Origin of the sequence: Pedobacter sp. CAN_A7, assembly GCF_015752175.1 — a bacterium.
In the GTDB taxonomy this organism is placed as follows: Bacteria; Bacteroidota; Bacteroidia; order Sphingobacteriales; family Sphingobacteriaceae; genus Pedobacter.
In genome coordinates this window covers 576,715-692,057 of record NZ_JADOUW010000003.1, presented here as the reverse complement: position 1 = coordinate 692,057, position 115,343 = coordinate 576,715, and the positions used below count along the sequence as shown (strand labels likewise).

The 115,343-nt window shown below is 40.9% G+C and carries 104 protein-coding genes, 1 tRNA gene and 1 pseudogene (2 of these 106 only partly in view); 65 read left to right on the top strand and 41 right to left on the bottom strand.

What is annotated here, in order from left to right; genetic code table 11:
* Positions 1-1,360, bottom strand: the 5' portion of a protein-coding gene (locus IWX76_RS14515) for an aromatic amino acid hydroxylase (RefSeq protein WP_196860723.1). The gene continues 428 nt to the left of window position 1, outside the view; only the first 1,360 of its 1,788 coding nucleotides appear in the window; it begins with the start codon at positions 1,358-1,360; its stop codon lies beyond the left edge, outside the window.
* 236 nt (positions 1,361-1,596) lie between these two features.
* Here IWX76_RS14515 and IWX76_RS14510 point away from each other — a divergent pair, with 236 nt between their 5' ends.
* The gene (locus IWX76_RS14510; protein WP_196860722.1) at positions 1,597-1,917 is read left to right on the top strand and encodes a helix-turn-helix domain-containing protein; all 321 of its coding nucleotides are present in this window, start codon (positions 1,597-1,599) and stop codon (positions 1,915-1,917) included.
* Positions 1,901-2,257 (top strand): helix-turn-helix domain-containing protein, encoded by a 357-nt coding sequence (locus IWX76_RS14505; RefSeq protein WP_196860721.1) that lies wholly within the window; start codon positions 1,901-1,903, stop codon positions 2,255-2,257. The genes IWX76_RS14510 and IWX76_RS14505 overlap by 17 nt, the downstream gene beginning before the upstream one ends.
* Here the strand turns inward: IWX76_RS14505 and IWX76_RS14500 are convergent.
* The 4 genes from IWX76_RS14500 to IWX76_RS14485 all read right to left on the bottom strand — a co-directional run bounded on the left by IWX76_RS14500 (position 2,254) and on the right by IWX76_RS14485 (position 5,739).
* Complete coding sequence (locus IWX76_RS14500) at positions 2,254-2,727, bottom strand: GtrA family protein (RefSeq protein WP_196860720.1); 474 nt, start codon at positions 2,725-2,727, stop codon at positions 2,254-2,256. The genes IWX76_RS14505 and IWX76_RS14500 overlap by 4 nt on opposite strands.
* 19 nt (positions 2,728-2,746) lie before the next feature.
* On the bottom strand, positions 2,747-3,463 hold the full coding sequence (locus tag IWX76_RS14495; RefSeq protein ID WP_334641986.1) for a CAP domain-containing protein: 717 nt from the start codon (positions 3,461-3,463) through the stop codon (positions 2,747-2,749).
* A 46-nt stretch (positions 3,464-3,509) separates the two neighbouring features.
* Entirely contained in the window at positions 3,510-4,148 is a 639-nt protein-coding gene (locus IWX76_RS14490) for a DUF4142 domain-containing protein (RefSeq protein WP_196860719.1), read from the bottom strand.
* Between the two features lie 109 nt (positions 4,149-4,257).
* Positions 4,258-5,739, bottom strand: coding sequence for a glycine--tRNA ligase (locus IWX76_RS14485; protein ID WP_196860718.1), 1,482 nt, complete (start codon positions 5,737-5,739; stop codon positions 4,258-4,260).
* Positions 5,740-5,789: 50 nt separating this feature from the next.
* Here IWX76_RS14485 and IWX76_RS14480 point away from each other — a divergent pair, with 50 nt between their 5' ends.
* From IWX76_RS14480 to IWX76_RS14465, 4 genes are all read left to right on the top strand, one after another.
* Positions 5,790-6,710 (top strand): glycerophosphodiester phosphodiesterase family protein, encoded by a 921-nt coding sequence (locus IWX76_RS14480; RefSeq protein WP_196860717.1) that lies wholly within the window; start codon positions 5,790-5,792, stop codon positions 6,708-6,710.
* A gap of 64 nt (positions 6,711-6,774) precedes the next feature.
* Positions 6,775-7,299: an outer membrane beta-barrel protein gene (locus tag IWX76_RS14475; protein ID WP_196860716.1), complete on the top strand. Its 525-nt coding sequence runs from the start codon at positions 6,775-6,777 to the stop codon at positions 7,297-7,299.
* A gap of 163 nt (positions 7,300-7,462) precedes the next feature.
* Positions 7,463-8,587 carry a DNA polymerase III subunit beta gene (gene dnaN, locus IWX76_RS14470; RefSeq protein WP_196860715.1) on the top strand — a complete coding sequence of 375 codons (1,125 nt, stop codon included), beginning with the start codon at positions 7,463-7,465 and terminating at the stop codon, positions 8,585-8,587.
* A gap of 76 nt (positions 8,588-8,663) precedes the next feature.
* Complete coding sequence (locus tag IWX76_RS14465) at positions 8,664-9,323, top strand: DedA family protein (RefSeq protein WP_196860714.1); 660 nt, start codon at positions 8,664-8,666, stop codon at positions 9,321-9,323.
* Between the two features lie 36 nt (positions 9,324-9,359).
* Here IWX76_RS14465 and IWX76_RS14460 read toward each other — a convergent pair whose 3' ends face one another.
* Genes IWX76_RS14460 through IWX76_RS14440 form a run of 5 tightly spaced genes read right to left on the bottom strand, consistent with a single transcriptional unit; the run spans position 9,360 to position 15,740 of the window.
* Positions 9,360-10,340 (bottom strand): YpdA family putative bacillithiol disulfide reductase, encoded by a 981-nt coding sequence (locus IWX76_RS14460; protein WP_196860713.1) that lies wholly within the window; start codon positions 10,338-10,340, stop codon positions 9,360-9,362.
* 52 nt (positions 10,341-10,392) lie between these two features.
* Positions 10,393-11,349, bottom strand: a complete 957-nt coding sequence (locus IWX76_RS14455; protein WP_196860712.1) for a zinc dependent phospholipase C family protein — start codon at positions 11,347-11,349, stop codon at positions 10,393-10,395.
* Positions 11,350-11,389: 40 nt separating this feature from the next.
* Positions 11,390-13,246, bottom strand: coding sequence for a molecular chaperone DnaK (dnaK, locus tag IWX76_RS14450; RefSeq protein ID WP_196860711.1), 1,857 nt, complete (start codon positions 13,244-13,246; stop codon positions 11,390-11,392).
* Between the two features lie 39 nt (positions 13,247-13,285).
* The gene (locus IWX76_RS14445; protein WP_196860710.1) at positions 13,286-14,404 is read right to left on the bottom strand and encodes a DUF3810 domain-containing protein; all 1,119 of its coding nucleotides are present in this window, start codon (positions 14,402-14,404) and stop codon (positions 13,286-13,288) included.
* Between the two features lies 1 nt (position 14,405).
* Positions 14,406-15,740, bottom strand: coding sequence for a dihydroorotase (locus IWX76_RS14440; RefSeq protein ID WP_196860709.1), 1,335 nt, complete (start codon positions 15,738-15,740; stop codon positions 14,406-14,408).
* A gap of 58 nt (positions 15,741-15,798) precedes the next feature.
* On the opposite strand from IWX76_RS14440, the gene IWX76_RS14435 reads away from it, so the two are divergent.
* The 16 genes from IWX76_RS14435 (at position 15,799) to IWX76_RS14360 (ending at position 27,595) form a co-directional block, all read left to right on the top strand.
* Positions 15,799-17,109, top strand: a complete 1,311-nt coding sequence (locus tag IWX76_RS14435) for a DEAD/DEAH box helicase (RefSeq protein ID WP_196860708.1) — start codon at positions 15,799-15,801, stop codon at positions 17,107-17,109.
* A complete protein-coding gene (locus IWX76_RS14430; RefSeq protein WP_196860707.1) occupies positions 17,082-17,387 on the top strand; it encodes a hypothetical protein in 306 nt (101 codons plus the stop codon). Before IWX76_RS14435 ends, IWX76_RS14430 begins: the two co-directional genes overlap by 28 nt.
* A gap of 6 nt (positions 17,388-17,393) precedes the next feature.
* Positions 17,394-17,726, top strand: coding sequence for a gliding motility protein GldC (gldC, locus tag IWX76_RS14425; RefSeq protein ID WP_196860706.1), 333 nt, complete (start codon positions 17,394-17,396; stop codon positions 17,724-17,726).
* A gap of 3 nt (positions 17,727-17,729) precedes the next feature.
* Positions 17,730-18,140, top strand: coding sequence for a hypothetical protein (locus IWX76_RS14420; RefSeq protein ID WP_196860705.1), 411 nt, complete (start codon positions 17,730-17,732; stop codon positions 18,138-18,140).
* A 3-nt stretch (positions 18,141-18,143) separates the two neighbouring features.
* Positions 18,144-18,803 (top strand): heme exporter protein CcmB, encoded by a 660-nt coding sequence (locus IWX76_RS14415; protein ID WP_196860704.1) that lies wholly within the window; start codon positions 18,144-18,146, stop codon positions 18,801-18,803.
* Positions 18,804-18,842: 39 nt separating this feature from the next.
* On the top strand, positions 18,843-19,505 hold the full coding sequence (gene ccsA, locus IWX76_RS14410; RefSeq protein ID WP_196860703.1) for a cytochrome c biogenesis protein CcsA: 663 nt from the start codon (positions 18,843-18,845) through the stop codon (positions 19,503-19,505).
* Between the two features lie 68 nt (positions 19,506-19,573).
* Positions 19,574-19,783: a CcmD family protein gene (locus IWX76_RS14405; protein WP_334641979.1), complete on the top strand. Its 210-nt coding sequence runs from the start codon at positions 19,574-19,576 to the stop codon at positions 19,781-19,783.
* Positions 19,784-19,932: 149 nt separating this feature from the next.
* Complete coding sequence (locus tag IWX76_RS14400; RefSeq protein ID WP_196860701.1) at positions 19,933-21,354, top strand: Glu/Leu/Phe/Val family dehydrogenase; 1,422 nt, start codon at positions 19,933-19,935, stop codon at positions 21,352-21,354.
* Between the two features lie 185 nt (positions 21,355-21,539).
* A complete protein-coding gene (locus tag IWX76_RS14395) occupies positions 21,540-21,971 on the top strand; it encodes a cytochrome c maturation protein CcmE domain-containing protein (RefSeq protein WP_196860700.1) in 432 nt (143 codons plus the stop codon).
* A gap of 8 nt (positions 21,972-21,979) precedes the next feature.
* Positions 21,980-24,451 carry a cytochrome c biogenesis protein CcsA gene (ccsA, locus tag IWX76_RS14390; RefSeq protein ID WP_196860699.1) on the top strand — a complete coding sequence of 824 codons (2,472 nt, stop codon included), beginning with the start codon at positions 21,980-21,982 and terminating at the stop codon, positions 24,449-24,451.
* Positions 24,452-24,486: 35 nt separating this feature from the next.
* A complete protein-coding gene (locus tag IWX76_RS14385) occupies positions 24,487-25,254 on the top strand; it encodes a Rossmann-like and DUF2520 domain-containing protein (RefSeq protein WP_196860698.1) in 768 nt (255 codons plus the stop codon).
* Positions 25,255-25,294: 40 nt separating this feature from the next.
* On the top strand, positions 25,295-25,627 hold the full coding sequence (locus tag IWX76_RS14380; RefSeq protein WP_196860697.1) for a 2Fe-2S iron-sulfur cluster-binding protein: 333 nt from the start codon (positions 25,295-25,297) through the stop codon (positions 25,625-25,627).
* Positions 25,628-25,644: 17 nt separating this feature from the next.
* A complete protein-coding gene (gene iscX, locus IWX76_RS14375; protein WP_196860696.1) occupies positions 25,645-25,887 on the top strand; it encodes a Fe-S cluster assembly protein IscX in 243 nt (80 codons plus the stop codon).
* Between the two features lie 5 nt (positions 25,888-25,892).
* A complete protein-coding gene (locus IWX76_RS14370) occupies positions 25,893-26,420 on the top strand; it encodes a KdsC family phosphatase (RefSeq protein ID WP_196860695.1) in 528 nt (175 codons plus the stop codon).
* A 94-nt stretch (positions 26,421-26,514) separates the two neighbouring features.
* Positions 26,515-26,946, top strand: coding sequence for a hypothetical protein (locus tag IWX76_RS14365; RefSeq protein ID WP_196860694.1), 432 nt, complete (start codon positions 26,515-26,517; stop codon positions 26,944-26,946).
* Between the two features lie 79 nt (positions 26,947-27,025).
* A complete protein-coding gene (locus tag IWX76_RS14360; protein WP_196860693.1) occupies positions 27,026-27,595 on the top strand; it encodes a Maf family protein in 570 nt (189 codons plus the stop codon).
* On the opposite strand, the gene IWX76_RS14355 is transcribed toward IWX76_RS14360, so the two are convergent.
* From IWX76_RS14355 to IWX76_RS14315, 9 genes are all read right to left on the bottom strand, one after another.
* On the bottom strand, positions 27,584-28,510 hold the full coding sequence (locus IWX76_RS14355; protein WP_196860692.1) for a Ppx/GppA phosphatase family protein: 927 nt from the start codon (positions 28,508-28,510) through the stop codon (positions 27,584-27,586). The genes IWX76_RS14360 and IWX76_RS14355 overlap by 12 nt on opposite strands.
* A 5-nt stretch (positions 28,511-28,515) precedes the next feature.
* Complete coding sequence (locus tag IWX76_RS14350) at positions 28,516-29,850, bottom strand: ABC transporter permease (RefSeq protein WP_196860691.1); 1,335 nt, start codon at positions 29,848-29,850, stop codon at positions 28,516-28,518.
* Between the two features lie 3 nt (positions 29,851-29,853).
* Positions 29,854-30,759: an ABC transporter ATP-binding protein gene (locus IWX76_RS14345; RefSeq protein WP_196860689.1), complete on the bottom strand. Its 906-nt coding sequence runs from the start codon at positions 30,757-30,759 to the stop codon at positions 29,854-29,856.
* 130 nt (positions 30,760-30,889) lie between these two features.
* On the bottom strand, positions 30,890-31,612 hold the full coding sequence (locus IWX76_RS14340) for a DUF72 domain-containing protein (protein ID WP_196860688.1): 723 nt from the start codon (positions 31,610-31,612) through the stop codon (positions 30,890-30,892).
* A gap of 73 nt (positions 31,613-31,685) precedes the next feature.
* Positions 31,686-32,870 (bottom strand): molecular chaperone DnaJ, encoded by a 1,185-nt coding sequence (dnaJ, locus tag IWX76_RS14335; RefSeq protein WP_196860687.1) that lies wholly within the window; start codon positions 32,868-32,870, stop codon positions 31,686-31,688.
* 4 nt (positions 32,871-32,874) lie between these two features.
* Entirely contained in the window at positions 32,875-33,468 is a 594-nt protein-coding gene (locus IWX76_RS14330) for a nucleotide exchange factor GrpE (protein WP_196860686.1), read from the bottom strand.
* A 124-nt stretch (positions 33,469-33,592) separates the two neighbouring features.
* On the bottom strand, positions 33,593-34,276 hold the full coding sequence (locus IWX76_RS14325; RefSeq protein WP_196860685.1) for a cell division ATP-binding protein FtsE: 684 nt from the start codon (positions 34,274-34,276) through the stop codon (positions 33,593-33,595).
* A gap of 2 nt (positions 34,277-34,278) precedes the next feature.
* A complete protein-coding gene (locus IWX76_RS14320; protein ID WP_196860684.1) occupies positions 34,279-34,482 on the bottom strand; it encodes a fructose-6-phosphate aldolase in 204 nt (67 codons plus the stop codon).
* Positions 34,483-34,543: 61 nt separating this feature from the next.
* On the bottom strand, positions 34,544-35,569 hold the full coding sequence (locus tag IWX76_RS14315) for an acyl-CoA reductase (RefSeq protein ID WP_196860682.1): 1,026 nt from the start codon (positions 35,567-35,569) through the stop codon (positions 34,544-34,546).
* Positions 35,570-35,644: 75 nt separating this feature from the next.
* Here IWX76_RS14315 and IWX76_RS14310 point away from each other — a divergent pair, with 75 nt between their 5' ends.
* On the top strand, positions 35,645-35,995 hold the full coding sequence (locus tag IWX76_RS14310; protein ID WP_196860681.1) for a 4Fe-4S dicluster domain-containing protein: 351 nt from the start codon (positions 35,645-35,647) through the stop codon (positions 35,993-35,995).
* 66 nt (positions 35,996-36,061) lie between these two features.
* On the opposite strand, the gene IWX76_RS14305 is transcribed toward IWX76_RS14310, so the two are convergent.
* Positions 36,062-36,514 (bottom strand): universal stress protein, encoded by a 453-nt coding sequence (locus tag IWX76_RS14305; protein ID WP_334641971.1) that lies wholly within the window; start codon positions 36,512-36,514, stop codon positions 36,062-36,064.
* 65 nt (positions 36,515-36,579) lie between these two features.
* Here IWX76_RS14305 and IWX76_RS14300 point away from each other — a divergent pair, with 65 nt between their 5' ends.
* Positions 36,580-37,347, top strand: coding sequence for a C40 family peptidase (locus tag IWX76_RS14300; RefSeq protein ID WP_196860679.1), 768 nt, complete (start codon positions 36,580-36,582; stop codon positions 37,345-37,347).
* Between the two features lie 4 nt (positions 37,348-37,351).
* Here IWX76_RS14300 and IWX76_RS14295 read toward each other — a convergent pair whose 3' ends face one another.
* From IWX76_RS14295 to hisG, 10 genes are all read right to left on the bottom strand, one after another.
* The gene (locus IWX76_RS14295; protein WP_196860677.1) at positions 37,352-37,828 is read right to left on the bottom strand and encodes an OsmC family protein; all 477 of its coding nucleotides are present in this window, start codon (positions 37,826-37,828) and stop codon (positions 37,352-37,354) included.
* A gap of 75 nt (positions 37,829-37,903) precedes the next feature.
* Positions 37,904-38,800, bottom strand: a complete 897-nt coding sequence (locus IWX76_RS14290) for a WD40 repeat domain-containing protein (RefSeq protein WP_196860676.1) — start codon at positions 38,798-38,800, stop codon at positions 37,904-37,906.
* Entirely contained in the window at positions 38,800-39,390 is a 591-nt protein-coding gene (gene hisIE / locus IWX76_RS14285) for a bifunctional phosphoribosyl-AMP cyclohydrolase/phosphoribosyl-ATP diphosphatase HisIE (RefSeq protein WP_196860674.1), read from the bottom strand. Before hisIE ends, IWX76_RS14290 begins: the two co-directional genes overlap by 1 nt.
* Positions 39,387-40,142, bottom strand: a complete 756-nt coding sequence (gene hisF / locus IWX76_RS14280; protein WP_196860673.1) for an imidazole glycerol phosphate synthase subunit HisF — start codon at positions 40,140-40,142, stop codon at positions 39,387-39,389. The genes hisIE and hisF overlap by 4 nt, the downstream gene beginning before the upstream one ends.
* A 4-nt stretch (positions 40,143-40,146) precedes the next feature.
* Positions 40,147-40,896, bottom strand: coding sequence for a 1-(5-phosphoribosyl)-5-[(5-phosphoribosylamino)methylideneamino]imidazole-4-carboxamide isomerase (gene hisA / locus IWX76_RS14275; RefSeq protein WP_196860671.1), 750 nt, complete (start codon positions 40,894-40,896; stop codon positions 40,147-40,149).
* A 1-nt stretch (position 40,897) separates the two neighbouring features.
* Positions 40,898-41,491, bottom strand: coding sequence for an imidazole glycerol phosphate synthase subunit HisH (gene hisH / locus IWX76_RS14270; protein ID WP_196860669.1), 594 nt, complete (start codon positions 41,489-41,491; stop codon positions 40,898-40,900).
* The gene (hisB, locus tag IWX76_RS14265; RefSeq protein WP_196860668.1) at positions 41,488-42,621 is read right to left on the bottom strand and encodes a bifunctional histidinol-phosphatase/imidazoleglycerol-phosphate dehydratase HisB; all 1,134 of its coding nucleotides are present in this window, start codon (positions 42,619-42,621) and stop codon (positions 41,488-41,490) included. The genes hisH and hisB overlap by 4 nt, the downstream gene beginning before the upstream one ends.
* Before the next feature lie 61 nt (positions 42,622-42,682).
* Complete coding sequence (hisC, locus tag IWX76_RS14260) at positions 42,683-43,723, bottom strand: histidinol-phosphate transaminase (protein ID WP_196860666.1); 1,041 nt, start codon at positions 43,721-43,723, stop codon at positions 42,683-42,685.
* Positions 43,713-45,011, bottom strand: a complete 1,299-nt coding sequence (hisD, locus tag IWX76_RS14255) for a histidinol dehydrogenase (RefSeq protein ID WP_196860664.1) — start codon at positions 45,009-45,011, stop codon at positions 43,713-43,715. Before hisD ends, hisC begins: the two co-directional genes overlap by 11 nt.
* A 68-nt stretch (positions 45,012-45,079) precedes the next feature.
* Positions 45,080-45,934, bottom strand: a complete 855-nt coding sequence (hisG, locus tag IWX76_RS14250; protein WP_196860662.1) for an ATP phosphoribosyltransferase — start codon at positions 45,932-45,934, stop codon at positions 45,080-45,082.
* Positions 45,935-46,190: 256 nt separating this feature from the next.
* On the opposite strand from hisG, the gene IWX76_RS14245 reads away from it, so the two are divergent.
* The 19 genes from IWX76_RS14245 to IWX76_RS14155 all read left to right on the top strand — a co-directional run bounded on the left by IWX76_RS14245 (position 46,191) and on the right by IWX76_RS14155 (position 66,982).
* Positions 46,191-47,696, top strand: coding sequence for a L,D-transpeptidase family protein (locus IWX76_RS14245; RefSeq protein WP_334641964.1), 1,506 nt, complete (start codon positions 46,191-46,193; stop codon positions 47,694-47,696).
* Between the two features lie 137 nt (positions 47,697-47,833).
* Complete coding sequence (locus tag IWX76_RS14240) at positions 47,834-49,096, top strand: dihydroorotase (RefSeq protein WP_196860661.1); 1,263 nt, start codon at positions 47,834-47,836, stop codon at positions 49,094-49,096.
* Positions 49,089-49,760, top strand: a complete 672-nt coding sequence (locus IWX76_RS14235) for a hypothetical protein (RefSeq protein ID WP_196860659.1) — start codon at positions 49,089-49,091, stop codon at positions 49,758-49,760. The genes IWX76_RS14240 and IWX76_RS14235 overlap by 8 nt, the downstream gene beginning before the upstream one ends.
* Positions 49,761-49,778: 18 nt before the next feature.
* Positions 49,779-50,324 carry a DUF4199 domain-containing protein gene (locus IWX76_RS14230; protein ID WP_196860657.1) on the top strand — a complete coding sequence of 182 codons (546 nt, stop codon included), beginning with the start codon at positions 49,779-49,781 and terminating at the stop codon, positions 50,322-50,324.
* A gap of 144 nt (positions 50,325-50,468) precedes the next feature.
* Positions 50,469-50,951: a DUF4112 domain-containing protein gene (locus tag IWX76_RS14225; RefSeq protein ID WP_196860656.1), complete on the top strand. Its 483-nt coding sequence runs from the start codon at positions 50,469-50,471 to the stop codon at positions 50,949-50,951.
* A gap of 239 nt (positions 50,952-51,190) precedes the next feature.
* Positions 51,191-52,144 carry a glycosyltransferase family 2 protein gene (locus IWX76_RS14220; protein WP_196860654.1) on the top strand — a complete coding sequence of 318 codons (954 nt, stop codon included), beginning with the start codon at positions 51,191-51,193 and terminating at the stop codon, positions 52,142-52,144.
* Positions 52,145-52,147: 3 nt separating this feature from the next.
* A complete protein-coding gene (locus tag IWX76_RS14215) occupies positions 52,148-53,119 on the top strand; it encodes a glycosyltransferase (protein WP_196860653.1) in 972 nt (323 codons plus the stop codon).
* Positions 53,112-53,900, top strand: a complete 789-nt coding sequence (locus IWX76_RS14210) for a hypothetical protein (RefSeq protein WP_196860651.1) — start codon at positions 53,112-53,114, stop codon at positions 53,898-53,900. Before IWX76_RS14215 ends, IWX76_RS14210 begins: the two co-directional genes overlap by 8 nt.
* 7 nt (positions 53,901-53,907) lie before the next feature.
* Positions 53,908-55,410: a GH3 auxin-responsive promoter family protein gene (locus IWX76_RS14205; RefSeq protein WP_196860650.1), complete on the top strand. Its 1,503-nt coding sequence runs from the start codon at positions 53,908-53,910 to the stop codon at positions 55,408-55,410.
* Between the two features lie 44 nt (positions 55,411-55,454).
* On the top strand, positions 55,455-56,606 hold the full coding sequence (locus IWX76_RS14200) for a 1-deoxy-D-xylulose-5-phosphate reductoisomerase (RefSeq protein ID WP_196860813.1): 1,152 nt from the start codon (positions 55,455-55,457) through the stop codon (positions 56,604-56,606).
* 37 nt (positions 56,607-56,643) lie between these two features.
* The gene (gene rseP, locus IWX76_RS14195) at positions 56,644-57,978 is read left to right on the top strand and encodes an RIP metalloprotease RseP (protein WP_196860648.1); all 1,335 of its coding nucleotides are present in this window, start codon (positions 56,644-56,646) and stop codon (positions 57,976-57,978) included.
* 6 nt (positions 57,979-57,984) lie between these two features.
* A complete protein-coding gene (hscB, locus tag IWX76_RS14190) occupies positions 57,985-58,506 on the top strand; it encodes a Fe-S protein assembly co-chaperone HscB (protein WP_196860646.1) in 522 nt (173 codons plus the stop codon).
* Between the two features lie 575 nt (positions 58,507-59,081).
* Positions 59,082-59,366, top strand: coding sequence for a DUF3817 domain-containing protein (locus IWX76_RS14185; RefSeq protein WP_196860645.1), 285 nt, complete (start codon positions 59,082-59,084; stop codon positions 59,364-59,366).
* A gap of 60 nt (positions 59,367-59,426) precedes the next feature.
* Positions 59,427-59,506 (top strand) — tRNA-Leu (locus tag IWX76_RS14180).
* A gap of 207 nt (positions 59,507-59,713) precedes the next feature.
* Positions 59,714-60,349, top strand: a complete 636-nt coding sequence (locus IWX76_RS14175; protein ID WP_196860643.1) for a Fic family protein — start codon at positions 59,714-59,716, stop codon at positions 60,347-60,349.
* A gap of 483 nt (positions 60,350-60,832) precedes the next feature.
* Positions 60,833-61,060 carry a hypothetical protein gene (locus IWX76_RS14170; protein ID WP_196860641.1) on the top strand — a complete coding sequence of 76 codons (228 nt, stop codon included), beginning with the start codon at positions 60,833-60,835 and terminating at the stop codon, positions 61,058-61,060.
* Positions 61,038-63,383, top strand: a complete 2,346-nt coding sequence (locus tag IWX76_RS14165; protein WP_196860639.1) for an AAA family ATPase — start codon at positions 61,038-61,040, stop codon at positions 63,381-63,383. The genes IWX76_RS14170 and IWX76_RS14165 overlap by 23 nt, the downstream gene beginning before the upstream one ends.
* A 251-nt stretch (positions 63,384-63,634) precedes the next feature.
* Complete coding sequence (locus IWX76_RS14160) at positions 63,635-65,728, top strand: RecQ family ATP-dependent DNA helicase (RefSeq protein WP_196860637.1); 2,094 nt, start codon at positions 63,635-63,637, stop codon at positions 65,726-65,728.
* 6 nt (positions 65,729-65,734) lie between these two features.
* On the top strand, positions 65,735-66,982 hold the full coding sequence (locus IWX76_RS14155; RefSeq protein ID WP_196860635.1) for a DNA-processing protein DprA: 1,248 nt from the start codon (positions 65,735-65,737) through the stop codon (positions 66,980-66,982).
* Positions 66,983-67,342: 360 nt separating this feature from the next.
* Here IWX76_RS14155 and IWX76_RS14150 read toward each other — a convergent pair whose 3' ends face one another.
* From IWX76_RS14150 to IWX76_RS14125, 6 genes are all read right to left on the bottom strand, one after another.
* A complete protein-coding gene (locus IWX76_RS14150; RefSeq protein WP_196860633.1) occupies positions 67,343-68,227 on the bottom strand; it encodes a hypothetical protein in 885 nt (294 codons plus the stop codon).
* A gap of 5 nt (positions 68,228-68,232) precedes the next feature.
* Positions 68,233-69,117 (bottom strand): DUF488 domain-containing protein, encoded by an 885-nt coding sequence (locus tag IWX76_RS14145; RefSeq protein ID WP_196860632.1) that lies wholly within the window; start codon positions 69,115-69,117, stop codon positions 68,233-68,235.
* A gap of 217 nt (positions 69,118-69,334) precedes the next feature.
* Positions 69,335-72,202 (bottom strand): type I restriction endonuclease subunit R, encoded by a 2,868-nt coding sequence (locus IWX76_RS14140; protein ID WP_196860631.1) that lies wholly within the window; start codon positions 72,200-72,202, stop codon positions 69,335-69,337.
* Positions 72,203-72,218: 16 nt separating this feature from the next.
* On the bottom strand, positions 72,219-73,460 hold the full coding sequence (locus IWX76_RS14135; protein ID WP_196860630.1) for a restriction endonuclease subunit S: 1,242 nt from the start codon (positions 73,458-73,460) through the stop codon (positions 72,219-72,221).
* A 2-nt stretch (positions 73,461-73,462) separates the two neighbouring features.
* Positions 73,463-75,049 carry a type I restriction-modification system subunit M gene (locus IWX76_RS14130; protein WP_196860628.1) on the bottom strand — a complete coding sequence of 529 codons (1,587 nt, stop codon included), beginning with the start codon at positions 75,047-75,049 and terminating at the stop codon, positions 73,463-73,465.
* A 248-nt stretch (positions 75,050-75,297) separates the two neighbouring features.
* Positions 75,298-76,665 carry a hypothetical protein gene (locus IWX76_RS14125; RefSeq protein ID WP_196860627.1) on the bottom strand — a complete coding sequence of 456 codons (1,368 nt, stop codon included), beginning with the start codon at positions 76,663-76,665 and terminating at the stop codon, positions 75,298-75,300.
* Between the two features lie 164 nt (positions 76,666-76,829).
* On the opposite strand from IWX76_RS14125, the gene IWX76_RS14120 reads away from it, so the two are divergent.
* Positions 76,830-78,221, top strand: coding sequence for an SEFIR domain-containing protein (locus IWX76_RS14120; protein ID WP_196860625.1), 1,392 nt, complete (start codon positions 76,830-76,832; stop codon positions 78,219-78,221).
* Positions 78,222-78,226: 5 nt separating this feature from the next.
* A complete protein-coding gene (locus IWX76_RS14115) occupies positions 78,227-79,417 on the top strand; it encodes a hypothetical protein (protein ID WP_196860623.1) in 1,191 nt (396 codons plus the stop codon).
* A gap of 13 nt (positions 79,418-79,430) precedes the next feature.
* Here the strand turns inward: IWX76_RS14115 and IWX76_RS14110 are convergent, their stop codons facing one another.
* On the bottom strand, positions 79,431-80,183 hold the full coding sequence (locus IWX76_RS14110; RefSeq protein ID WP_196860621.1) for a GNAT family N-acetyltransferase: 753 nt from the start codon (positions 80,181-80,183) through the stop codon (positions 79,431-79,433).
* A gap of 933 nt (positions 80,184-81,116) precedes the next feature.
* On the opposite strand from IWX76_RS14110, the gene IWX76_RS14105 reads away from it, so the two are divergent.
* From IWX76_RS14105 to IWX76_RS14090, 3 genes and pseudogenes are all read left to right on the top strand, one after another.
* Positions 81,117-81,593 carry a DUF6088 family protein gene (locus IWX76_RS14105; protein WP_334641956.1) on the top strand — a complete coding sequence of 159 codons (477 nt, stop codon included), beginning with the start codon at positions 81,117-81,119 and terminating at the stop codon, positions 81,591-81,593.
* A gap of 280 nt (positions 81,594-81,873) precedes the next feature.
* Positions 81,874-82,548: pseudogene (locus IWX76_RS18095) on the top strand (nucleotidyl transferase AbiEii/AbiGii toxin family protein); the annotation flags it as partial.
* A gap of 122 nt (positions 82,549-82,670) precedes the next feature.
* Positions 82,671-82,964: a DUF3892 domain-containing protein gene (locus IWX76_RS14090; RefSeq protein WP_196860615.1), complete on the top strand. Its 294-nt coding sequence runs from the start codon at positions 82,671-82,673 to the stop codon at positions 82,962-82,964.
* A gap of 73 nt (positions 82,965-83,037) precedes the next feature.
* Here the strand turns inward: IWX76_RS14090 and IWX76_RS14085 are convergent, their stop codons facing one another.
* A complete protein-coding gene (locus tag IWX76_RS14085; protein WP_196860614.1) occupies positions 83,038-83,475 on the bottom strand; it encodes a hypothetical protein in 438 nt (145 codons plus the stop codon).
* A 232-nt stretch (positions 83,476-83,707) separates the two neighbouring features.
* Between IWX76_RS14085 and IWX76_RS14080 the strand changes: the two genes are divergently transcribed.
* The 7 genes from IWX76_RS14080 to IWX76_RS14050 all read left to right on the top strand — a co-directional run bounded on the left by IWX76_RS14080 (position 83,708) and on the right by IWX76_RS14050 (position 93,299).
* Positions 83,708-85,093: a serine/threonine protein kinase gene (locus IWX76_RS14080; RefSeq protein WP_196860613.1), complete on the top strand. Its 1,386-nt coding sequence runs from the start codon at positions 83,708-83,710 to the stop codon at positions 85,091-85,093.
* Between the two features lie 271 nt (positions 85,094-85,364).
* Complete coding sequence (locus IWX76_RS14075; protein ID WP_334641955.1) at positions 85,365-86,063, top strand: NIPSNAP family protein; 699 nt, start codon at positions 85,365-85,367, stop codon at positions 86,061-86,063.
* Between the two features lie 65 nt (positions 86,064-86,128).
* Positions 86,129-86,998: a sugar phosphate isomerase/epimerase family protein gene (locus IWX76_RS14070; protein WP_196860610.1), complete on the top strand. Its 870-nt coding sequence runs from the start codon at positions 86,129-86,131 to the stop codon at positions 86,996-86,998.
* Between the two features lie 112 nt (positions 86,999-87,110).
* Positions 87,111-87,401: a hypothetical protein gene (locus IWX76_RS14065; RefSeq protein WP_196860609.1), complete on the top strand. Its 291-nt coding sequence runs from the start codon at positions 87,111-87,113 to the stop codon at positions 87,399-87,401.
* A 726-nt stretch (positions 87,402-88,127) separates the two neighbouring features.
* Positions 88,128-88,436 carry a hypothetical protein gene (locus IWX76_RS14060; protein ID WP_196860607.1) on the top strand — a complete coding sequence of 103 codons (309 nt, stop codon included), beginning with the start codon at positions 88,128-88,130 and terminating at the stop codon, positions 88,434-88,436.
* Between the two features lie 544 nt (positions 88,437-88,980).
* On the top strand, positions 88,981-90,912 hold the full coding sequence (locus IWX76_RS14055; protein WP_196860606.1) for a glycoside hydrolase family 97 catalytic domain-containing protein: 1,932 nt from the start codon (positions 88,981-88,983) through the stop codon (positions 90,910-90,912).
* Between the two features lie 29 nt (positions 90,913-90,941).
* Positions 90,942-93,299 (top strand): glycoside hydrolase family 95 protein, encoded by a 2,358-nt coding sequence (locus tag IWX76_RS14050; RefSeq protein WP_196860604.1) that lies wholly within the window; start codon positions 90,942-90,944, stop codon positions 93,297-93,299.
* 2 nt (positions 93,300-93,301) lie between these two features.
* Here the strand turns inward: IWX76_RS14050 and IWX76_RS14045 are convergent, their stop codons facing one another.
* The gene (locus IWX76_RS14045) at positions 93,302-94,186 is read right to left on the bottom strand and encodes an AraC family transcriptional regulator (protein ID WP_196860602.1); all 885 of its coding nucleotides are present in this window, start codon (positions 94,184-94,186) and stop codon (positions 93,302-93,304) included.
* 146 nt (positions 94,187-94,332) lie between these two features.
* On the opposite strand from IWX76_RS14045, the gene IWX76_RS14040 reads away from it, so the two are divergent.
* From IWX76_RS14040 to IWX76_RS14010, 7 genes are all read left to right on the top strand, one after another.
* A complete protein-coding gene (locus tag IWX76_RS14040; protein ID WP_196860601.1) occupies positions 94,333-97,389 on the top strand; it encodes a SusC/RagA family TonB-linked outer membrane protein in 3,057 nt (1,018 codons plus the stop codon).
* 11 nt (positions 97,390-97,400) lie between these two features.
* Complete coding sequence (locus IWX76_RS14035) at positions 97,401-98,951, top strand: RagB/SusD family nutrient uptake outer membrane protein (protein WP_196860600.1); 1,551 nt, start codon at positions 97,401-97,403, stop codon at positions 98,949-98,951.
* Between the two features lie 9 nt (positions 98,952-98,960).
* On the top strand, positions 98,961-99,992 hold the full coding sequence (locus IWX76_RS14030) for an aldose epimerase family protein (protein WP_196860598.1): 1,032 nt from the start codon (positions 98,961-98,963) through the stop codon (positions 99,990-99,992).
* 82 nt (positions 99,993-100,074) lie between these two features.
* Positions 100,075-101,430 (top strand): sugar porter family MFS transporter, encoded by a 1,356-nt coding sequence (locus tag IWX76_RS14025; protein ID WP_196860596.1) that lies wholly within the window; start codon positions 100,075-100,077, stop codon positions 101,428-101,430.
* Positions 101,431-101,440: 10 nt separating this feature from the next.
* Entirely contained in the window at positions 101,441-104,770 is a 3,330-nt protein-coding gene (locus tag IWX76_RS14020; protein WP_196860594.1) for a DUF5107 domain-containing protein, read from the top strand.
* Positions 104,771-104,784: 14 nt separating this feature from the next.
* Complete coding sequence (locus IWX76_RS14015; protein ID WP_196860593.1) at positions 104,785-106,989, top strand: alpha-galactosidase; 2,205 nt, start codon at positions 104,785-104,787, stop codon at positions 106,987-106,989.
* A gap of 392 nt (positions 106,990-107,381) precedes the next feature.
* Positions 107,382-108,287 carry an AraC family transcriptional regulator gene (locus IWX76_RS14010; protein ID WP_196860591.1) on the top strand — a complete coding sequence of 302 codons (906 nt, stop codon included), beginning with the start codon at positions 107,382-107,384 and terminating at the stop codon, positions 108,285-108,287.
* Here IWX76_RS14010 and IWX76_RS14005 read toward each other — a convergent pair.
* Positions 108,275-109,090 carry a sugar phosphate isomerase/epimerase family protein gene (locus IWX76_RS14005; RefSeq protein ID WP_196860589.1) on the bottom strand — a complete coding sequence of 272 codons (816 nt, stop codon included), beginning with the start codon at positions 109,088-109,090 and terminating at the stop codon, positions 108,275-108,277. The genes IWX76_RS14010 and IWX76_RS14005 overlap by 13 nt on opposite strands.
* 38 nt (positions 109,091-109,128) lie before the next feature.
* Positions 109,129-109,938, bottom strand: a complete 810-nt coding sequence (locus IWX76_RS14000) for a phytanoyl-CoA dioxygenase family protein (RefSeq protein WP_196860587.1) — start codon at positions 109,936-109,938, stop codon at positions 109,129-109,131.
* Between the two features lie 319 nt (positions 109,939-110,257).
* On the opposite strand from IWX76_RS14000, the gene IWX76_RS13995 reads away from it, so the two are divergent.
* From IWX76_RS13995 to IWX76_RS13985, 3 genes are all read left to right on the top strand, one after another.
* On the top strand, positions 110,258-113,389 hold the full coding sequence (locus tag IWX76_RS13995; protein ID WP_196860586.1) for a SusC/RagA family TonB-linked outer membrane protein: 3,132 nt from the start codon (positions 110,258-110,260) through the stop codon (positions 113,387-113,389).
* Between the two features lie 10 nt (positions 113,390-113,399).
* A complete protein-coding gene (locus IWX76_RS13990) occupies positions 113,400-115,022 on the top strand; it encodes a RagB/SusD family nutrient uptake outer membrane protein (protein ID WP_196860585.1) in 1,623 nt (540 codons plus the stop codon).
* Between the two features lie 104 nt (positions 115,023-115,126).
* Positions 115,127-115,343, top strand: partial view of a hypothetical protein gene (locus IWX76_RS13985; RefSeq protein WP_196860584.1) — the 5' end (the start) only. 1,874 nt of this gene lie beyond the right edge of the window; the window shows 217 of its 2,091 coding nt (coding positions 1-217); its start codon is at positions 115,127-115,129; its stop codon lies off the right edge, out of view.

Below are 115,343 nucleotides of genomic sequence, written 5' to 3'. Positions count from 1 at the left end.
TTCCCCATTCCGGTTGGAACAGTATTGTTTCGGAGGTATCCGTTACGGTACAATTTTCAAAAATAATCAAGATGTTTTTATCCTCGTGGCGTAAAATATCCTTTACTTCGCCATTCACGGTAATTCCACTATGAAAGGTCAAGTTGGCCTGTTGCCCTTTTAATATGCCCAGGGCAACCAGTTCCAGTAAACTTAAGGTCTCCAGCGGTTTATCAAAGTCTTTTAATTTGCCAACCGGCGAGGAGAAGCCATCTGCATGGTAGGATTTCCCATGCCCTTCCAGTTGTTTTCCAGCAACCGCTAAAGCTGTTGCGCCTGTAGTTTTTAGGTAGCTCAGTTCACCTGCGGCATCAAGTTGCCTGTTGGTAAAAACCCCGCTTACTTGTAAACCAGAGCTGTATACCGCGGTTGCAGGGTTTTTGCAGGAAATGGCTTTGTCAATACTTTCGGCACCGCCACGTCTATACGCCATGGTATCAGCGAACTGCTCCAATACATCGATAAGGTTCTGAAATGTAGGCGTTACAAAGAGCTGCGGTTGTTGTTTGGTGATGTCGTAAGTATAGTTGATGGTGTCGATGGTATACCACAACTTTTCTACACTTTTATCTTTAAAACTGGCACTTTCGCCGATGGAAGAAAGCAGTCCGGCGCCATAAATTTTAGGATCTTCCAGGGTGCCGATCAAGCCGTACTCTACGGTCCACCAATGCAGGCGACTTAACAGTGCCATTTCAGATGGTTCGCCCAGCTGATCGGAAATCTGTTGGAGACTTTTTTCTGCGCGTTCAATTTCGATTTCGTCAATGTTAACAGATTCTTTTAAAATAGAAAGGTGCCGGATAGCTTCATAGAGTTCGAAATCAGCGGCAGAAAACATGGCTTTAGCGCCTATGGAGCCAATATAGCTAAGGTAGTTATTGTAATCTCTGTCTGCAATAATGGGTGCATGTCCGGCAGATTCATGAATGATATCAGGTGCCGGGGTATACTCAATATGATTAAGCTGGCGGATATCAGCTGCAATAACCAATACCCGGTAGGCCTGGTATTCCATGAAGGCGGCAGGTGGAATGAAACCATCCACAGTAACGGCACCCCAGCCCAGCTTGCCGAGGTTATCATTCATGGTTTGCAAATCAGGGATTCTTTCAATGCTGAGGCCGGCACGCTGCAAACCTTTGATGTAAGGGTAGTAGGCAACCTGACGTAAGTAACTGTAGTTTTGGCGCATTACATAACGCCACACTGCCTGGTCTACAGGTGTGTATTTTTCGTAGTGTTGGTCTACAATAAACTGCCTGAGGTGTCTGGGCAAATTTGCTACCTGCGGATTGTTAAAGTTATTAAAATCACTCATGGTCTTACCATTTATATCCCGGCAATATACCTGGTCTGCTAAAGTTAAGCAAATAATTGAAGGGGTAAATCAAGAAAATCTTCGTTACCCGTGAGTTACAAAGGATTTATGTTATTCGGAAGTTTATTATTGCAAAATATTAATTATTTTCTTTTTTCAAATAAAATATATACTTTGGTTTATCATTATTTTGATTGGTATTTAAAAAACTAACAAGCAAAAAACACTGTGTAACCATGAGAAAGATACTTTCAAAAATTTCCGGTTTAAGAATAAAACGAGGGCTCAGCAGAGGCAAAATGGCAGGGGCATTAGGTGTAAACACCTCTACTTACACCAAAATGGAGAAAGGTATTTATTTGATTAGTCTCTCGAGGCTCAACCAGATTGCAGCTGCCCTGGAGGTTAAAAGTGATGCTTTATTGGACAATGTAGATCCTGAAATGGATTTTCTGGAAGAGCAATACAATTTAACCCAAGATAGGTTGGAACGGGTTAATCAACTGATCATTGCAGAGCAAAGTAAATTAATAGACTTATATGAAAAACTTAAGTAACAGTGTAAAAATCGCGTCCAGCCTTAGGCGCTTAAGAGAAGAACGAGGTTATGACGTAGAAAAAGTTGCCTTTTTATTAGGGCTAAAAGAAAAAGAATATAATAAATTAGAGCGCGGCACACGCGAACTCAACCTGCAGCAATTGTGTTTGTTAGCGGAACTCTACCAGTTGCGTAAGAGTCTGGTGATCGATTATGGTAATCCAAAGAATTTAGATTCTAACGAAATGATTGAGTTTACACTCAAAGAATTAGAGATTGCTACCCAGTGGCTCACCCTGATCCGGAAGCGTGTGGCTGAATTGGAACTGAAAATAGATAAACAGCGGAGGACTGCTTAAACTTTGACTTTAAAAGAAAAGTGTTTTTGAGAGAAGTAACTGAAAATGGCTAGTATGGCTGTAGTAATTACTTTAGCAATAGTGGGGTAAAAGCCGAAAGCTTCAATAAGCACCTTTAAAAAAGCATAGTTCAGCAATACATTGCTAAGTACCACGGAGCCGTAGCGAAACAACTGGATTCTTCCTTTTAAGTTGGAGCTTGTAAATACCAGGTATTTGTTAAGCATAAAACCAATGACGAAGGTAATGAAAGACTCAATGGCCAATGCAGCTATTGGGGCAGTAATCAGTATTGATCCCACTTTCACATGTTCCTGCTGCAAGATAAAATTGTAGGCAATGAAATAAACAACAATACCTGTAGCAGCTGTAGCGCCACCAGAAGCAATGTACCTAAACGTATGCAAAGAAAGCCACCGTGAAAATGGTGGATAAAAGAAATCAATAATTTTTAAAATAGCCTTACGCATAGTTATACTTTCCGCGAAGTTAATTTTTAGTTTTTGGAATACCAACAAAATCTATGGTAGCGGAATAAGTATAGGTAGGGTGAGGTTGTATACTTACACCTACCGTGTTTAAGCCATAACTGGTATTAAGCATGTTTTTTCGATGACCTAAGTCTGGAACGCCCTTATCTAACAGTAACATACATACATTATCCAGGCCTTTTGCAAAACCAAAGGCTAGGTTCTCCGCCATCGCATGGTTGGGGAAATATTTCGATAAGCGGTCAGGCATGGACCGTCCATCAGAAGATTTATGATCGGCAAGGTTACGGCGGTTCATGTCTTTGCCATGGCTTAGGGCCAAAAAGGTTAAGGTTTCGTCGGGGTAGTAAAGTTCAAAGTTTTTTACTTTTTTAAGGTCTTCCTTCAAACCACGGTAATAGCTGTCGTAGGTGTTTATTTTTAGATCCTTGTAATTACTGTATTGTTGCATCCGTTTATTATGGTCCCTCACAAAGTCCTGAAAATAAGTATTAAAAAACTTAGTTCCATCCATGCGCATGAGGTTCATGTAAAAGATGATATTTTTTTCTTCTTTGCTAAGGTAGTCGATGTGTTTGGCAGTATTGGCTAAATCTAGCTCTTTGCTGCTCCAGCTTTCCCTGGCGGGAGTGCTGTTGGTGGTGTTTATAGAGCTGGCTGAGCTAGTTAAGGTGAGGAAAGAAAGGAAGAGGAAAAAAGCGTAATTCAATTTCATGTAATGATTAACGTACAGTTTTCCTCTTCCGGTATAAAGGGAGGGCCTAATTAGTTTTTTTGGCGTCTCTTTCCACGTTGGCATTGTCATCGCCATTGTTTACTTTTTGATTTTGTATTTCCTCATTTAAGACAGTAGCTTCCTTGTGGTGTTTTTCTAATACGGGGATGGTTTTAGCCGCAAAGTTCTTGATGTCTATGTCTCCATATTGAGCGGCCTTTCTGAAAAGCGCCAAAGTTGCCACATGTTCACTTTCCATCATTTCCATGTATTGTCTGTCGAAACCACGGTCGGCAAACTCTTTCATCATGTCTAAATGTTTCTGTTGTTCGGCCGGAAAAGTCTTTGGCAATTGCAATCCTTTGTTCTCTGCCACTTTTTGAAGTTCCAGGTTGGCATTAGAATGGTCTGTAACCATCATTTGGGCAAAGGCTTTTACTTTAGGATTTTTTGATTTTTGCAGGGCCTGGTTAGCAAGTTCTACTTCTAACATACCCCCAGCAGCGGCTTGCTGGATAAACTTATTTTCATCTTCACTTAGGTCAGTCTGGCTGCCTTTAGAAATGGTGTCTAAAGTAGAATCACCCGCCATGGTTGTATCTGAGTTAGTTTGTTCTGACGAGTTACATGCCGAAATGCCGATTGAAGCAGCAAGTAGCAAGGTAAAAAGGCTGGTCGTTTTCATAGGTGTCGTTTAAACTGGTGTAATATTATTTTGTAGAGTTTAAACACCGAAAGCAAGAAATGGTTTTTTGAAACAAAAAGGGCCGGTTGTAGAACCGGCCCTTTTTGTTTTATTTAAGTAAGTTTTTCCAGCTCACTTTGCTGGTGATTAAAGAATCAAGTTCCTTGATTTCGATACGTTGTTGCTCCATGGTGTCGCGGTGGCGAATGGTCACGGTATCATCTTCTAAAGTCTGGTGATCAACTGTGATACAGAATGGTGTACCAATGGCGTCATGGCGGCGGTAACGCTTTCCTATAGAATCTTTTTCTTCGTAAGCCACGTTAAAGTCGTATTTCAGACTTTCCATAATTTCCTTTGCTTTATCTGGCAGGCCATCTTTTTTGGTCAGCGGTAAAATAGCCGCTTTTATTGGCGCAAGTGCAGGGTGCAGGCGTAATAAGGTTCTGCTGTCTTTTTTATCGCCATCGCTTAAGTCCTGCTCTTCAAAAGCATTAATTAAGGTTAACAAGAACATGCGGTCTAAACCGATGGAGGTTTCAATCACGTAAGGAATATAGTTACCGTAAGGTTTACCATCCTCATTCAAGTCGTTATCGAAATATTGCATCTTTTTACCAGAAAATTCCTGGTGCTGACTTAAATCAAAATCTGTACGGCTGTGGATACCTTCTACTTCTTTGAAACCAAAAGGGAATTCAAATTCAATGTCGGTTGCTGCATTCGCGTAATGCGCTAATTTTACATGGTCATGGAAACGGTACTTATCTGCAGAAGTACCAAGTGCTTTGTGCCATTTCAGGCGCGCTTCTTTCCAGTAGGCAAACCATTTCTGGTCTTCGCCCGGGCGAACAAAGAATTGCATTTCCATTTGTTCAAATTCACGCATGCGCATGATGAACTGGCGGGCAATCACTTCGTTTCTGAAGGCTTTACCAATTTGGGCAATTCCAAAAGGGATCTTCATTCTACCAGATTTCTGCACGTTAAGGAAGTTTACAAAGATACCCTGTGCCGTTTCCGGACGAAGGTATACTTCATCAGAACCTTCGGCCATGGCGCCAAACTGGGTGCTGAACATCAGGTTAAACTGACGGACATCGGTCCAGTTTTTTGTGCCACTTACGGGGCATACAATATCATACTCCTCAATAATGGCTTTTAAACGCGGCAGGTCTTCGGCTTTTAATGCCTCATCCATTTCGGTTTGCAGGGTTGCTGCTTTATCTGTCTTACCGTCTTTTTCGTAACGTGTAATTTTATCTTCAATTAACTGATCGGCACGGTAGCGTTTGTTGGAATCTTTGTTATCGATCATCGGATCGTTAAAACCATCCACGTGACCTGAAGCTTTCCATACCTTTGGATGCATAAAAATTGCAGAATCAATGCCTACAATATTTTCATGCATTTGTACCATGGCCTTCCACCAGTATGTTTTAAGGTTGTTTTTAAGTTCGGCACCTAATTGCCCATAATCATATACGGCACTTAGTCCATCATAAATTTCACTGCTTTGAAATACAAATCCGTATTCTTTAGCATGGGATATTACATTTTTGAATTGTTCGTCGTTGTTATTTTTGGCCATAGTATCGCAAATATAACAAGTTGAGCATAATTTTATTGTTATTTTTGGCCATGAAACGATTCAACCTGCTTTTAGTGTTGCTGTGTGCATTCACATTATCTTGCACAGCACAACAAAAACATCATTTGTCTTTCAAGAATACCACTGAATTACAGGAATTCTTAGACACCAGAAAAACGAACTTTCCTTTGTTAAGTGCCCACCGTGGAGGCCCTATGAAAGGATTTCCAGAAAATGCCATCGAAACTTTTGAAAATGCCACCCGTTACCAGCCGGTGATTATTGAATTTGATGTAGCCCTGAGTAAGGATTCGGTATTGGTGATTATGCATGATGATAAATTAGACCGCACCACTACGGGTACTGGGCCAATTGGCGATTACACTTATGCAGAACTGCAGGCTTTAACATTAAAGGATGACGATGGAAAGGTAACTACATTTAAAATTCCAACGCTAACTGAAGTGTTGCAATGGGGGAAGGGTAAAGTGCTTTTTACCGTAGATATTAAAAGAGGCGTGCCCTATGAAAAAGTAATTGAGGCCGTACGCAAAACAAAGGCCGAAAACCGTTCCATTATTATTACTTATAATGCGGGGCAGGCAGCAGCCTTTCATCGTTTGGCACCTGACCTGATGATTTCTGCTACGGTAAAGGGGAAAGAAGACCTGGAGCGTTTAAACCAAATGGGCGTGCCCACCAACAGGATTGTAGCTTTTGTGGGCGTTTCGGCACCAGAAAAAACAGTTTATGAGTTTTTAGCCAGTAAAGGCATTACCCCAATATTAGGCACCATGGGTAACTTAGACCGCAGTGCAGCAGCAAACCCTTCTCGAAGAGTTTTCTATCGTTTAGTTGAAGATGGTGCTGCGGTGCTTTCTACTGACGACATTATTGGTGCCGGAAAAGAATTAACGGAGTATCGTCAGGAAAAGGGCCTTAAAACAAGATTTTTGCGTGTTTCTAACTAATTGGCTAAATTTTTGATTGAGGGAGCTTAGTGGCGAAATTGCCCATTAATTTAAATATTTGGTTATGAAAAAATTATTTCTACTTACAGCAATTGCAGGCATTTTTGCCTTTACCAACGTATCCGCACAAAAAGATCCGGCCATGAATGGTCCCAAATTAGGTGTTGGTGTTGAATTTGGTTTACCAGTAGGTGACTTTGGTGATTTTTATAATTTAGGTGTTGGTGGTTCATTGGTTTATCAACAGCCATTAGCAAGCAACTTAAACTTTACAGCTAGTGCAGGATACATTAACTTTAGCACGGAAGAAGTATTAGGTGTTAGAATAAGTTCAGCAGCTATTCCAGTGAAAGCGGGTATCAGGTATTTCTTCGCGGAGAACTTTTATGGTGGTGCTGAATTAGGTGCTGCTTTCTCTACAGAAGATAACGGTGGTACTTCTTTTGCCTACGCGCCAGGTATCGGTGTAGAATTTCCAGTTGCTGATAAAGCAGCGATTGATCTAGGTGTTCGTTATGAAGGCTGGTCGAGAGATAGCCATACCAATTCATTTATTGGTATCAGGGCTGCTTTCAACTTCGGTTTGTAAGCCTGACTCCATATTTTTAAAAAAAGAGTGTCCGGATTTTCCGGGCACTCTTTTTTTATGCCTTCTATCTTATTTTTGCACATATTTTTACTAATCGTGCTTATACAAGGTAATTTTTATATTTTTGAGAACCGACAATTTTTAAATTCGAGATCATCATATTATGAGATTTATAGTTTCCACTTCTACATTATTAAAACATTTACAAACGGTTAATGGCGCTTCCAGCAGCAGTACTGTTTTGCCGATATTGGAAAACTTCCTTTTCGAGATTAAAGAAGGCAACCTGACGATCTCTGCAACTGATTTGCAGACCAGTATGACCACTTCTTTACCTGTTGAATCTAAAGAATCGGGTAAAGTAGCCGTGCCTGCCAGGATCTTATTAGATACCTTAAAAACCCTTCCTGATCAGCCGATTTCCTTTAATATAGATGACAACACTTTCTCTATTGAAATTAGCGCTGGTGATGGAAAGTATAAGTTAAGCGGTGAAAACGGTGATGATTTTCCTAAAATTCCGGTTGTTGAAAATGCATCTTCAGTAAACCTGCCAGCATCAGTGTTGAGTGAGGCCATTACTAAAACTATTTTTGCGGTGAGTAATGATGAGCTGCGCCCGGCAATGACTGGTGTGTATTGCCAGCTATCTGATCAGCATATTACATTTGTTGCTACTGATGCTCATAAACTGGTGAGGTACAGACGTACAGACAGCAAAGCCGATAAAACAACGTCATTTATTTTGCCTAAAAAAGCATTGACCTTGTTAAAGGCCGCATTACCATCAGGAGATATTATTGTTTCTGTTGACTATAATGCAACCAGTGCCTTTTTTAAATTTGAAAACATTAACCTGGTTTGCCGTTTAATTGACGAGCGTTACCCAGATTACGAGGCGGTTATTCCTGCTAATAACCCTAATAAATTAATCATTGACCGTGCTTTATTCTTAAATACCTTAAGAAGGGTTGTCATCTTCGCTAATAAAACTACGCATCAGGTTCGTTTAAAAATCAATGGCAGTGAGTTGAATATCTCTTCTGAAGATTTAGATTTCGCGAACGAAGCACATGAGCGTTTAAGCTGCCAGTATGAAGGTGAAGACCTTGAAATTGGTTTTAACGCAAAGTTTCTCATTGAGATGTTAAGTAACCTAAGTGGGGAGGAAGTGACATTAGAGCTATCTACACCTAACCGCGCCGGTTTATTGATTCCGCAGACCAACGATGAAAATGAGAATGTGTTAATGCTGGTTATGCCTGTAATGTTAAATAATTATAATTAATATGACATTTCCCCGTTTTAATGTGTCATGGTTATTGCCATGATATTTTTAATTTTGGGACTTAAATAAAAATGTATTGGAATTTTTCTCGCAGCTCGTAGACTTCATCCTCCATATTGATAAACATCTGGAGGCTATCATCAGGGACTATCAAACCTGGACTTATCTTATTCTTTTTCTGATTATTTTTGCCGAAACAGGTTTTGTCGTAACCCCGTTTTTACCGGGCGATTCCCTGCTTTTTGCTATGGGTACTTTAATTGCCGGTGGTAACACAGGTTTAAGTATCTGGGTGATGATGATCCTGTTAATTATAGCCGCTATATTAGGTAATACCGTCAATTATAAGCTGGGGAGTGTGCTGGGGATAAAGGTGTTTAAACCCGAAAACAAGGTGCTCAAGCTGGAGTATTATCACCAGTCGCATGAGTTTTTTGAAAAACATGGCGGTAAAGCAATCATTTTCAGTAGGTTCCTGCCTATTTTTAGAACCATTGCGCCCTTTGTGGCCGGTGTAGCTAAAATGCCTTTTGGTAGATTTACATATTTTAATGTTGTTGGAGGGGTAGCCTGGATTGCCAGTTTATTATTGGCTGGATTCTTCATCGGACAGATACCTATTGTGAAAAACAATTTTGATATTGTTATTATAACGATTGCCGTGGTTACGTTTGTGCCAGCCATTTGGGCAGCAGTTAAATCTAAAATGTCTAAGAAAAAAGAAGAGGTAGTATAACCTATTTCTTATCAATAATAATAAGCAGCCAATGGATTATACGTTAATCATTGGCTGTTTTGTTTTAATGTGGTTGATGATCTTGACCGCATGTTCCCTGGAGTTCTCAATAAACCACAGGTGTGTATCCATACCGCCACAAACTACGCCGGCAAGGTAAATGCCTTTCTCATTGGTTTCCATCGTCTCCGGATGATGCTCGGGTAGTCGCTTCGCATCGTCCGAAAGTTTAATGCCAAAGTTCTGCAGCAATTTGAAGTTAGGCTTGTAACCGGTAAGGGCTAAAACAAAATCGTTTGTTATGGTTACGAGGCCGTCCGGGGTTTGTATATCTACTTCATCAGGACGGATGGCCAGCAGCGAAGAATTGAAATAAGCCTTGATACTGCCTTCCTTTATCCGGTTGATGATGTCAGGCCGTACCCAATATTTAACCCGCTGACTGATTTCTGGAGCTCTGACTACCATGGTTACCTGTGCTCCTTTTCTATAGGTTTCCAGGGCAGCATCAACAGATGAGTTACTTGCACCAACCACCAGCACCTGTTGCATGGCGTAAAAATGTGGGTCCTGATAATAATGAGCTACTTTAGCTAAACTTTCCCCCGGAATGTCCATGGTGTTAGGTAGGTCGTAAAAGCCGGAAGAAATAATAATATTCCGTGATTGATAGTGGTTTTTTGACGTCTGGATCTCATAATAATGCTGGTTCTTTTTAACCGATTCTACGGTCTCAAAAAGTTTTACCTGCAGTTCGAATTTCTGCGTTACCCGACGGTAGTATTCCAAAGCCTCCGCCCGGCCAGGTTTAGGGCTAATGGACACAAAAGGTACACCTCCGATTTCCAGTTTTTCGGAGGTGGAGAAGAAGGTCATGTTTTGCGGGTAATGGTACAGGGAATTGACCAGGCAGCCCTTTTCCACAATTACATAAGTCAACCCAGCTTTTTTGGCTTCTATACCACAGGCCAAACCAATGGGGCCTGCACCAATAATTAATACATCTAAAACATCCATTAAAGGCTAATTTATAAAAAATTGTAAGTTTAAGGTAGGTGATTGTTTCCACTCAGGGCTCCCGACCTATAATTTTACCTTGCTTAAACTTTAAATCTTCCGCTTTTCTTTGCTGCCATTCCTTCTTCGCCTCCTTGCTGTTTTTAAAATGGCGTAACTCCGGCTGACCGGCATCAATCCAGGCAGAATACCAAAAGGCACCTATGCTGCGTATACTTGAGCGCATTTGTTTCTCCACCATGTTATTCATGGCCAGGTGGTAGGCTTTAGCATAGGCCTCTGCATATTGTTTTACCAGCACCTTATTTCTTTTGGTATAGCTGTATTTGCGCGATGCCGGGAATGTGCTATGCAGTTGTGCTTCTAAGCGCAATACCGAATCGACCAACGAATGGGTATGGGTAACAATTTTCCAGGCTTCATTTAAGGGGTTTTCTATATAAGGTGCAGATCCAGGCATCAAGTTGTATTGTTCTGCGTAAAGTTCTGGCAGGCGGCTCTCCCAGAAGGCGTGAAGGCCATGTTGGTTGGTCAGTTGACCGTTATGGTTGCTGGTGGTATGCAGGGGCACGTGGGCATCAGCTAGGTAGTGCCCAAGTGTAGTAGCCTGTGTTAAAATCCGGGCAGAATCTTTTTGCTTGAAAGCCTGTACCAGCATAGCATAACTCCGCTGGATTTGCCAGGGCAGGATGCCATTTTCCTGCAGCTTTTTATAACCATATTTCTTAAGGGCGTCATCATACTTGCGGGGAATGCTATCGGGGTGTTTCTCGTAGAGGTCTACATCCAGGTAATGCCTTGGTGCTTCTGCTGTATCGGCATAACGTCGTTTGTCGGGATCAACCGCATGTTCACTAAGGTAATCGATATTAGCTTTAAAAAAGCGTAGCGGACCATTTGGTAGAGTAAAAACGGCAAGGCGGTTAATGCGGATGTGCGCATAAAAGCCCCAGGAAGAAAGGCTGATCACCAGAAAAAAAAAGCTTAAGTAAATAAAGACGCGCTTCATTTACTTAAGCTATGCAAAACCTAAGGGAGGTTGGTCATTTTTATTCTATGCTTTTTCCGCGCATGGCTTTTGAAACCGCCATATCCATCAAACGTTCCGCAAAAGGACGTGTAAATTCATTCAGTTCATCGGCCTTTTTAAGGATTAAATCTTTGTCGCCACTTTCCAATGCTGTTTTTAGCGCATCAATATGGTTAATGGTATCCGATGTTTCGTCATCCGTTAACACCTCACCGTTTTTAGTAATAAAACGTTCTGCGGTATAAACCAATTGTTCACCTTCACTTCTGGCTTCAATAAGCATACGTTGCTCCACATCGCTTTTAGCATAGGTAATACTATCCACTAACATTTTCTCCACTGCATCATCAGTTAAACCGTAAGAAGGTGTAATTTCAATTTCCTGTTTTACGCCAGAACGTAATTCCACCGCCTGAACGGTTAAAATCCCATCAGCATTTAGCAAAAAGTTGATATCTACTTTTGGTAAACCTGCTGGCATAGCCGGGATTCCTTTTAAGTCAAATTCTGCAAGTTTCCTGTTTTCTTTCACTAAATCACGTTCACCCTGGAAAACCGAGATTTTCATGTTTACCTGTCCGTCGATAGAAGTGGTGTATTGGCGTCCTGCTTTGGTAGGTACTTTAGCGTTTCTAGGAATAATCACATCCATTAAACCACCCATGGTTTCAATACCCAGCGATAATGGGGTAACATCTAATAACAGGATGTCAGAGCGGTTACCGGCTAAAATATCAGCCTGTATGGCGGCACCTAAAGCAACCACTTCATCCGGATTAATCTGGTCATGAGCCTCACGTCCAAAAAAGGCAGTCACCTGTTGCTTCACATAGGGTGTGCGGGTAGAACCCCCAACCATAACCACCTCATCAATATCTGCTGTGGTTAGTTTAGCATCTTTTAATGCTTTTGCACAAGAATCAAGTGTTTCCTGCACTTTTGCCTGTATCAGCTCCTGAAAAGTGATGCGGGTAATGCTGCACCAGATTTCGCCCAGTTTTTCATTGTATATATTTTGTGTAGACAATGCTTTTTTAGCTTCCTCTGCTTTTAAACGCAATTGCTGCATAAAACCAGGGTCAGCTTGTAAAGCAGCCTCCTCTAACTTGTTCTGTTCGATCCAGTAATGAACAATAGCACGGTCAAAATCATCACCGCCTAAAAAGGTATTGCCATTGGTAGATAATACTTCAAATATTCCGTTTTGAATAGCCAGGATAGATACGTCAAACGTTCCGCCACCTAAATCATAAACCGCAATGGTTTTATGTTCCGTAGGGTCTAAGCCTATCCCATAAGCTAAACTTGCTGCGGTAGGTTCGTTAACAATGCGTAATACATCTAGTCCGGCAAGCTTTCCTGCATCGCGGGTGGCCTGACGCTGACTATCATTAAAATACGCCGGAACCGTAATGACTGCGCGATTAACGGCGGTTTTCAACGCATGTTCTGCCCTCGCTTTCAGTTCCTTTAATATTTCTGCCGACAATTCAATGGGCGTATAAAAGCGGTTACCTGCTTTTATTTTAACCAAAGCATCATTATCGTCATCAATAATCTTATATGAAAAAGTGTCCTGGTGATCCGCTACATCTTTATAAGAGCGTCCAAGCAATCTTTTGACAGAAAATATGGTATTTTCAGGGTCTGTTGTTAAAAACTCCTTCGCTTCGTTACCAACTAAGGCATCGCCATGTTCGTTAAAATGAACTACAGACGGTACCAGCAGACCTTTGCCCATGTCGTTGATCACTTGTGGGTGTTTCTCTGGATTGATAAAAGCAACCAAACTATTGGTGGTTCCTAAATCAATACCAACAATGATCTCTTCTTGTTGTAAAGAACCTGTAGCCAGGTTGATGGATATTTTTGCCATAGTCTGGCAAATTTAGGAATGTTTTAAGGGATTTTTGTGTTAAGGCTGTAATGTTTTGTCTTTATATTGTTTTAATTCCCCTTCGTGAATGTTGTATACCCATAACACGATGTCCTGATAGCTGTCGATCCCTTTGTGCTGGTTGTTTATTTTTAGAAAGCTATCCAAAGTTGCACTCATGTAGCCAAACATCTGGTTGTTGTATTTCTTCCAGAAAGCAATACCGTTTTTATAATCTGCAATAGTTCTGGGGTTAATGGACTCATAAAGCGACTTATACTCATCGGGGGCAATTAACCTTACCTCAAACAATAGGTTTCTTAAAATGGCATAATACCCAGAATATTGAAAATTGAGGTCTTTACTGTTGGTAGCCACCAGGTAGCCCACTAAATTAGCCTCATCTTCACGCGCCACTCCCAGCTGGTGGGCAATTTCATGTGCAGTGACAAAGGGCAGGTCTACCGCCGGCAAAAGCATGTTTACATTGGCTTCGCCAGATAAGGGGTTATAATAGCCTTCCAAGCCAATTTTAGTGATCACCCAGCTGTTGATGACGGGTTTTACAGCCGGACTGCGATATGTAAAAAATGATTGTTGCTGTTTTAAATTACTGTACGATGCTGTAGCTTTAGTTTCTAAAGTTTCCATGTTGTACCTGCTGCGCTCCTTAGCAGGTAATGCCGAACGTAGTTTTTCCAGGTGGTTGATCTTTTGAATGATTAACTGCGTCAGCCTGACCAGTTGTTTGTCACTGTACCTATGGTTGCTGATGCCAAGCTGCTGCGAAATGGAGGGGCGGGAGTAGTTTAGTCCCCACAGTAGTTTAAAAGCAATGTACAGGATCAATATAAATCGCAATACCTGCATGGCTGCCAGCCAGGCTTCGGTTTTATGAACCTGCTTTTTAATCAATTTTCTGCCAAATCTAAATAGGCTGTATACCACATAAGCAATCAGCAACAGGTAAAGCACATCGCCCAGCGGAAATGGCGCCAAAGAACTAACAGTTCTTAAACACAGGGAAATAACAGGGTAAACCGTGTCGGCATAAAGGCTTTCTGTGAGGCTAGCGCTTAGTCCCCACAAAAATATGATACCAGCCAATAGGCTTAGCACCAGCAATTGTCGCCAGGCTTTCCTGTACTGCAGCTTCATGTTAGCGATTAAACGTTAGCCTTTTTCCTGTTTCGTTGGTCGTAAATTTCCCTTTGGTATACGCCAGGTTACCAGAAACGATGGTATGGGTAATCTCGCTTTGAAAGGTTTGGCCTTCAAATGGCGACCAGCCACATTTATAAAAAAGGTTGTTTTTAGTCACGGTAACCAGGTCATTCAGGTTTACTAATACCAAATCTGCCCAGTAGCCCTCCCGGATATAACCACGTTTATCAATGTTGAAACAATCCGCAACGTTATGCGCGGTTTTCTCCACAATCTGCGTTAAGGTTATCTTTTGCTGGTGGTACATTTCCAGTAGCGCTGATAAGGCATGTTGCACTAAAGGACCTCCCGAAGGGGCCTGTGCATAAGGTTGTTGTTTTTCTTCCCAGGTATGTGGCGCATGGTCAGTTGCAATGATATCAATATGTCCGTCGAGTACGCCTTTCAAAATAGCATCCTTATCTGCCGCAGTTTTTACAGCAGGGTTCCATTTAATCAGGTTTCCTTTTTTTGCGTAATCCTGGTCGTCGAACCACAGGTGATGCACACAGGCTTCTGCCGTGATTCTTTTTTCTTTTAGGGGCAGGGTATTGCTGAACAAGCCCACTTCCTTCGCTGTGGATATGTGTAGAATATGTAAACGCGTATTGTGCTTTTTTGCAAGTTCTACCGCCATCGATGACGACAGGTAACAAGCTTCAGCACTACGAATCAGGGGATGCATCTCGATGGTTAAGTTCTCACCGTATTTTTCTTTGTAAACCTTCAGGTTATGCTGTATGGTTGCTTCATCTTCACAGTGTGTAGCAATTAACATAGGTGCTTCTTTGAATATATTTTCCAGTACGGCGGTATTATCAACCAGCATATTGCCTGTAGAAGAACCCATAAACACCTTGATTCCGCATACCGTAGTGGGGTCGGTTTTTAACACCTCTTCGAGGTTGTTATTGGAAGCGCCCATGAAAAAGGAATAATTGGCCAGTGACATTTCTGAGGCGATGGTATACTTATCGGCAAGCAGTTCCTGTGTTAATGTATTGGGAACGGTATTAGGCATTTCCATGAAGGAGGTGATGCCTCCGGCCACAGCAGCCATGCTTTCAGAAAAAATATCAGCTTTATGTGTCAGCCCTGGTTCGCGAAAATGCACCTGGTCGTCAATCATTCCCGGTAAAAGGTATAAACCTTCAGCGTTGATTTCTGTGGCATCAGGGTAGGTGATGCTGCTTGCAATTTTTTCGATTAATCCGTCTTTTATCAATACATCAGCAACAAAGATTTGACCTTCGTTAACTAAGGTAGCCGCTTTTATCAATAGGGTATCCATGCCTCCAAATCTATAAAAATGTAATTAGGCATCCTATAAATAAACGTATATTTGCAAAATGCCCAAAAAATTCGAAGAGTTTAACCTCAACCGACAAATTTTAAATGCCGTGGAGGATGCGGGGTTCACAGTCGCAACACCAATCCAGGAAAAAGCTATAGCACCCGTACTATCCGGACAGGATATTTGTGGTATAGCAGAAACAGGTACCGGCAAAACTGCCGCCTATGTTTTGCCCATGCTTATGCAATTAAAATATGCACAAGGCGACTCTGCCAGGGCTTTAATCCTTGCGCCAACCCGCGAACTTGCCATGCAAATAGCCGAACATGTACAAATGTTCTCTAAATATACCGACCTGCGGTCTGCCGTTATCTATGGTGGCTTAGGTCCGAAAACCCAAATTGCTAAACTAAAAGAAGGTGTAGATTTAATTATCGCCACTCCAGGCAGATTCCTTGATCTTTACCTGGCCGGACACATTAATACGCAATACATTAAGTTTTTAGTACTTGATGAGGCGGATAAAATGATGGACATGGGTTTTATTGGTTCTATTCACCGGATTTTAGAAGTGGTGCCCCGCAGGCGTCAAAACCTATTGTTCTCTGCCACCATGAGTGATCTGGTACAGAAAATAGCTGGCGATTTCCTGAAACACCCTACCATTATAGAAGCTTCTTTACAGGCTACACCTGCAGCTACGGTAACACAATCATTATATGAGGTACCCAACTTCAAAACAAAGATCAACCTGTTGCAAAACCTGTTGAAAAGTGATGAGGAAGTGAAAAGGCTGATTATTTTCTGCAAAACCAAAGTCGTGGCTGATAACATTTTCAGCTTTATTGAACGCAGGTTTGGTGCAGAAGCCGTAAGGGTAATTCATGCCAATAAAGGCCAGAACACGCGGATCAACTCCATCAATAGTTTCAAAGAAGGTAATGTGAGGGTATTGGTAGCTACCGATGTGGCATCACGAGGCATCGATGTTTCTGAAGTGAGTCATGTGATCAATTTTGATGTTCCCATTATCATTGAAGATTACGTACACCGTATCGGTCGTACCGGAAGAGCCTTCAGCTCTGGTATAGCCATTACTTTTTGTACAGAAGCAGAGAAATATTACATCAAGAAGATAGAAAAGTTAATCAGACAAACGATTCCTGTTGTAGCTTTGCCAGCAGATGTTTTTGTGGAAGAAACACCTTATGAGGAACGCCAGCATATTGCAAAGGAAATAGATCTTCAGAAAAGAAAAGACGACCCTACTTTTATGGGCGCTTTCCATGAGAAGAAAAAAGTATTTGCACCGGCACCTAAAAAAACGGATAAAACACCTTGGAAAAAGAAGAAGTTCAAAAAGTAAAAGGGTTTAAATTAAGGCTAACGCCTTTAAACTTGATCACGGCCATCTGTTTGGTAGCCAGTGGATTTTTTGCGCTTGAAGGATTCGGTGGCAGGGTAGACCATAACTTTAATGGTTTGTTTTTTACGCTGTGTATATTGGCCGCCCTGGTATCCTTTGTGTCAGACTTGATTTTTAGGAGAACCATTCCTTTGTTGAAAAACCTTTGGATCGTAGAAACTGCATTTATTGTATTTACAGTGGTCATGATCCTTATTATAAAAACCCTAGTATTTTAAAAGAAAATGAAGAAAGCGGAGATAAAAATCACGGTTGAGCTGGACGATAATAATGTGCCTGAAACGATGGTATGGGAATCTACAGATGCTGAAACTAAAGAACAGGTAGCGGTAAAATCGATGATGTTGGCCTTATGGGATCATAATTACAAAAACTCATTGCGTATTGATCTTTGGACCAAAGATATGCCGGTTGATGAAATGAAAAGGTTCTTTTATGAAACTTTGCAAACCATGGGCGATAGCTTTTTGAAAGCAACGGGCGAAACCCTGATTGTAGAAGATCTTCGTGATTATTGTGCGCATTTCGCCGATAAAATGGGTATTAAACAACAATAATCCATGTTGGTCAATGTAAGAAATCAAGGTATTGCCGGAGCTGCGGTGATGGCGATTGGTGGTCTTTGTCCACTGTTGCGTGTACCGGTAATGGGTAATTGGAACTATTTTGATGTAGACCTAAGGCTGGCGACTGCGTTTTACGTTCTGGTACTTCTAGGGTTTATCGGCGCCTTCCTTCAAAAACCTGCTTTACTGAAGTTTGTAGGCTGGGCTGCACTTTTTTTGGTTGCCCTGAGTCTGGCTGGAATCTATTTTAAAGTACATGATACGTTTAACTTTATCCGTTTCAAAAAATTAATTACCCTGGCTGCAGGCACCGTTAAGTACAAATGGGGTTGGTATGTAATTGTGGTGGGCGCCCTGGTGCTTATTGCTGTACCAAAACCTAAGTTCGTCATCAAACAAGTCTGATCCATGCAGCTGATTACCCAGGTTAAATACCTTATTAAAAAGGAGCTGCTGTTAGAATGGCGTTCAAAATATGCCTTAAATGGGGTGCTGCTCTATGTGGTGTCTACTATTTTTGTCTGTTTTCTATCCCTAGTGAGTGTAAAGCCCATTACCTGGAATGCTTTATTCTGGATCATCATGTTGTTTGCTTCCATCAATGCAGTGTCGAAAAGCTTTTTACAGGAAAGTAAAGGCCGGCAACTTTATATCTATACCATTGCCAGTCCGCTTGCCCTCATCATTTCAAAAACCATTTATAATGTGTTGTTGATGATGTTGCTAACGGTTATTGCTTTGGGTTTTTACATGATGGTGTTTGGTTATGTTCCTGACGACCTTGGTTTATATATTGTAGCAACATTGTTGGGCAGCTTAAGCTTTTCAACCATATTCACCATGGTATCAGCCATTTCTTCTAAAGCAGGAAATGGTGGTATGCTGATGGCCATTTTAAGCTTTCCGGTGATTATTCCGGTGCTGATTATCTTGATAAAATTAACAAAGAATGCCATTGACGGATTAGACCGCAGTGTAAGTTTAGACGAGATCGGCTTATTGCTGGTGATCAATGTGCTGGTCATGGCGGTTTCCTTGTTGTTATTCCCGTATTTATGGCGGGATTAGTAAATATGTTTACCTTTGAAACATTAAAATTCTATATAAATGTATAAGTCCTGGTGGAAGATTTTAGGTGCAGTTTTGGTCATTTATTCAACAATATTTGGCTTTTTAGCAAATGTACCCATGTTGCCTATTTTGTATGAGAGTATTAGAAATCTGTATTTCCATGTACCCATGTGGTTTAGCATGATTGTGCTATTCGGGGTATCTGTATTTCACAGCATTAAATACCTGAGTTCAGGAAATGGAGAAAACGACCTGAAAGCTGTGGAAAGTGTAAACACGGGGATTATATTTGGCATACTGGGTATTGTTACCGGCGCTATCTGGGCCAAATTTACCTGGGGACAAGCCTGGAGCTTTGATGTGAAGCAAAACTTTGCCGCCATCGCTTTGCTTTTGTATTTTGCTTACCTGGTCTTGCGAAATGCTATTGACGAAGAGCAAAAAAGAGCGAAGATCTCTGCCATCTATAACATTTTTGCCTTTCCAATGATGGTGGTCTTGTTATTTGTATTACCCAGACTATCTGATTCCTTACACCCTGGAAACGGTGGTAACCCTGGTTTCAATTCTTACGATCTTGATCAACGGATGCGTGTTATTTTTTATCCGGCTTGCATTGGCTGGATTCTGGTTGGCTATTGGATCTATACCCTTCTTTACCGTACGCGTGTGTTGGAAGAGAAAAATAATAATAAGTAGTAAAGCACAAAATTAACCTGAACATGTAAGTGTACAGGTTTTATAAAGATTTATATCAAATGAAAACAATGACGACAACGGTAATCCTGTTAATGGTTACCTTGCAATTATTTGCGCAAAATGGAGTTTCTACAGTTACAGAAAGCTTTTATTCCTCTGGAAAAATATACGTTGTGGTGGCCTGTGTAATGGTAATCTTACTCGGTCTGCTGTTGTTTCTCTTTACGGTTGACCGGAGATTAAAAAAATTAGAAAAAAAATCTACTGTTAAAAACTAATTTAAAACACGGTTATACCGTGTTTTTCTGGTTAATTTAGATTGGTGTTTCGCATACACTAAGGCATTCCATAGTTGTAATAATCGTTTTTTTTAATGCAATTTTGCAGCATAAAAAAACGAATTAACTTAATTCATAAAAAACTGATAATGTTGAATACCGCAATCGAGACTAATTTTTTTACAGATGTTTGTAAAAATTTTGACAGTGCCGCGCAATTTACCTCTCATCCTGAAGGGTTACTTACTCAAATTAAAGCTTGTAATAGTGTGTACCGTTTTCAATTCCCTATCCGCAGAGGAAATGGATTTGAAGTGATTCATGCCTGGCGAGTAGAACATTCTCACCACATGAGCCCAACTAAAGGGGGTATCCGCTATAGTGAGATGGTTAATGAAGATGAAGTAATGGCTTTAGCCGCTTTGATGACTTACAAATGTGCCATTGTAAATGTTCCATTTGGAGGTGCCAAGGGAGGTATTCAGATTAATCCGAAAAATTATACTACCGGAGAATTAGAAACCATTACCCGTCGTTACACTACTGAATTAATTAAAAAGAACTTTATTGGTCCTGGTATTGACGTTCCTGCCCCTGATTATGGGTCTGGTGAACGTGAAATGAGCTGGATTGCCGATACCTATATGACCATGAATCCAGGACAATTGGATGCTTTGGGTTGTGTAACCGGAAAACCGATTGCTTTACACGGTATTCGCGGTCGTAAAGAAGCTACCGGTCGTGGGGTGGCTTATGCGGTTAGAGAATGTGTAAACGTAGCTGAAGACATGGCTAAATTGGGCTTAACTGCTGGTTTAGGCGATAAAAAGGTAATTGTACAGGGTTTAGGTAACGTAGGTTACCATTCAGCTAAATTCTTAACAGAATTTGGTGCAACCATCGTTGGCCTTTGTGAATTTGAAGGTGCCATTTACAATGCAGATGGATTAAACATCGATGAAGTATTTACACACCGTAAACTAACCGGATCCATTCTAGGTTTCCCAGGTGCCATTGAGTTTAGAAACTCCATGGAAGGTTTAGAGCAACCATGTGATATTTTGGTGCCTGCTGCTTTAGAAAACCAAATTACTGAAGACAACATCAGAAACATTCAGGCTAAAATTATTGCTGAAGGTGCTAACGGACCAACAACACCAGAAGCTGAAGAAATCTTCACGCAAATGGGCGGTATGATTATTCCTGATATGTACTGTAATGCTGGTGGGGTAACCGTTTCTTACTTTGAGTGGTTAAAAAACCTTTCTCATGTGGCTTTTGGCCGTATGGAAAACCGTTATGCAGAGAATTCTAATGCGAACCTGATCAATACCCTGGAATCCTTAACCGGTAAAAGCATTCCTGCAGAACACCGCTCGATGTTGGTGAAAGGTGCTTCAGAGTTGGAATTGGTAAATTCAGGATTAGAAGATACCATGATCCATTCTTACCATGAGATTAGAGAAGTGTTAATGACTAAACCAGCTACGCAGACGTTAAGAACTGCTGCTTTTGTTGGTTCGATCGATAAAATTGCCGTTTCTTACATGAACCTTGGTATCTGGCCATAGGCTAACTCCATTTTTATACAAACCGCAGTCAAAAGCTGCGGTTTTTTTTATGCATCTCTTTTGCTAGCATCTCTATTTGTCAGAGAACTATCAATAAATTGTCAACATCTGTATTAACATTCTCCGAAAAGTGATTAGGCAGGTATATTTTTTATCTTTGTTGTCATTCTTCTAATAGGTAAACAATGAGAAAAAGTGCAATTATAGGATTAATTACCATCGCCATTAGTGTTGGTGTTCTGTTTAGTCTTAACGCTGATACCAGTAGTTATTCATCGTTTAAAGAGGCAGCCAAAGAGTCCCGTGAGTTTCACGTGATGGGATATTGGGAAAAAGAAAAAGGCATGTATTACGATGCCCAGAAAGACGCCAACCATTTCGCTTTCCACATGAGAGACGACAAAGGTGATGTAAACAAAGTGGTTTACATAGGTGCTAAACCACAGGATTTCGAAAGATCAGAAAAGCTGGTCCTTATTGGCGAAATGAAAAATGACACTTTTTACGCTACTAAAATACTCATGAAGTGCCCTTCAAAATATAACGACAACCTGGTTGAAGTAAACCAGGATGGTACCGTTGACGAACAAGAAGGACAGGCTAAACAATACAACTAACTTATTTAATGGATATACAATTTGTTGGAGAGAACCTCCTCCCCGGTAAGATCGGACAGTTTTTTATTGTCCTAGCCTTTGCGGCCTCTCTGCTATCTACCATCTCTTATTTTTTTGCAGCAGGTAAAGAACCTGAAGAAGAAAAGTCCTGGCAACGAATTGGCCGGATCTCCTTTTTTATCAATCTCGTAAGTATTTTAGGTATTGGTATTGCCTTATTCTACTTGATATTAGGTCACTATAACGAATATTCTTACGTATATTTTCACTCTTCCAAAGCCTTACCGGTTTATTATATCGTGTCGGCATTCTGGGAAGGACAGGAAGGTAGTTTCTGGTTATGGGCATTCTGGCAATCTTTACTTGGCGGACTGTTGATCTGGAAAGCTAAAGCCTGGGAAAGTGGTGTAATGACCGTAGTTGCTTTTTCACAGGTGTTTTTAACCTCTATGTTATTAGGCGTAGAGCTTTTCGGTGCACGTATAGGAAGTTCTCCATTCATCTTGTTAAGAGATGCCGTAGACCTTACAGCGATGGCGCCTGCAGTATTTGCTGATCCGGAAAACTTTAAAAACTACCTGAAATTTATTACAGACGGACGTGGATTAAATCCATTGCTTCAGAATTACTGGATGGTTATTCACCCGCCAACCTTATTCCTGGGTTTCGCCAGTATGGTGGTGCCTTTCGCCTATGCTGTAACGGGTTTATGGCTTAAAAAATATAAAGAATGGGTAAAACCGTCAATGCCATGGGCATTGTTCGCGGTGATGATCCTTGGTGCCGGTATTATTATGGGTTCCTTCTGGGCCTATGAAGCCTTAAACTTTGGTGGTTTCTGGGCATGGGATCCGGTTGAAAATGCTTCGATCATTCCTTGGTTAATGTTAATCGGTGGTATTCACGTCATGATTGCCTTTAAAAATACTGGTCATGCTTTCTTTACCGCCTTTGTGTTGGTGGTATTAAGTTTTGTATTGGTATTATATGCATCCTTCTTAACCAGAAGTGGTATTCTTGGAGAAACTTCAGTTCACTCCTTTACCGACCTGGGGATGTTTGGCCACCTGATACTCTATAATGTTGTATTCCTGGCTATTCCAACCGTGTTATTAATAGCAAGGTGGAAAGAATTGCCAATTACCACTAAAGATGAAGAAACTTACTCCAGAGAATTCTGGATGTTTATCGGTGCCCTTGTGGTTACGGTAGCCTGTATCCAGGTTATTTTCTCTACTTCGGTTCCTGTATTCAACGCGGCTTTCGGAACGAACTTCGCACCACCAATTGATGCCATTAAATACTATAACCAATGGCAGGCTCCTTTTGCCATTTTGGTGACCATGATTTCCGGCTTTTCGCAATTCCTGAAATACAAAAGAACTGATCCCCGTAAATTTTACAGCAGCCTGGTGGCATCCATTGTGATCTCACTGGTGGTAACAGCTTTATTCGTATGGGTAACAGATGTTTATACTAACCTGATGTACATCCTGCTATCCTTCAGTTGTATTTTCGCGGTGTTAGCCAATGCCCGTGTGGTAACACAAGGTTTAGGTGGTCGCAGTAAACTGGTAGGTGCTGCAGTAGCGCACATTGGCTTTGCCATGTTGTTATTAGGTGCCCTTGTTGCCGCTGCAACCAGCAATCCTGTATCTATTAATGAGAGTAACTTTATTCCGGTAAAGGACTTCGAAAAAGTAGAAAAACCAGGCCAGAACATGGTGTTATACCGCAATGAGCCAAAAGCCATGGGTCGTTATACAGTTACATATGTAAGTGATACCACCATTGCACCAAATACTTTTTACAAGCTTAATTTTAAAGTAATTGATCCGAAGACTGGAAAGGTAAAAGAAGATTTCGATTTAAATCCACACGTTCAGGTGAACGAGGATATGGGGCTAATTGCTTCTCCAGATACGAAACATTACTTTACCAGAGATATTTATACCCACATTACCAGTGCGCCTGATAAAGCCGAAGTACATGGCGATCATGAAGGACATTCAGAAGAAGAAAATTACAAAGCACCAAGAATCCTGAACGTTAGTGTTGGCGATACCATTCACACGGCCAGCGGAATCATTACGGTGAAAGGGCTTAATTCTAAACCGGTAGTGAAAGACTTGAAGCTTGATCCTAAAGATATTGCTGTAGGTATGCCATTAGAAGTTGATTTAAATGGTAAAATCTACAAAGCTGAACCTTTATTCCTGGTTAAAGGAAACAATACGTTCGACTTTGCCAGAAATATTGATGATTTAAGTTTGCGTTTAAGATTTACCAAGATCTTTCCTGAGCAAAATAAAATGGAGCTGCAAGTTTACGAAAAGCCACAGCAAGCTAAAGAGTGGGTGGTATTCAAATCGATTGAATTCCCTTACATTAACTTATACTGGTTAGGTACCATCGTTATGGTCATTGGTTTCTGTATCTCTATTGTAAGAAGAAAGAAAGAGCTGAACCCACGTAAGTAATACCAGCCATTTTCGGTTAGGCTAATGATTAAAATATGAAAGTAGTTTGTCTCGGTTCTGGAAATGTAGCAACACACCTGGCTAGCGCTTTTAAAGCCAGTGGGGCAGACCTCATACAAGTTTATAGTAAAACACTGGCCAATGCACACGCATTGGCCAGTGTTTTAAATAGCCAGGCTATTGATAACCTGCAGTTGCTTAACCGCGAAGCGGATCTTTACCTCATTAGCGTAAGTGATGATGCCATTGCCGGACTTGTGGGGCAGTTAAATTGGTTGAAAGGACTGGTGGTACATACCTCCGGCGCAACGTCTCTGTCGGTATTTGAAGATCAGGGCATCAGCCATTACGGTGTGCTGTATCCGCTGCAAACCTTTTCTAAAAGTAGGCCGGTTGATTTCCAAACCATTCCATTGTGCCTGGAAGCGGGTACAAGCGAAGACCTTCAAACGTTACATCTTGCGGCAGCTACACTAAGTACCTTGGTGTACAACGTGAGCAGTGCCGACCGGAAGTTATTGCACCTGGCCGCAGTATTTGCCTGTAATTTTAGCAACCACCTGTACCACCTGAGCGCAGACCTGTTGGCACGTAACCACCTCAGCTTCGATTTGCTAAAACCTTTAATTCTGGAAACTGCTGCAAAGGTGCAAAGTGCAAAACCTTATGATGTGCAGACGGGGCCGGCCATAAGAGGCGATGAGGCGACCATGAACAGACACCTGGAGTTACTACAAGAAGAACCTGTACTGACAGATATTTACAAAACATTAAGCAAAAGCATTAAAAAAACATATCTATAACACAATTGCCGTTTTTGGTGCTTATTTTTGACAACAAATTATGAGTATTTATAAATTAAGAATAAACTTCGAAGAAAAAGGTAAAGAACCCGTAGAACTTCCAATCGCTGGCGGGGAATCTGTACTTGACGCTTGCCTTGACCATGGCATCGAACTGCAGCACAACTGCGGTGGTGTTTGCGGTTGCAGTACCTGTCATGTCTATGTGACTAAAGGTATGGACAACATCCAGGAGATTTCAGACAAAGAAGAGGATTTTATTGACCGTGCTGTCCGTCCGAGAATTTCTTCTCGTTTAGGATGTCAGTGTGTGATCATTGACGGTGATATTGAAGTTACCATCCCAGATCAATTAGAATTTTTAGGCCACTAATTAAGAATAAAAAAAATATGCAAGACAAATTTGCACTGCCAATTTATTGGAATGACCATGAGGATATCGCTCAGGAACTTTATGAAAAGTTTGGTGATGATTTTAATGAGGCTAAGATTTACCGGATCCGATTTACAGAATTATTAGAATGGGTATTAGAATTACCTAATTTCAAAGGTACCCGCGAAGAAAGTAGCGAAGGTCACCTGGAGCAAATCCAGTCTGCCTGGGTTTACGAATGGCGCGATAACCAGGATTAATCGCCATGTTCCTGCAAAAACTCAAAGCAATCACCACCTTCATTTTTGATGTTGATGGTGTTTTAACAAACGGTGATATTCTCGCGTCTGAAAGCGGTGAGTTTTTGCGTTCCTTTAATATTAAAGATGGCTACGCCCTGCAGCTTGCTGTAAAAAAGGGCTACTGGGTATGTATCATTTCCGGCGGTAGCGGCGAAGGCATGCGCCGTCGGTTTGCAGGTTTAGGCATAGAAAATGCTTACCTGGGCGTGTCCGATAAAGTAAAAGTCTTTGAAGAATACCTCCTGGCCAACAGTATTAACCGCGCCGAGGTATTGTACATGGGCGATGATATTCCCGATTATAAAGTGATGCAATTGGTAGGCTTACCTACTTGCCCGGCAGATGCCGTGGAGGAGATAAAAGCCATTTCCACCTATATATCACCGCTTCCCGGCGGTAAATGCGCTGCGCGCGATGTGATAGAAAAGGTGCTTAAAATTCAAGGCCGCTGGTTCGACGAGAACCCTGATGCCAGCGACGCCGCAAAGTAGAATTTTGCCATGTAACACCGACGTTACAAAAAAGTCTTAAACCTTTGCTTCTGCTGCCCCTCTAATCCATAACAACACACATAGAACATACCATATGAAAAAGTTGATGATGGTTTGCGGATTAGCACTTGGTGTATTTACCATGGCAAACGCACAGACAGACAAACGTAAAATGATAGCTCCGGAAGATCGGGCGAAAAAACAAACAGAGAAGTTAGCGGAAAACCTGAAACTTTCTGAAGCTCAACAAGCGAAAGTGTTAAACATCTATACCGAGCAGGCTAAAGAACAGGAAAAGGAAAGAATCGCTGCTAAGAAAGCCCATCAGGAGGCGCGTGAAAAACGTGTAGCCCAAATGGCGAAAAATGAGAAAAACCTGCAGTCAGTATTCACAGCTGATCAGCAAAAAGCATATCATACCATGAAAGCAGAACGTAAGGCTAAAATGGAAAAAAGACGTGCAGCGCACAAAGGTAAAGGTCACAACGGTCCACGCGATGGACAACGTGAAATGAAGAAAATGTAATTGTTAATTTTTGTTTTTTTTTAGGTAATAGGAGCGGCTTAACGGCCGCTTTTATTTATTTTAGCCCAAAATATAATTTATGTATACACAAAGCTTACCCATCATTCTCGCATCTAAATCTCCACGCCGCCAGGAACTATTAGCCTTAATGGATCTGGATTTCAAAGTGGTATTAAAAGAGGTAGATGAAAGTTATCCTGAAGGCCTAAGCCCAGCCGAAATAGCAGTATACATTGCGGAGAAAAAAGCAAATGCTTTTATCGATGAACGCGAAAATAGCATTGTAATTACTGCCGACACCATTGTAGCTTACGAGAATGAAATTCTGGGTAAACCGGAAAATGCCGAACATGCTTTAGAAATGCTGACTAAACTATCCGGCAGTCGCCATGAAGTGTATACTGGTGTTTCCTTGCTATATGCAGAACAGGTATTGTCTTTTTATGACATCACAGAGGTGTATTTCAAAACATTGACCCAGGAACAAATCAAATATTACATCGAAAATTATAATCCCTACGATAAAGCCGGCGCCTATGGCGTACAAGACTGGATCGGTATGGTTGCTGTTGAGCGGATTGAAGGTTCTTACACCAATGTGATGGGCTTGCCGACAGAGAAACTGTACTCCGCCTTATCAGCCATTTAATTGCTGGTGCTCTTGCAATAAGGTGTGTAAGACACCCATTTTAAGGTCATAAGTTGATAAACGGAGTTCAGGAATAGCGAATGTCTTTAACACATAGTCCGTTAATAGCGCCGCAATCACAATCATATCCACCCTTAGGGGAATCAGGTCTTCCATTTGTGCCCTTTGTGCATGGGTGGATGCTATCAGCTGTGCAGAAAGCTGTTGATAACCTGGTAAAGATAGGGGAGCCCAGGCCAGGGATTTCAGGTCAACTCCCTTTTGCAACAGTAAAGCGAAAGTCTCAAAGGCACCCGCCGAACCTACCAATACTTTGGGTTGGTGTAACTGGCATGCTTCTTTTAATTCCTTTATTTGTTGGTCTACATGCTGTATAATCGCTGATTGATTGGCCTCACTAATAGGGTCCGACTTAAAATACGCCTGTAATAAACGCGCCGCTCCAAGATCATAGCTTTTTTTCCATAACAGCTGCTTGGTATCACATAGAATAAACTCTGTGCTGCCTCCACCAATGTCCATGATCAATGTGGTGTCAGTAATCACACCGGTAGCTTGCACACCTTTAAATATATAGTTTGCTTCTATATCGCCGCTAATCACTTCAATGTCTATTCCTGTACGTTCTTTAACGGCCTGCACAAAGGCTGGTCCGTTGCTGGCATTGCGCACCGCTGAAGTAGCGGTAGCTTTAACTACCTGCACCTGCTGTTCTTTTAAGGTTTCACTAAACTGTGTTAAAGCCTGAAGCCCTCTTTCGAAGGCTTCAGGAATAATGATATTGTCGTTCAACCGGCCTTCGCCAAGTTTAACAGGTATATTGGTTTTATAGGTGATGTCGACTTCTCCATGAGATAAATCTGCAATAATTAAGTGGAACGTATTGGTTCCCATGTCGATTACACCTGCTTTCATCGTTTTTAGTTTTTATAAGTGAACCATTTCAACATCTCTCTGAAATTGGTTTTCTTGCCGTACATTAAAATACCTACACGGTAAATGCGTGACGCCACCCAAACCGTGCCAATAAAACCTATGATCAGCATGGCCATCGATAAAGCCAGCTGCCAATCTGGAACGCCATATGGTAAACGCACCATCATCGCAATAGGAGAGGTAAAGGGGATCATCGAAAGCCAGAAAGCCATGGTTCCATAAGGATCATTGGTCACCACACTTAAAGACAACACATAGCCTAACAGCAGTGGCATCATTACCGGAAACATAAACTGCTGGGTTTCCGTTTCGCTGTCTACCGCCGACCCAATGGCTGCATACAAAGCGCTGTAGAACAGGTATCCACCCAGGAAGAAAAAGATAAACACGGTTACAATTTTGGCTACATTAAGGTTAGCCACACTCTTTTGGATGTTCGCAAAAGTGTCGTCGCCTGCTGCTTCCATTTGTTGCGTATTGGCCATTCCACCAGGGGTGGTGCTGGAAGCTGCGGTTGCTTCTTTCAAGGTATCTTTGTCTACAAATACCTTCATCACCAGGGTAGAAATGCTGGCGGTTAACACAATCCACAGCAAAAACTGCGTTAGGCCCACCAGGGCGATACCAATGATTTTACCCATCATCAGCTGGAAAGGTTTCACCGATGAGATCATCACTTCCACAATCCTGCTTGTTTTTTCTTCAATTACCCCACGCATCACCTGGATACCATAAAGCATGATGAACATAAACATCAATATACCGGCTACATAGGCAATAACGGTGCTTGCACCTGCACTGGAATCTTCCTCCAGACCCAGTTCATTAATCTTCTTCGTATCAATGTCAACAGCCGTTTTTAACTTATCCAGATCCTGCTGCGAAATGCCTGACGATTTTAGTTTCTGGTTACTGATCAGGTCTTCAATGTCATTAGCAATATTGCTTGATAAGGTAAGTCCTGCTTGTTTGCTACCCAATACTTGTATACCCTGTGGCTGGTTAAGCTCAAAAGAGGGGATATACAATAGGTAATCGTAGCCAGACTTGTCTAACTCGCCCTTCATATCTTTCAGGGGCTTGTTCACATAGGTGTACGTGCGGTTCTTGTTGTTGGCCAACTGTTCGGTAAGGTTAGCATTTTCGCTGACTACCGCTATTTTATTGTGTGTGCCGCTTACGCCTTTATAGGAGAAGTAGAACATCATGCCATAAAAAATGGCAACAATTAATGGGGTAAGCAAAGTCATCACTATGAACGACTTCTTTTTAACGCGCGACAGGTATTCTCTTTGTATAATGAGTAGTACTTTATTCATGGCTTAGTTTTTTTGTTTAACCTTTTCTATAAAAATGTCGTTCATGGTCGGAATGACCTCTTCCAGTCTGCTTACCGAAACGTAAGGCAAAATTGCACTTAACAGCTGGTTGGCACTTTGATCAGGCTGTAACTGCACTTTAATCCTTGAATTTCCTTTATAAATATCGGTTTCCAGTACTTCAAAAGCCGGTGCTACCTGTTTTAGGTCGTGTACGCCGTGGTATTCTACCCAAAAGGTATTGTTACGGTATTGTTCTTTAATGTCGTCTACAGCGCCATCCAGGATCTTTTTAGAACGGTTAATCAAAGCGATGTTGTCGCACAGCTCCTCTACAGATTCCATATGGTGCGTAGAGAAGATAAAAGTGGCGCCTTTTTTATTCAATTCCAGAATTTCGTCTTTGATAATTGCTGCATTCACCGGGTCGAAGCCAGAAAAAGGCTCATCTAAAATAATCAGTTCTGGTTCGTGTAATACAGTCGCTACAAACTGTACCTTCTGCTGCATCCCTTTACTTAGGTCTTCCACTTTTTTGTTCCACCAGCTTCCCATCTCCAGCTTCTCAAACCAATGTTTGATACGTTTGGTGGCTTCCTGCGTACTCAAGCCTTTCAATTTAGCCAGGTATAATACCTGTTCGCCAATTTCCATTTTCTTGTAAAGACCTCTTTCTTCGGGCAGGTAACCAATCTGGGCAATATGATCGGAGTTTAAACGCTTGCCATTAAAAAGCACTTCGCCCTGGTCGGGAGCGGTAATTTGGGTAATGATTCTGATCAGTGAGGTTTTACCGGCCCCATTTGGCCCCAGCAAACCAAAGATCTTTCCTTTTTCAATCGTCAGGCTCACATCATCCAATGCGCGGTGCGAAGCATACTGTTTTACAATATTGTTTACTTGAAGCATCTTTATTAATTAGGTTAGAATAAGTAAGTTTTTTTTTCCGTTAAACGGTAAGGTTAACCATTAGTAACCAAAACTGGTAAAACATTACAGAAATTCTAAATTTAATTGATGTAAGTGAATAAAAATAATTTTAAAGCACTTTTGTTAAGTCCTGCAATTGCCTCGAGTTGATCAATGCACTCTGTCCCCAGGTGTTGTTAAAATACACATAAACCTGTTTTTTATCGGGGTCCACCTGTTTAACAAAGTTTTCCAGCTCTTCCATCGCATATAAGGATTTATAGAGCACCGGTTTGCCATGAAAACGATAATAGAGCGTAGCTGTATTGTCAATGACCTCATCAGGCAAAGCCGATGGATAACTGATGCCACTAAAACTTACCTGACGTAACCTTAAAGCCTGAAATACCTCTTCTGTCCACCAGGAAAGATGCCTGAACTCAACCACGTTCTGGAATGCAGGGTCCAGGTGCTGTAACAGCATGGCCAGTCGTTCTTCGGTATACACAAAACTTGGGGGCATTTGAAACAGCACCGCCCCTAGTTTGTCCTGCAAACCTTCTCTGATGGTCCCATAGAAATCACTCATGAGGCTATCCACCTCATTAAACTTTTTATAATGCGTAATGAGCCGGGGTGCTTTGATGGTAAAAAGGAAGTCGTCAGGACTTTTCTCGTTCCAGGTGGTAAAAGTTTTAGGGCCTGGCATTTTATAAAAAGTCGAGTTAATTTCAATGGTGTTAAAGTGCTGGCAATAATATTCAAACCAGTTCTTTTGTGCTAATCCTGCGGGGTAAAATATTTCTTTCCATTCCTTGTAATAAAAACCTGAGCAACCAATTCTCCAATCCATATGCGCTAAATAATTTGCTGTATAACAAAAAAGCCACCTGATGAGGTGGCTTTTTTGCAAATTATATTAATTATTATTCGAAATATTCTTTCATTTTCTCAAAGAAACTCTTGTCGTTCTTACCTGGCTGAGGCTTGAAATTCGGAGAATCCCTTAATTTTTCCAGTAACATTCTTTCTTCCACACTTAAAGCCTTAGGCGTCCAGATGTTCACATGGATAATCTCATCACCACGGTGGTAAGAATTGATCTCTGGAATACCTTTTCCTTTTAAACGTAACAGTTTACCACTTTGTGTACCTGCTTCGATCTTAATCTTCGCTTTACCATCAATGGTAGGTACTTCAGCACTGTAACCTAAAGCAGCATCAACAATACTTACATGTAAATCGTAAACAATGTTGTTACCTTCTCTTTTTAAGGTTTCATGAGGAATCTCTTCAATCAGAATGATTAAATCTCCCGGTACACCGCCGTTAGGGCCGGCATTACCTTTGCCGCTCATGCTTAACTGCATGCCATCACTCACACCCGCAGGGATGTTAATGGTAATGGTTTCTTCCCCGCGAACGGTACCTTCACCATGGCATGAAGTACATTTAGATGTAATTTGTGAACCAGAACCATTACAAGTAGGGCAGGTAGCAGTTGTTTGCATCTGTCCTAAAATGGTATTGGTTACCCGGCGTACAGAACCTTGTCCGGCGCAAGTGCTGCAGGTGCTGATCGAAGAACGATCTTTAGCGCCAGAACCTTCACAGGTTTTACAAACGATCTGTTTATTAACTTTTATCTTTTTCTCTGCACCGTTGGCAATTTCTTCCAGCGTCAGTTTTACTTTAATTCTCAGGTTAGAACCTTTAGCTACCCGTCGGCCGCCACGTTGCTGGCCACCGCCACCGCCGCCACCAAAGAAACTATCAAAAGGGCTTCCGCCGCCGCCGCCACCACCAAAGATATCGCCAAACTGGCTAAAGATATCTTCCATGTTCATTCCACCACCGCCGTAGCCGCCGCCACCGCCTGATGCGCCGCCAACACCAGCATGACCATAATGATCATAACGTTGTTTTTTCTCCAGATTACTTAAAACTTCGTATGCTTCTGCAGCCTCCTTGAATTTATCCTCTGCCGATTTATCGTCAGGGTTTTTATCAGGGTGGTATTTAATAGCCAGCTTACGGTAAGCTTTTTTTATCTCGTCAGCGGTTGAGGATTTAGCCACCCCAAGCACATCATAATAATCTCTTTTGCTCATAATATTAACTACCCACTACCACTTTGGCAAAGCGAATAACTTTGTCATTTAACGTATAACCTTTCTCCAACACATCAACCACTTTGCCTTTTAAATCTTCACTTGGCGCTGGAATTTTAGTGATGGCTTCATGAAGGTCGGTATCAAATTCAGTATTGATGCTTTCCATTTCCTTCAATCCTTTTTGTGTCAGGATGCTTTTTAGTTTTGTATGTACCAAATTTACACCTTCTTGTACTGCTGCAACATCTGTAGCGTTTTCATTGGCCTTGTTTGCACGATCGAAATCATCAAGTACCGTTAATAAAGAAACCAGCACATCTTTACCTGCAGTTTGTAATAACTCTACGCGTTCTTTCTGCGTACGTCTTTTATAATTATCAAATTCTGCAAATAAGCGTAAATATTTATCATTAAGGGCTGCATTTTCTAACTCCAATTTTTCTTCTGCAGAAGGCTCTTGTGGAGCCTCAGGTAAAGCCTCTTCTGTATGGATGGAGTTTGTTTCTTCGTTAGGCTGATCACCAACTACCTGCTCTACAGCGGGGTTTCCTTCTAGCGGATTTTCGTTTTCGTTTTTCTTCTTCTTGCTAAACATGGTACAGTATAAGTTTCGTTGGTCAACTCAAAAGTGTTGCCAATGGATGATATCAGCCATGCTGTCAGTTTAAAATAAATCATACTGTACAGAATGGCTGAAATAGTAATTTTTGTCAGAAATATTAGACGAAAGTAGCGTCTTCCTGCACCATTCCACCTTCACACTTGATGATTCTGGAAGGTAGGGTACGGATAATGTGGTAATCATGGGTGGCCATTAAAACAGCGGTACCACTCTGGCTGATCTGTTTCAGCAACATTACAATCTCTTCAGAAGTGTCTGGATCCAGGTTTCCTGTAGGCTCATCGGCAAGAATAATCTCCGGATTATTTAACAGGGCACGGGCAATTACAATACGCTGCTGCTCACCACCAGAAATTTCATGTGGCATTTTTTTAATCTTCGAACGAAGACCTACTTTATCCAACACGTCTTTAATGCGTTCCTGAATCAGGTTTTTATCCGTCCAGCCTGTCGATTTCAATACAAACTCCAGGTTTTTTTCTATTGTTCTGTCGGTTAACAACTGAAAATCCTGGAAAACAATGCCCAGTTTCCTTCTTAAATAGGGAACATCACGGTCAGATAGTTTCTTAAGGTCAAAACCAGCAATTACACCTTCGCCGTTTCCGATTTTCAGGTCGCCATAAATGATTTTTAATAAACTACTCTTTCCCGAGCCAGTCTGGCCAATCAAGAATACAAATTCGCCTTTGTCGATGCTTAAGTTAACATCTGATAGAACCAGGTGTTTCTGTTGAAAAACATCAACATTATTTAACTTTATCACTGCGTTTCCTGTCATGCTTAAATATCTAGTTTTTTGATCTGCCCAAAAGGCAAATCTTTAATAATATCCATTATATAAGGTAATTTATCGCCTAAACCCAATTTGTCTAATGACTTATCCGGCCGGTCTACCCTGAAGTATGCGAGTAAGGTAAACTTCTCATCCCGCAACTGTACGTAGTCTGGGATTTTGGCAATGCCTTTTACTTTAATAACATACATAGCATCAAAAATAGTATTTCCAACTGAGAATAAAGGTATGGACAGGCTTGATACGCCTCGATTAGTTAATTTGTTTGTTTAAAAAATCGATGGTATTGATGTTATCGGCGTAATCCCAAAGCTTCGGACTTTGGCTTTCGCCGAATCCAGCACAGGCGGCATTTATCTTTAATGGCGTTTGTGTCACCACGCATTGAATATTTTCTGCCTGTTCGTTAAGGGCTTGTTCAACGCTAGCCAGGTCGGTATAGGTTTCATAATATAACACGGCCAGGGGCGAAGCGATCTGGGTATCTTCCTTTAACAGCAAAAAGCCGTTGTCGAAATGTTTGGCGCCATTCACCAGGTAAATCGACTTGTTATAATCGTAATTGTTATTGTATTTAAAATGGTTAAAGATCGGCAGATACGTTTCAAGGGGCTCAAAAAAGTACTTGATGTCGAAACCCTCCCGAATATAAATCTTCGATACATTGCGACAACCTAAACCAAAATAGTCAAAAATATCATGTCCAAGTCGCTGAAGTTCCTCTGGTGTTTCATTTCCGCTAATAACGGCTACACTATTGCGGTTTTTGCGGATGATGTTAGGCACTTTGCCAAAATAATACTCAAAATACCTCGACGTATTGTTACTTCCTGTTGCAATAATGGCGTCAAATTCTTTTAAACGCTCAGTGTATACAATTCGGTCAGCAAATAACGGCTCGTATTTTACCAGTTCGCTTAACAATGCTGGTAACAGTTTATCATCCGAAGAGGAGAGTTTAATCAGTGCAATATTGCCGGTAGCCAGTACCGAGATCACATCGTGAAAACCCACCATCGGAATATTTCCAGCTAAAATTAAACCAACTTTTTTAGGTTTATCGCTTACGGTAATGCCTTCAAACCATTTTTCGATGTCCTGATCATTCAGCATGGCCTGAAATGCGGCCAGCGAACGTTCTACTTCTTCACGCGTAAACCAGGCATTATGGTTGGGGGCCGACAAGATTATATTGGTAAAATGCTCGTCTGGCTGACCGAGAAATGCACTGAGTTTTTTGAAAGCAATTTTAATTTTTTCTGCGCTTAGAATGGACATATTCAAACTATAATTAAAGTATAAGTGTTATATTTGCATGCAAAGGTAAACTTAGCAATAGATATAGACGAAGACATGGCAATTAAAATAACAGACGAATGTATTAACTGCGGAGCATGTGAGCCGGAATGCCCTAATAATGCAATTTACGACGCGGGCACAGCCTGGAGATTTTCTGATGGTACCAATTTAAATGGAATTATCGATTTCGGTGGCGCTCAGATGGATGCAGAGGCAGCTCAGGATGCGGTATCGGACGAGGTGTATTATATCGTATCGGATAAATGTACCGAATGTAAAGGGTTTCATGATGAACCTCAATGTGCTGCGGTTTGCCCGGTAGATTGTTGTGTAGATGATGAAGACGTTCGGGAAACTGAAGAAGAACTATTAGCGAAAAAAGCCTGGTTACACCAGGAAGGTTAAGAAATTGCCTTATATTTTTGAAAGAGAAAGGCCGGTTCATCTACATGATACCGGCCTTTTGCGTATTTAAATATCTGCTTTGTTAGGTACAATTAACACCGGGCAAGCCGATTTACGGGCCACATGCTCGGCTACACTTCCCATTAAAAAGTGATACAAGCCTGTACGGCCATAAGTGCCAATCACAATTAAGTTCGAACCCCAGGCATCACTTTGCTGGATAATTCCATGTGCCGCACTATCTACCACACTTAAATAAGTAGTCGGTATGCCTAAACCATATTTATTTTCTATTTCTTTTAACAGCACATGGCTGTTTTCTTCACTATTATCATAAGTTTCCAGAAAAACAGGCGCCAAGGTCAGGTCCGGATTAATATTAGCCGGAATAGGTTCAATAATATTTACCAGGGCAACTTCAGCCTCAAAGGTCTTCGCTACTTCATAGCCAATCCTGGCGGCTTTCTCAGAGCAGGTACTGTTATCAACAGCAATCATTATTTTCTTAATATTCATCATCTTGTTACTGGTTTATATATAAAAATAACAATTTTACGCCTATTTTTATGGCTTAAGGGATTATTATGGAACAACAATACGCAATTTGCCGGGTAACAGTGGCGCCAATACGGGCAGAGGCGAATGACCAGGCCGAAATCGTTTCACAGCTATTATTTGGCGATCAGGTTTTGCTGCTGGAAAAGATTGACCGCTGGTTGCGTATCCGTACGCTCCATGATGATTACGAGGGTTGGGTAGATTTTAAACAAGTTACCCACATCGAAAAGCCTGAAACCAGCCACTTCCTGGCACCACCCCAAATAGACAATACACTGGTTGCCCCTGATGGCAGTCGCTATTACCTGGCCGCCAGCAGCAGTTTGCCACAATATGCTGATGGGCATTGCCAAATCGGTGAGACCAGGTTTGAAGTAAAGTTTAAACCCTTAGCCGAATTCAGCCAGCGTACGGCTGCTGATGTGGTAGAATTAGCGCTGTTTTACCAGCATGCCCCTTACCAATGGGGAGGAAGGACCTCCTTTGGGATCGATTGTTCAGGATTTGTACAAGCGGTGTATAAAATGGCTGGTATCACGCTAAAACGCGATGCTTCTCAACAGGCCACCATGGGAACCACGGTAGATTTCCTTCCTGAAGTGCTTCCAGGAGATGTTGCCTTCTTCGATAACGAAGAAGGGCGGATTATCCATGTGGGTATTCTGTTAAGTCACGACCGTATTATTCATGCTTCCGGAAAAGTAAAAATAGACCCTATTGACGACCAGGGTATTTACAGCCAGGAATTACAACGGTACAGCCATAAGCTCCGCATCATCAAAAGGTTTATCTAAATATTTAGGTGCTTTCCACCAGGCATTGCGGCTGGTGTGTTACCGGGAAATTGCATGAATTGGCGATAAAGCACATTTTGTTGGCTTCCGCATGCAGGGAAAGGGCTTTTTCCATGGCTGACTCGTCAGAAATGGTCACTTCCGGGTGCAGTACCACTTCTTTGAACCGGCCACTGCCATCTGCATTTTCCATCATTTTACCTACAGCAGTATCTTTATAATCTAATACAATGATGCCGTTTGTAGAGCACAGGTGCAGGTACCAGAGCATGTGGCAGGAAGAAATTGACGAAACCAGCAAGTCTTCAGGATTGTGCTTCTCTTTGTCGCCCAGAAAAGCCGAATCTGATGAACCCAAAATATCCGGTTTATGAGCTATAGAAATAATAAAACTCCTGTCATACGATCGGTAATCCATTGTTCCAGATCCTTTGTTGCCTGCCCAAACCAAATTGGTTTGGTACTCATGTTCCTTTGCCATATCCTAATTAGTTTAAAGCAATTTAAACAATCCGCCGATCATTTCTAAATAATTATAAGGTTGTTTTTAGCAGGATTAGGAGAATTCCCAGATTTTAATTTGGCGGTCGTCGCCTGTAGAAATCAAATATTTCCCGTCTTCGCTCCAGATCATTTTATTGATGGAATGGAAATGTCCTTCAACGCCCTTATCGTTACTCAATATTTTATACAATTTAAAATCATTGCTGCTCCACACTTTTATACTTTTATCCTGACTGCAGGTCGCAAAATAGGGTAGAACAGGGTGGAAGGCAATGCTGTAAATGCTAAAGAGGTGTGCAGGGATGGTGTTGGCCAGGCTGTAATCGGGTAGGTTCCATACTTTCAACTGTGCATCGCGACTTCCAGAAATCATGTAATTCCCTGTTGGATCATATTGTATGGACGTTACCGGCATCGTATGGCTGTCCAGTTCATTCAGCAGCGTAAAATCTTCCGCATTATAAATCCTGATCAGCCCGTCTTTAGCACCCAGTGCTATTTCTTTCTCGTCATTGCTGATGGCAATTACCCGGATGGTATTCTTTAACACCGGAAAATGGTACAGCAGGGAAAAGTCGGCCAGCGACCATACCGCCACTGTTCCATCTTCTCCGGTGCTTAACAATTCGTTTTTGGAAACGATGCTTTTTAAATCAAATACCCCTTTTTCATGGAAACTCAAGCTGGTGATCAACTTATTCGCTTCCAGGTCAAAAACCAGGATGGCGCCACTGCGTTGCCCAACAAAAAGCAAATTCCCAATACGGTGCAAAGCATAAACAGAGCTTTGCACAGGCAGGATCACTTTAATGAAGGCCATATCGTGGAGTGACCATTCGACCACACCCTTATCATTACCCGCGCTATAAAAGCGGTTTGGGTCTTCGGCTTTCGCCAAAGCGTAAATAGGGTTCTGGTGTCCGGTTAAGGTGGTTGATAGTTTTAACATTATTTTTTATGTCTGCCTTCCAGGTTGGAAGCAATATCTTGTAATGATTTACCTTTTTCTTTTAACAGTACCAATAAATGGAAAATCAGGTCAGAACTTTCGTTAACAAAGTCTACATCTGTTTCATTTAAAGCAGCAATTACGGTTTCTACACCTTCTTCGCCAACTTTTTGGGCAATCTTGTTAAGGCCTTTCTGGCGTAAGCTATTTACATAAGAAGCTTCCGTTGGATTCGCATAGCGATCTGCAATAATGTTTTCCAGTTCAAAGATGAAATTCTGGTTGTAGGTAGTATTAAAGCAGTTGCGACTTCCCGTATGGCAGGTAGGACCCACCGGGTTTACCTTAATTAACAGCGTATCGTTATCACAATCTAAATGCGTTTCTTTCACATGCAAAAAGTTGCCACTACTTTCTCCTTTGGTCCACAAACGGTTCTTGGTACGCGAAAAGAAGGTTACAATGCCTTCTGCCTGAGTTTTTGTCCAGGCTTCCGGGTTCATGTAACCCAGCATTAATACTTCTAAAGTCTGGAAGTCCTGTATAATTACAGGCACCAGGCCATTACTTTTTTCAAAATCTATATTCATAACCTCACTGGTATGCTATGTTCTTGCAGCGCTGCTTTTAAATCCGGAATGGCGATTTCACCATAATGGAAAACGGAAGCTGCCAGGGCTGCATCAACACCTGTTTTTGTAAATACGTCTATAAAGTCGGCTACAGACCCCGCACCACCTGAAGCGATGACCGGAATGTTGATGCTGGCACAAACTTTAGCTAATAAATTATTGTCGAAACCTTGTTTGGTGCCATCGTGGTCCATAGACGTTAACAGAATCTCACCGGCACCATGGTTTTCGGCCTGTTTAATCCAGGTTTCGGTTTCCAGCTCGGTAGCCAGTCGGCCGCCATTTAAGTGCACCAGGTTTTTGTCGCCAACAAATTTGGTATCCACCGCCAGTACAACAAATTGTACACCGAAGGCTTTAGCCAATTCTTCAATCAATAAAGGGTTTTTTACGGCGGCAGAGTTAATGCTGATTTTATCGGCACCAGCATTCAGCAAAGCCTCCGCATCGGCAATGGAAGTAATGCCTCCACCAATGGTAAAGGGGATATTTAGTTGCCTGGCTACTGATTTTACCATCTCCAGCATGGTTTTACGGCGTTCGTTGGTGGCGGTGATGTCTAAAAACACCAGCTCATCAGCACCTTGCTGCGCGTATTGCCAGGCCAGTTCTACCGGATCTCCGGCATCCCTTAAGTCTACAAAATTTACTCCTTTTACCGTCCGGCCGTCTTTTACGTCCAGACAAGGAATGATACGTTTACTTAACATGGGCCTATAAAGATGACATGGCGCGCAAGTTCCATTGTTTAATTTCTTCGATGGTGATCCTGTTTTCGTAGATCGCTTTACCCACTACAACCGACCGGATCTCTAATTTACTCAGGTCCTCAATGTCCTGCATGGAGCTGATTCCGCCAGAAGCGATTAACTTGATAAAAGGACTGTGGCTTAACAGTTTTTCATATAGATCAATCGCTGCACCACCCAGTTTACCATCTTTATTGATGTCAGTACACAGGAATCGGAAGAAACCCAGGGCCAGACATTTGTCAATGTAGTCCATCAATTTAATTGGCGAGCTTTCCATCCAGCCCGAGTATTTGATCACTTCATCCAATACGTCAATAGCGATGACAATGCGGTTGGCATAATCATATTTTTTACCTACTTCTCTGCTCAATTCAGCCAGGAAATCAGGGTTAGTGATGGCTTGTGTACCTACAATTACACGGTGTATACCAGCATCAAGCAAATTGGTTACCTGCTCAATGGTGCGGATACCGCCTCCGTATTGTACACGCATATCCGTTTTACTGATGATTTCAAAAAGCTGTTTCTGGTTGCTAAAGTCGCCCTTAGCACCATTTAAGTCAATAATATGTATGAATTCAGTGCCGTTGGAGCGATAGGTTTCAATCATTTCGGCGATGGAAACATCATACTCAGTTTTCTGGTTGTAATCACCTTCTCTCAGGCGAACTACTTTTCCATCTAAAATATCAATTGCGGGAATTATATACATTTTATTGTTTTAAGGTTGAGAAATTTATTAATAAACGTTCACCGGCAGCACCGGATTTTTCTGGATGAAATTGTACGCCATAGAAATTGTCTTTTTGAATTGCAGCAGAGAAAGGTACACCATAATTAACCCTGGCAACATCAAATCTAGAATTATATTCTATATAATAGGAGTGAACAAAGTAAAATTGTGCTTGATTATCAACACCTTGAAGTAAAGGATTGTTTTCAAAGGTTACATTGTTCCAGCCCATATGAGGGATCTTAATGTTGTTCTTCTTATCAAACAACTTGGTTTTGATGGGGAAAATGTTCATCATTTCCGCATCACCCTCCTCAGAGTGTTGTGTAAGTAATTGCATACCTACACATATCCCCAATACTGGTTTTTTAAGTGCTTTTATCGGTTCTACCAAACCCGTCTGTACCAGCTTTTTCATGGCGGTGCCGGCGTGGCCCACGCCAGGAATGATGATGTGGGTATATAGATCCAACTCTTCAGCGGTATTCACCATGCCATAAGGGATGTTCAGCCGCTCCAGAGCAGCGGTCAGGGAAAAGATATTTCCAGCACCATAATTTATAATTCCTATCATAATACGCCTTTAGTACTTGGCAACACCAATTTTTCGGCATCGCGTTTAATGGCCATTTTAATCGCCTTTGCAAAGGCTTTAAAGATAGCCTCAATTTTATGATGTTCGTTAATTCCTTCTGCTTTTATGTTCAGGTTACATTTTGCGGCATCGCTAAAGGACTTAAAGAAATGGTAAAACATCTCTGTAGGCACATCGCCCACCATTTCACGCTTAAATTCAGCATCCCAAACAATCCAGGCGCGGCCACCAAAATCTATGGCTGCCTGTGCCAGGCAATCGTCCATCGGTAAGCAGAAACCATAACGCTCCAGTCCTAATTTATTACCTATCGCTTTAGCAAAAGCCTCGCCAAGGGCAATACCGGTATCTTCAATGGTATGGTGTTCGTCAATATGCAGGTCGCCCTGGGTTACTATATTCAGGTCTATACTGCCGTGACGGGCAATTTGATCCAGCATGTGGTCAAAAAAGTTTAAACCCGTGTGGATTTTTGCTTGCCCTGTACCATCCAGGTCAATGTCTATGCTAATTTTAGTTTCATTCGTATTGCGCTCATGGTGTACCGTTCTGCTGCCTGCGCGCAGGTAGGTATAGATATCCATCCAGTTCTGCGTTTTCAGGCCAACATGTTCCTTTAAGTCATCGGCAGTCTGTGATAGCTCCAGCGATCCTAAAGTAAGGTTATTAGCCAGCCAGATGGCTTTACCACCCATATTTTTAGCCAAAACAATATCATTGATGCGGTCGCCGATCACAAAAGAGTTCGCTAAATCGTAATCGCCATTAAAGTATTTCGTTAATAAACCTGTGTTCGGCTTACGGGTAAGCGCATTTTCATGGGCGAAAGTATAGTCGATCACCACCTCCGAGAATACAATGCCTTCGTTGGCCAGGGTTTGCATAATGAAGTTATGCACGGGCCAGAAGTTCTCTTCCGGGTGTGAGCTGGTGCCCAAACCGTCCTGGTTAGTCACCATCACCAGTTCAAAATCCAGTTCACGGGCAATTTTCGACAGGTAGTATAAGCATTGCGGATAGAACTCTAATTTCGCAAAAGAATCGATTTGTTCATCTGCGGGTTCGGTAATCAGGGTTCCATCGCGGTCTATAAAAAGTACTTTTTTCATTTTTGTGTATTGGTTTTTTCAGGTCCTCAAGCAATTACTAATGGAGTTGCCTAAGGTGTGGTTATAACGTTTTCAGAAATTGTAATAAGGTATTGTTTTCTTCGGGTGTGCCGATGGTAATTCTTAAGCAGCCTTCACATAAAGCCACCTTGGAACGGTCGCGAATAATGATGCCCTGGTCTACCAAAGCGTTATACGTTTTACTGGCATCTTCCACTTTCACCAGGATGAAATTAGCATCCGAAGGATACACGGTTTTCACCATGGGCAGTTCCAGCAAAGCCTCGCTTAACAAGGTTCTTTCCTGAACGGTTTGTTTGATCCAATCGTTCACCTGGCCTACATTTTTTAAGGCTTCCAAAGCCAGGTCTTGCGTAGCCTGGTTGATGTTGTAAGGCGGCTTCACTTTGTTCAAAATATCGATCACCGGACGGGGTGCAAAAGCCATTCCTAAACGGAGTCCGGCAAGGCCCCAGGCCTTAGAAAAAGTTTGCAAAATAACCAGGTTTGTGTACTCCGTTAATTCACTAATAAAGGTCTTCTGTTTGGCGTAATTTATATAGGCTTCATCGATGACCACAAGGCCTTGGAAATTTGCTAAAATCGTCTCGATATCGGTGCGGATAATGGAGTTTCCTGTAGGGTTATTTGGCGAGCAAATAAAGATCATTTTGGTGTGTTCATCGATCACTTCAGCGATGCCTTCCAGGTCTAATTGGAAGTTCGGCAAGAGGTTCACTTTGCGTATCTCCACGTTGTTGATTTGCGCCGAAACCTGGTACATCCCATAGGTAGGCGGAAGCACGATGACGTTGTCTATTCCGGGCTCACAAAACGCACGGAACAGGAGGTCTATGGCCTCATCACTTCCATTGCCCAGGAAGGTGTTTTCGATCGGTACCCCTTTGATTTTGCTGATCGCATCTTTCACGTCCAGTTGCAAAGGATCAGGGTAGCGGTTATAGTTATGAGACAATGGAGAACCATATCCATTTTCATTGGCATCCAGGTAAACGCTGGCCTGCCCTTTATATTCATCCCTTGCGGTAGAGTAGGGATGAAGGTTTTTGATGTTTTCGCGTTGTAGGTTATTAATATCCATCTTGTGTTTCTAAACGAATAGTGATTGCATTTTTGTGTGCCTGCAGCCCCTCTGCTGCGGCTAGCACTTCTACGGTGGGTCCAATGTTCTTTAATCCCTGAGGACTAATGTGCTGAAAGGTGATCTTCTTCACAAATGAATCAATTGAAACGCCTGAATAGGCTTTAGCAAAGCCACTTGTAGGTAAGGTATGGTTAGTTCCGGAAGCATAATCGCCAGCACTTTCTGGTGTAAGGTTGCCCAGAAAAACGGAGCCAGCATTGCTGATCAGCGGAATAAGCCCCTGAAAAGCTGTTGTGGCAATGATTAAATGTTCAGGGGCGTAAGTGTTGGAAAATTTCATTCCTTCTTCCAGGTTGTCTACTAAAACCGCATATGAATTGGCTATGGCTGCCGAAGCGATTTCTGCTCTTGGAAGTACAGCTAATTGTTCTTCAATAGCTAATAGCGTTTTATCTATTAATTCCATTGAGGTAGCTACCAAAATTGCCTGACTGTCAACACCATGCTCAGCCTGTGCAAGCAGGTCGGCCGCAACGTATGACGGATTGGCAGTATCATCTGCAAGCACTAAAACCTCCGAAGGACCTGCCGGCATGTCGATTGCCGTTTGTGTATTCGATTGTATATACTGTTTCGCGTAGGTGACATATCTGTTACCCGGACCAAAGATTTTATCTGCTTTTGGAATGCTTTCTGTGCCGTAAGCCATGGCGGCGATGGCTTGTGCGCCACCTGCTAAATAGATCCTGTCGATGCCTAAAAGCACCGCACAATAAGCCAGGAAACAATTGGTTTTGCCATCAGGTTGCGGTGGTGAACATACGGTGATTTGCGTACATCCGGCCAGTTGAGCGGGAATGCCTAACATCAAAAAGGTACTCGGTAAAACAGCCGTTCCCCCCGGCACATAGAGCCCTACACGCTCAATAGCGCGGGTTTCTCTCCAGCAAGACACACCTGGCATGGTTTCTACGGCAGCTTCCTTGCTCATTTGCGAAGCATGGAACAACCTGATGTTGGCGTAAGCCTGGTCGATTGCAGCTTTGGCATCGGCAGGAATGGTAGCCGCCAGGGCGCTGAGCTCTTCCTGATCCAGGTATAAGCGTTCCAGTTTCACCCGGTCGAAAGCTTCAGCGTAGGCATACAAAGCCTGGTCGCCTGTGCTTTTTACCTTGCCGATGATGTCTTTTACCCGGTCCTCAATACTTTTATCATCCTCCAGCTGCCTCAAACAGATGTTCTCCACTTCTGGTTTAGATAATTGTTTATAGTTGTAGATTTTCAAGGTGTTATAATTTATAATTAACTAATAGTTAATGCGTATTTAGCGCTATTTTGACTTGAAACAGGAGATTAGGTGATGATTTTTTCAATTGGCATCACTACAATTCCTTCTGCACCGGCAGCTTTCAGCAGGTTGATCTTTTCCCAGAAATCCTGTTCCGCAATTACAGAGTGAACGGCAACCCAACCTTCTTCATGTAATGGAACAACCGTCGGACTTTTCACACCCGGCAATAAATTAACCACATTTTCGAGGTCTTTTTTCGCCACATTTAACACCACATATTTGGTCTCTTTTGCACGCATCACTGAACGGATCCGTTGTAGCAATTCCTGTACTTCAGGGATTAACTCTGAGCCTTCTTTTCCGATCAAAACCGCTTCCGATTTCATCACTTCAGCAAAGGGTTTTAAGCCATTACTTTTTAAAGTTCCGCCGGTAGAAACGATGTCGCAAATGGCATCACTTAAACCCAGTCCCGGACCAATTTCTACGGAGCCTGAAATGGTTCTGATCTGCACATTTTTTACGTCGTTATCATTCATGAATTTCTCCAGAATAACAGGGTAAGAAGTGGCAATCGCCAGGCCTTCCAATTGCTGGATGGAGTCGATATTACTTTGGTTGGGAACGGCAATTTTCAGGGTGCATTTTCCGAAGCCGAGCTTCTGTAAATAGGTGACTTGCGCACCCGCTTCTACGATCACATTTTCGCCAACAATACCCAGGTCGGCAATGCCATCCTGAACATATTCAGGAATATCATCGTCGCGCAAAAAGAGGATTTCTAAAGGGAAATTGTTTACGGAAGTAATAAGGGAGCTCTTGTAGTTTTCAAAAGAAAGGCCACAATTTTTTAGGATCTCAACGGATTTTTCGTTTAATCTACCAGATTTCTGGATAGCTATTTTAAGTGTTTTCACTAGTGCTGATTAAGGTAAGGAACAAGAAAATAAAAATATTCGGAAACAAGTTTTGAAGTACAAAACATTACATATACATCGCCAATTGGCGATGGTGCAAATGTAAGTGATGGTTCAAGTGTTTGTTCATTTTTATTTATTCCTTATATGGATGCGGAGCATCTAAAGATCAGTCAAATATAAAAATTGATTTACCTAAATCAAAATATATGGCACTTTATTTGACTTCAACAGCCAGATCCAACACCCTTAAGATTTGAAAAATAAACTTTACCTGGCCCTCTTTCTTGGTCTGATTTTACAGGCATGCCATTGGAATCGGGATATCCCTGAAACCGGCATAATCTTGTCTGAGCATTTCAAAAACAAGCTTTATAAGGATTTTGATACCGCTGCCTACCGCCTTGTTTTCCAAAAGCAGTTTGCGGCCACGAGGCAGAAATTATCGAATCCAAATACCTTAGAAAGTTTTTATATAAAACATGAATTTTCGCCACAACTGGTTAATGAACATTATGTTAATGGGGGTTTAGACACCTTAATTTCGTACCTGGAAAGGAGTGGAGAGCATGGATATGACCCTGAAAACTTCGATGCAGAGCGTTTAGTCACCTTAAAATCTACACTGGATTCGAATAAATTTAAGAAAATTGAAGAATTATATCCTTTGCTGGCCGATCTGGAAATTACAGCAGCCGAAGCGTTGATTAAATACCACAGCCTGGTCTTTTATGGCAGTTTAAACCCGGGTAAACTGCTTAACCGGTATTTTATGTCTGTCAGAAGGCCCGATAGTGTCAGGTTAACGCAGGTACTGCAAACACAGGATCTGTCAGTAATTTTAAAAGAAATCCAGCCAAAAGCTGCCGATTATAAAGCCTTTCAGCATGAATTGAAGAAATACAAAACTACAGATACTACGAATAAACGCTTAAAAACCATTTTAGTGAACATGGAACGCCTGCGCTGGAAAATCCCGAAAAAAGGCACTGAATATGTAGAGGTGAACATCCCTGATTTTGCGTTAACCTGGTTTAAAGACGGTGATACGCTAAGCCGGATGAAAGTGGTGGTGGGCAAGGTAGAACATGCTACCCCGGTGATGTACAGTAAGCTGAGTTCGATCCAGGTGAACCCCATCTGGAACATTCCGTCCAGTATTGCTAAAAATGAAATCTACGTTCATGCTTCCCGCGATCCTTATTATTTATCAAATAATAACATGAATGTGTATTACAAGGGGCAACTGGTGGCCAATCCCGATACCATCCAATGGTCGCGTTACAGCAAAACTAATCTACCTTTCCAGTTCAAACAAGGTTCTGGCGGTGGTAATGCCCTTGGTAAATTTAAATTCATTTTCAAAAACGGGTCGAGCATTTACCTGCACGATACCAATAGTAAATCAGGCTTCAGCAGACCTTACCGTGCCTTAAGTCACGGTTGTGTACGTGTAGAGCGCCCATTAGAGTTTGCAGAACACCTGGTGAAAGACAAATACCAGTACGACCAGCTGCGGATGGAGGTCAACTTAGCACCCCTGGATACTTCACGTATGGATGTTTTTCATAAAAAATTGGCGAAGAAAAGAGATACGGCTTCCACTTACACATTAAAACCAACCTGGTTTTCTGCAAAACCTCAGGTACCCTTATACATCAATTACACAACGGCATGGTGGGATAAAGGTGTGATGCAGGTAAGGCCCGATGTATATGGCATGGATCAGCAGCTTTGGAATAAACTGCGCCGTTATTTGTAACATAAAATCGCGTATTACCCCCTTTTTCCTTAAATAGTCACCTCGTTTTATAGAAAATTGCCTAGTTTTGTGTGCTGTTTTTCTAGCGGTTGAAATAAACTGATGCGATTTTTTAACGACAAAGAATATACAAAATAATGAACCTTCTGATCACAGGCGTTTCCATTGCCGACCCCAGTAGCCAGTTTAATCAACAGATTTGTGATGTACGTGTAGAGCATGGTGAAATTACCGCCATCGCTGCAGCGCTTACTCCCCAAACTGGAGAAGAGACCTTCGATGGTCAGGGCGCATACCTTAGTCCAGGATTTTTTGACCTCAACTGTGCGATCGGTGATCCTGGTTTTGAAACCAAGGAAGATATCGATACGGCCTCGGCCACAGCCAGTGCAGGTGGTTTTACCGGGCTAGCCGTATTACCCAATACAGAACCCGTTACACACTCCAAATCACAGGTGCGCTATGTGGTGAACAAAGCAAAAGGATTATTAGTCGACATTTTTCCGGTAGGGGCCATCAGCCTCAACCTGGAAGGTAAGGAGATGGCTGAGCTGTACGATATGCAGCAGGCAGGTGCCGTGGCTTTTTCCGACGGACTGAAACCCATTACTGATGATGGTTTCATGAGCAGGGCCTTACAATACGCCAAAGGTTTTAATGGTTTGTTAATGGTGTACCCAGAAAACAAGTCGATCGCTGGTAAGGCACAAGTCAATGAAAGCGCCACCAGTGTATTGCTGGGTATGAAAGGCATTCCGGCATTGGCCGAAGAAATGCAGATTTCACGCGATATTTATTTGTCCTGTTTCCATGATGCCCCTTTGCACATCCATAACATTTCGACGGCAGGATCAGTAGCCCTGATTAAAAAAGCGAAAAAAGATGGTGCCAAAATTACCTGCGATGTGGCAGCACACCACCTGGTATTCACAGAAGAATTACTGAACGATTTCGATAGCAATTACAAAGTAAAGCCACCCTTACGGGGTGATACCGACATTGAGGCCCTGTTAAATGGCCTGGCAGACGGAACAGTAGATGCGATTAGTGCGCAACACCGTCCACATGAAATAGAACATAAAGACGTAGAGTTTGAAATCGCCGCTTATGGCATTATCGCTTTACAAACCGCATTACCACTATTGGTCAAAGCCGGATTAGATGCCCAGCAGATTGCCGCTAAACTGGCTATTGCGCCAAGACGCATCCTGAATTTGCCTGTACCTGTGATTGAAGCCGGTGCACAAGCAAACTTCACCCTGTTCAATACCAACGAACAATGGCAGTACACGGCAGCAAACAATTATAGCAAGTCGGCCAACTCGCCCTTGTTAAATCAAACATTAACCGGCAAGGTCATGTTGGTGTATAATAATAAACAATTTCAAGTATATGGATAGTAAAGTAGAAGGTGCGCTAATTGCGTCGTTAGCTAAATTTGCGACCGCTTCTGGAACAGAAGCTGCGGATTTACAACAAAAACTTACAGCGGCATTTAACCAGGACACTGGTTTTATGGAAAAAGTAGAAGCATTTGATGCTGCTTTTGATGAATATCCTGCTTTTGAAGAATTGAGAGAGGTGACTTTCGACCTGTTGATGATCAATTTCTTCGCAAGCGACATGAAGAAACTGGATGAAGATTACCTGGATTCTGACGAATGGATAGCCATTGAAGAAGATACGATCGATCGCGGAACAGAGTTATTAAACCTGCTTTTGTACATCAATGAATGCCATGATGAGAAAATCAAACCAGAGCTTGGTGATTTCTTAAAAGAGTTTTTATTGGTGGAAGAAGATGAGTTTCAGGATGAGTTCCATATCTATGAAGACTTAATCAGCAACCAACAGTTGGCAGAAAGCAGTATCGAAGATATCTGCAGTCACGCAGGCATGGTAGATTTAGGCGAGGAGATGGAAGAATTATTCGTTCCATTCATGGCTTTCTTTCACCAGCCGAAGTATAGTGAGCAAATTATAACCGATTTAGAAACTTACAGCACAAATTCTGGTTTTGATGGTGCGGTTTACACGTTAATTGCTAAATTTAACGCAGAATAACCTTTTAAAACCTATAAAATGGAGCAACAACTAGTTGAAATGGAAAAAAAGCCAAACATGTTGGCTTTTAAAGCAGCGGCAGCTTATGCGGTGTATTTTTTAGTGCTGATTTATGTATTTAAGTGGCTTGGTATCAATACCAGCGACCCTAATCTTTCCATGGCAGAGAAAATCGTTTCATCGGCCTTGTCATACATTCCTTTCATTTTAGCTATTATTTATGTTCAATATACCCACCGCTTAGAATTAGGGGGGTACATTACCTTCGGCAGGGCTTTTTCTGCAGGTTTTAAAGTAGCGGCCTACACTGGCCTGTTCATAGCGGTCATCTTAATACTTTATTATAAAGTGTTAGATACCCCAGCCTTTGTATTGCTGATGGATAACGCTTTAGAAGCAGCAGGAGACGATGAGAATCAAATTAAGGGCGTTGAAATGATGCGTTCTTATATGGTATTCTTTATTGGATTCGGTGCGGCCATTACCTACACTTTCTTCGGATTGGTGATCAGTTTGATCGGCGCATCCGTATTAAAGAAAGTTAAACCTTTGGACGAGTACTAATTACAACAACTTCCGAATTAAATAACTTATTTTTTCGTAGGCGGTGAAGCTCAGCTTCACCGCCTTTTTTTATCGGCTTTTATCAGTGTCCAGAAATGTTTAACTAGCAATAAACAATTTGACACCTATCAACGTTTATAGTGCATGCCAGAAACGCCCTACCAAAATGATAACGTGCTGCCTAAAGGAACAGGCTGGATTAAATCTGTTTCCTACCTTTTAGACGAACAATTCCGTCTTCCCGGCACTAAATTCAGGTTCGGCCTCGATCCAGTCATGAACCTGATCCCCGGCATCGGTGATATTTCAGGCTTCATCATCTCCGGCGGCTTGCTCCTGGCCATGGCTAAAAAAGGAGCCAGCAACAAAATTGTGGTGTTAATGTGCCTCAATATCCTGCTTGACGCCACTATCGGCGCCATTCCCATCATCGGGCAAATCTTCGACTTCTTCTTCAAATCCAACACCCGCAACCTCAAACTCATGCGCGAGCATTACATCGAAGGTAAACACCAGGGCAGCGGTAAAAACGTCATTATAATCACCGTCATTATCCTAATCATCCTGCTCGCCATCCTGGTCTTCACCATGGTTAAACTTGCACAATGGATTTTTAGTTGGTTTTAATGCTTAACAGTCAATGCTATTCATAACCACCTGTGTTAAATAACAGTCATCGCTATATACATCTTACCTGCTCCCTGCCGGACAACACCCCCTCCGTACTGGGTGTATCAGCGAATTACACCAGAAAAAATTCAATGTCCATGAACGGGCCTCAACAGGATTTCCCTTCAGAAATACTGTAGTCCGTGAATGGATATTGAATTTTATCGCTAAATTCGCACCTCACCCAGCAACATTAAATGGATATCTCTATTGTCGTCCCCTTATATAATGAAGAAGAATCCTTACCAGAGTTAACCGAATGGATAGCAAAAGTAATGACTCAACACCAGTTTACTTACGAACTCCTTTATATAGACGACGGCAGTACAGACCAATCCTGGGCAATTATTGAAGACCTTAAACGCACAAACGACAACGTAAAAGGCATTAAATTCAGAAGAAACTACGGCAAATCAGCAGCTTTAAATGTAGCCTTTGATGCGGCGCAGGGCGATGTGGTGATTACCATGGATGCCGATTTACAAGACAGTCCGGATGAGATTCCAGAATTGTTCCGTAGAATTAAAGAAGAAAAATACGATTTAGTTTCCGGTTGGAAGAAAAAACGCTACGACCCGATTACGAAGACCATACCGACTAAATTATTCAATGCGGCCACGCGTAAGATGTCGGGCATTCATTTAAACGATTTCAACTGCGGCTTAAAAGCCTATCGCAAAGAAGTGATCAAAACGATCGAAGTCTACGGCGAGATGCACCGCTATATCCCTGTCATTGCAAAATGGGCAGGATTTAAGAAAATAGGCGAGCAGGTGGTAGAACATCGTGCACGCAAGTACGGCGTCACTAAGTTTGGGATGAGCCGATTTATCAATGGCTTTCTCGATTTACTATCCATCTTTTTTGTGGGCAAGTTTGGCAAACGCCCGATGCACTTTTTTGGATCCATGGGCGTACTCAGTTTTGTAGTAGGTACCTTGATGGCCTTGTACATGATTGGGGTAAAACTTTACCACATTGCGGCAAGCATTCCTTATAAAAGAGAAATTACCGACCAGCCCTTGTTTTACATCGCTTTAGTAGCCATTATTGTGGGCTCACAGCTATTTTTAACAGGATTTGTGGCCGAGTTGGTTACCCGGAATGCGCCGGAGCGCAACCAGTACCTCATAGAAAAGGAAATACTTTAAAGGATGTTTTTTTCGGTAATTATCCCCCTATACAACCGTCCGCAGGAGATTGACGAGTTGCTGGCCACGCTGACCAAACAAACCTATACCCAGTTTGAGGTATTGGTGATTGAAGATGGTTCGGTGCAAGATGCGAAAGCCATTGCAGCGAAATATGCCAGTCAGCTCGACTTACGTTATTTCTTTAAACCTAACGAAGGGCAGGGCTTTACCCGGAACTTCGGTTTTAAAGAAGCCAAGGGCGATTACTTTGTGATCTTTGATTCAGACTGTCTGATTCCTGAAGATTACCTGGAGACGGTGAAAGACTACCTTTTTGAACACCAGTTAGACGCTTATGGCGGACCAGATGCGGCACACGAAAGTTTCACGCCTATCCAGAAAGCCATTAGTTATGCCATGACCTCACCTTTTACTACGGGAGGCATCAGGGGCAATAAAAAACACATCGGGCAGTTTCATCCCCGCAGTTTTAACATGGGCGTATCCAGAGAGGTATGGGAAAAAGTAGGCGGGTTTAAATTAACCCGGTTAGGAGAAGATATAGAATACAGCATCAGGATTCATGAAGCAGGTTTTAAAATCGGTTTGATCCCAGCGGCAAAGGTGTTTCATAAACGGCGGACTAGCTTTGCACAGTTTTACAAACAGCTGCATTTCTTTGGAAGGGCCAGGATCAATATCTATAAACACTTTCCTGCAGAACTGAAGCTGGTACATTTCTTTCCGGCCTTTTTCACCATGGGGTTAATATTAACCTTGTTATTAAACATAGTGTATATGCCTTTGGCGTATATTTGTAATATCGTATTTCTGTTCTACTTTGGCCTGTTATTTTTCCATGCCTGGACGGTTAACAGATCAATAAAAGTTGCATATTTGAGTGTTGTAGCTGCATTTATTCAATTGACAGCCTATGGCTTGGGCTTCATACAAGATTTTGTAAAAAGAGTAGTATTAAACAATAATGATTGAATATTTAAAAGACACCACGTTTACTGTTAATGAGGTCATTGGTAAGGCCTGGGCGGTAACCAAAAGAAATTATTTCTCTTTGGCTACCTTATGTTTCCTGATGTTTTTAACCTCGAACGCATCGGGGATGATGGCGTTCTTTTTAAAAGATGTAAACAAGGGATTGAGCTTTTTTATGGCGGCCATGTTTGTGATGTTTTATTTCACCATCAACCTGTCGCTATTGAAATACATTTTCCATTTACTGGACGATGAGGAAAACGATGTCAGCATTGTGAGTACCTTGCCTACACGGCAGCAGATCATCCGTTTTTTAATCGCGATGTGTTATTTTATGGCCTGTATTGTTGGCGTTTACCTGTTGGTCATTCTGATTGGTTTCCCATTTATTTACACCGGCATTAAAATGTCCATCATTACCAATGTAGCCATATCTGTGGGTACTATCGCCATTTTCATTACCTGGGTAAGGATATCCTTTTTCCCATTTTTTATCATCGATAGAAACGAGCCCCCATTTGGATCCATTAAATTTAGTCTGGCCATTACCAAAGGAAACTTTACTAAAATATTGTTGTTGTCGTTGGTATTGGGAACGTTTTATATTTTATACCTGGTGTTAAGTTACCTGCAATGGCCGGTCATTTCGTTTGTGGTCAATGTATTAAGTTCATTTATCATTGTTCCCTTATCGAATGTTGCTTTAACCATTGCTTACCGCAAGATGATGGGGGAGTATAAAGGCGACGCCGAACCAGATATCATACATAATATTGTTTAATTAACCGATGGGATTAAAAGCAGCGTTAAGCAAGCCATTCGCCGCCTTTATTGTTGGCCGCATTAAGAAATGGAAAGAAAATGCAGTACAGGCACAAACGAAAACCCTTAGTGAATTGGTTGACCTGGCAAAGGCCACATCCTTTGGGAAAGACCACCAGTTTGCTGCGATAAAAAACTACGAAGACTTTAAAAAGCAGGTGCCCATCAGGGACTACGAAGCTTTAAAACCCTATATCGACCGTGTGGTTGCAGGTGAAAAAGATGTGCTGTGGAAGGGGAAACCCGAATACTTCGCTAAAACGTCGGGCACTACCTCGGGCGCTAAATACATTCCGATTTCTAAGGAATCCATGCCGGAGCATTTAAAAGCCGCAAGGAATGCGCTGTTAACCTATATCCATGAAACAGGGAAAGCCGATTTTGTAAACGGCAAAATGATCTTTTTACAGGGAAGCCCGGTGATGACGGTTAAAAACGGCATTAAAATCGGCAGGTTATCTGGCATTGTGGCCAATCTGGTGCCCGCTTATTTACAGCGTAACCGACTGCCATCTTATCAAACCAATTGTATTGAGGACTGGGAAGAAAAGGTGTTGGCGATTGTCGGGGAGACCATGCATGCTGATATGACCTTGATTTCAGGGATCCCACCCTGGGTACAAATGTATTTTGATAAACTGACGGAGCAATCGGGTGGTAAAAAGATCAAGGACATTTTCCCCAATTTTAAGCTCTTTGTATACGGAGGTGTGAATTATGAGCCTTATCGTGCAAAAATCGAAGCCAGTATTGGGCGCAGGATCGATGCCATAGAAACCTATCCGGCTTCGGAAGGCTTTATTGCTTACCAGGACAGCCAAAAAGAGCAAGGGCTGTTGTTATTGGCTGATGCAGGTATGTTCTACGAATTTATCCCTGCAGATGAATATTATAACGACAACCCTACACGTTTAAGTTTGGGCGAAGTGGAGCTGGAAACCAATTATGCGCTGATTCTGAATACCAATGCCGGTTTATGGGGATACAGCATTGGCGATACGGTGAAATTTGTGAGTAAAAACCCTTTCCGCATTGTAGTAACGGGCAGGATCAAACACTTTATCTCGGCCTTTGGCGAACATGTGATTGGTGAGGAAGTAGAACATGCCTTGCTGAGTGTAGCCAATGAAGAGGGAGTGGGTATTACAGAATTTACGGTAGCTCCACAGGTAACAGACCCTGAGGGCGGTTTACCTTACCACGAGTGGTTTGTAGAGTTTTCCAAGGCGCCGGAAGACCTGCTGCGGTTTAGCAAAAAGGTGGACGAAGCCCTGCAAAAGAAAAATATTTACTATTTTGACCTGATTGAGGGTAAGATATTGCAGCCGCTTATTATCCGCAGTCTGCAAAAAGAAGCCTTTGTAAACTACATGCGTGCCGAAGGCAAGCTGGGTGGACAGAACAAAGTACCTCGTTTAGCCAACGACCGGAAGATTGCCGATGGCTTAAACAAATACAGGGTTAAATAACATCGTCTGCAAAAAGACGTTTAGAGGAGATAAAACAGTTGACAATTAAAAATATAAGCATACTAGGGTCTACCGGTTCGATCGGCACGCAAGCCCTGGAAGTTGTTCAGGCTAATCCCGAACGCTATCGTGTTATTGCCTTAACGGCCATGCATAATGATGAGTTACTCATTCAGCAGGCATTGCTATTTAAACCAGCGATGGTGGTGATTTGTAATGAGAAAAAATTTGCAAACGTAAAACACGCCCTGGCTGGAACCGGCATTAAGGTGCTGACTGGCGAAGAAGCCCTTTGTGAAGCGGCAAGCCAGGCCGAAGCAGACCTGGTCATTACAGCGTTAGTCGGTTCGGTGGGTTTACGCCCTACCATTGCAGCCATTGAAGCAGGTAAAGACATCGGTTTAGCCAATAAAGAAACGCTGGTGGTTGCCGGCGAATTGATTACCGACCTGGCCAAAAAACACCAGGTGAAAATTATTCCGGTAGATTCAGAACATTCGGCGATATTCCAATGCCTGGTAGGTGAGGAAGAAAACCCGGTGGAGAAGATCTATTTAACGGCTTCCGGCGGACCATTTCGTGGCAAAGACCGTGAATATTTAGCCCAGGTAACTAAACTACAGGCTTTAAAACACCCCAACTGGGTGATGGGCGCCAAAATCACGATTGATTCGGCCTCGATGATGAATAAAGGCCTGGAGGTGATTGAAGCCAAGTGGCTGTTTGATTTGAAAGCCGAGCAGATTGATGTGATTATCCATCCACAATCGGTTATCCATTCTATTGTACAATTTGAAGACGGATCCATGAAGGCACAGCTCGGTTTACCCGATATGAAGCTGCCGATCCATTATGCCCTGGCTTACCCGAAACGGGCAAAAAGCCAGTTCCCGAGGTTTAATTTTCTGGATTACCCATCTTTAACCTTTTTTCCACCAGACAATGAAAGTTTCAGGAATTTAGATTTAGCCTTTGCGGCGATGAAACAAGGTGGTAATATGCCTTGTATTGTGAACGCAGCCAATGAGGTAGTGGTGAATGCGTTTTTGGAAGACCGTGTAGGTTTTCTGGAAATGAGTGACATTATTGAACGGTGTATGCGCGACATGCAGTTTGTTGGGCAACCAACGCTGCATAATTATTTAGAAACCGACCAGCATACCCGTATATTTGCCGGCGAGCTGGTAACAAAGTAAAATTTATTTATCTAATTAAAAAACATTAAGACTATATATGAGCGGACTGATTATGGCGGCCCAGTTGTTACTGGGGTTATCGATATTAGTAATATTACACGAATTAGGACATTTTTTGGCGGCGAGGGCTTTTGGGATTAAGGTAGAGAAGTTCTATTTGTTTTTCGATGCCTGGGGCGTAAAATTATTTAGTATCAAAAGAGGCGACTGTGAGTACGGTATCGGCTGGCTGCCTTTAGGTGGTTATGTGAAGATTGCCGGGATGATTGATGAGTCGATGGATACCGAACAGATGAACCAGCCTCCACAGCCTCACGAATTCAGGTCTAAACCAGCATGGCAGCGCTTAATTGTGATGTTAGGTGGGGTAGTGGTAAACATTATTGTGGGTATCCTGATTTTCTGGATGCTGACGTTCAAATACGGCGAAACCTTTATTCCAAACAGCTCTGTACAGAGTGGAATTAACCCAGGTTCGATTGGAAAAGAAATCGGCTTGAAAAAAGGCGACCGTGTCATTGCAGTGAATGGCACCAAAGTGATCCGTTTCGACGAATTGATTAGTCCGGAAGTTTTATTGGGTAACACGAACCTGACGGTCGTTAGAGAAGGAAAACCGCTATACATCAAGGTTCCTGATAACATTCTAAATAAAGTATCAGACTTAGGTATTGAAGAATTTATTAGTCGCGCACCTTTGTTAACCTCTACTGTAGATAGTGTGGTTGTAGATAAACCAGCATTTACGGCAGGTATACAAAAAGGCGACAGAATTGTGGCTATTAACAATACCCCTGTAAAATACAATGTGGATGTTGTTGAAGAAGTTCAAAAGTTAAAAGGTAAAGAAGTAGCTTTTACAGTGAATCGTGCTGGCGAAAATGTGAACTTAAATGTTCCTGTTGATACAGCTGGTTTAGTAGGCATCGGCTTTAACAGCGAAGAGATTAAAGTGGAAACCATTAATTATGGCTTCTTTCAGGCACTTCCTATTGGGATCAATCAAGCCTGGGAGCAGTTTAGCACGAATGCTAAAGGGATTGGTAAAGTATTGACGGGATCTGTTCAAGCCAACAAAGCTTTTTCTGGTCCGGTGGAGATTGCACGTAAGGTTTACGGTGGCGAGTGGATCTGGGCTAGATTCTGGGCTTCTACGGCATTTATATCTATTGCGTTAGCGTTTATGAACCTTTTACCTATTCCTGCCTTAGACGGCGGCCATGTGGTGTTCTTGCTGATCGAAATGGCCAAAGGGAAACCACTTGGCGATAAGTTTATGGAAAGAGCACAAATGGTAGGTTTCGTGATTTTACTATCGCTAATGGTATTCGTACTCGGGAACGACATTTTTAAGGCCGTCATCGGTAAATAGCGCAATATGGATTATTTCGAGCTATATGGTTTGCCTGTTACTTTTAACCCCGATCAAAAGGTGGTTAAACAGAAGTTCTATGAACTGAGTAAAAAGTTCCACCCTGATTTCCATATCAATGAAAGTGCGGAGAAACAGGAGGAGGTGTTGTTAATGTCGACCATGAACAACAAGGCTTACCAGGTACTGACTGATCCGCAGAAACGCCTGCACTATATCCTAGAGTTAAAAGGATTGATCCAGGAGGGTGAGAACTACGTTTTGCCTCAGTCTTTTCTCATGGACATGATGGAGGTGAATGAGGCGCTGATGGACCTTGAGTTCGAACCGGATGCAGCGAAGCTGCTGGAGGTGCGAATGTCTGTTGATGAGATCGAGAAAGGTTTATTTGATGAACTTTCTGTATTGACTACTGGCTTTGAGGCTTTGCCTGAAGCCGAGCAACAGGAGTCATTGTTGAAGATTAAGGATATTTACTACCGTAACAAGTATTTGTTACGCATTGGCGAGACGCTGAGTAAGAAGTAGGTTAGTATTATTGTTATTATAGGTTTTAGCCTTTGTTATTGTAGGGTTTAACATTTGTTATCGAAGGTTTTAACCTTCGATATTTTATAAGAAGAGCGGCTGTATCATGTAAAAATGATGCAGCCGCTTTTTCTTTTAGTGAAATTCGACATTGGTTCTTCCTGAATCCAGATTGATTATAGGTTAAATCTGTAATGAGTCCAAGTTATAGGTCAAATACTTGGTTTCAACTTGGACTGAACTTGGACTGAACTTGGACTCAGGACGAGCTGCTGTCGGATTCTTGTGACGGGATTGTACGAAAAATGTTAGTTTTCTCGGTATTGGGTGTTATAGAAAATTTCGTTTTTTCAAATAGTTAGGTGGTTAATTTTAATTTTATTGCAGGAGAGTCCTTGCCTTTTGATTCAGCTCTTCTTAGTTCCCTGGGTAAGCCTTAATGAGCAGTACTTTTAATTACCGTACCTAGCCTGGGAGGCTTTAGGTTCTTAGAAGTTAATGCAGTGTCAAAAAGGCAATTAAAAATATTTTAGTGGTTTGTTTGCTGTATTTTCGGCAAACACACGATTAAATATATGAATAGTTTATCAATTTTTAGAAAAGTTGCTGTCCTGGAAGGAATTTCTTACATCCTTTTAATTTTTATTGCGATGCCATTGAAGTACTGGGCAGATATGCCGCTAGCGGTTAAGTATACTGGCTGGGCGCATGGTGTGCTATTCGTTTTATATATCGCTTGTTTTATATTGGCCTGGATGGACCAGAAATGGAGTATTGGTAAGTCGGCATTAATTGTTGGGGCTTCGTTACTTCCATTCGCTCCGTTTTATGTGGATAAGAAGCTGAAGGAAAATAATTAAAATAAATCTTGCGAAATAGCGGTGCAATGATTAGGTTTGCAACCCGCTAACAAAGCAAATGCCCAGCTGGCGGAATTGGTAGACGCGCTGGTCTCAAACACCTGTGGGAAACCGTGCCGGTTCGACTCCGGCGCTGGGTACGCTAAAAGCCTTAGAGAAATCTAAGGCTTTTTTGGTTTTATTAGGTATTTTAGATGTCTTATGCTAAATGACTTGCTCATCATTCGAAATGATTTATTGGAGGCTTACCTTAAGGAAGTGCCAACCAATCTTCAGAAGGCCTTTGATGATTTCATGATGCTGAATTATCCACAGCAAATTTTAGCTTTTATACTTTTGTTTCGTCTGTGTTTTCTAGCAAGATAGAGGGAGAAGCCATTGAACTTGATTCTTTCATCAAGTATAAAAGAGATGGCATTCTGTTTCAGGCTGACTACACCCAAAAGATTGATGACTTATATAATGCCTATATTTTTGCTCAGACTCATCAGCTAAGCGAATCAAATATAGCTGAAGCACATAAACTATTGAGTCAGCATATCCTGGATAAAAATGCACAGGGCGTGCTTCGTATGCAAAATATGTATGTTTCTACACCTGATGGCAGAATAGAGTATGTAGCAGCGTTACCTGGTCAATTGAAAGAGGAAATGGCTAAGTTTTACGCTGACCTCAGTGTATTGGTCAAAGCTGATCTTTCTGTTCCTGAAGTATTTTTCTATGCCGCTATGCTACACTTGGTATTTGTGAAAATTCATCCTTGGAATGATGGAAATGGAAGAAGTGCCAGGCTAATTGAAAAGTGGTTCATTGCGGAGAAACTGGGTAAAAATGCCTGGTTTTTATCGAGCGAAAAACATTATTATCATCAACATCAGCTTTATTATGAGAATATACGGAAGCTGGGTTTGGAGTATGGAGAGTTGGATTATAATCAGGCTTTGCCTTTATTGTTGATGTTGCCGGGGGGTGTACTAAGGTAATAATATTTTGTAGGCGGTGGCCTTCTATAATATTTTATACTTGGTTCTTTTTATTTGTCGCCAATTTTAGCACCTTGATTTGAATTATCCACTTTTTAAAATATTTGTCAACATTCGTTATTTTGCAAAATCAGCGGAAAGCCATTAAATAGAGTCGCTGCATCGGCATCCAATTTGCAACCTGCATATTTAACCTTTGAACTAAAAAAACAGATACTTTCTAATACCGTATTTCCCAATACCAATTTCGTCAGGTAAGTAATGATTATTGATTTGAAGTAGTGATTTATTGGCGCTATTGTTTATTAAATGCCTGTAATATCGCCAAGTTTAAGTCTAGAATATTTTTGGCGATAAGGGACATTCGTTGCAATGTTATCCATATATGTTTGTTATAATTAATGTTTTTGTATTGAATCACTCTTTAAATACCTAAATATAAAATTTCCACGGTAACTTAACTAGCCATATAATTGTTTAAATTTGAGTGAATTAACCAAATTGCCAATGCAAATTAATGACCCAAACCGTATACTCGCTGTACAAATTGTTGAAAAGCTATGTGAAGACTTACTAATTCCAACATCAAGCAAAGACCAAATTCAGGCACTTATTGCTGAGGGCAAAATGAACGAAAGGTACTGGATTGGTGCTTTTGAAAAAAAAATTGACCTCGCAACCGCAGAATATGATGAAACTGAAAACTATTGAAGTCGATAAATTCCGTGGAGCCACTCGGCCGCTTAAACTAGAATTTAACCCTTCCAAACCCATTTCAATGATTTTCGGAGAGAATGGAAATGGTAAATCAAGTATCGCAGATGCTTTCATCGTTCTTTGTACTGATAATTTAGGTTCAATACGAGACAAATCATCCATTGATAAAGAATTTATACGTTCGTTGGGTAGCGATGCCAAAGATTTGAAGATTAAGCTAGCCACCGACAGTGGTATCTTCAACACGGCGCTTAATGCATCTGGTACCGGATTTATTAAAACACCATCAGCCGGTTTCCCCGTGGTCAGGCACTTGCGCAGGAGCCATATTATTCATTTAATTGACGCCGAGCCAGCCAAAAGATATGAAGTGCTGAAAGACTATATTGATGTGGGTGAAATTATGAAATGTGAGGAGGAGCTTAGAAAAGCAAAGAAATCAGCCGTCTTAGCGTTTAGCCAACTGAAAGCAGTTATAAATTCGGCTACAGAAACTCTCATAAAAAGCTGGCAGTTGGAAAATAGTCCTATGGGTAGCTGGGAGATCTGGGCAAAGGCCGAAAGCAGTAAGGATATATCAAAGCTGCTGGAACGTCAGGGAAAGATCAAGCAGGTTTTACAGGATTGGATTACTCTACTTTCGAAAAGGGATGACGTCAAAAAAACAAATGCAAAATATGGGGCAAATATCAAAATCGAACGGGCAGCAGTCGAAAAGATCCAGGGGCTCAATCGGGACAATCCTTTGAATGATTTCTCGATATTAAAAGTACTTAGCGAAGCAAATAGCTACATTTCAGGGAAAGCTGAAACTGAACTTTGTCCAGTGTGTGATCAAGGTATTAATAAACAGCAATTACTTTCTTCTCTAAAGGAGAAAATATCTAAAATGAATATTTTCCAGGCTGCCCAGAAAGTTCAGGAAGAAGCGAAAAAGCTGAAAGACCAGACTGAATCCACTCTAAAAACTCAGGTCAGTTCTTTTATAGAAAACTTGGAAGTTTTCATTCCAGCATTAAAAAAGATGTTGGCACCCGATGACCCACTAATATCAAACGTTGAACAGTTTGAAAAATCATCCGGCAATAATGAAAAATACAAATTGTTTAATGCCTGCAATGTAGCTGTCCAAATGTTTGTTGGTGACTTGCAAGCTGAAAGTGAAAATATTGAGAAGTCAAAAAATCAGCATAATTTAATCAAACAGCAATTTGAAGCACTAGTTAAATCAACTAAACAACAAGGTAAAGCAGAACAACTAGCGCTTATGACCGCATCTGCACTGTCCATTGTCGAGACCTCCAGAAAAGAGTTTATAGATCAGGAACTCAATTCCATTTCAGGTGATGTAGAATTACTCTACCAGAAAATGCATCCCGATGAAAATCTTGGTGGCATTCGAATTTTTCTAAAACCTAATGCTAAAAATTCCCTTGAACTCAATGCTGATTTTCACTCACAAAGCTCAATTACTCCGCAATCGGTATACAGTGAATCTCACCTTGATACGTTAGGTATTTGTATTTTTTTGGCGCTTGCCAGAAAATACAATGAGGAGGACACCATTCTGATACTAGATGACGTGGTAATGTCGGTCGACGAAACCCATCTAGATCGTTTCATAGAAATACTCCATGAACAGGTAAGCGCTTTTGCGCATATATTAATTACGACACATTACCGCCCCTGGAAAGACAGATACAGATTTAGCAGAGCTCCATCACATCAGGTACATTTTATAGAACTTAGAAACTGGAGCATAGAGAATGGAATACGGACTCAAAATGGGAAAATTGATCTAGAAGAACTCAGAAAGGCACTTGATAGTCCTGAATTCGACAGGCAAAGGATTTCCAGCCTGGCCGGTACAGTGTTAGAAAATGTTCTAGATTTCATTTCTGTTAAGTATGCATGTAAAGTCCCCCGGAAATCAAAAAGTGAATATGTGTTACGGGAGTTACTCGATTGTATATCATCAAAACTTCAGAAGGTACTTAAAGTGCAGCATTTCAAAAAAGATGAGCTGGGTGCTTATGATTATTCCGCTTTTGTAAAAGAACAGGAACTTAAGCCCTTGCTGGATGCACTCAAACAACTTTCAGCAGTGCGAAACCAGGTTGGTGCACATTATAATTTCGATGGGTCGCTGGTGTCTGACCGGGACGTAGAAGCTTTTGGGGAATTGGTTTATGAATTTACGCATAATTTAGTTTGTCCAGAAAAGGGTAACTTTCCTGACCGTAATAAGTCTGGATCATACCTGGAAACTATCGAGGGTTCGATCAGGTTATTCCCATTAACTGAACCGTCAACTTAACATAACCAACAGACGGGCAGATTATATTATTGGCGACTCCGTTTCTATCACTAAGAGATATTTCTTAAAAATCTGAAAATTAAATGTATTGGAACTACTGTAGTTTGCAGGAATAATCGCCCTTTCTTCGATCATAAAAATATTTGTTTTTAAATTATGGGAAACCATAATTTGTATGTGATGCTTTTTCCTATTTTTCCCAAATAAAACGAAACGATGATTAATCACAAAGACAATATTAATCCAAACTAATGTCAACTAGAACATCTGCATTAGAGTTATTGCGCAGGTCACTCCAAAACCAATCTGCAAATTTTAGGGAAAATCAATGGGAAGCTATCGATCTAGTTGTTAATCAAAAAAAGAAATTACTAGTTGTCGAGAGAACCGGTTGGGGGAAAAGTTCAGTCTATTTTATCAGCACTAAAATATTGAGGAATCAAGGACGTGGACCCACTATTATCATATCACCATTGTTGGCGTTAATGAGAAATCAAATTGAATCAGCAGAACGATTGGGCGTAAGGGCGGAGACGATAAACACGAGTAACATAGAAGAGTGGGAGCAGATCAAACAAGCTGTACTCGATGATAAAGTAGATGCTTTGCTCATCTCTCCAGAACGTTTGGCAAATGAGAAATTTGTCTCTACTTTTTTGGAAAAAATTGCAGATCGTATTGGCTTATTCGTGGTAGACGAAGCGCATTGTATTTCCGATTGGGGGCATGATTTTCGTACGGACTACCGCAGGATTACCAATATTCTGAAAATGATGCCGGATGGAATGCCAATACTAGGAACAACTGCTACAGCGAACGATCGGGTTATAAATGATATTGTAAACCAGTTAGGCGATGTTAAAGTAATACGCGGTCCATTAACGAGAGATAGTATTTCTTTGCAAAATATCGAAATGGCGGATCAAGCGGAACGGTTAGCATGGTTGGTTGAAAATGTTCCCAAGATGCCTGGAAGCGGCATCATTTATACCTTAACGAAACGTGACGCGAAATTGGTAAGTGAATACCTAAATAAAAATAAGATAGCTGTAGCTCCATATTTTTCCGGGGCGGAGGATGGTGAATTGACAAGCGATGAACACCGGGAACAGCTTGAGGCGATGCTTCTTGGAAACAAGATTAAAGCTTTAGTATCTACCTCAGCACTTGGTATGGGCTATGATAAACCCGATTTAGGATTTGTTATACATTTTCAGGCTCCGGGTTCGATTATAGCCTACTACCAACAAGTAGGAAGGGCGGGGCGTAATATCCAAGATGCTTACTGCATATTACTCTCAGGTAAAGAGGATGATGATATACACGATTATTTCAAAAAATCTGCTTTTCCAAGTTTACATGATGTTGAAATGATCCTTGGAGAATTGGAAAAGAGCGACGGCCTTTCTATTCCTAAACTGGTTGAGCAGATAAACCTTACTAAAGGACAAATAGAAAAAGTGCTTAAATACCTAACTGTTGAAGATCCTTCTCCAATCTATAAGGATGGGACAAAATACATGCGGACAGCTGTCGACTATCAGTTAGATACTGGAAAAATAAAACGGCTAAAGGATCAGAAAGCCCTTGAATGGGTAGAGGTAAAAGATTACGTCCAGCACACTGGATGTTTGATGAACTATCTTCAGGAAGTTTTAGATGATAATATCATGAATCCTTGTGGCAAGTGTGAATATTGCCGAGGGGCAGCTATTTTTACAAAGCAAGTAAGTCATGCACTTATCCTGGATGCTTCAACTTTTTTAAGGCATTCGGAATTCTTTGTAGGTCCTAGAAAGCAAATTAATAAGGGAGCATTGCAGGAATATCTTATCCCGGCAAAGATACCTTTAAGTCTGCTGTCTGAAGGAACTTGGGTCCTGTCTAGGTGGGGTGATGCGGGCTGGGGGCACTTGGTTGCTGAGGATAAGCATAAGGGAGGCTTCAGGGGAGAACTAGTGGAAGCGATGGGAAATATGATCAGCCATAAAATCGATCGCAATAACTTCCCGTGCTGGGTAACGTGTGTTCCCTCAAATAGACATCCTGAACTTGTACCTGATTTCGCTAAGCGGCTTGCCGATAGTTTGGGATTACCATTTTATCCCTGTGTAACGAAAATAAAAGACACAAATCCACAAAAAGAACAACAAAATAGTTATTTCCAATGCTTAAATTTGGACGGCGCATTTAAGGTCGAAGGAAAAATCCCTGAAGGCCCTGTGCTATTGTTGGATGATGCAATCGATTCAGGATGGACCTTTACCATAATTGCGGCTTTATTGCGCCAGGCTGGTAGTGGTCCGGTTTATGCGGCTGCGTTGACCTCAACAGCAGTTAATTAGTTAAACATGACCGAAAGAACCAAAGCAACATTATTGTTCACTGCCTATTTTTCTAAAACGACAGATAAGGTGCATAAACCACTGTCGTTGACAGAATGGAACAAATTTGTAAGATGGCAGCAGACCAAAAACCTGAGCCCGGAAATATTTCTGAGTAATGAATCGGAGACTATTCTAGCAGATTGGAACGATCAGGGGATTAGTAAAAACAGATTATTGGGCCTTTTGGAAAGAAAGGCAGCCTTGGGTATTGCATTGGATAAGTGGAGCCGAGCTGGTGTCTGGATAATAAATAGGGGTGATCAAGACTACCCATCTAAAATCAAGGAGAAACTAAAGGGGTTGGCACCTAGTATTTTTTTTGGTATCGGAAACAAGGAGTTGTTACAACAGCATTATGCCGGAGTAGTTGGTTCAAGGGCAACTGATGAACTTGATTTGGAGCATTCTAATCAAATCGGCCAAAAGATGGTACAACAAAAATATGGTATTGTATCAGGCGGAGCGAAAGGAGTGGATGAAGCGGCTATGCTAGGAGCATTGGATGCAGGTGGTAGCAGTGTAGGGATTTTAGCAGATTCCCTTATTAAAAAGTCTGCCAGCTCACAGTATCGTAAGCACATAGTCTCCGGAAAACTCGTGCTGATGTCTCCTTACAATCCTGAAGCAGGATTTAATGCAGGCAATGCAATGTCCAGAAATAAGCTGATTTACAGCATGTCCGATTTTTCTATCGTAGTTAAATCAGATATCAAAGGTGGCACTTGGGAAGGTGCTAAAGAAAACCTGAAAAATGACTGGGTACCCTTATGGGTTTTTGATAGTGAAGAAAAAGGAAACCGTGAGATTTTAAAGCTTGGTGCAAAATTGCTTGTTGATGTGTCTGGTATATCAGCTGAGTCTTTGAAAAATCCTGCAAAGGATAGTAACCAAGGAACTTTATTTGAAAAAGAACCAAAACCTTCGATGAAAGGCCATAAACATGCTGTAAATAAAGAGATTGGGACTTCTTCGACTTCTGAATGTGATCTTTCGAAAGAAAACAATGAACATGGAACAGAATTCTATGAACTATTTTTGACCCAATGGCGCCATTTATTTAAATCAGGTCCCGTCTCAAAGGAGATGCTTTGCACTCGACTTGGTTTAACTATTTCACAAGTAGAAATATGGCTCGAAAAAGCTCTTTCTGTACAATCAGTAAGCAAGCAAAATGAAGAAGATGAAACTTGGTATTCAGCAATAACACGTTGATCACCACATTTAGATCATTAAGTTATACGCAACCCTGTTAATTAACTTAAAGCAATTAGCTTTTTATCAATTGATAATAAAGGCAAAATCTTTAGGTGGATGGGTTAAGTTTATAACGGTTTATCCATACAAAGCGGTTCAATGATGCACCAGTTGACTTATTCCTAAGCATTATTTTGACTGCCTAACCGTGTTAAACCTTTACACCTTCAAGGAACAAGTTCTTTAACTCGCGTAGAGATTGTAATAATTGAATGATTTTAAACAGGTTTAAGATTCAGTAATGCTCGTTGACTTTGTACCCTAATTTTAATACGTTACGAAAGTGTTGTCTGAAAAGAATGTGGAGACACACCACTTCTATAAGCTAGCAAATAAGCTTAATTGGTTGCAAACAGGTAGAACTTCTTCAGCAAGGTGAGGAGGATAAAACACCCCTGTTATAACAAATGGATTAGTAGATCGTCTGCGATGCCACTGTTGTGTTGTGCCTAAAAATAAATATATATCCCTTAACATAAAATTATCCCAGTATTGCTCTTTAACCTTTTGTACCGCTATCAATTCATCCTTATGTATGGCCAGACAATTGAAAAATAGCTGCCCAATTTCCCAATCTTCAATCATAAGTCTAGCTTTACGGCCATTGCAGTCTTCAAACCGGTAAAAGAACTTATATGGAATTTTTTTGATCAGTTTTCTTGGTACACCATTTTTTTTAGGTGTATAAAACATATCGTATTGTTTTAACTGCTCTTGCCATTCAGATTTCCATTCCCTTTCATCCTCTTCATGATCAAATCCGATAAATCTTGTTGGTTTGAAGGTAGCCAAGGAAACATTGGTAGGATCTTGGGAATCTGCGACTAACTGAGTCAGGTCAGTATAAACATTTTTTGTGCAAAGCTCTTTTCTTTTAAGCCAAGAAGCGTGCCTTGCCTTCTTTCCGCCTTTAACGGATATCCCGTCTAAGATATTAATGTCTGAAAAGTTACGATTTAGTGGTGAGTAGCTTTCTGGCCGGAAATCGTCTTTCCGTCGCTCAAGTTCTAACTCTATCCATGTGAATTTGTAAGTTTCGACTATTCCATCATTGCGAAGCCCGGAAAGAAATTTAAATGGAACTGGATAGATCCTGATCCAGGTACCGTCCTCAAGCACTCCAGCGGTGCAAACGAGTTCATCATAACTTCTGGAAGGGAGTGGATAGGTGGTAACGACAATGAGAACCTTTTTTTTGGACATACGATTTATATATGGCGCAATTCATAGTCCCAGTGTTTCAGTTTACTTATGGCTTCAGCTAGAGGTTTACGATGACACTGGCAAATGTCTGCTTCAAAGCAAGTTAATGCAATCCGGTGGTTTTCATGTAATAATTCTAAAATTTTTTCCTGGCTATCAACTGATTCAATAAGAACTGTGTTTTTATAGTCTTCGAATAATGCATCGTAATCACTTTGTTTGTTAAGCTCCTGTCGTAGTTGTGATTTAATGCCAACCTCTGGAAGGTGCATATATTTTACCCCTACACTTTCGCATGCCTTCTGCAAGGTGCCTTTTGAAAAACCAAATTTCATGCTTAATGCATTGTTCCTAACATCACAAAGTAGTCTAACGTCATTTTGAATAAGTTTGTTCAAGTACTCCTCCAAACTCCGTCCTTCATAACCTATGGTAAAAAGCACAGATTTTTGCTTCACAGGTCTTGCTGCAATCACCCTTGCATACTGTTCTTCGTTAAGCAAATTTTTAGCAATTGTACTGTTAATCGCATAATAAGGGTGAGATAGGTACGTGGACTTTACCAGTTCCCTACTTGTTTTCAACCCATAAATCTGTTTCAGGCTTTTAATGGCCTGCCGATCAGTGATCTTAAGTTGAGCAAGATAATCTAATTCGGTAATGTGGCGAATCTCATTATCTTCCAAGGAAATAATGTTGTACTTCACTAGTGTATTTACATCAGCCATACTTTGAAAGGAATAGCATCCGTATTTGTAGGGAACAAAATAATAATCTTGTTTTTTTTGAAACCGTGACAATAGGAAAAGCAGCTTTTGCAACCTGGTTTTATCCAGGTGGTTTCCGAACTCCTGTAATAACCCTAGAAGCAATTTTCTTCTGTAATACATTTTGCAAAGGTAAGTATTTAACGACACTTAAATTGGAACTGGCCTACATCTCCGCATGGGTGTACTGCATGGTTTACTTGATTGTTTTAAAATAGGTATTAGTAGAGATTCTTCAGGCCGATAATTGCGTTGAGGATAATTCATTACCTTACAGATATAAAATTATTTTATCTTACTTCCAAATATGTTTAGACGGTGGTCATTCATCTACCGTCAATTAAGCTGCTTTTTCGTTTACACCGTCAAAGAACGTCTTAACGTAATGCACGATCTTTTCTAAAACCCTGGGTACTTTGGTCTGGCGCTCCAGTAATTTAGGTTTCTCCTGTAAGGCATTAACGATATCTTCTCGTAGAGGAGTGCGCTCATTATACAGGTAGTTTTCAATTACTTTTTGAAGCTCTGCAGGTTTAAGACCTTCTTCAGCGACCAGGACTTCAAAAGCAGCTACCTTCTCTTTAGTCCAGAATTGGCCAAACTGCTTAGTTACGTCGTCGGTTTTCTGAATGTGAGGGATGTTTTCAGCAATGAACTTCTCGATAAGTTCCTTTTTACTACGAAGCTGAACAGTTCCATCAATAAGATCCTTAATCTGTTTCTCATTTCGCTTTTTCTCCTTTTCATCTGTACCAGTAAGTTTAGCAAGGAGGGCTAAAATGTAATCTACGTTGATTTCATCTCTATGGATCAACTCTAACTCAAAGTCTACATCATCTAGTATAGACACCTTTTCTTTATCAGGCCCTTTTGAACTTTCATAAATATCCAGGTATTTACTCTTATAATCAGCAAACTCCTGTGGATCCATTTGTATGTCTTCAGGCTTAAAGTCTGCAAAGCTTGTTAAGATGTTGTTGATGCGTATCAAATTACGGAACGCTTGTACAAAGAGCATTTTCTCCCGTTCACTGGTTAAATCTGTTACACTATCTACTGTTGGTGTAATCTCCATCAACTCAGCATAAGCCTTGTTAAACTTGGCAACATAATCCTCGTATGGTTCCATGACGATGATATCCTTTGCATTTTTATCTGAAAAAAGTGCAATGGCCTCATCTGTGGCCTCTTTTAAGTTACGGAAACAAACGATGTTCCCTTGAGATTTCAATTCGTTTAAAATACGGTTGGTACGTGAAAAAGCCTGAATTAAACCATGGTATTTCAGGTTTTTATCTACGTAGAGTGTATTTAAAGTCTTGCTGTCAAACCCAGTGAGAAACATATTGACTACCAAAAGTAAGTCAATCTGTTTTTCCTTTACCTTTTTAGCAATATCATTGTAATAAAGGTAGAAAGAGTGACTATCCCTGGTGCTGAACTTGGTGCCAAACATTGCATTGTAATCTGCTATGCAACCTTCCAGGACGTCGCGGCTGTGTTGAGTTTTGTAACTTTCCAATGGTTCAGCGGCCATATCGAAAATGTCTGTTTCTTCAATAATACCGTTTGCGTCCTTATCGTCCTCGTTTGCACCGTAGGAGAATATAGTAGCAATCCTTAATTTATGCTTGCCTTCCTCTTTTTTCGTTTTAAACAACTCATAATACTTTGTAAGTGTTTCTATGCTGCTGACACAAAACATCGCTGTGAAGGTCTTGCTATGTGTTTTACGGTCATGATTATCGATCACGTAGTCAGTGATTTTCTCCAGACGTTTAGGGCTCTCCAAGAGCTCTTTTGTGTCTATGTCTTCTACAGGAATATCTACATAGGTGGGTTTGTCTAATTTGTCTTTATAGCGACCAACGTACTCAATTGAAAACTTCAATACATTGTCGTCCGCAATTGCATCAGTGATGACATACTTGTGAAGGCAATCGTCAAATAATTCAGTGGTCGTCCTCTTACCGTTAGCGTTTCCTACGGCGTTCTTCGCGAAGATAGGAGTACCGGTAAATCCAAACATTTGGTGGTTGTTGAAAAAGTTTTTAATGCGCTTATGAGTGTCACCAAACTGACTGCGGTGGCATTCATCAAAAATAAAAACGATACGCTTATTCTGGAGTTTCTCCATCTTGCTATAATACCGTTTGTTAAACACAGCATTGTTTAGCTTCTGGATGGTTGTTATGATTAATTTAGTATCATCAGTAAACTTCGATACTAGTGATTGTGTGTCTTCGGTTTCGTCAACGCTACCTTTACTAAAGCTGTTGAACTCCTTATTTGTCTGGTAATCCAGATCTCGACGGTCGACTACAAATACAATCTTATGCACTTTCGGTAAGTCCATCAACAGCTGACTGGCCTTAAATGATGTAAGTGTTTTTCCTGAACCCGTGGTGTGCCAGATATAGCCGTTTTTCTTGCTGGTCTTAACCCTATCAAGCAAAGCTTCCACTGCAAAGTATTGATAAGGCCTCAATACCATAAGTGCTTTATTGGTTTCGTTTAACACGACGTATTTCGTTACCATCTTCGCCAGGTGACATGGCTCTAGGAAGATGTCAGCAAAGGATTCCAACTGGGTTATGTTCTTGTTTTCCCTATCTGCCCAGTAAAATGTTTGCTTGAAATTGAGATCTGTTATCCGGTTGTTCGCGTAATACTTGGTGTTAACCCCATTACTGATGACAAATAACTGAACATATAAAAATAAGCCATCAGAAGAGCCATAGGAGTGCCTGTGGTAACGATTGATCTGATTAAAGGCTTCTTTTAATTCCAAGCCTCTTCTTTTAAGCTCTATCTGGACTAAAGGCAATCCGTTAATGAGAATGGTTACATCGTAGCGGTTTTTATAACTACCTTCTATTGTGATTTGATTGGTGACTTGGAATTCATTTTTGCACCAGTGTTCCTGGTTGATGAATTGCACGTACTCGGTGGTGCCGTCATCTTTTGATAGGGCATACCTATCACGGAGGATCTTTGCTCGTTCAAACACGCTACTTGCCTTGTTTAACTGGTTGAGTATTTTGGCGAATTCAGCAGGGGAGAACTTGGTGCGGTTATGCTTTTCGAGTTGTTTTTTTAAGTTGGCAAGTAGCGCGGTTTCGTCTTTAATGGTAACGGCTTCATGGCCTAATTCATTGAGCTGCTTAACGAGGTTTTCTTCTAGTACTTGTTCTGATTGGGTGGTCATAGTGAGAGCGTTAATTTTAAACAAACATTTTTTGGATTAAGCCTTTTTTGTATTGGTTAGTCTGTTCCAATTGTCGATTTACATGGTTAATTTTGTTGTCAATAGAGGAAAGGAAGTTTACTATTTTCGTTTGTTCAAGAGGACACGGCAATTTAATTCTGAATTTTCGTATATTTTCCATCGACAATGCGGGTTGAGAGCTAGTAGCAATATAATTTTTCACCTCTTTGTCTTTAAATGTATCTAGATTAAAATATTGCAATAAGTATGAAGGACTAACTTCTTCAGTAAGGACTCTAATACGTGCAACATTCGGTGCCAAATAAAATCTGTCATTTTCTTGAATTAAAGCAACTTCTCCAATTGTTCCCACATACGTATACATGATGTCATTTATATACAGTTTGCTTCGTTTTAATTTACTGAAATCACTGTCGTCAATATACTTTACGTCCTTTAAATCTAGTGTGTTAAATTTAATATTTAACCCTCTCAAAGCGATTGTCTTGCCGGAGTCCTTGTAAAGGACGTGTTTAGTGAATTCATATCCAGCTAACTTGGTAACTTCAGTTATTTCTCCTAATTTTCTCTCCACCCATTCTGGGAACTCGTTTCCCTCATTATTTTTGAATCTAATCTCCTGATTGAAAATTTGCTGCATAACGCCTTTCTTGTACTGATCCAACAATGCTTTCTTCTTCCTGAGCTGTTGAATTTTATCATCCACAGCGGTAAGGAAAGCTGCGATCTTTTGTTGTTCAGATAGATTAGGAATGAGTAATTTAAGTGACTTGTATTCTTCCGCATTAATCCCAGGTTGACCTGACCTCATTGACATCAATTTCAACCATCTCATGTATTGATCCCTTAGAGTAAGGTAATATATAAAAGCTGGATGAGCTCCACAAAGCGAGAATTTGATTAAAAATCCTGCAAACAACACATTACCATCTTCTTTTTTATATAGATAACTTTTTCCTACACTGGCACCTGTTCGAGCAAATACAATATCACCCTCTTTAAGCTTATACTTGTCCTCGATATTTCCATCTGGTGAAGTTAACGGCTTAGGGATAAATCTTCTAGATTCTTCATCTATATCTGTAATCCTTAAGTATTTGTTCACTCCATCAAAATCAATGGCTGAACTATTCATTCCATACATTACTTCTTTGGACAGCTGACCTAAAGTGTGATATGACCAAGTGTCCCTAAATTCAGAAAATCTGATGGCAGGTGAATTATTGAATTCCTCCATAGTTAAAACGGTGTATTAATTCCCAGATCCTTACAAAAACCCGAAATCACATTATCTGTATCTCTAATCTCTGCTTCAATTGCTTGTAATTTTGTTGAAATTGAAATTATGTCAATAGAATCTTCTTCCACAAATGTATCTACGTAACGAGGAATGTTTAGGTTGTAGTCGTTTTCCTCAACATCCTTTAAAGTAGCTGTGTAGCTGTATTTCAAAGAAGAAGATCTGTCACGAAAAGTATTAATAATGTTTTCAATATCTTCTGTGCGTAAGAAATTCTGATTGCCCACTTTACCAAAGTGCTGACTGGCATCTATAAACAAAATGTTATCGTCGACTTTACGGCATTTTTTAAACACTAAAATACAGGTCGGTATACTAGTGCCGTAGAAAATATTTCCGGGTAAGCCAATTACAGCATCCAAGTAATTTCTGTCTTTAACTAAGAACTTTCTAATATGTCCTTCAGCCGCTCCTCTAAAAAGCACACCATGGGGTAAAACGACAGCCATAGTGCCGTTTTCAGCTAGGTGATGAATCATGTGTTGTACGAAAGCAAAATCTGCCTTACTTGAAGGTGCTAGTTTGCCGTATTGACTAAAACGATCATCACTCATGAAAAGGGAGCTTGCACTCCAGTGAGCTGAGAAGGGTGGGTTAGCAACTATTGCTTCAAACTGCTGATCTAGGTGTTGCGGATGCACTAAAGTGTCATCCTGTTTGATATTAAAATTTCGGTAATGAACGTCATGAAGAATCATGTTCATCCTGGCAAGGTTATAAGTAGTACGGTTGAGTTCTTGCCCATAAAAGCTGGAAACCTGTTCTACTTCTTTAGCCACGCGCAATAGGAGAGACCCAGAGCCGCAGGTTGGATCGTATACAGACTTCAGTTTAGTTTTGCCTGTAGCCACAATCTTAGCGAGTACAATAGATACTTGTTGAGGAGTATAAAACTCTCCAGCTTTTTTACCAGCCCCACTAGCAAATTGACCGATTAAATACTCATAGGCATCGCCCAGTACATCAGCATTAGCATCCTTAAGTTTAAAATCTATTTTATCGAGATGGGCGAGCACCTTAGAAATGAGTTCGTTTTTTGCGCTCTCCGTTCTGCCGAGCTTAGTAGATGTAAGGTCTAGATCTTCGAACAGGTTATCGAAATCATCTTCACTGTCAGTACCCATGGTACTTTGTTCAATATTATGAAGAATTGTTGTCAGGTCGCCGAGAATGAAATTACTTTGACCCTCTCCCTGAGCATCCTCAGCATTAGCATTTCCACGACGTGCCACCTCACTGAAGAGTTCTGAAGGTTTTAGGAAGTAACCCAATTTGTTAATTGCCTCATCATGTATTGCTTGCAAGTATTCTTTGCCTTCTGTAGAAGATTCATCTATGCTTTGGTAGGTAATGCCGTCCTCTTCCAAAATCTCATTAGCGTAAATCAGCATTTTTTCACTTAAGTATTTGTAGAAGATAAACCCCAAAATGTAGTCGCGGAATTCATCGGCATCCATCTTGCCACGTAAGGTGTTGGCTATATTCCAGAGCTGCTGCTCAAGTTGTTTTTTTTGGTCTTCAGACATTATTTATTACTAGTATTCGATGCAATATCAAAATTTAAATGCCTGCTTACAATAGGGGAATGTAAACTTTAGTTGAACAGCTGTAAATCAGTTTGTTTGTCTCTTGATCTTTGCACCTTGAAAATCGGATTGCTAGGGAATGAATTCAAGCCAAGGAAAACTCCTTGGCTTGAATTCACATGTTAAGTTGTCACTCGATTAAGTTCTTTACTCTTGGCCCCGTCAATTTGATGCCGTTACAATTTCTGTTAGCGAAAAATATTGACGTTTTCTTTACGTCCATTCTCGATGTCCACACTATAATCTCCTAATATGTGAGAAAAAATAGGAGAGAAATCCATTCCAGCTAGCAGACTGATCTCTTTTGCCTTTTTACTTACATGCATAATGGTTTCGTTTTTTACCATGGTATCAATAGCAGCTTTAAGCGGGAGTATGCCTTCGATATAAGTCGGTATACCATATAATCCATCAATTCTGGAATTACGTGACATATCCTTAAATACATTGCGTGCATCTTTTGTAACCTTTCCAGTGGTAAAAACAATTATTTTACTTGCCTTGAATTTAACCGCCCGATATGTCAGGGGGTGAGCATCACCTGACTCGAAATTCCGGTCTTTAAGTTCAAAAATCCATACTTGATCTTTGAATTGGACTACGCAGTCCACTTCCTCGCTATCTTCAGTTAGATTCCAAATGATGTTTTTTTTCGGTATACCACTAGCAATTAAAGTATTCGTAATTAAAATGGTCATCCAATGGCTTCCTCTAGTCATCTTTTTTCCAAGATCGCTGATCATATAGCTTTCTTTGATCAATTCCTCGGAAAACTTTCTTCCGCAATGCGGGCAGCGTACTCCAACTGCGTTCGAGCCGGTGATTTCATCTCGTGATTGTATCACTGCGATTGCAGCTGCATTTTTTCTACAGAAAATGAGGATTTTAGGAATAACCAAATCCCATGATATCAGCTTCTCAATGGTTTTTAGGACAGTCTCTTTATGTTCACCTTTAATATCCAGATTTTTGGATAAATCCTGTTCAGAGATTTTCCGAAGAATTGCCCGTGCTTCTGGATCATTTAATTGTGTGGCAGCTTGGGAATCGGTTTCGCTAATTGAGGGATAACTAAAGCTTCTGTAGTAACTTACATGCGTATCAACCAGGTCATTTTCGTTAGCTTTATACCAAGCCAAATCCATGTGCCGAACTCGTCGCCCGTCTATTTTTAGTTTTAAGGAATCTTTAAAGTGGTTTACGTATTTAATTAATATTTGCTTCGCTGTATCCTTATTTTCCGAAATGACTCCAATTTCTATTCGCCTGTAAGGATCAGAATTGCCCGCTGATTCATTAACAATATATATAATTTCTTGCCCTTCCACAAAAATATCAGCGCGGTAAATGAATGAAGTCTCTCTCTTAATATTATAGTATCCTATCCAATCTAAAATCCTTTTGTTAAACGTGGTAATTCCTGCTGCGGCTAAGAATGAAACCTTAGATTGCCAGATGACCGATTTTAACCCAGCATCATTCATTCCCATTAATATTAAGGTAAAGTCGTTCGTCGCCAAACTAAGCTTGCTGTGACAATTAATTATTTCAAACATATGAAAGCTAAATTATTCAATAAATAGAAGAAAACTGTTAATCGATGCTCAAATCCTGGATATAATCAATTTCTCGTACAGAATGCGGAACTTGTAAATTCTTATCTTTAAATTTTAGTTGGAACAATATGTCAATATCTAGTTATCATTCTCAAATCAACACCTTGGAAAAGGAAATTCTGCGTCTGGACGACAAAATCTATACGGAACAAAAGAAAATGATGGACCGGGACGCCAAGATCAATAGTGTGCTGCGTACAATCAATAAAAATACTTCTGTTTCTTTGATTAAAAGTAAAAATGATCAAGTCATGAGGTACAGGAAAGAGATGCTAGGTTTTGCTACGTCTATCAATAACTTGGAAAAGCAAAAGCGCAGCAAAAAGGAAACTCTGATAAAGAAAAAGGAAACGCTTAGAAAAGCAGAGCTTGCTGAGCAAAAAAAAGAACTGCAGGGTAACAGATCCGTAAAATATTCACCAGTCAAAAGGTTTGATAGTGGAACAGGAGCGTCAACTTTTGAAATAGAAGAAGAATTTATGGGAGAAACGGAAGATGTCGTAAGCAGTGAGCCAGGGGCCATTCAGGTTTTTGTTTCCTATAGCTGGGACACAAAGGAACATGAAGAGAAGGTGTTTGACTTTGTCAATCATTTGAGAACACCAGGAGGCTTCGACGCACATATGGACAAAGGGTTGAGTCAGAAGGAAACATCCATTGATTTTGTAAAAATGATGTACCAAGCCATGCATAATTTCCCAAAAATTGTTGTCATTCTATCCAAAGGCTTTAAAAATAAGGCCGATGGATTTTCTGGTGGGGTAGGTACAGAATATGAGCTGATGATTAATGACATCAACGACCATCCGAATAAGTATATACTGGCCAGTTTTGGTGGGCGTGATAATAGCATCATACCTTACGGTTTTAAGGGAAGGGATATTGTTGATCTTTCCAACCCAGATGGAATGACCCAGCTTTATGAAAAGTTATTAGATCACCAGGGTTATGTATTTGCAGAAGTTGCTAAGGTAACGCGAGAATTGCCTATTAGGGTGGCGCGGCCTTTTTCTGCTACCGATGTAGTAGCGGCAGCAGCCCTTACAGAGGCGATTTCCATTACTCCAATTATCAAGCCCACCGGAGACTCAGGTCTGGCAGCTGGGAAATATAAAGACATAAGTTTCAATTTGAAATTTGAATTTTTGAACACGACTGCTGGCACTATAGAAGGTTTTAGTTATATCATTAAACTTCCAAAAGAACTTGATTTAAATCATTACTTAGACGCAGATCACGAAGGCTACGTTATTTATCAGCATTCCCACGAAGGGAAAATGTATCGCGGACAAAGGGTTCAGACCGTAGGGTTTTTACTAAGGGTAGAACACCAAAATATCTTGAAAATTATGGACGCTATTATTAAGGTAGAAGTGTTTAATGAACATGGCCCTGTCGAACGGGAATTTCCTGCAAAAGAACTAATTAAAATTCACCCTGGCGGCGAAAGTTATGCGGAAGCTGTACCGATCTCTCCGGATCTTTTTAAGTCGTAATTTTGATGGAACAGTTTGTTAACGCAGGTTATGGGCTCCTGTCTGATCTTTGGGAGGCACTACATCGTCGGGCTATACCCCCAAGATTATATGCAGTTGATCGGTTATTCAATAAGTTCGCCACTTCGGGATGGGCATTTGTCAGTGACCTTGAAGATGTGTTGGATGCTTTGGACTCAAGACTGAATTACAGATGCAGGGATGTCTTGAAGTTACTGGATGTAAAATTAGAAGAAATTTGCTTTACTCCACGTTCCAGGCAAACCAATACATCTTTTTTTGAAGGCATTCGGGTAGAGGAGGCGGCTTATGTCTTGATTATTCTGGAAAGGCTTGGATTTATGACTTTCCCAGATCGTTTGGTTGATTTGATTCTTCCGAATTTAAAATCCCAAAAACCTACAATGCTCACCGGTTGTGAACTGAACGTAATGCGCTATCATTCTTTGCGACATAAGGATCAACCACTACGATTAATATTTGGTGAACGCGCAGAGATAATGCATGGCAGAGGCGAGAAATGCACGTCTATTTCGGGTTTTAAGGTTGAGGCAATGTTAGATTCTGAAAGTAGGGTTACAATGCTAACTTCCACTGCACCAAGATTTCGCAAGATGCCCCATCCGGTAACTGTGAAGTGCCCAGAATGCGGTTTTTTGTATGAAAAAGGAGATCCGGATGCCAATTGTCAGCATCGGCAGGCGCATAAAAAAGTTATGCTCTACCTCAGGCCGGAACCCAGTAAAAGATTTAACACTGAGCGCTTGAACAGCTCTGAGCCGGAACTAGTACGTTCTGATTCACCGAAATGGAAACACAAAGAAATGTTTATTCGTGCCAGAGCCTTCAATAGGGAGATGGGCTATGATTCCATTATGTGGGGCGCTGAAGGCGAAGATGATCCATATGTTCATGGGTATTTATTCAGCGATATTTCAGACAGAATCGTCGGCGCATGTTCGTTTCGTAACCGAACAGAAACTGGCTGTGCAGAAATATGGGCTTTACAATGGGTTTGGATTTGCCCAATGGAGCGCAGGAATGGTCACTTATCCAGAAGATGGCAATTATTTCGTGAACGTTTCAAGGATTTTTACGTGGAACCTCCGGTTTCAAAGGAAATGGAGGCTTTTCTAATAAAACAAGGCGACACAAATTTAACGGTCTGGCCATACAATTGCGATAAACATCCCTGAGCGGTTTTTAGATTTACTGGCTGAATTCAGTGATGAGCAAAAAAATGTCAAAATGTATTTCTGATTTGCTGAAGTACTTGATGCTGTCATTTTTAATAACCTCACTACCTTTTTTCCAGCATATATTCCATTTATGTTTTGCGGGGGCAATGATCGGTTTAGCAAGTGCCCCGTTTGGGCTATACTCAATATTGAAAATCCATTTGGAAGGAATGTTGTCACTCATATGCGATCCAACAGGCCATAGCTCTAAAGTTTCATGAGCGTCTGCACGTTCGGTCACCTCTTGATGAGGAACCAGGATCTGGTACAATTGGCGGCCTTCTTCTTCATTGTTAAGAAATTGCATTTCTTCAACCTCAGGAAAGTTCTTAAAGCCAATTTTCTTCCATGCCTGTTCTGATGTTTGAGGTTGACAATGTAACTTCACTGCGAAAATTCCATGATTTCTAAAGTGATCAAGGACAGTATTAGTTAACTTTTTTCCTAAGCCTTGCTGTCTATGGCCTGGTTTGATTTCGGCCAACTGAATTTTGGCAGTTTTCTCTGCCAGTATCCAACTCATGAAACCAACTGGAGATCCCATATCACTAATAATCGCTATTTCTTTTCTTTCAAATGAATATATGATACTATCCCAATTGCAGTAGAATCCTGCATATTTCTCTAAACGTTCTTCCTCTTCCAGCCATCGATAGATTTCGGTTAGCTCATCAGTTGTTGGACTAAAACAAATGGTGATCTGATTGTGGTTTGATTCTTTCATATGGTTTTGGCTTGTTGATCACTTGTATGACTGACCATTAATCGCTCCAGTTTTCTTTCCAGTGCTCAAAATAAATATGATTTACGTTAAGTTGCATAGGTGAAGTTAAACCTCTGGTATTTCGATTTTAAATCTTTCAGCTAGAAAGTGGACGGCTTCAGGAAAGTTGGCTTTCTATAATTTAACAATGAGTCCATCGCGTCGCCACCCTTTTTACATTTGAAGCATTTTCATATCTGTTTTTCTGGCGATGCTGTAATGAAGGATGGGAAAAAAACTGGAAGATCTCAATCGTGAGCAGTTAGGTGTTAAGTCAACTAATTCGGAAATCAGTTCTGCAATGTCAGTTTTTTAATAATGCTTGTTATAAATTCTTTGGGTATCATTAAGCATATATTTGTTTTCGTCAAAGTTATATAAATCAGACATGAACTAACAGATCACCTCTTCAAGATATTCAATGAAGATTTCACATTAATGTTAATGTGGTGTTCTGTGTGGGAATTCAAGCCAAGATGACTTTCCCAATTGGGGTGCCATTTTAGGACAAATGTTCTGTAATAACCCAGCACTGAAATATGCCTAAACTTATGTTGTTTTAGGTTTTAATAAACTTTCCTAAATTCGCAGCAACTGATAATCAGAAAGGAATTGGTTCGTGCCCAGCATTATGTTAGGCGCGCCAAAAGCTTAGAGAAATCTAAGGCTTTTATGTTTGTTTCAAGTAGCTAATGGTTAATTGTTTGGTCAGTAAGATAATTATATCGATCTGTTGAGTGACATTCTACTTGGCATTATAAATAGCGTTTCTCTTGAAACAGTTAGAAAACAGGCTCCGATATAATCCTTAAATTCATTCCCATTGTTACAAATATTTAATAAATTTGTAACATAATAATTTGGTTATAAATAAAGCAACCACCTCATAATAAGGTGTATAACAAGGTTGTTAAGCATAGGCGCGGAATCGTAATGTTTCCATCCGATTTTTCTGAATTAGGAAGTGTTGATGCAGTTAAAATGAGTTTATCACGTCTTGAAAAGGATAAGGTGCTGGAGAGGCTAGCTCAAGGCATCTACCTCTATCCCAAGCAACATCCTACATATGGAAATTTATATCCATCAACAGAAGAAATTGCTGTGCAGATAGCTAGACGAGATCATGTAAAGATTATTCCCACAGGATCAGCTGCTTTGCATAAGCTGAGGTTAATTACTCAAATCCCCACGAATATGGTATACCTTACTGATGGGGCACCCAGAAAAATTAAAGTAGGGAAACAAAGGATAACCTTTAAGGCAGCCGTAGCGAAAAAGTTGGCCACCAAGGGAGAAGTCAGTACTCTGGTTATACAGGCTCTACAGGAATTGGGGCAAAAAGGAGTAGATGATAAAATTAAAGACAGCTAAGAGCCATCCTGGCTGAGGAGGATCCCAAAATGTTAAAACATGACATTAAGTTTGCTCCGGCGTGGATAGTAAAACTAATAAAGGAATTAGCGGAATTGCAAAATGACTAATTGGCTTAAACTAAAAACTGAATAGCGAAATGATATACTAGGTCTTGTCAGTAACAAAACAGGATTACTTGCTTATGTGATAGAAAAGGACTGGTTGGTTACCATGACATTATTTGCCATCTTCCGTACGGAATGGAAAATAACATTGTTTTTAAAGGGGGACATCCTTAAGTAAATCATGGGGTTTAATTGAAAGATTTTCAGAGGATATAGATTGGGTTTTAGACAGATCTGTATTGGGTTTTGGGGAAAACTTGAGTAAAAATAAAATCAAAGAACTAAGAAGAGCTTCCTGTGAATTTACCTCCGGGCCATTCCGAGATGCACTGGAAAGTGAATTATTGAATCTTGGGGTGGCTAAAGATATATTCGAACTAAAAGTTGCCGAAACCACTGATTCGGATCGGGATCCCCAGGTATTGGAATTATATTACTAATCTTCACTGGAAAAGGGAAGTTACCTAAAAGAAGCTGTGCTCATTGAAATCGGAGCTCGTTCATTAAGGGAACCCTCAGAGCAAAGAGAGATTACATCAATCATTGAAGTAAACCTTGATGATCCCGGCAACTTTGGAGTTCCATTCAGCATATTGACAGTTACCCCGGTCAGAACCTTCCTGGAGAAGGTGTTTTTACTACATGAAGAATTCAGTAAGCCTGTAGACCGCATACGCACGGAACGCATGTCCAGGCATCTTTACGACATCGACCGGATCATGGATATCATATATGGACAGGAAGCTCTTGATAATACTGAGCTATATACTTCAATCGTAGAACACAGAAAGAAATTTAACGCCATCCGTAATATTGACATATGGAAATGTTGGGCTTGCTCTGTTTGAACACTGTGCATTTCCTGACCAACTTGCATTGAATCAGACAAAATACGGGAAACCGGATTTTTTTTTGAAAAGAAGATTATAGGTTTGTAAATGACCAATTTAGGTCAGTATGGAAAATAGATATGGCTATCAAAATTACATGTATCAACAAAGACAATGGAAACCATGAAAATCCAAATGTTGCAATCACACACTTAGGCTGGATAAACGAGATTAATGGGGCCTCAGGTAAAAATACTAGAATAGAGATATACAATTGGATAAAAGTCGATGCAGGAGTAGCTTATGTAAAGGATGCTATGGGTAATAAGGCCAAAATCATTACGGCAGAAACTGCCAATGGAACGATGTATGTGAAAACTGAAGCAGACACAAGTTTGAAAAACAACCTGCTTTCCCTGCAGGAATGTAAATAATTTTTGGCAAATGCAGATTCATTAATCTACAAGTGTTGTGTTGGGCAGCATCTTGGGAAGCAAGGTAGTCTGCCTATGTTTTATTTATATTGTAATCGGCTATTTTGATTTCTGTACCTTCAAGTAACAATCGAAATACCTCCCTGTTTGACTGCTTTATTGATCGTGATACGTCAAAAATCACTATATATTCTCCTGAGGAGCGGTTTCCTTCAACACGCTTTGTTTCACAACTAATTAAGTCGACAGATACAATTGAGCCCAATCTTTCTTGAATGTTATTGAAATGTTCAGTAAGTAATTGATTTCTTTGTGCTTCAGTAAACCCCCTGTCTCCCATACTACATAATGGAAAGATGTTGTGATAGTCTTTTTGTTTCATAAGATCATAAAACTTTTCAGTTATACGAACTGCATCTTCTTTATCAGCATCTCTGTTTATGTAAGTTGTGCTAGGTGTACAGCCTAAGGAGAGTAATATTAAAATATATACAGGAATTTGCTTTAACATTATATAGATTCAATTAATAAATGGTTATTAAATATAAGTAATACTTTTGCTTCATTGATAACAAAATTTCGACATTTATAAGCTAGAATTAAACAGTTCATTTTTCAGGTAACATTGATAGCTGAAAAAACGATCCCCCTTAATATCTGGGTTTGTTTATTACCTTTACCTCAGTCTCACCAAAATTGCAAATTTCAACAGATGATTATATTAAGCAAGATGATTACCTTAAATGGCTAAAGTATTCACGATAACCGAAGGGCTTGAAAATCTCGGTGCTTTACGCACAGGTGGACAAGGCTCTGTTTACAAAGCCAGGCGTGGTGAGCAGATATCAGCTGTTAAAATTTTGCCGACACCTTTACACAGCGAGGACGAAAACGACAAGAACTATAGAGACTTTCAGAACGAAGTATCCAAACTTAAAAAAGTAAACGAGGAACCAAATCCACACGTTGTCAAAATTTTAAGTTCTGGTATTACCGAGAGCGGTTCACTTCCCTTTATTGAAATGGAGTTCATCGAAGGTCCCGATCTGGAAGAACTCATTCAGGTGCCTAGAGATAAAGTGTTTACGATAAGGGAGACCATCAAAGTTGCCGAACAATTATCCAATGCCCTGGCCCATTGCCATAAGGTATCAGTTAAACATGGAGACATCAAAAGCAACAATGTAAAGTTTGACACCAAATCGGGTAACTACATGCTTTTGGATTTTGGTTTGTCTGTCATGACTGACGAGCAAAGACGCACCAGTTTAAGGCATGCAGGAGCGATAGAATTTATGGCTCCCGAACAGAACGAAGGAGAGATGCTTTTACAGTCTGATGTGTACAGCTTTGGTATCATTCTGTTTGAACTCTTAGCGGGAACGGTTCCATTCCCTTTAAATAACCAAAGCGAAACCTCCAGAAATATGGTTATGGTTTCCCATATGGAGCAACCAGTTCCGGATATACTTGATTTAAGGGAGCAGAATTTGCCTGAAAACTGGCAACAGGAAATACGGGACTTTGAAATGCTTGTGCCTGGTTGGTTGCTTTCAGTTATTGCCAAGTGCTTAGAAAAGAACCCTGGAAACCGATTTGATTCTGGAATTAAGTTACATGAAACCATTTTAAACAGCATCTCTTCCAAAGATATTTTTGTATACACTTCTGCAAGTGCTGCCGCCGTCCTTGCAGGAAGTGCAGTAAGCTTGGCCGATGCACCCCAGCTCTTAGCAACACCGGAGGTATTACCTTCGAACCAGGCAAAAGAGGAAAATAAAGCTCCCGGTCTTTCTGGTAACAGTTTTAAAAACTCGTTTCCAGAGGCCTTACGCAAATTTAAGCCGATAGTTATTGGTTTAGGTGTTTTGTTAGCCTGTTTAGCCTTATTTGGCAGCTACTCGATCTTAAATAAACCGGAAGAAGAGATAGTAGATACAGCCGCGCTTAATTTGGAGAACGAAATGTTGAAAGATTCATTGGAGAACGAAAGGTTGAAAGATTCAATTGATCAAGCAGAACGTCTGATTGCTCAGCCCGTACAGAACCCTAATGCTTACTTAAACAAATCTCCAGGAAAATCTAAGGGTAAAGGGCGATCAAAAGGCAAGGGTCATAAAAATAAATGATTTAGATCTCTGGGCACGATCCCATATCAGGTTGTTATTAGGAGAGAAGCTGTAACAGAAGTTTCTTTACATACTGCATATATAATATTTAAATAATAACTTGGTGAATTGAAACTTGCAAATAGATGCCATCTTTCTCCTTGTAAAATTCATCTCTGTTAAACTGACATCCAATATGAAAAGACGTGCTTTCGTAAAGACAACAATCATAAGCAGTGCTGCCGCTGCGATACTACCTCGGACTGGATTTGCTCAACTTAAACCTAGCAATATGACACAATTGTATTATGAGCTTAGAACCTATACTTTAAAGGATGCTAACCAGCAGCGCCTGGTAGAAGACTATCTTGAAAAAGCAGCAATTCCTGCATGGAATAGACTGGGCATTAAAAACGTCGGTGTATTTACCGAAATAAAGCCTTCAGGACAATCGATATTGGTTGCGCTAATCCCTTATCAATCGCTACAAGAGTTTGAGACGATAAATAATAGTCTTGAACAGGATAAACGCTATAATACTGAAGGTGCTGCATATCTGAATGCTCCAGCAACAAAACCAGCATATGAGCGTATTGAAAGTTCCTTACTTAAAGCCTTTAAAAACATGCCTGGCTTAGCGCTCCCACCGAAGGGTAAACGCATTTTCGAGCTGCGTAGATATGAGCATGCGAGTGAGGCAGCTGGGGCAAAGAAACGTGAGATGTTCAATGATGAAGGGGAGATTGAGATTTTTAAAAGGCTAGGTTTTAAGCCAGTATTCTTTGGAGAAACGATCATAGGGGAGGCACGACCGAACCTTATTTATATGGTTACCTTCGATGATATGGCCGCGCATGACCAACATTGGAAAACTTTTATTGCTGACCCGGAATGGAAGAAAATCAGTGTGATTCCGGAATATGCAGACTCAAAGCTTGTATCTAAGATAACGGCCACATTTCTTCAGCCTACGGAGTATTCGCAGATCTAGCTAGGACGATGGTATGATATGGTATGATAATTTATGTTTTGCTATGAAAAAGCAATGAAATGGGTATGAAAATAATAAAAGGATTAGGATTGCTAACTGTAATCGTTTTTTTGTCGTTAGGGTTTGTTTCTGTAAAGCCAGATTATCCACGCATTGGTATTGTGACCAGTTTGAAACAGGATAGTATTGCTTATGCAGCAGGCTTCCGTTCGATCGGCGAGTCTGTTCGGAAAATGATTTCTCCTTCATTGTCTGAGCGTGAACTGCGCACGAACCTTGAAGATATAAAATCAGCAAAGTGTAAGGTGCTGATGTGTAATTTGTTTTTTCCAGGCAGCATTAAGATTGCAGGCCCGGCAGTCAATGAAAGGCAGGTACTGGGTTACGTCGATTCTGTCCTTACTATGGCTCGTAAAGCGGGTATCAAATATATCGTTTTAGGAAGTTCTGGATCGAGGAACATCCCCGAAAATTATGATTTGAACAAGGCAAAAGATGATTTTGTTGTGCTATGCAAAAAAATGGGTCAGGTTGCAGAAAAACATAAAGTAACCATATTGCTGGAAAACCTGCAAAAATCTGAAACAAACTTCCTGACTTCTTTGAATGCGGCTGCCGATATTGTGAGAAGGGTGGATGAACCCTATTTTAGGCTTAATGCAGATATATTTCACATGATGCGCGAAGGAGAGTCTCCAGAGGAAATTATAGCTGCCGGTGATCTGATTAGTTTCTGTGAAATCGCGGAGAAGGAGAAACGCTCCTTGCCAGGTGTTGCAGGTGATGATTTCAGGCCTTATTTGCGGGCGTTAAAACAAATTGGATATCGGGGATTCATTTTTATAGAAGGAAATACCAATGACCCTGGTAGGGATATCCCAATTTCGTTTAAGTACCTTAACAATCAGATTTCGGAAGTGTATTCTGCATCCTAGACAAAGGAGGTGTTCTGTATATTTGAATTAACCAAATCAGAAAATCTAGCCATGGCTAATAAAGTGACAAACTACTTCGCCTTGAAGTTGTTTTAGGGTTACAAAAACATGTATGGAAAATTATCCGATCAGTATTAGTGTAGACAAACAAGTTCACCATTTCGAAATTGGTGAATACCTGCACCACGATGGCGAGAGCTGTAAAGTAAAAGTATTTCAGGAGGGGAAACTGGTCGCCAGTTTTGAGCCGGATGATAACAACTACCTGCACATTTGCCAGAATCCAGGTAAGCTGAATGAAGAGCTGCTGTTTTTATTGGCGGATCAGATTGAGGCGCATCACCCGAACGGGATTAATAAAGATTTAGAAATAGATAACGAATCCGATCAAAAAGATTTATAACAAAATTGCTGATATAAGGACTCAACTCTACCCCTTTGCGACAATCAATTGATAGCGATGAGCACATACTAAGACCCAAATGTAAAATGCCGCAAGTTTAACGGCAGTCCATACCTAAAGAGTTAAAAATGGTGAAGTAAAGCCCCCTCAGAAAAACGTTTTTAATTATGGATTTTTAAACTGCTTATCATCTATAGTGGCAACAAATTCTCTCGGGCTCTGCCCATACTGCTTTTTGAATTCTCTGCTAAATTACTTAGGGTCATTAAAACCGACTAAATATGAAATTTCCGATACATTATATGTTTTCTGCGCAAATAGCTGTGCTGCTTTTTTTAAACGAATGGTCTTTATAAAATCATTCACAGATAAATCGGTAATAGCTCTGATCTTTTTATACAATACCGGTTGCTCATACCAATATAGTTTGCCAGTTCTAGAACATTAAAATCTTCGGCAGACATGTGATCCTGCTAAACTTGGTATTTTTATTCATTGGGACATTTATTCAGTAACGGAGTTTCGGAGTCCTGATCAGTCTTCAACAATTACCTGAGCCACGACAACTACATGAAGCAGCTCTGGTTTATATCTGCTCATTAGGTGAACTACAAATGACCAACGAATTTACTTTCATTTGTCATAATCACCTCCCGTATTTGTCGCTATAAGGTAGTTTGTAATGTCTTTCTATTGGGTATTTTTGACATTAAATTATTATCGAATATGAAAATAGTACGAGTTTGTTATACCACCACAGCAGCGTTCGCAACCGTAAACCAGAAAAACATTAATGGTATCGTGAACGAACTGAAAGAACTTAATCATCCCGGTATTAAGTATGGTGCTTGGCTGCTTGCAGATGGGAAAACGTTTATGCACTTCGATCAGTTAGATAATGAGGAAGCCCATGAAGTGTTAACATCACTGGAGTCGTTTAAAAAGTTTGATGCAGAACTTTTGGCTAGTGGCTTAGAGGCAGAACCTCAACTAGAGCTTCTTTTGTTGGTTGCCTCAACAGAAGTGTTCTTTTAGACTTTAAACTGAAAACTTTATCACTTAAATTCCATTACTAAAAAATCAGATTTCCCTAAGTACACTAATATTAGTCCTGTCATCTTGGTTAGTGAGATTGTTAGGTGAAGCTACAACTCATGATTAATTATCTCTATAAATCTGGAAATAAAACATTAGCTGTAACCGGCCAGCTACCAAGATGAAATTCTTAAACTGGAAAGAACAAGTATTAAAGGCAGTTTCAACATAGAGGACATGCCAACCCTGAGCATCCCTAATTGAGGATATTATCCATTTTTACTGTTGGATAATCCATTTTTCGCCTCTTTATTTAACGTAATTTTATTTTTGAAAACATCTGGAATTGACAGGTAAATGCATATCTGTGATTTCTTTTGATGCTTTATTAAACCAAATATGACCACTATGTCTGGATGTCCTTGCAAAAAAAATTGCACGTTGAGGTGCATTGTTCCTGTTTTTTTTATCCTGCATGCCGTCCCGGCTGTGTTCCGTCAGGATCTCACAAATGTTTCCGAAAACTCACTTATAAGTATAAAAAATGAAAAATAGATTTATTTATCAAACGCTGATATTATCTGTCCTTGGATCGCTTCTTTTATTTACCGGTTGTAAAGTGCCAGGTAAATCTCTTTATGTAAAATCGAAAGATGGTTCAAATAAAATTACATTGTCGTTAAATGAGAATGGAGCGCTATATTATAATGTAACCCGAAAAGATAAAATACTAATTTCCGATTCTCCTCTAGGCCTGGATTGTGCTGATCAGAATTTCACTTCCGGACTATCAATTGCTAAAATCTCTCCCATTGAAGATAGAAGGGAGAAATACGAGTTGAAGGTTGGTAATTATAAATCAATAGATCATGTTTTTGAAAGTAAAAGCATAACTTTTAAAAATAGCCAGGGCGCATTAATGATACTGGATTTAATTGCCGGAGATGAAGGTGTCGCTTTTCGTTATCGATTTCCGGAAGATGGCAACAAAAAGAGGGTGATAAAGGATGAAATTACAGAATTCCAAATTGAGAAAAATGCAAAGGGCTGGATGCAACCCTATAATAAAGCTGGTGACTATACCCCGGGCTATGAAGATTTTTACGTTAGTGTAAAATCGGGAGACACAGTTAATAATTCACGCAACCCTTCTGTTGGCTGGTGCATGCCTGCGCTTTTTAATGTAAATGAAAATAATACCTGGATCCTCATTGCGGAATCCGGAACTGATGGTTCTTTTCCAGGTTGTCATTTACAGCCAGATGCGGAAGGAGGACGCTATAAAGTTGCATTTGCTAAAGAAGACGAGAAATATACGCTCCCTTTACCTGAAAAAGAAAATGCTTATCCAGAGTCAACTCTTCCATGGGTTATGCCCTGGAGGATAATTATCATTGGCGAAAATGCTGGAGACATATTGTTGTCAACCTTAATCACAGATTTAGCCCCTGCATCTAAAATTGAAGATACCACATGGATAGAGCCAGGAAAAGCAGCATGGTCATGGTGGTCGCATCCGGATGACCATACCCCTGAAATTTATAAAGAATTTACAGATCTTTCGGCCTCATTTGGCTTTAAATATACGCTCTTTGATGCGGGATGGGAAAAAGCAAACAAAGAAGGCGGGATTATTGACCACGCGGTTTCCAAAGGAATTAAACCAATGGTTTGGGGATATTCATCAGAATATTTTGATCCGGTAAAAAGAAAGAAAAGGTTCAAACAGTTGGCTGATATGGGTGTCAAAGGCGTTAAAATAGATTTTTGGTGCTCAGACCGGCAAGAGGTTATGGCAGCTTTACAATCCGTTTTTGAGGACGCAGCAAAAGAACACCTCATGGTAAATCTTCACGGCAGTACTGTTCCAAGGGGCTGGCACAGAACATGGCCAAATTTTATGACGGCAGAAGCCATCCTGGGAACGGAAAGTTATTTTTATGAGCCAAGGTTTCCTGATAAAGCCGCTGAACAGAATACAGTGCTGCCTTTCACAAGAAATGTAGCTGGCCCTGCAGACTATACTCCGTTTGCGTTAACGATGAGAAAATATCCCCGCCTAAACACAGCGGCTCATGAGCTTGCTACTGCCCTGATATATACGTCGGGAATTATTCATTTTGCTGATTCAAAAGAGGTATTTGATTCACTCCCTGTCGAGGTTAAAAATCTATTAAAAGATATGCCGGCTACATGGGATAAAACCGAAAGTGTTTTGGCCGAACCAGGTAAATCATTAGTGCTCTTCCGCCAGAAAGATTCCCTTTCTTATATTGTGGGTATAAATGGTACAAATGACGTGCTGCCTATTACAGTGGATCTTGCTAAATATGGCAAGGGCTTTTCTAAATTTAGGGTAATTTCGGAAGGGAGCGATCCGGTAATGGGATTTCAAGCACAAACGCATCCAATATCGTCAGGCTGGTCCTACACCATGGCTCCAAAAGGAGGATTTATTCTTCAGTTTATTAATTGACAAAATTGATTATATATAAAATAGGATGCATGGCTGTAGGAAATAAACGCTTATTATCGGGTCTGATCACACTTGCTTTTGTCTTTTATACACTTAACCTTGCGGCCCAGCAAAAGTTAAGGTTATGGTACAACAAGCCCGCCAATATGTGGGAAGAGACCTTGCCGCTTGGCAACGGCCGCTTAGGCATGACACCAGACGGGGGAATTTCAAAAGAAAAAATCGTTTTAAATGACATCACCTTATGGTCCGGATCTCCGCAGGATGCTAATAACTATGAAGCGAATAAAAGCCTGCCTGCCATAAGGAAACTTATTCTGGAAGGAAAAAATGAGGAGGCGCAGGCCTTGGTCAACCGTGACTTTGTGTGTAAAGGCCCGGGATCGGCTGGAGCCCAGTGGGGTAAATTCCAAACATTGGGTGCGCTGGAAATTGATTTTAACTATGGGGGTTTAGCTGGTCATGCTGCCATACCTAAAGATTACCATAGGGAACTTTCGCTTAACAATGCCATTGCTAATAGCAGTTATACCTTAAACGGTGTAAAATACACTAGAGAATATTTCAGCAGCTTTGATGATGATGTAAACGTAATTAAGATTGTTGCTGATAAACCCGGGACGATCAATTGCCGGATCACGATCAGCAGGCCTGAGAAGTTTGCTGTTAAGACCATGGGAGAGGAGCTCCAGATGTCAGGACAACTTGATAATGGTACCGATGGCAAAGGGATGCAGTACATTGCCCGGGTGAAGACAAGTGTAAAGGGGGGGAGCGTTAGCACCGATCAGCATGCTATCATCATTAAAGATGCAACCGAACTGATCATTTATATTTCTGCAGCAACAGATTTTAAAGGCTTTGCATTTAAGGAAAAGACCAGCGAATTTCTCGAAGCAGCATTAAAAAAGCCTTACGATGTTCAAAAGACAAAGCACATCTCCAATTTCAGCAAGCTTTTTAGAAGATTGAGTTTGGATCTCGGATCTGGCACTTCCCATGATTTGCCAACAGATGTGAGATTAGGGATGTTTTATAAACGTGCCGATCAGGATCCGGGTCTTGCCGCCCTGTTTTTTCAATACGCCAGGTATTTAAGCATTAGCAGCACAAGGGTGGGCCTGCTGCCCCCAAATTTGCAGGGATTGTGGGCCAAAGAGATCAATACACCCTGGAATGGGGATTATCACCTGGACGTAAATGTCCAAATGAACCACTGGCCTTTAGAAGTTTCTAATCTTTCTGAACTAAATCTGCCCCTGGCGGATCTTGTAAAAGGGTTGGTCAAGCCGGGAGAGAGAACGGCAAAAGCTTATTATAATGCACAGGGATGGATTGCACATGTGATTACCAATGTATGGGGTTTCACCGAGCCCGGTGAGAGTGCCTCATGGGGTGCTGCAAATGCCGGTTCGGGATGGTTGTGTAACAACCTCTGGGAACATTATGCCTTTAGCATGGACCGGAACTATCTCAAAGATATCTATCCTGTACTCAAAGGTTCTGCCGAGTTCTATAAAAGTGCCCAGATAAAAGATCCCAAAACTGGGTGGATGGTAACCTCACCATCGGTATCTCCTGAAAATACTTTCTATTTGCCAAACGGAAAAACAGCCAGTATTTCTATGGGGCCTACGATTGATAACCAGATTATAAGGGAATTGTTCACCAATGTTATTACTGCCTCTAAAGTGCTGGATATGGATGTCCAGTTCAGAAAAGAACTGGAAGAAAGATTGAAGTTAGTGCCACCGGCAGGAGTGATTAGCAAAGATGGGCGTATTCAGGAATGGATAGAAGATTACAAAGAGACAGATCTTCAGCACCGCCACATATCCCATTTATACGGCCTGTATCCTGCGTCGTTGATTACACCAAATTCAACACCGGAGCTGGCTCAGGCGGCCAGGAAAACCCTGGAAATTAGAGGAGATGATGGGCCGAGCTGGACCATAGCCTACAAGCTATTGTTCTGGGCAAGGCTACAGGATGGCAACCGAGCATTTAAGCTACTCAGAGAAATTCTTAAGCCAACCCGGAGAACTGACATTAATTATGGCGCAGGAGGTGGTGTATATCCTAATATGCTGTCGGCCGGCCCGCCATTCCAGATCGATGGAAATTTTGGGGCAAGTGCGGGAATAGCAGAAATGATGTTGCAAAGTCATGATGGTTTTATTGACCTGCTCCCTGCATTGCCTGATGCCTGGAAAGCATATGGGAACATTAAAGGGCTTAAAGCCAGGGGGAATTTTACAGTTGACATGGCCTGGAAAGACGGTAAAATTATCAGCTACAAGATTGCTTCGCCTACACCCACAAAGGTGAAAGTAAAGGCTAACGGAATAACAAGGGAAATCATGTCATCCAGTGCTTTGCCTAATTAAGGTTACTTCTTATGTTTTTTTCGGTATTCAGATGGTGACATCCCAATTAATTTGCTAAATAAGCGTGAAAAATAATACTGATCGTCAATGCCAAGCTTCAAACAGATCTCTTTGATGCTCTTGTCTGTAAAATAAAGATATTGACAGGAATACTGGATCTTAAGCTGATTAAAATATGCATTTGGTGAAATCCCTGTTTTATGTTTGAAGGTTCGCAAATAATGTGAAAGGGAGATTCTCTGCTGATCAGCAAACTCGTTAACAGACAATTTTTTATCCAGGCTGTCCTTCATGAACGCTATGGAGTTGCTGATGGTGTCCTGGCTGTATACCGCGGGGTTTCTTTCTTTGTAATAAATGAGCGATGTCACAAAGTCAAGCAGACGGAAATTCATAATCTCCATTTCTCTGCTGCTGAAACTGTGTTCTAAGATAGAATAGATCTGATCAAATTGATGTATTCGGTATTCTTCAAAAGGAATAGCATGGACTTGATGTTCTCCTTCAACTATGGAACGTTCATAAATCCGTCGTGAATTTGTTCCACTGAAATGCAGCCAGTAAATCGTCCATGGGTTTTTTGCCGAGCTATAATAACGGTGCGCAGTATTTTTGGGGATGATGAAAAAGGTGTTTGCTTTCAATATGTAAATGCGCTTATCAAGTTCTATAGTTCCCTCCCCATCGATACAATACAACAATATAAACTCGGGACTACCGGTCAACCGCTCTCTGTCGTGGCCCAAGGCATGTGGATAAAACCCAATGGCAGTTAAGTAAAATGAATTTATCAAAGGATTGTTCCTGATGTCTTGTCTGATGTTGGGTGTTAAAACAATCATCTTTTGCCCAAGAAATCCTTCTTTAATTTTTCTATGCTCTTCCATTGTTTTTAAGTATGTGGTTCTTAAGGTAAATATAATAATACGGAGCACTCGAAAGTGAGCATATAATCCATGTTTTTTACTGAATTATCCATTTTCCTGGCTTTTAATTAACGTAGTTTTATTCTTGTAAACCAAATATTACCTCTATGTCTGTATGTACATTTAAAAAAATTGCACGGTGGAGTGCGTTAATTCTATTTTCAATCCTGTATGCTGCCCCCGCGCTGTATAGTCAGGACTTAACCAATGTTTCCGGTAGGGTCACGGCAAAGGGCGATGGGGGCCCAATACCAGGTGTATCCATAAAAATTAAGGGAACCAATACCGGCACCTCAACCGATGGTGAGGGAAAATTTACCCTTCGGGTTCCCGCTGGAACTATTCTGGTGTTTAGTTCTATCGGCTTTCAAACCACTGAACTTCCGGCGTCTCCAAACATAAATTTAGCTTTAAGTGGTGATGAAAGAGACCTTCAGGAAGTCACAGTGGTGGGTGTAACCATTCGAAAGAGGGATCTTACCGGTTCAGTTGCCGGTATTACCGCGGAGACAATCCAGGAGCTACCCGCTACTAATATTAACCAGGCTATTCAGGGCCGTATTCCCGGTGTATTGATTCAAAACAATAATCCAAGACCAGGAAGCAGTGCCAGCATTAAAGTAAGGGGCAATAACTCGATACAGTTTGGTGCAAATCCTATTTATGTGGTGGATGGAACTGTGATAGATGATGGCGCATTTAACTCCATTAATCCTGATGATATTGCCAGTATCGATGTGTTGAAGGATGCATCAGCCACTGCTTTATATGGATCAAGGGGCGCCAATGGTGTTGTGCTGGTCACTACTAAAAGAGGAAAAAATGGCGAAGGTAGGGTTGAATATAGTGCCTGGGTTGGCTTTCAGTCATTCACCAGGAACGTCCCGTACCTAAATGCGCAGCAGATCGCCGACTTAAGAATTGATGCCTATGCAAATAAGTATATCGATGACAATCCACAGGGAAATCGTCAGGATTACATCGCCTCCTTACTAGATACCAGTTCTTCCATATTTAGCGACAGTGAGCTGGAAGTTTACCGGTCCGGACAATCCTATAATTGGCTTAAAGAAATTACCAGGAATGGCCTTCAGCAGAACCATACCGGAACCTTTTCAAAGGGTACTGATGATGGCTCTATTTACGTAAGCTTTAACTATACAAATCAACTCGGTTTACTGAAAACTTCCAGTTATAAGCGCTACGGCGGTCAGATTAACCTCGACCAGAAAATTAAGCCCTGGTTGAAGATCGGTACCAACACCGGCTTTTCCAGAACCAATGAATCTTACATAGATGGTGGGGTATTTAATATTGCCGCCAATGCAAATCCATTACTTCCTATAAACCCGGATGTTCCATATTTAAGCTGGAAAGGTATTCAAAGCACCGATTTATATAATCCAATTCGCAGCCTTAATATTGATGGTAAAGGCAATCTAAGTCGCTTGCTTACCAGTAATTACGTGGTGATAACCCCTATAACAGGGCTAAACTTTAGGAGTGGGGTTTCTCTGGACGTAAGGAGCCAGGATTATTTCAACTATATACCAAAAAGTCTTGGTCAGTCTTTAAGGAACGCGACCAGCGGAAGTGCAACTCAAAAGAAAGAAAGCTGGATGAACTGGCAATGGGATAACTCGGTTTCTTATGATAAGTCGTTTGGTAAACATAATTTCTCAAGTTTGGTGAGTTTTGGATTAAGCCAGAATAACTACAACTATAATCAAATTAATGCATCTGGATTTGCGACCGACGACTTTTCTTATAAATACCTCGGTGGCGCCTATTTAAAGGACCAGTTTCAGCTGGGTTCAGATTTCGTAACCAATGCACTTACAAGTTATGTTGGACGGGTAAACTACAATTATGACAATAAATATTTTGCTACGCTAACCGGACGGTATGACGGCTCTTCGAAGTTTGGCAACGGCAATAAATGGGGTTTGTTTCCTTCCCTGGCGCTGGCCTGGGATATATCAAAGGAGACCTTCTTTGAAGGGTTGAACCTTGATCAGTTGAAACTTCGTGCAGGTTATGGCATTGCCGGAAATCAGAACATCCCGAACTTCGCGTACAATTCTTTATATAGACCGGTGTTTACCAATGGCTCCGTTACTTACGTGTCAGATGGTCGTTTGGGAAACAGCAATTTGGTGTGGGAAAAACAAAAGCAACTTAATTTAGGTGTTGATGTATCCATATTAAACAACAGGTTGGCTTTAAGTGCAGACTACTTCATTATACATAATGACGACCTGCTCATGCAGCGAACTTTATCTACCACTTCGGGATTCAATAACACGATTGACAATGTAGGGTCTTTATTGAATAAAGGGGCTGAGTTTAACGTTACAGCGAAATTGGTTGACAAAGAAGATTTCCAATGGAATTTTGGCCTTAACTTATCTTCCTATAAAAATAAAATCACCAAGCTATATGGCACTGTAGACGCCATATACAATTATGGTGGATTCACCGGAGTGGACATTCAGCGGACCGGAAACCTGTTTCTAGACCAGCCGCTTAACAACATTTATACGTATAAGTTTGACAGAATAGCACAGGAAGCTGATATGGAAAGAATTAAAGACATCGATTTTGGTGGACACACCATTAAACCCGGCGATATTATTCCTGTAGATATAAACGGCGACAATAAGATTGATGATGCAGATAGGGTTGTGGTTGGTAAAACGGATCCTAAGTTTTACGGTGGCTTTTCTACTAATGTGGTTTACAAGGGCATATCGCTTAATGCAGTATTCAATTATAACTATGGAGGCAAAGCGATTAATTACTTGTATGAAGGGATGATGGGTGGTACAGGCGAATATGCCGGGCATACAGATGAACTTGACAGGTGGACGCCACAAAATACAGCTACTACAATTCCGAGAGCTTATGTAGGTGGAAGTAGATACAGTATGGGAGAGACTGATTATGCGGTTCAAAATGCCTCATTTTTAAGGATGTCTGCAGTTACCCTGGCCTACAACTTTTCACCTCAGTTTGTTAAGAATGCAAAGATGAATAATCTGCGGCTGTATGTTACCGGAAGTAACTTACTTACCATAACAAAGTATAAAGGTTATGATCCTGAAGGTGGTGATTCATACCCGACTTCAAAAATGATTGTTCTTGGATTGAACGTTGGATTTTAATAGAAATGAAAATGAACAGAAAATATATGTTATTGCCGATTGCCTTCATGATCATGGTGTCGGGATCCTGCAAAAAGTTTATCGTGGAAGAGCCTCAAACGGCTTTAACCGAAGAACAGGTGTTTAAAAGCCTGGATAATATTGAACCACTTGTGATTGGTTTGTATACCAGCTGGCGCAATACGAAAAAAGATAGGGGTGGATTTATGTTTACACTGGGGACCGACGAAGCCCAGCAAGGTGCTTTTCAGGTAAGAACAGATGAACGGCAGGCAAGTTTAGATCGGTACAGCGGCTTCTTAACGGCAAGTAATACGGCGCTGGCTGAACAATGGAACAGCAGATGGCCCGTGATATCCGGAGCGGCCAAAGTTATTTATGCCATCGGTTTAAACCAGGAAACCGATGAAACACGTAAGAATATCATCTTGGGAGAGGCAAGTTTTATCAGGGCTGCGCTAACCTTTGAAATGGCCCAATATTGGGGGGAGGTACCTTTAATTGATCAGGCAAAATTTGGGGAGTATGGTACCCGACGCCAGCCGCTGGACCTGGTTTATACAACCATAATTGCTGACCTGGAGAATGCAGTTAACTATTTACCTGTTAGTCAATCTGATAAAAGAAGAGCAACCAAGGGTGCCGCACAGGCCTTGCTGGGAAAAGTTTACCTATATGCACCTGAATCAACCGGCGTAAGGGATTATGCAAAGTCGAGAGACACCTTTAAGGCTTTAATAGAAAGCGGTACTTACAGTTTGGTTTCGAATTATGCAGATCTATGGGATCCCAGCAAACCCAATACAAGTGAATCCATTTATGAATTCCAATTTGTAAATGTTTATCCTGATAATAATCAGACACAGTGGCAAATGGGATCCAGGTCATTAGCCGAAATAGATCAGTATGCTTATTTTGGAGGATATGATCTGATGGTGCCTACGCAATTCTGTTACAAGGATGCCAGTAATGGTGGCCTATGGGAAGCAGGTGACCTCAGGAAAAATGAAAGCATCCGGTATGACTTTACCTATAAAGGAAAAAAACCCGTGCTTAACCCGGCATTTGGAGGCGACGAACTTGATCCGCATGTAAAGAAGTTTGAAGATCCACGGACTGAAGGCGTAATGAGCTTCTGGAATTCAGGTAAGGATATTTTTTACCTGCGTTATGCCGACATTTTATTGTGTTATGCAGAAACTTTAAATGAAACCGGTAGTACCGCAGAAGCAGTAAATCTGGTTAACACCACCGTGAGAAGACGTGCATGGAATGGGACCCTTCCATCTGACCAGACATGGAATGCCGGGATGTCGCAGCAGGAATTTCGCGCGAAAATAATGGATGAGCGCATGCGTGAACTATGCTTTGAAGGCTGGAGAAGAATGGATCTTATTCGCACCGGTACATTGGTTGACCTTGTAAAACAAAGAAACAAATGGGCAAAAGAAACAGGTGCAATCCAGGAATACCACAACAGGTATCCGATTCCATTGCAGGAGATCAAGCAAAATGATGATATCAATGAAGCTGATCAGAATCCCGGGTACTCGAACCAATAATAGGTAAAGATGAGCGATAATGTTATTTCCAGTACGTTTTGGGGCAACTGCCAGGGTCAGGATGTTTTCCTGTTCAGGATGACCAGTGTTGATGGTACTTATGTCGAGTTGACAAATTATGGTGCTACCGTCGTGTCTGTTGTCGTTCCTGAAAGAAATCACCAATTGGGTAATGTGGTGCTGGGCTTTCCAACACTGCAGGGCTATTTGCTGGATGATTGTTACCTCGGTGCTACCATAGGCCGGTATGCAAACAGAATTGCAAATGGAAAGTTTAACATTGATGGCCATGAATACCAACTGGAAACAAATGATGGCCCTCATTCCAATCATAGTGGTTCTGCTGGATTTAATTCCAAAGTGTTCGGGTATTCGATTTTTAAAAATGGCATTTCTTTCAGTTATTTAAGCAAGGATGGTGATGGCGGATTTCCAGGAGATTTATTTTTAGCAGTGACTTACTCCTGGATTAATATGGAACTTGTGATTGATTATACGGCAGAAACAAACCTGAAGACCATAGTTAACATGACCAACCACAGCTACTTTAATCTAACCGCTGGAAAAGGAAATATTTTTGAACAAGAACTAACCGTTTTTGCTAGTCAGTTTCTACAAACTAACTCCGAGCATATACCTACAGGCGCAATATTGAATAATGAGGAGATGTTGTTTAACAAAACCAATATAGGATCTCGGCTTCAGGATGATGGGAAATCTTGGAAAGGCCTAAATACCTGTTATGTGCTGGAACAGGCTGCCCATGCAGCAACGGATCCAGTAGCAGAATTATTTGATCCTGCCTCTGGCAGATCACTTCAGGTATTTACATCTTATCCAGGTTTGCTCATATATACGGGAGACTATCTGAAGAGTGAGGTGCCAGGTCATCATGCTACTGCCTATAAACCGTTTGACGGACTTTGCCTGGAGTGCCAATACTTTCCCGATGCTATAAATCATCCAGATTTTCCTTCTGGCGTACTTGAAGCTGATGAACTTTATCAAAAGCGTATAGCTTATAAGTTTAGTGTGAAATGATGGAAAAATCCATCATTTTCAATCGATCGTCTATTTAACTATCCTGCCAATAGCTCAAATTTGAAACAATTAAATAACCAAAATGAACTTCCAAACTTCACAAAAATCTAATGCTAACCATACCTATATTATCGGGATATCCTTTATTTCCGCACTCGGAGGTTACTTGTTTGGATTCGACTTTGCCGTAATTTCTGGTGCGTTACCTTTTCTGAGACATGAATTTATGCTTGATGCATGGTGGGAAGGATTTTTAACCGGCTCTCTGGCATTAGGCTGTATTGTAGGTTGCCTGATTGCTGGGAATATCGCAGACCGCTATGGCAGAAAACCCGGGTTAATGGTTGCGGCATTTATTTTTGCAATATCCTCTATAGGGATTGCTCTTTGCTCGAGCCTCAGCATGTTTGTCGTGATGCGTTTCGCAGCAGGTATTGGGGTAGGCATGGCATCTTTATTATGTCCGATGTACATCGCTGAAATATCACCAGCAAATGTAAGGGGGCGAAATGTTGCCATTAATCAGCTCACTGTTGTAATAGGCATTCTGGTAACGAACCTGGTCAACTACTTTCTTGCAGATACCGGTCCTGATGCCTGGCGCTGGATGTTTGGACTGGGCGTTGTGCCTTCCCTGATTTTTCTTTTTGGCGTGATCTGGTTGCCGGAAAGCCCCCGATGGCTGATGAAGGATGGCCAGGTTGACCGTGCGGAAAAAGTGTTGCTCAAGCTTGGATCAGCCTCTTTTGCAGCATCGACGATGAAGGAAGTCGAAAAATCACTCCTGGGCAACACCAAAATGTCGTATAAGGCTGTTTTTGAGAAAAGTGTCCGCCCTGCGGTGGTGGTTGGTATTTCGCTGGCTGTATTCCAGCAGTTTTGCGGCATAAATGTGGTCTTTAATTATACTTCTACCATATTTGAATCTGTTGGGGCCAATTTGAATCAGCAATTGTTTGAAACAGTTTCCATCGGAATTGTCAATCTGGTATTTACACTATTAGCCATGTGGCAGGTCGATAAGCTTGGTAGAAAACCGCTTATGCTTATAGGGTCACTCGGTCTGTCTGTTGTATATTTTGTTTTGGCTTACCTGCTTCAAAATCAGTATTCTGCAGCCATAGTATCTGTTTTCGTATTAATTGCCATCAGTTTATACGCTATTTCTTTAGCTCCGGTAACCTGGGTTTTGATATCAGAAATATTTCCAAACAAAATACGTGGTGCCGCATCTTCTGTTGCGATTATCTCGCTGTGGGCAGCCTATTTCGTTTTGGTATTCACGTTTCCTATTCTTGCCAAAACGCTCGGCACATACGGACCATTTTATATGTACGGCGGCATCTGTTTCCTTGGCTTTTTATTCGTTAAAACTAAGGTTCGGGAAACCAAAGGACAAACATTAGAAGAACTAGAACAAAATTTAATAAGACATTAAGACAAAACTAATGAACGTAAACATCTGGGAAGAACAGGTTATAATTCCAACGTATGGTATCGGTAAGCCAAATAAGAATCCCATGTTTTTTGAAAAAAGGGTTTATCAGGGCAGCAGCGGTGTTGTTTACCCAAATCCTATTATCGAAAAAATTTCGGATGAAAAGGCTGATAAGGCATATACAGGGCTATTTATCGAAAATGAGTATTTGAAGATCATGATCCTTCCGGAACTTGGAGGACGTATTCAAATGGCTTATGATAAAATAAGAAACAGACATTTCATTTATTATAATCAAGTAATCAAACCTGCACTTGTAGGGCTAACTGGTCCCTGGATATCGGGCGGTATCGAGTTCAATTGGCCTCAACATCACCGGCCAAGTACTTTTGATGCAATAGATTACACCATTGAGGAAAATAGTGATGGCAGCAAAACCGTTTGGGTAAATGAAATTGAAAAAATGTTTCATACTAAAGGGATGGCCGGCTTCACACTTTATCCGGGTAAAGCCTATATCGAAATCAAAGCCAAGCTGTTAAATAGATCTGATTTACCTCAGACGTTTTTATGGTGGGCAAATCCGGCAGTAAAGGTCAATGATCATTATCAGTCGGTATTTCCACCTGATGTGAACGCGGTGTTTGATCATGGGAAAAGAGATGTATCGTCATTCCCAATAGCTACCGGCAAGTATTATAAAGTAGATTATTCACCAGGCACTGATATTTCGATGTATAAAAACATACCGGTACCCACGTCATATATGGCCATTAATTCAGATTATGATTTTGTTGGAGGATATGAACATGATGCGCAGGCTGGCTTACTTCATGTAGCGAATCATCATGTTTCTCCAGGTAAAAAGCAATGGACCTGGGGGCATGGCGATTTTGGTGTGGCCTGGGACAGAAACCTGACAGATGAAGATGGTCCGTACATCGAATTGATGACGGGTATGTTTACCGACAACCAGCCGGATTTTACATGGCTGTTGCCAAATGAGGAGAAATCTTTTACCCAGTATTTCTTGCCGTATAGGGAGCTAGGTGTTGTAAAAAATGCAAGCAAAGATATTTTACTGTCGACACAGCTCACTGGTAACAAAATGCTGCTTAAAGTTTTTGTAACCTCTGCACGCGCTGATTTATACATTAAGCTAAGTCATGGCACAAAAATTTATTATGAAGATAATTTTAGCTTGTCTCCCGAAGATATTTACATCAGAGAAGTGGATGTTGATGAAACATTTTCGGAAGAGGAACAGCTGGTCGTAATCACTACATCCTCAGGGCGCGAATTACTTCGATATCAGCCATCAAATCATCTTAAGAACGAAATTCCTGCGCCGGCAAAACCAGCACTGCAACCCGAAGAAATTAAGAGTACGGAACAATTGTTCCTTACCGGACAACATTTAGAACAATACCGTCATGCAACGTATAGCCCAGTGCCGTATTATGAAAAAGCTTTGCAGTATGAGCCTGGTGATATTCGGAATAACAATGCCCTGGGCCTTTGGTATCTTCGACGAGGTCAGTTTGCTAAGAGTGAGCCTTTTTTTCGTCGTGCAATTGAAACCAGTACACAGCGAAACCCGAATCCATATGACGGCGAGCCTTACTACAATTTAGGTATTTGTTTGACCTACCAGGAAAGACAAGAGGAGGCTTATAAAGCATTTTATAAAGCGACCTGGACGAAGACGTGGAAAGACTCTGGTTTTTTCTGTGTTGGGCAGCTTGACCTGGCTAATGGCGCATTTGAGTTGGGTTTGGAACATCTAAAGCAGGCTTTAGATTGTAACACAAATAATAGCAAGGTATACGTACTTATAGCAGCGGCATATCGTAAATTGGGTCAATATCAGCAGGCTATCGAAATAGCAGATCTTGGCCTGCGAAAAGATATCTTTAATTTGGGTGCTTTGTTTGAAAAAATGTCTGTCTATAATGTGCTGGAGGAGTCCAAAATGGCTGCAGATTCGCTATCCCAACTTTTGAAATTATCAAGAAGTATTCCTCACAATTTCATCGAGTATGCGAATGACTATGCCAGGGCAGGGCTATATCTGGAAGCTATTGAATTATTGAAACATGCAATTTCAGGTGATGATATAAATCCATTAGTTGCTTATTACTTAGGTTACTTTTCCAACAAAATTGGCAATTTGCAAAATTCAACAACATGGTTTAAGCAAGCCGCAAACGCAAGTTCATACCTATGTTTTCCAAACAGATTGGAGGACATACTTGTCCTGAAGATGGCCATGGAACTGGACCCACAGGATGCAAAAGCGTCTTATTATTTAGGGAATTTGTTTTATGATAAACGTCAATACAAGGAAGCAATTAACTGTTGGGAATTATCAGCTAAATCAGACAGCAGCTTCCCGGTAGTATTAAGGAATCTGGGGATTGCTTATTTCAATAAACTCGGTGATCATCAAAAGGCTTTAAATTACCTGGAGCAGGCATTTGCACTTGACCCTCATGATGACCGCATTTGCATGGAATTACATCAACTTTACAAACGCCTGAATCACTTACCGGAGCAGCGGTTAAGCTTTCTGAAAAAAAATATGGATACCGCCTTAAGCAGGGATGATCTTTATTTGGAATTGGTTGCAATCTATAACTTTTTGAACGACCATGAAGGCGCACACGAAATGATTATGAATAGGCAGTTTCATCCATGGGAAGGTGGCGAAGGCAAAGCGTCAGGCCAATATGTGTATAGCCTGTTGCACCTTGCAAGAAAATCCATATTAAATGAAGATTATAGCCATGCCATCTCGTTACTGCTGCGGGCTCAGGAGTATCCTCGCAATCTTGGGGAAGGAAAACTTTACGGTACTCAGGAAAATGACACCTTCTATTGGATGGGCTGCGCCTATGAGGGTTTGGGGAATATGGAAGCGGCCAATGAGTTTTTTAAGAAGGCCACCCAGGGTCTAGATGAACCTTCTGCGGCGATGTTTTATAATGACCAGCAGCCTTTTAAAATATTTTATCAAGGACTAGCCTGGAGGAAATTGAATAACGATCAGGAAGCTATTCGAGTTTTTAATAAATTAATTAATTATGGTGTAGCACATCTTAATGATCACATTCAGTTAGACTATTTTGCGGTCTCCTTGCCGAATTTGCTCATTTTTGAAGACGACCTTGACGCAGCGAACAAATCGCACTGCTATTATCTTCAAGGATTAGGACTTTTTGGATTAGAAAAGCCTGAACTGGCAAAGGATGCCTTTTTAAAAACACTTAAATTAGATGCCGAACACCAGGGTGCAAAATCACATTTAGACTGGGTTCAAGTCCAGTTGATAAACCATTAAACTTTTAGCCTATTATGAAATTTTTCATTCACCCTTTCAACTTGCGTTTTTATTACTCTTTAATAGTTGCCTTTTTGCTTTGTAGCATTCATGTAGCTGCACAGGTCATTATTCCAGTGGAAACCAAAAATACGGCCTTGATACTGCAAAGTAATGTGGCTAATGATTTAGGTATCATTTATTTTGGGAAGAAACTATCACAACCATCGGAATATGCTGCAATATCACAGATGTATAAACAATCTGAAGATTATACAGGGGTTTTAAATTCTGCTTATACAAGCTCAGGATCAAGAAATTTGGTTGAGCCAGCCATCACGGTTAGCCATGCAGACGGAAATAATTCCCTGGATCTGAAATATGTCCGCCATAGTGTTAAAGCCATGGATAATAATGTTTCTCTTTTAACAGTGGTGTTAAAGGATCCGGTTTATGCACTTGAGGTGAACTTATTTTACAAAGCCTATTTCAACGAAGATGTCATTGAACAATGGAGTACCATTAAGAATAATGAAAAAGGTAATGTGGTATTAAAGAAATTTGCCTCGGCAAACCTGCACTTCAAAGGTGAATCATTTTGGTTGAATCAGTATCATGGTGATTGGGCGAAAGAAATGAAACCGGAAGAAGCACGGTTAACGCATGGTATCAAAACCCTGGATTCGAAATTGGGTACGCGGACTAATTTATTTCAGCCCTCTGTATTTATGGTGTCGATAGATAAACCTGCAACCGAAGATGAAGGAACAGTTTTATTCGGTTCACTGGAATGGAGCGGGAACTTCCGAACTGACCTTGAGCTGGATAACCAGGACAATTTAAGGATCATTTCCGGTATTAATAATTATGCCTCTGATTACACTTTGAAACCACGGCAGGAATTTACTACACCAGCATTTATATATACGCTGTCAACCGCTGGAAAAGGGCTGGCAAGCAGGAATCTGCACAACTGGGCAAGGACTTACAAATTACTAGATGGAAAAGGCGATCGGCTAACGCTGCTTAATAATTGGGAATCGACCTATTTTGATTTCAATGAAAGCAAGCTTTTTGAACTTATTAAAGACACCAAGAAGTTAGGTGTTGATCTTTTTTTGCTGGATGATGGATGGTTTGCAAACAAATACCCGAGGAACGGCGATGTTGCAGGATTAGGCGACTGGGAAGAAAATAAGCAAAAATTGCCAAATGGCATTGCTTCTTTAGTTAAAGAAGCCAATAACAACAATGTTAAATTTGGCATTTGGATAGAACCGGAAATGGTGAATCCTAAAAGCGAGTTATATGAGAAGCACCCGGATTGGATTGTTAAACAGCCTAAAAGGGATGAATATTATTTCAGGAATCAGCTAGAACTTGATTTGAGCAATCCTGATGTTCAGGATTTTGTGTTTAAAGTTGTAGATGATCTTTTTACAAAAAACCCGGATCTTGCTTACATTAAATGGGACTGCAATGCAGTGATTTACAATGCTTATTCTGCGACGATAAAGAATCAATCACATTTTTACATAGATTATGTGAAAGGGTTGTATAACGTTTTGAAAAGAATCCGTACTAAATATCCGGCTGTACCAATGATGTTATGTTCAGGTGGTGGGGGCAGAGTTGATTATGCAGCATTGCAATATTTCACAGAATACTGGCCTAGCGACAACACAGATCCATTAGAACGGATATTTATGCAATGGGAGTATTCCTATTTCTATCCTGCGATTGCAAGCTCGAACCATGTAACGGACTGGGGAAAACAACCAATTAAATTCCGTACAGATGTAGCGATGATGGGTAAATTAGGATTTGATATTGTGGTAAGTAAGTTAAACGAAACGGATCTTAAGTTTTGTCAGGATGCCATAAAGAATTACAATTCCTTAAAAACAGTCATTTTTCAGGGGGATCAATACCGTTTGTCAAACCCAAGGGAATCTGCCCTGGCATCTATGGCTTATGTTAGTGCTGATAAATCTTCGGGAGTAATTTTCAATTATCTGGTTAACAACAGGTATGGAGAAAATAGTAAAATGCCGGTTCGTTTGAAAGGCCTGGATGCCTCAAGGAAGTATAGGATTACGGAGATTAATGTCTATCCTGGAAGTAAGTCGTCCATTGACATGAACAAAGAATATACAGGAGATTTTCTCATGAAAATTGGGTTTAACCCCGATGTTAATTCTTCGAGAACAAGCGTAATATTGAAAGTTGACGCCATTTAGTCTCTGCTATTGATAAGCGGTTTTTTCATAATTTGCTAGTTTCCATAGGCATTTTAAGATTATAACAGGACAAAGTCCTCAAAGTTACTTTAAAGCTAAAGGCTGCTACTAAACTCCGAATTAGAATATAGCACCTGTACTAAGAATGGTAATAATGAATAAGGGACAAAGAATGATACTTTGTTAAAAAAGGAGTTCGTAGCTCCGTAAGTTTATGACTTGATCAAATGGAAGCTTAGTGAATTTTCCGGTTCACTTTGAGATAATTTGTGAAAACAACGTTATATTTAACATTGGGAAAGGGTGTTTTTTTTCGCCTAAAAGGGAAACCTGGCGTTAAAACACCTTTTCTTTTTTGAGTGTGTATAACACTATTGTTAAATAATTATTTAATGACAACGCATAATACCTTTTTTAAATATTTTAATATTAGTCAAACGGAAGAAAAGTGGGGGATGTATATCACGTCGGTTGGCTACTCAAAAGTTGTACCTAATGAAAATTATCCTAATCAACCCCATCCCCAAAGCCACGAACTGACTTGGAACAAAGGACGCATCTTGAATGACTTTTATATTATTTTTATTTCCAAAGGTAAAGGGATGTATGGTTCCAAAAGCACACCTCCAATGGATATCAGCGAAGGTACTTGCTTTTTTCTTTTTCCACAGATCTGGCATCGTTACAAACCTGATATTAAATCAGGGTGGGAAGAGTATTGGGTTGGCTTCAATGGCTCCTATGCCCAACAACTCATGCTGGCAGATTTTTTCAGTGCTAATGCTCCTTTAACTAATATTAAACTTAATAAAGATATTCTCGTGCTCTTCAGACGATTACTGGATACTGCAAAGGAGTCGTCAACAGGGTATCCACAGCAACTTGCCGGGATTACCATGCAGCTTCTTGGATTGGTCAATACTATTTCCCAGCATACAGAGTTTGACAATGACCCTGTTGGCCGCCTGATTTCCAAAGCTAAATTCTTGCTTCAGGAATCCTTCGAAAATCAACTGGACATGGAGTATCTGGCAAGTCAGTTGCCTATGGGGTACTCATCGTTCAGGAAAGCATTCAAAAAAGTTACGGGAGAATCCCCTAATCAATACCATCTTAACCTAAGACTAAACCGGGCAAAAGATCTACTGTCATCTACCGCTTTAAATATAAATGAAATAGCAGATCAAACAGGGTTCGAAAATGTTTTTTATTTTTCAAAGCTATTCAAAAAAAAGAACGGGATATCGCCAAGTTCTTTTCGTAAAATGAATTATCCATTTGATTATCAGATTCTGTAACGTTCAATAAGAAATTCTTTCATAAAAAGATTTAGTGTAAACTGGTGTTCAATGGGCGAAAGTTTGTTAGGAATGGTAGCCATGTAAGGGAAGGGACCGAACTCAGTTGTAAAGGTCATTGTTTTACGGCCCTTCTGTTTGTTGACCGCTACGATATCATCCCACCATCCTGCGAATTTATCCAAGGCATAACGCCATTCTGGCAATCTCGGGTCCGGAACCTGTGGACCCTGTTCATAGCCAACCCTTGCATGAATATGTACGGATGCATTAATAACCGCTTTAACTGCCGATGTAAAATTCTCCAGCAGACTTTCAGTCACACATACCCAATGAGAAAGGTCTGCTGTTACCGGAAAGCCTGGTCGTTTTTTGGCCATGCTTAAAAACATTTGCGGGCTGTATCCCAATCTACCACGATGGGTTTCATGCGCAACGGTAATACCTGTCTTATCAGCAAATTCTGCTGCCAGGTCAATGAGTATAGCATGCTGTTGTAAGGTGAAATGATCGTGCCCGGTATGTGAATTAATAAGCACCGGGCCAGGCTCTGCACATTTTCGCAGCTCATTTAGATAAGATGCTTGAAAAGCTTTAAAAGTTGAGCCCCAGGCTTGATGTTGATGAGCTACGATAAGTAAATCATTCTTTTGTAAATGATCAAACAATATTTTCTTTTCAACAGAGTCATTGGGTATCCAGGTATCCAAACCATCATAGCCGGCATCTTTTATCCGGTTTAGCATTTGTTTGAATCCCCACCCTTCTAAACCCCAGGTTGGGCAAAGTATTTTTATAGTCATCAGGATCCAGGTTTTTAACTTATCGTTAAGCTGTCATATTACTTTTTATAGATTAAAGGGTTGATTTCCTCATTATTCAATAGGTCGCCTATTTTAATGTTTTTTAGCTGTTCCTCGTTTAATATATTTGGTGTCCCATTGTATATATTACCATCTGGCATATATGCACAAGTCATTGCTCTCCTTTGTCCAGAAGTCATATTGGCGTGTGCCCCGTGGATGGTGAGTCCGTTATGGAAAGAACAACTTCCAGCTTTCATTAGCGCCGGTACTGATCGCGACTTTGAAAGTTCAGGATACGTCGTAAATATGACGCCCATATTTTTTCCTATGCCGGGATTTTCGAAGGTGGTTTCAAGATACGAACCAGGAATAAAAAAAAGACAACCGTTCTCGTAAGTCGCATCGTCAAGCGCTACCCAGATAGATAATGCCCTTTTATCACTAAATGACCAATAGGGGGTGTCGAGGTGCCAGGAGGTAGGATTTGCCCAAGGTTTCTTGATCAGGGCCTGGTCATGCCATATTCTGATGCCATCCACGTCGGCAAGTTCTGCGGCCATCTTGCCAAGTCGCTCATCAAGCATGATTTGGCGCATTTTATCATTGTCTTTCCATAGATTGATCAATTGTGCAAATACGTTGTCATAATAAGATTTGTCGGCATCATCCCCTTTACCATAGACCTCTTTTCTGTCCGGCAACTTTCTTCCTGCCCTTTTTTCTACGGCTTCATCCAGCGCTTCTCGCCAAAACTCAAGTTCTTCTGGAGATAAAAAATCTTCGATAATTAAAAAACCATCTCTTTTATATTGTTCTTTCTGGTTTAGTGTTAGGTCGCTTTTCATAATAAGTTTCTATTATTTCAAAACTCAAAACTATAACCTTCCAGTAAAGCTAAATAGTAAATAAATGACAATATTTTATACTTTTTGATATTTCTGTTGTGCAAGATATGGTTTGCCCCATCCGGGATTCTTTAAGATATGATTTATCAAAAAGTATAAAAAAAAGTCAATTTAAGATATACGGCAGATTTTAACTGTCGATACTTTTGATGTATTCAAAGCAGTGTTCAAAAACATAAATAACAACCAAATCTAAGTGTTTTTGTACATCCTGTCAAAGTGCAGGGCTATGGATAACCAAATATTAAACCTAAAAATTATGAAAAAAAGATTTCTACAAATCGCTGATTGGCGGAAGGTTCTGTTACTTGGAATGGCATTTCTCTATGGAAATGTTGCTATGTCCAATACATTGACCCTAGTAAATTTGGCCGGAGGAAAGGGGTATGAAATTAAAATAACTCCTTCGTATTACCAATTGATAACAATCAAAGGGAAAGTAACTGACGAACTGGGGATGCCAATCCCAGGGGCCACAGTACTTCATAAAGAAACAGGGGTGACCACTGCGACAAATGGAAATGGTGACTATAACATTAATGTGCCCCAAGCCTCTGGCACACTTATTTTTTCTGTAGTTGGTTACCAAACAAAGGAGGTAGCGCTTAGATCTAATACGGTTATTAATATTTCCATGGAGGCGGTTTCAGGAAACCTGAATGAAATTGTAGTGGTTGGTTATGGCACACAGAAAAAAGCAACAGTTACCGGTTCTGTAGTAGCCGTTAAGGGTAGTGAGATTGTTAAAAGTCCTTCTATTAATGTGGCAAATTCACTTGCAGGCCGTTTACCAGGTGTTATCGTTAATAATCGTTCTGGTGAACCAGGGCGTGACAATCCGTCAATCAGTATCCGCGGACGCAGTACAACAGGGAATTCGTCTGCGCTGGTTATTATAGATGGCGTGGAGCGGAGTGGTTTGGGACAAATCAACCCGAATGATATCGAAAGTATTTCGGTACTTAAGGACGCTTCAGCGGCGATTTACGGAGCACGCGCAGCTAACGGGGTTATATTAGTGACCTCTAAGCGCGGAAGTGCCAATGCTGCACCTACCGTTAATTTATCATTTAATCAGGGATTTACGGGGCCTACAAGAAATCCTGGAATGGCAGATTCCTACACCTTTTTTAATGTTTACAATGAAATTGAAGAGGGGGAAGGTCGTCCTGCAAAGTATAGTTCTGAGGAATTGGAAAAATTTAAAGCCGGAACGGATCCCAATTATGCCAATTTTAACTGGTATGACTTTATTGTAAAAAAATGGACACCTCAGCACAGAACGGACCTTTCTGTTACTGGCGGTAGTAATAGCACAAAATACTTTCTTTCATTTGGTGAAGTGATGCAGGATGGGCAGTATAAGTTTGGCTCAACTAAGGTTAAGCAGTATAATCTGCGGTCAAATGTAGATGTGCAAGTCACGGACAATTTTAAAGTCGGAATGAATTTGGCAGCGCGCTTTGATGATAATCATTTTCCTTACAGGAGTATGAACGAGCTTAATAGTCATATTTACCTGTACCAGCCTAATTGGGTGCCTTATTGGCCCGGAACAGATTTTATAACTCCGAACCGAGCCAATGACAATATTATCAATTTTGTTAGCGATGATAACGGCTATCAGAATGTTAAAACTACCACTATCCAAACGACCGTATTTGCTAATTGGACATTGCCATGGGTTAAAGGGCTTTCTTTAAGCGGAAGTGGGAGTTATGATCCTAATACTCAATTTAGAAAAACATGGCAGCTACCTACTTATGTTTATTACAAGAACACGGCGGATGATGGTTATACCCGGGCAAGGTCAGGTTTTGGTGTGAATAATGCTGATCTGCTGGATCGTACGGATATGGGCTCCTTGTTTTATTTAACCGGAAGGTTAAATTACGACCGTAAGTTTGGTAAACACAATTTTGCTGGGTTGTTGGGTTATGAACAGCAAACCACTAAAAGTAATTATGTAGCTGCTTATCGTAGTGATTTCGTATCAACCGTACTACCTGAGATCTTTGCCGGTAGTAGTGACAAGGCCAAACAAGGCAATGACGGATCGGCAGGCCAGGGTGCACGTAAAAATTATTTTGGAAGGATTACTTATGATTATGCCAGTAAATACCTCGCTGAATTTACGATGCGCCGGGATGGTTCACCCAATTTTCCATCCGCTAAAAGGTGGGGCAATTTTCCAAGTGCGTCAATAGGATACAGGATATCTGAAGAGACCTTCTTGAAAAAACACAACTTTATTAATGATTTGAAGATCAGGGCTTCGTATGGGGTGTTAGGGAATGATCTGGTTAACGCTTTCCAGTATCTTCAAACATATGGATATGGTAATAATTTTGTTATCGGCAATAATGATGTTACCGGTCTGGTTCAAATGGGTGTTCCAAATCCTAATATCACATGGGAAACTGCGAAAACAGGAAATATCGGCCTGGACGCAAACCTTTGGAATGGGAAATTAGGTATCACATTTGACTATTTTAAAACCAGACGGGCTGATATTCTCACGAAACGATCAGCCATTATTCCTGGCTATACAGGATTGGTATTGCCCGATGAAAATATTGGCATTGTGGATAATAAGGGCTTTGAATTGGTGTTAAGCCATGCAAATAATGATCATGAATTCAAATATGACTTTTCAGGAAATGTAGCATTCGCCAGGAACAAGGTAGTTTTTAGTGACGAACAACCGGCGGCTGAACAATACCAACTGGCTACGGGTCGCCCGATCGGTGCAGGGCTTTATTACAACGCAATAGGTGTATTTAATGACGATGCGGAAGTAGCTGCCTACCCCCATTTTGTGAATGCACGGCCCGGAGACTTGAAATATGAGGATGTTAATATGGATGGTGAGTTGAATTCCCGGGACCAGATTCGTGTGAATCAAACCAATGTTCCTGAGATTACTTTTGGGTTTAGTGCAAATTTCCGTTACAAAGGTTTCGACCTTTCTGTATTGCTACAAGGCCAGGAAAATGCAAAATCTTACTTCGGTGGCTATTTCCCCGTGATGAGTTATTCCCTGGGGAATTTTCTTTCATGGCGCGCAGAAGACCGATGGACGCCGCAAAATACCAATGCGACCATGCCTAGGGCATCTTACGACCTATTTAATGATAACACCACTAACTCTACGCAATGGTTGTTAAATGCTGGTTTTTTAAAGTTAAGAAATGTTGAATTGGGATATAATCTTCCAAAAGATCTGTTGGCAAAAGTTAAGGTGAAAAATGTGCGGGTATCCGTTAGCGGAAGCAATCTGTTAATCATCTACGACCATATGAAGAATCTGGGATTTGATCCTGAAACAACCGACTATTGGTATTATCCTCCGCAACGGGTGGTTAATTTTGGTATCAATGTTACATTATAAACCTAACGAAATGAAAAAGATAATCTATATATTATTGATATTAATAACAGGAAGCTCCTGTAACAAACTCGAGTTAAAACCTTTGGATAAACTTTCAGAGGCTGACATATGGAACGATCAGTTACTAATCACGTTATATGTAAATGCTACTTATAATACCCTTCAGCATGGTTTTCGGCAAGATTTACTTTCTGCAGCTACCGACGAGGCGTATAATATCCATAACTGGACGAATTTGAGAGTAGTTCAAACTGGAGCTATTACTGCTGATAACGTAGCAGGTATTGGCGCCAAGGTCAATTACTTTAATTTTGCGTATAACAATATCCGGAATATTAATGTGTTCTTTTCCAAGATTGACGAGGCACCCGGTGACAATGCTTTTAAAAATGGTGTTAAAGGAGAGATGATGTTCTTACGCGCTCATTTGTATGCAAATCTTATATGGCGTTATGGAGGTGTACCTTTGATAACCAAAGTATTTGCACTTGATGACGACTTTAAAGTTTCCAGGGCAAGCTATGACGACTGTGTGAAGTTTATTGTTAATGAACTGGATGTTGCCGCTGGCTTGTTGCCAGCTGATCAGCAGGCTGGTCAGCTGGGACGCATATCTGCAAATGCTTGTAAAGCACTGAAGAGCCGTGTGTTGTTATATAGTGCGAGTGAACTTAACAATCCGACACATGACCAGAGCAAATGGCAGGCGGCAGCCGATGCAGCTGAAGCATTGCTGAGCGTAGGTTATAGCATTAACCCTGATTATCAGGGTACTTTTTTGGCTAATAATAAGGAAATTATTTTTGCCAGGTACTTTACACAAGCTAATAATACCAACTTTAATTTGGAACAGGGACGCAATGGATCAGACGGCTGGGGTGCTCACAACCCCACTCAAAACCTTGTTAACGCCTATGAAATGAAGGCTACAGGAGAATTGCCATATACTGAACAGGCCGATGGTGCCTTGTTATTAAACCCAGCTTCTGGTTATGATCCAAACAAGCCCTATGACGGCCGAGACCCAAGATTTGATGCGTCCATTTTACATGATGGGTCTGTTTGGGCTGGCAGGGAAACAGAAAGTTATCATGGTGGAAAAGACTCGCCGGAAGGTAATCAAGGTTTTAATTCATCTCTTACTTCATATTATCTGAAGAAGTTTTTAATAGAAAGTATACCGCCGGCCGGTTCTACAGTCAAACCCACAAATCCCTGGATATTTTTCAGGTACGCCGAAATACTATTAAACTATGCCGAAGCTAAATTTGAACTTGGAGATGAAGCCACTGCCCGTGAATATCTGAATATGGTTCGTTCAAGGCCGAGTGTTAATATGCCAGTCGTAAATGACAGCGGTGAAAAACTGAAGAAACGTATTCAGAATGAAAGACGCATAGAATTAGCTTTTGAAGAACACCGGTTTTTTGATGTTCGTCGCTGGAAAATTGCCAGCACTACAGAAAGTAAAAGTATACTGGGCATGAATATACAGAAGTCAGGTTCGGTTAAAACCTATGCATTTGCCGAAATAACCGACAGGGTATTTAAAGATGCCAATTATCTGGTGCCTATCCCACGTGCAGAAGTTGACAAAAGTCAGGGCGCACTACCACAAAATCCGGGATATTAATAATTAAATATAATTAACTTCACTTAACCCGCGCAAGCGGATATTTTCAAGAACGTATGGTTAAAAAATATCAGAGGGTGACAGCAATAGTCAGAAATACTCTTATGTTAATTGCTTTATTAGTAGGTAAACAGGTTATTGCTCAGGAATTAAAATCCGGAACTATTAACCGAAAGTTACTAGTTCAAAGGCATAATATAAAACTTACTGATTTAGATGCGGCAGGCCCAACACAGGTTGGTAACGGGAATTTTGCCTATGGTTTTGATGTTACCGGCATGCAAACCTTTAACGATAAGTTTACAACCATGTCACATTGGA

Coding starts and splice junctions, on each gene's coding strand:
- IWX76_RS14510 (WP_196860722.1), top strand. CDS start 1,597: ATGAGAAAGATACTTTCAAAAATTTCCGGTTTAAGAATAAAACGAGGG.
- IWX76_RS14505 (WP_196860721.1), top strand. CDS start 1,901: ATGAAAAACTTAAGTAACAGTGTAAAAATCGCGTCCAGCCTTAGGCGC.
- IWX76_RS14500 (WP_196860720.1), bottom strand. CDS start 2,727: ATGCGTAAGGCTATTTTAAAAATTATTGATTTCTTTTATCCACCATTT.
- IWX76_RS14495 (WP_334641986.1), bottom strand. CDS start 3,463: ATGAAATTGAATTACGCTTTTTTCCTCTTCCTTTCTTTCCTCACCTTA.
- IWX76_RS14490 (WP_196860719.1), bottom strand. CDS start 4,148: ATGAAAACGACCAGCCTTTTTACCTTGCTACTTGCTGCTTCAATCGGC.
- IWX76_RS14485 (WP_196860718.1), bottom strand. CDS start 5,739: ATGGCCAAAAATAACAACGACGAACAATTCAAAAATGTAATATCCCAT.
- IWX76_RS14480 (WP_196860717.1), top strand. CDS start 5,790: ATGAAACGATTCAACCTGCTTTTAGTGTTGCTGTGTGCATTCACATTA.
- IWX76_RS14475 (WP_196860716.1), top strand. CDS start 6,775: ATGAAAAAATTATTTCTACTTACAGCAATTGCAGGCATTTTTGCCTTT.
- dnaN (WP_196860715.1), top strand. CDS start 7,463: ATGAGATTTATAGTTTCCACTTCTACATTATTAAAACATTTACAAACG.
- IWX76_RS14460 (WP_196860713.1), bottom strand. CDS start 10,340: ATGGATGTTTTAGATGTATTAATTATTGGTGCAGGCCCCATTGGTTTG.
- IWX76_RS14455 (WP_196860712.1), bottom strand. CDS start 11,349: ATGAAGCGCGTCTTTATTTACTTAAGCTTTTTTTTTCTGGTGATCAGC.
- dnaK (WP_196860711.1), bottom strand. CDS start 13,246: ATGGCAAAAATATCCATCAACCTGGCTACAGGTTCTTTACAACAAGAA.
- IWX76_RS14445 (WP_196860710.1), bottom strand. CDS start 14,404: ATGAAGCTGCAGTACAGGAAAGCCTGGCGACAATTGCTGGTGCTAAGC.
- IWX76_RS14440 (WP_196860709.1), bottom strand. CDS start 15,740: ATGGATACCCTATTGATAAAAGCGGCTACCTTAGTTAACGAAGGTCAA.
- IWX76_RS14435 (WP_196860708.1), top strand. CDS start 15,799: ATGCCCAAAAAATTCGAAGAGTTTAACCTCAACCGACAAATTTTAAAT.
- gldC (WP_196860706.1), top strand. CDS start 17,394: ATGAAGAAAGCGGAGATAAAAATCACGGTTGAGCTGGACGATAATAAT.
- IWX76_RS14420 (WP_196860705.1), top strand. CDS start 17,730: ATGTTGGTCAATGTAAGAAATCAAGGTATTGCCGGAGCTGCGGTGATG.
- IWX76_RS14415 (WP_196860704.1), top strand. CDS start 18,144: ATGCAGCTGATTACCCAGGTTAAATACCTTATTAAAAAGGAGCTGCTG.
- ccsA (WP_196860703.1), top strand. CDS start 18,843: ATGTATAAGTCCTGGTGGAAGATTTTAGGTGCAGTTTTGGTCATTTAT.
- IWX76_RS14405 (WP_334641979.1), top strand. CDS start 19,574: ATGACGACAACGGTAATCCTGTTAATGGTTACCTTGCAATTATTTGCG.
- IWX76_RS14400 (WP_196860701.1), top strand. CDS start 19,933: ATGTTGAATACCGCAATCGAGACTAATTTTTTTACAGATGTTTGTAAA.
- IWX76_RS14395 (WP_196860700.1), top strand. CDS start 21,540: ATGAGAAAAAGTGCAATTATAGGATTAATTACCATCGCCATTAGTGTT.
- ccsA (WP_196860699.1), top strand. CDS start 21,980: ATGGATATACAATTTGTTGGAGAGAACCTCCTCCCCGGTAAGATCGGA.
- IWX76_RS14385 (WP_196860698.1), top strand. CDS start 24,487: ATGAAAGTAGTTTGTCTCGGTTCTGGAAATGTAGCAACACACCTGGCT.
- IWX76_RS14380 (WP_196860697.1), top strand. CDS start 25,295: ATGAGTATTTATAAATTAAGAATAAACTTCGAAGAAAAAGGTAAAGAA.
- iscX (WP_196860696.1), top strand. CDS start 25,645: ATGCAAGACAAATTTGCACTGCCAATTTATTGGAATGACCATGAGGAT.
- IWX76_RS14370 (WP_196860695.1), top strand. CDS start 25,893: ATGTTCCTGCAAAAACTCAAAGCAATCACCACCTTCATTTTTGATGTT.
- IWX76_RS14365 (WP_196860694.1), top strand. CDS start 26,515: ATGAAAAAGTTGATGATGGTTTGCGGATTAGCACTTGGTGTATTTACC.
- IWX76_RS14360 (WP_196860693.1), top strand. CDS start 27,026: ATGTATACACAAAGCTTACCCATCATTCTCGCATCTAAATCTCCACGC.
- IWX76_RS14355 (WP_196860692.1), bottom strand. CDS start 28,510: ATGAAAGCAGGTGTAATCGACATGGGAACCAATACGTTCCACTTAATT.
- IWX76_RS14350 (WP_196860691.1), bottom strand. CDS start 29,850: ATGAATAAAGTACTACTCATTATACAAAGAGAATACCTGTCGCGCGTT.
- IWX76_RS14345 (WP_196860689.1), bottom strand. CDS start 30,759: ATGCTTCAAGTAAACAATATTGTAAAACAGTATGCTTCGCACCGCGCA.
- IWX76_RS14340 (WP_196860688.1), bottom strand. CDS start 31,612: ATGGATTGGAGAATTGGTTGCTCAGGTTTTTATTACAAGGAATGGAAA.
- dnaJ (WP_196860687.1), bottom strand. CDS start 32,870: ATGAGCAAAAGAGATTATTATGATGTGCTTGGGGTGGCTAAATCCTCA.
- IWX76_RS14330 (WP_196860686.1), bottom strand. CDS start 33,468: ATGTTTAGCAAGAAGAAGAAAAACGAAAACGAAAATCCGCTAGAAGGA.
- IWX76_RS14325 (WP_196860685.1), bottom strand. CDS start 34,276: ATGACAGGAAACGCAGTGATAAAGTTAAATAATGTTGATGTTTTTCAA.
- IWX76_RS14320 (WP_196860684.1), bottom strand. CDS start 34,482: ATGTATGTTATTAAAGTAAAAGGCATTGCCAAAATCCCAGACTACGTA.
- IWX76_RS14315 (WP_196860682.1), bottom strand. CDS start 35,569: ATGTCCATTCTAAGCGCAGAAAAAATTAAAATTGCTTTCAAAAAACTC.
- IWX76_RS14310 (WP_196860681.1), top strand. CDS start 35,645: ATGGCAATTAAAATAACAGACGAATGTATTAACTGCGGAGCATGTGAG.
- IWX76_RS14305 (WP_334641971.1), bottom strand. CDS start 36,514: ATGATGAATATTAAGAAAATAATGATTGCTGTTGATAACAGTACCTGC.
- IWX76_RS14300 (WP_196860679.1), top strand. CDS start 36,580: ATGGAACAACAATACGCAATTTGCCGGGTAACAGTGGCGCCAATACGG.
- IWX76_RS14295 (WP_196860677.1), bottom strand. CDS start 37,828: ATGGCAAAGGAACATGAGTACCAAACCAATTTGGTTTGGGCAGGCAAC.
- IWX76_RS14290 (WP_196860676.1), bottom strand. CDS start 38,800: ATGTTAAAACTATCAACCACCTTAACCGGACACCAGAACCCTATTTAC.
- hisIE (WP_196860674.1), bottom strand. CDS start 39,390: ATGAATATAGATTTTGAAAAAAGTAATGGCCTGGTGCCTGTAATTATA.
- hisF (WP_196860673.1), bottom strand. CDS start 40,142: ATGTTAAGTAAACGTATCATTCCTTGTCTGGACGTAAAAGACGGCCGG.
- hisA (WP_196860671.1), bottom strand. CDS start 40,896: ATGTATATAATTCCCGCAATTGATATTTTAGATGGAAAAGTAGTTCGC.
- hisH (WP_196860669.1), bottom strand. CDS start 41,491: ATGATAGGAATTATAAATTATGGTGCTGGAAATATCTTTTCCCTGACC.
- hisB (WP_196860668.1), bottom strand. CDS start 42,621: ATGAAAAAAGTACTTTTTATAGACCGCGATGGAACCCTGATTACCGAA.
- hisC (WP_196860666.1), bottom strand. CDS start 43,723: ATGGATATTAATAACCTACAACGCGAAAACATCAAAAACCTTCATCCC.
- IWX76_RS14240 (WP_196860661.1), top strand. CDS start 47,834: ATGAACCTTCTGATCACAGGCGTTTCCATTGCCGACCCCAGTAGCCAG.
- IWX76_RS14235 (WP_196860659.1), top strand. CDS start 49,089: ATGGATAGTAAAGTAGAAGGTGCGCTAATTGCGTCGTTAGCTAAATTT.
- IWX76_RS14230 (WP_196860657.1), top strand. CDS start 49,779: ATGGAGCAACAACTAGTTGAAATGGAAAAAAAGCCAAACATGTTGGCT.
- IWX76_RS14225 (WP_196860656.1), top strand. CDS start 50,469: ATGCCAGAAACGCCCTACCAAAATGATAACGTGCTGCCTAAAGGAACA.
- IWX76_RS14220 (WP_196860654.1), top strand. CDS start 51,191: ATGGATATCTCTATTGTCGTCCCCTTATATAATGAAGAAGAATCCTTA.
- IWX76_RS14215 (WP_196860653.1), top strand. CDS start 52,148: ATGTTTTTTTCGGTAATTATCCCCCTATACAACCGTCCGCAGGAGATT.
- IWX76_RS14210 (WP_196860651.1), top strand. CDS start 53,112: ATGATTGAATATTTAAAAGACACCACGTTTACTGTTAATGAGGTCATT.
- IWX76_RS14205 (WP_196860650.1), top strand. CDS start 53,908: ATGGGATTAAAAGCAGCGTTAAGCAAGCCATTCGCCGCCTTTATTGTT.
- rseP (WP_196860648.1), top strand. CDS start 56,644: ATGAGCGGACTGATTATGGCGGCCCAGTTGTTACTGGGGTTATCGATA.
- hscB (WP_196860646.1), top strand. CDS start 57,985: ATGGATTATTTCGAGCTATATGGTTTGCCTGTTACTTTTAACCCCGAT.
- IWX76_RS14185 (WP_196860645.1), top strand. CDS start 59,082: ATGAATAGTTTATCAATTTTTAGAAAAGTTGCTGTCCTGGAAGGAATT.
- IWX76_RS14165 (WP_196860639.1), top strand. CDS start 61,038: ATGATGAAACTGAAAACTATTGAAGTCGATAAATTCCGTGGAGCCACT.
- IWX76_RS14160 (WP_196860637.1), top strand. CDS start 63,635: ATGTCAACTAGAACATCTGCATTAGAGTTATTGCGCAGGTCACTCCAA.
- IWX76_RS14155 (WP_196860635.1), top strand. CDS start 65,735: ATGACCGAAAGAACCAAAGCAACATTATTGTTCACTGCCTATTTTTCT.
- IWX76_RS14150 (WP_196860633.1), bottom strand. CDS start 68,227: ATGTCCAAAAAAAAGGTTCTCATTGTCGTTACCACCTATCCACTCCCT.
- IWX76_RS14145 (WP_196860632.1), bottom strand. CDS start 69,117: ATGTATTACAGAAGAAAATTGCTTCTAGGGTTATTACAGGAGTTCGGA.
- IWX76_RS14140 (WP_196860631.1), bottom strand. CDS start 72,202: ATGACCACCCAATCAGAACAAGTACTAGAAGAAAACCTCGTTAAGCAG.
- IWX76_RS14135 (WP_196860630.1), bottom strand. CDS start 73,460: ATGGAGGAATTCAATAATTCACCTGCCATCAGATTTTCTGAATTTAGG.
- IWX76_RS14130 (WP_196860628.1), bottom strand. CDS start 75,049: ATGTCTGAAGACCAAAAAAAACAACTTGAGCAGCAGCTCTGGAATATA.
- IWX76_RS14125 (WP_196860627.1), bottom strand. CDS start 76,665: ATGTTTGAAATAATTAATTGTCACAGCAAGCTTAGTTTGGCGACGAAC.
- IWX76_RS14115 (WP_196860623.1), top strand. CDS start 78,227: ATGGAACAGTTTGTTAACGCAGGTTATGGGCTCCTGTCTGATCTTTGG.
- IWX76_RS14110 (WP_196860621.1), bottom strand. CDS start 80,183: ATGAAAGAATCAAACCACAATCAGATCACCATTTGTTTTAGTCCAACA.
- IWX76_RS14090 (WP_196860615.1), top strand. CDS start 82,671: ATGGCTATCAAAATTACATGTATCAACAAAGACAATGGAAACCATGAA.
- IWX76_RS14085 (WP_196860614.1), bottom strand. CDS start 83,475: ATGTTAAAGCAAATTCCTGTATATATTTTAATATTACTCTCCTTAGGC.
- IWX76_RS14080 (WP_196860613.1), top strand. CDS start 83,708: ATGGCTAAAGTATTCACGATAACCGAAGGGCTTGAAAATCTCGGTGCT.
- IWX76_RS14075 (WP_334641955.1), top strand. CDS start 85,365: ATGACACAATTGTATTATGAGCTTAGAACCTATACTTTAAAGGATGCT.
- IWX76_RS14070 (WP_196860610.1), top strand. CDS start 86,129: ATGAAAATAATAAAAGGATTAGGATTGCTAACTGTAATCGTTTTTTTG.
- IWX76_RS14065 (WP_196860609.1), top strand. CDS start 87,111: ATGGAAAATTATCCGATCAGTATTAGTGTAGACAAACAAGTTCACCAT.
- IWX76_RS14060 (WP_196860607.1), top strand. CDS start 88,128: ATGAAAATAGTACGAGTTTGTTATACCACCACAGCAGCGTTCGCAACC.
- IWX76_RS14055 (WP_196860606.1), top strand. CDS start 88,981: ATGAAAAATAGATTTATTTATCAAACGCTGATATTATCTGTCCTTGGA.
- IWX76_RS14050 (WP_196860604.1), top strand. CDS start 90,942: ATGGCTGTAGGAAATAAACGCTTATTATCGGGTCTGATCACACTTGCT.
- IWX76_RS14045 (WP_196860602.1), bottom strand. CDS start 94,186: ATGGAAGAGCATAGAAAAATTAAAGAAGGATTTCTTGGGCAAAAGATG.
- IWX76_RS14040 (WP_196860601.1), top strand. CDS start 94,333: ATGTCTGTATGTACATTTAAAAAAATTGCACGGTGGAGTGCGTTAATT.
- IWX76_RS14035 (WP_196860600.1), top strand. CDS start 97,401: ATGAACAGAAAATATATGTTATTGCCGATTGCCTTCATGATCATGGTG.
- IWX76_RS14030 (WP_196860598.1), top strand. CDS start 98,961: ATGAGCGATAATGTTATTTCCAGTACGTTTTGGGGCAACTGCCAGGGT.
- IWX76_RS14025 (WP_196860596.1), top strand. CDS start 100,075: ATGAACTTCCAAACTTCACAAAAATCTAATGCTAACCATACCTATATT.
- IWX76_RS14020 (WP_196860594.1), top strand. CDS start 101,441: ATGAACGTAAACATCTGGGAAGAACAGGTTATAATTCCAACGTATGGT.
- IWX76_RS14015 (WP_196860593.1), top strand. CDS start 104,785: ATGAAATTTTTCATTCACCCTTTCAACTTGCGTTTTTATTACTCTTTA.
- IWX76_RS14010 (WP_196860591.1), top strand. CDS start 107,382: ATGACAACGCATAATACCTTTTTTAAATATTTTAATATTAGTCAAACG.
- IWX76_RS14005 (WP_196860589.1), bottom strand. CDS start 109,090: ATGACTATAAAAATACTTTGCCCAACCTGGGGTTTAGAAGGGTGGGGA.
- IWX76_RS14000 (WP_196860587.1), bottom strand. CDS start 109,938: ATGAAAAGCGACCTAACACTAAACCAGAAAGAACAATATAAAAGAGAT.
- IWX76_RS13995 (WP_196860586.1), top strand. CDS start 110,258: ATGAAAAAAAGATTTCTACAAATCGCTGATTGGCGGAAGGTTCTGTTA.
- IWX76_RS13990 (WP_196860585.1), top strand. CDS start 113,400: ATGAAAAAGATAATCTATATATTATTGATATTAATAACAGGAAGCTCC.